Genomic DNA, 114,380 nt, shown 5'->3' with positions numbered 1-114,380 from the left:
GTCCGGCTGTCCGAGGCGCCCGACCGCCGGTTGCGGATGGCCGACCTGGCCGACCGGCTGCACCAGAGCCGGTCCCGGCTGACCCACACGGTGGGCCGGCTGGAGTCGGCCGACCTGGTCCGCCGGACCTCCTGCACCAGCGACAAGCGCGGGGTCTGGGCCGAGCTGACCGAGGCCGGCTTCGCCCTGCTGGAGCAGGCGGCGCCGTTCCATGTCGAAGGCGTCCGGGAGAACCTGCTCGACCTGGCCAGCTCCGAGGACTTCGCCGCCGTCGGACGCGTCTTCGACGCCGTCTCCGAACACATCGGGCAGCGCTGACCGCCGACAACCGGCCGGCCCCGGAGCTCGATCTCCCGGCCGGCCGGCTCGTGCTGTTCCAGGGCGACTCGATCACACACGGCGGCCGCGGCCCCACCGAGGACCCGAACCACGTCCTCGGCCACTCGTACCCGTTCCTGATCGCGGCCGACGCGGCCGCCCGGTACCCGGCGATGCGCTGGCGCTTCGTGAACCGCGGCGTCAGCGGTGACTCGGTCGCCGACCTGGCCGCGCGCTGGCCGGCCGACGCGGTGGACCTGCGTCCCGACGTGCTGAGCATCCTCGTCGGCATCAACGACGTGAACCAGATCATGAACGGCGCGTCCGACGACGTCGACGGTCACCGCTTCCGGACGACGTACGAGGCCCTGCTGGAGCGGACCCGGGCCGAGTTGCCCGACGTACTGCTGGTGCTGGGCGAGCCGTTCTACCTCCCGACCAGCCCGGTACTCGCGGACCGCGCGAAGTGGGCCGACCTCGTCACCGGTCACGCCGCAATCGCGCGGGAGCTGGCCTCGGAGTACGGGGCGGTCTTCGTTCCGTACCAGCGGGCGATGAACGTCGCGGTTTCCCGGGCCCCCGCGGAGTACTGGATCTGGGACGGCATCCACCCCACGTACGCCGGGCAGCGGGTACTCGCGGATGCCTGGCTGGAGGCGTTCGCCGGGCGGGCGTAATCGGGTGGAGCCGGACTCGCCGAGGCCGCAGAATGGCGTGCTGTGACGAACTCCCCCAAGGACGGCCGCGCCGGGATCGACGCGGACCTGGTCCGGCGACTGATCGCTCAGCAGTTCCCGCAGTGGGCCGGCTTGCCGGTGGCGCCTGTTCCCGTCGAAGGCTGGGACAACCGGACCTACCGCTTGGGTGACGAACTCACCGCGCGACTCCCGACGCACCCGGCCTACGTCGCCGCCGTCGACAAGGAGCACCGGTGGCTCCCGTTCCTGGCGCCGTCCTTGCCCGTGCCGATCCCGGAGGCGGTCGCGACGGGCGAGCCGGGTGAGGGGTACCCGCATCCCTGGGCGATCCGCCGGTGGATCGACGGGGACACCGCGTCTCACGAACGCGTGACCGACCTGCCCGAGTTCGCCCGGTCGGTAGCCGAGTTCATCCTTGCGTTGCAGAGCTGCGACGCGACCGGCGGACCGATCGCCGGCGCACACAGCTTCCACCGAGGCGCCCCGCCGAGCTTCTACCACGACGAGACGGTCGCTGCCCTTGCCGCGTTGAAGGGCCGGCTCGACACGGACGGGGCGCGCGAGGTCTGGGAGGCGGCGCTGGCGAGTTCGTGGGACGGACCGCCGACGTGGTTCCACGGCGACATCGCGAGCGGCAACCTGCTGGTCCAGGACGGCCGACTGTCGGCGGTCATCGACTTCGGCACGTCCGGTGTCGGCGATCCCGCGTGCGACCTGGTCATCGCGTACACGTTCTTCGATGGCGAGTCCCGCGCGGTCTTCCGGGACACGGTCGGCCAGGACGCCGGGACCTGGGCGCGTGCTCGCGGGTGGGCGCTCTGGAAAGCGCTCATCGTCCTTGCCGCCGGCAACGACACCGAGGTCAACGAGCAGGTGATCGCGGAGGTCCTCGCGGACCACCGAACCCACGGCTGACCGATCGGCCGTCCGACCGTCTGCTCGGGGCCGGCGGCTCGGCGGACATCACAGCTAGCGGTCGGCGTTCGTGGGGGTGATCTCGAAGGCGTCGTGGTCGCGGTCGGCCCCGCGGTACGTGAGCATCGAGTCGCGCATCCGGCGCTTGAGCGGCGGCATGTGGTTGACGGTCCGCATCGCCGTGCGGAAGCCGGCGAGGGCCGCCCGACCGATGACGGGCTTGTGCATCGGGTCGTCGGCGCTCATCTGCGCGCGGCTCTTCAGCACCGCGTCGAAGCCGTACTCGATCATCGCGGCCTCGTACTCGCGCACCGCGGCCAGCAGCTCGGCCCGGCCGTCGCGGACGTCGACGAGCGTGCGGCAGAGCTGCAGCGCGTCCCGGAGTGCGGTGTTGGCGCCCACTCCCCGGCCGGGCGTCATCGTGTGGATCGCGTCGCCGAGCAGCGTGACGTTCGTCGTCGGCCAGGGCTCGAGCGGGACCGACGTCCAGATGTTCACCGGGAAGCACGTACCGGGATCGGTGAGCTCGAACAGCCTGCGCAGGTTCGGATGCCAGCCCGGGGTGAGGTCGAGCGCGAGGTCGACGAGCTCACGGCCGCGAAGCTCCATGACGTCGGCGGGCAGCTTGTCCTTCGCCGCGGACAGACCCCAGTTGATGTAGTCGCGGGTGTTGTCGAACTGCAGACCGGGCCAGTTCCGGATCAGCTCCTCGGTACTGCCGCCGATACCGTCGCGCACGATGCCGTCGCGGTCCCACTGGAACTCCATCACGTGCAGGATGCAGGCCAGTCCGCGCGGCGCGTTCACCATCGAGATCCCCTCGAACACCTTGGGCGGGACCAGCGCGGCACTCTCCTCGGTGAGCGGCAACTTGCCGGCGATCGCGACGATCCCCGTCTCCTCGGTCCGCGCCTGCGGCAGGTACTGACGGCGTACGCGCGAGCCCGAACCGTCCGCGGCGACGAGCAGATCCCCGGACGTGCTGGACCCGTCCGCGAAGTACGCGGTGACGTGGTCGCCGTCCTGCTCGTACCGGACGAACTCCTTGCCGAACTCGACCACGTCGTCCAGACCGGTCAGCAGCACCTGGCGCAACGTCATCCGGCTGATCGACTTCTCGCTCTCCACCGGGTCGGGCATCGGCGGGAGGTCGAGCGAGAGCACCTCCTTGAGGTCCTCGGTCAGCATGGTGAAGTACTTGGGGTCGCGCGCCCGGGTCGCGACGAAGGTGTCGTACAGGTCCGGCGGGAGCAACGCGTGCAGGGCCCGGCTGCCGTCCGGGTCGATGCCGACGCGGTACCCGTGCAGGCCATCGGTGCGCAGCTTGTCCCGCTCGAACACGGCGACCTCGATCCCGGCCCGGCGCAGACCGTGCGCCAACGCGAGCCCACCGGTCCCACCGCCGATCACCAGCACCTTCATCGCCGTCTCCTCCTCTACCATCAGACATCTCTTGGTCGAACAAGTATCTCGCCAATCCGAGTATCTTGGAGATCCGAGAGAAATGCAAGACCGGTCGTGCCGAGGAGAGGTCTGTCATGAGCACCCGCGAAGAGATCACCGCCGAGCTGCAGGACCAGCTGGTCCGCTTCATCGCGTCCGTGGTCCTGTTCAACCACGCCGTCTCGGCCAAGCTCGGCCTGGGCGCGAGCGACTCCCAGTTCATGACGCTGCTGCAGACCCACGGCCCCCTCACCCCACGCCAGCTCGCCGAACACACCGGCCTGACCTCGGGCACGGTCACCGGCGTCATCGACCGGCTGGAGTCGTTGGGCCTGGTCACCCGCCGCCCCGACCCGACCGACCGCCGCAAGGTCCTCGTCACCCCGTCGACCGAGGCGATCCAGCAGAAGCTGACCCCCCTCTACGCAGAACAGGGCCGCCGCATCCAGGAAGTCCTCGCCACCAGATCCGAACCAGAACTCCGAACCATCAAGACCTTCCTGCAGGACGCCCTCACCAACTCCCAACCCCTCAACACCCTCTAGAACCAGGCCACAGGCACCCGCAGCAGTAAGCAGCCCCAGGCGCGGACCTGACACAAGCCCAAAGCCCGGCCCAACCCGACGTCGCAACACCTGCCCAAGCGCGCGCTGAAGGCGCAGTCCAACGGCGGCACCTCAAAGGCGGCGGCTTGAGGCGGTGACTTAGAGGCGGCCGGTGGCTTGAACGCAGGGGCTTAGAGGCGGGGGCTTCAAGGCGGGGCTAAACGGGGAACCCAGGAGCGCGGACTGGGGTGCGGACTGCGGTGCGCGGACCCAGGAGCGCGGACTGGGGGCGCGGACTCAGGTGCGCGGACTGGGGGCGCGGACTGGGGGCGCGGACTCAGGTGCGCGGACTGGGGGCGCGGACTGGGGGCGCGGACTGGGGGCGCTCAGCCGCAAACTTCGGGCACGGACCCACCTGCCTAACCACTCCCGCGAACTTGTTCGCGTACCCAGCCCCCGCCGACCTCACCCCAACCGCCAACCCCCGGCACCGCCCGCACAAACACCAGCCGCCCCACCCACTCCCGCGAACTTGTTCGCGTACCCAGCCCGCGCCGGCCTCGCTCGAACCGCCGGCCCGCAGTACCGCTCCTGGAAAGTGAAAGACCCACCCGGCGGGATCGCCGGGTGGGTCTCAGTGAGCGACAGGACTTCAGTCGCGGGTGAGCTTGCGGTGGGTGACGCGGTGCGGCCGCGCCGCCTCCGGGCCGAGGCGTTCGATCTTGTTCGCCTCGTACGCCGCGAAGTTGCCCTCGAACCAGAACCACTGGGCCGGGTCCTCTTCGGTCCCCTCCCAGGCGAGGATGTGCGTCGCCACGCGGTCCAGGAACCACCGGTCGTGGGAGATCACCACGGCACAGCCCGGGAACTCCAGCAGCGCGTCCTCGAGCGACTGCAGCGTCTCGACGTCCAGGTCGTTGGTCGGCTCGTCGAGGAGCAGCAGGTTGCCGCCCATCTTCAGCGTCAGGGCCAGGTTCAGCCGGTTCCGCTCACCACCGGACAGGACGCCGGTCGGCTTCTGCTGGTCCGGCCCCTTGAACCCGAACGACGCCACGTACGCGCGGCTCGGCATCTCGAAGTTCGCGACCTTGATGTAGTCGAGCTCGTCGGAGACCTGCTGCCAGACCGTCTTCTTCGGGTCCAGCCCGCCGCGCGACTGGTCGACGTAGGAGATCTTGACCGTCTCGCCGATCTTCAGGCTGCCCGCGTCCGGCTGCTCCTCGCCGACGATCATCCGGAACAGCGTCGACTTGCCGACGCCGTTCGGGCCGACGATACCGACGATGCCGGCCCGCGGCAGGCTGAAGCTCAGACCGTCGATCAGCTTGCGGTCGCCGAAGCCCTTCTCCAGCTTCGCGACCTCCAGCACCGTGCTGCCCAGCCGCGGTCCGGCCGGGATGTTGATCTCGTCGATGTCGAGCTTCTTCGCCCGCTCGGCCTCCGCCGCGAGCTCCTCGTACCGGGCCAGCCGGGCCTTGCTCTTGGTCTGCCGGGCCTTCGCGTTCGACCGGACCCACTCGAGCTCGCGCTCCAGGATCTTCTGCCGCTTGGCGTCCTTCTGTCCCTCGACCACGAGCCGCTGCTGCTTGGTCTCCAGGTACTTCGAGTAGTTGCCCTCGTACCCGTAGGTGCGGCCGCGGTCGAGCTCGAGGATCCACTCGGCGACGTTGTCGAGGAAGTACCGGTCGTGGGTGATCGCCAGGACGGCGCCCGCGTACTTCTGCAGGTGCTGCTCGAGCCACAGCACGGACTCGGCATCCAGGTGGTTGGTGGGCTCGTCGAGCAGCAGCAGGTCGGGCTGCTGCAGCAGCAGCTTGCACAGCGCGACCCGGCGGCGCTCACCACCGGACAGGTTGTCCACCAGCGCGTCAGGCGGCGGGCAGCGCAGCGCGTCCATCGCCTGCTCCAGCTGGGCGTCGACGTCCCACGCGTTGCGGTGGTCCAGCTCGGTCTGCAGGTCACCCATCTCGGCCAGCAGGGTGTCGTAGTCCGCGTCCGGGTCGGCCAGCTCGGCGGAGATCTCGTTGAAGCGGTCGAGCTTCTGCTTGGTGTCGCCGACCCCTTCCTGGACGTTCTCCAGCACGGTCTTGCCCTCGGTCAGCGGCGGCTCCTGCAGCAGGATCCCGACCGTCGCGTCGTCGGCCAGCCGGCCCTCGCCGTTGTTCGGCTGTTCGAGCCCGGCCATGATCTTGAACAGCGAGGACTTGCCGGTGCCGTTGGGCCCGACGACGCCGATCTTCGCTCCGGTCAGGAAGTTCAGCGTGACGTTGTCGAGAACGACCTTTTCGCCGAACGCCTTGCGGACGTTGCGAAGGGTGTAGATGAATTCCGCCATGTTCCAGAGCCTATGCGGTCGCCCCCGCCGACTCCCAACCGGCAGCGGTCACGGCCGCTCAGGTGTTCTGGCCGTCCCGCCAGTCCAGGTACGCGACCAGGGCCGCGTCGGCGCGTAACCGGGCCCAGCTCCGCTCGTGCAACTGGGCGTTGCGGCGGCTGAGTTCGGCCCCGACCCGGTCCGGGCGGCCGTCGGGTGAGGAGTGCATCTCGTCCAGCGCGGCACGGATGATCGTGGTCGGGAAATTGCCTTCGCGCAGGAGCCGGACCAGATGAGCATCCCTCGCGGCGCCGATGTCGAACACCCGGTACCCGGTGGCGCGCTCGCGGCCCGGGCGGATCAGGCCGGCCTGCTCCCAGAAGCGCAAGGTGGACGTTCGTACGCCCAGCAGGGCTGCGAGCTGGCCGATCCGTAGGTGGGTTCCCTGCCGCGCCATCTGATCGAGGGCCGCCGACATCCGTGGATCGGTGTCCAGCGGATGGGTCACCACCACCTCGAAGGCCTGCAGGGCACGTTGGATTCGCTCGCGTTCGCGGTCCAGCTGAGCGTGCGCGCGGTCGACCTGCGCCACGGCAGTCTGCCGGTCATCACGGTGCACGGCCGCCAAGATCGTGACGGCGCCGTCCCAGCCGTACGCCCTGACCAATGCGCGGGCAGCGATCAACGCCCGCCGGTGCGACTCGTCGAACTCCCGGTACCCGGCGGCTGTGCGAGTGGCCCGCGGCAGGAGCCCGGCCTGCTCGTAGTTGCGGACCTGCTGGACCGAGATGCCGGCCTCGTGAGCGAGCACACTGCCCCGGATCGCCCTTGAGGCGCCACTTGAGGGTTTGCGCACTCGAATTTCCTCCCTCTCGCGGCAAACAGTCTAGCGGTACTTCAATGAGAAACTTTAAGCATGACTTCGCCCGGCCCGACTGTCGCCGTCGACGAGCTGTGCATGACGTACCGCGTACCGGTCCGCAACCCTGGACTCGTCGCCGCGGCCCGTTCCCTGGTCCGGCGGCAGTACCGCGACGTCCACGCCGTCCAGGACATCTCGTTCAAGGTGGCGGCCGGGGAGGTCGTCGGGTTCCTCGGCCGCAACGGCGCCGGCAAGACGACCACGTTGAAGATCCTGGCCGGCATCCTGCACCCGACGAGCGGCCGCGTTCGGGTCCTCGGCGACGTCCCGTGGCGACGGCACACCCAGTACCTCCGCGCCATCGCCCTGATCCGCGGAAGCCAGCCGATCGGGGACGCCCCGGAGCTGACCGTGATGGACTCCTTTCGCTATCAGCAGGTGCTCTACGACGTCGCCGAGGCGGACTTCCGGCAGAACCTGGCCGAGCTGAGCGCACTGCTCGACCTCGACGTCCTGCTCCGCCGCCAGGTCCGCGCCCTCAGCCTCGGCGAACGAATGCGCGCCGGTCTCGCGCTCGCGCTGATCTACCGCCCGAAGATCCTGTTCCTCGACGAACCCACGATCGGACTGGACCTCTCGGCGGCGAAGGCGGTGCGGACGTTCGTCGCCGAGTACTCCGCGCAGACCGGGGCGACGGTGTTGCTGACGAGCCACTCGATGGCCGACGTGGAATCGCTGTGTCCACGGCTGATCCTCGTCGACAACGGCGCCATCGCCTTCGACGGCGGGCGCGACGAACTCAGCTCGGTCTTCGCCCCGACGAAGCTGATCCGGGTCGCCGTCACCGAGGACGACGCGGACCTGGCGTCGTACGGCGATGTGCTGCAGCGCGACGGGAACCAGTGGCTGTTGCGCGTGGACCGGGAGGTGGTCCCGACGACGACGGCCCGGATCCTGTCGCGGTTCACCGTGGCCGACCTGGCCGTCGAGGAACCGTCCTTGGAGAACGTGATGGACCAGGCGTACCAACGACTCCGCCAGTCGCCCGCTGCCTCTCGAAGCATCACCCGATGAGCCGGGTCTTCCGCCTGGTACGGCTCGAGATCTGGCGTCAGCTCGTCGGCTGGTCAGGGGCCTGGTGGTTCGTCGTGACGCTGGTCGTCGGCCAGGCTGTGGCACCGTTGCTCGGGCTGTTCGTCTGGCTCCAGGTCCCCGGTGCCGGCGCGCAGGTCAGCAGCTACTACCTCGCCGTGATCTGCGTGGCGCTGATGACCGCGTCGTTCGAGAACCACACGTTCGCCCAGTCGATCTACAGCGGCGACCTCGCAGCCGCGCTGGTCCGTCCGCAGGCACCCGTCCTCGGCCCGCTCGGCGAGAACCTCGCCATTCGCTGCTGGATGATCGTTCTCGGCCTCCCGATGCTCATCGTCGTCGGTCTGGCCGTCGACGTCTCCTACTCGCCCCTTGCCATCCTGCTTGCCCTGCCTGCTCTCGTCCTCGCGGCCGTCCTCCGATTCTTGTTCGTCTGGACCTTGGCGATGGCCGCGTTCTGGACCGAACGAGTCCATGCCGTGGTCGGCTTCGGTGGTGTCCTGATCGTCCTGCTCGGTGGGTCCGCCGCACCGAACGCCATGCTCCCCGATCCCCTACGCGGCATCGCCCAGCTCTTGCCGTTCCGGTCGATGCTCGGCTTCCCCGCCGAACTGGCCGCCGGCACACTGACCTCGGCCGACGCGGCCGCCGGGTACGTGATCGCGGTGCTGTGGACGGCCGCACTGGGTTACGCGGCAGTCGGCGCCTGGCGTCTCGGCATTCGCCGCTACACCACGGTGGGCGCATGATGCGGGTCGTCCGGCTACTCGGCACAGCCTTCTCGCTCTCGTTGCGGCGGGCGCTCGCACACCGCGCCAACCTCCTCTTCGACGCACTCCTCGCGCTCGTGGAACTGGCGGCATCGGTGGCCACGATCGGCATCGTCTTCCACCGCACCGGACTGCTGGCCGGCTGGTCTGCCGGACAGATGCTCGTCCTCACCGGTACCTACGCACTCGTCACCGGGCTCCGGGCGGCCTTCCTCGATCCCAGCCTCGCCGACCTTTCCCAGCAGATCAGGGACGGCCGCCTCGACACGTACCTGCTCCGCCCGGCGAACACCGTTTTCCTCGCCACCAGCACCCGGCATGCACCACTGGCCCTGGTGCAGAGCGTCCTCGGGATCGGCGTGATCGTCCTCGGCCTCCGCCAACTCGCCGTCGTCCCGTCTGCTCCGGCCATCGCCGGCTGGGCCCTCCTCGCGTTGATCGGACTGCTGATCGCCTGGGCGACCTCGGTCGGACTCGCCTCCCTCGCGTTCTGGGCACCGCGGCTCAGCCTCGGCGTCCTGCACGGCGCCGCCTGGGAACTCGGCCGGTACCCGGTCGACATCTACGGCACCTGGCTCCGACGGCTGCTCACCTTCGCCTTCCCCGTCGCCGCGATCACCACCTGGCCGGCCGCAACCCTCACCCGAGGCGCGGAACTCAGCACTCTCCTACTCGCCGTCGCCCTCGGGGCCGCCTTCACAGCGGCCACGACACTCCTCTGGCAACTAGGCGTACGCCGCTACACCGGCGCCACCTCCTAGCCCCTGATGTCCTGGTCGCCGGCGTCGAGGCGTACCGCGCGGAGCTTGGCGTCGGCGAGCTTGAGGATCGCGGCCAGCACCAGCCCGATCACCAACACGGCCAGGGCGTTCCGGACGGCGACCGCGAAGCCGAGCTCGGTGACGTCCAGGAACGGGTACGGGTACCAGTCGGTGAAGGCGCCCTGGGTGAAGATGTAGATCAGCCAGCACAGCGGCCAGACGAACGCGGCCGCCACCACCGACCAGGTCAGCCGCGGCCGTGGACCGAAGATCAGCCAGGCGGCCAAGGTCGCCCACGGCGAGACGTAGTGGAACCCGATGGTCGCCACCAGCGCCGCGCCGGTCAGGTGGACCTGCGGAGCCAGCACGATCGCGAACACCAGACCGGTGATCACGATGCCCAGCAGCGAATCGAGCCGGACCACCCGCCAGGTCCGGCCGTCGGACAACGGCCGGGCCGCGAGCACGAGCGCGACGGCCAGGACGATCAGGTTGCTCTGGATGGTGAAGTAGCTGAACAGCCGCCACAGCCGCGTCGCCACCCCGAGCTCGCCACCGACGTCGCCGGAGTTCGCGTCGGCGCCGCCGGAGAACAGCAGCACGAGCTGAATGCACAGCGAAGCGAGGATCACCGCCGCGATCGCCCCGTGCCACACCCGCGAGACGGAGTACGCCGTCGTCTGCCCGCTCCGGACTGCTGACTCGGTCATACACTCCATGCTGACCGTCCGTCACGCACAGCCAACCTCGCCACGCCGGACTGCCCCGACCGGATCCGCCATCCATCAGGCTGCCTGCCGGCTCGGGGCGTACTCCTCTTCCTCTGGCTTGTCGGTCGGCGATTCCGCCCGGGTGGTCAGGTCTCGCATCTGCTCGTCGAGGTTCCCCGTGCCGCCGATGGCCTGGGGTGGGTTCTTCGTAAAGGCCGTGGTGCCGCGGGAGAGGTCGTGGCCGACCGAGAAGGCCTCCAGGACGGTCCGGCTCCTGGTCTCGCCCTCCTCGGTCCACTCGGTGGTCTTCAGGCGGCCGGTGACGATGACCGGATGCCCTCGCTCGACGGATACGGCGACATTCTTGGCCAGGGTGCGCCAGCACTCGACCGTGAACCAGGTGGTCGGGCGGTCGATCCAGCTGCCCTTGCCACGGTCGAACTGCCGGGGCGTGGAGGCCAGCCGGAAGGAGGCCAGGGCGATGGTGTCGTTCACGTCCTTGAACTGGACCTCGCCACCCACGTTGCCCTGGACGGTCAGATAGCTCTCGCCGACGCTCATTGCGGTGTCCCTTCGGTCGTTGATGGTGCCGTCACAGAGAAGATGCCGCGAACTCCCCCGGGACCGGCCGGTGACTTCACAGCCTGGGGACAACCTAATCTCAGCCTTGACTTATATAAGCGAGAACCGGCATTCTGGCGGCAACGGTCGTCGAACTCAGGAGACAGGGACAGTGAAGGACATCCTCGAACACCTCAGCACGATCCAGCGCGAGGCCAGGTGGAACGCGGACACGGTCACGGCCAGCGTGCTGCTACGCCGGACCTACCAGGCGGAGATCGAGGACGTCTGGGACGCGCTCACCGATCCGGACCGGATCAAGCGCTGGTTCTCGCCGGTGACCGGCGAGCTCAAGGCCGGCGGCACGTTCCAGATCCAGGACAACGCCGGCGGCGACATCGTCGAGTGCGAGGCGCCGAAGCGGTTCAAGGTCACGTTCGGCGGCCCGACCAGCCTGGTCGAGGTGCGGCTGACGCCCGGCCCGGGCGAGACCACCGAGTTCGAGCTCGAGCACGCGATGACGGAACCGCCTGCGCCGGGTACGGGCGGTGCGCTGTACGTCGGGCCCGGCTGGGACGGCGCCGTGGTCTCACTGGGGCTCTACCTGGCCGGCGAGATCGGGGAGGACAGCGACCCGGTCGAGATGGCGAACTCGCCCGAGGTGATCAAGCTCAACGAGAAGTCCGTCTACACCTGGATCGAGGTCGTCCGCGCGTCCGGCGACGTCACCGAGGAAGAGCTCCGGGCCACCGCGGAGATCTCGCTGGCGCAGTTCGCCCCCGACAGCAAGCTCGACCTCAGCTGACTCCACCGATCAAGCAGACGCCGGAACCCCCCAGACAGGGTGGTTCCGGCGTTCGTGCGTTGTCAGGTCGTTCAGCGGCGGGCGATGGCCACCTGGTCGCGGCAGCGGGTGTACGCGTCCAGTTCCTCGCGGGCCGGCGCGACAACGTGGCTGTCGGCAACCTTCTCCAGCTCGGTCCGGAGCGCCTTCGCGACCAGCCGGGCTCGCCGGCTCGCCCCGCTCGACGCGAGCAGCCGGCAACCGAACGACACGGCCACTCCTAGGAGAACGCCACCGATCAGCATGATCGTCGCGTACGGGATCCCGTTCCACCGCGGCAACGGCGGATCCTCCAGCTGCAGATAGCCGAACACCGCCATCGCACCGAGCCACAGCGCGCCGCCGAGCGCGACAAGGAACAGCAGCCACTGCAAGGCCCGGGCCGCGGTCCACCAGCCCGGGTTGTTCGACGCGCCCAGGTCCGTCCGCGCGACCGCTTGGTCGAGCTCGTCGCCCAGGGTCTCCTCGCGCCGACGGATCGCCGAGCGGACCGAGTCGGCCCACGGCCGGGACAGCCCCTCGGCGGCCTTGTTCGTGATCGTCCGGACCGCCGTGTCCATCCGGGCCCGTTGCACGGGAGTTGCCGCGGGCAACGAAGAACGGGCGATCGACACCTCGTTCGACGCGGACTTGCGCAACGCCTTGCTCTGCTGGCGAGAACCCTGGTCCAGGTGCAGCCGGCGCAGCGGATCCGGCTTGAACCGGCCGAGCCACTTGGTCACCGGCCAGCCCGTCGCGGCCCGGGCACGCTGCAGGTACGAGCGGCGGACAGCGTCGACCACGACCGGTACACCGCTCGCGTCGGAGAGGGCGTCCACCAGCTCGGTGACATCGGCCTTCGCGATCTCCGGGGTCTTCGCCGTGCCGCACTGGCTGGCCAGCCGGTCCGCGACCCGGTCGACGTCGGCGGCCAGTCGCTCGCGGGCGGCGCGCTTGTTGCTGACCCGCTTGATCAGCAGGTCGCGCAGGTCGTCCAGCCCGTCGCCGCTGACCGCGGAGGTCGCGACCACGGTCGGGGTCTTCAGCCCGTCGGCCTTCAGCAGCCGGTCCAGGTCGTTCAGGCAGCTCTTGCGCTGCTCCTCGGTGAGCTTGTCCACGTGGTTCAGCGCGAACACCATCACCGACGAGTGCGAAGCGAACGGCTTGATGTACCGGTTGTGCAGCGCGGCGTCCGCGTACTTCTGCGGGTCGACCACCCAGACCAGCAGGTCCACCAGCTCGACCAGCCGGTCCACGATCAGCCGGTGCTCCACCTCGGTGGAGTCGTGGTCGGGCAGGTCCAGCAGGACCAGGCCGTCCAGGTCCTCCGAGTGCGCGTCCTCCAGCGAGCTGCGGTGCTGCACCTGGTGCCGCCGCGGAATGCCCAGCCAGTTCAGTACCTCGCCGGCCGGCTCCTCGCCCCACACGCAGGCCAGCGGCATCGAGCTGGTCGGCCGCCGGGTCCCGATCGCGGCCAGGTCGAGCCCGGTCAGCGCGTTGAACAGCGACGACTTGCCGGAGCCGGTCGCGCCGGCCAGCGCGACCACGGTCAGGTCGCCGGACATCCGCAGCCGTTGCCCGGCGCGGTCGACGATCTGGCCGGCCTCGGTGAGCACCACCTGGTCCAGCCGGCCCTGCCCGGCGTCCGCCGCCTCGGCCAGTGCGTCGATCTTGGTCAGGACATCGGAAGAGCCCCTCACCAGGCCCTTGACCGTATCCACGATTCCCGTCACGTACAGTCCTCCACCGCGCGGGCGGCCTCAGTCAGTTGCCTGGGTGCTTCCGGGTCGACCGGATGCTGGTCGAGCACGGCCAGGTAGCGGGCGAATTCGGCATCCATCAGGGCATGAACCCTATCGTCAAGGTTCTCCCGGGCTTTCGCGACCAGGGTCCGGACGGCCTGATCGCCGAACACGGCCTCCAGCAGCTTCTGCCCGACCACGGCCGTTCCGGCGCCCACCCCGACCTCGGCGCCGCTCAGCCCCGCCGTACTGGCGAAGATGACGATCATCAGCGACAGGCCGAGCCCGTTCACGCCGTACGCGAGGATCCGTGCCGTGGAACGCTTGTCGGCGCCTTCCTGGCGGACCAGGTCGAGGACATAGCCCTGCCACTCGCGCACCGCACGTCCGGCGGCGGGCGGGAACTCCTTGGACATCCGGCCGAGATCGCGGTCCCCGGCGGCCAGCAACTGGCGACCGGGTGCGGTGGACTGCCACGACTCCTCGGCGCGCTCGGCAGCGGCCTCCGCGTGCTCGCGCAGCAACGACTCCAGCCCGGATTCCACCGCGTCGTTGAGGTCGCGCGTCGGCGGCGGCTTGCCGACCACGGCCGACCGGACCTTGTCCCGTAGGCGGCCGACGTTCGTCTGCAAGCCCTTCAGCAGTTCGCCGGTGCCGACGAACTCCTGCCACCGCGCGAGCACCTCGCCGCGCAGCAGGGTGCCGTCCTGGGTCGCCTTGTTCACGTCCTTGACGGCCCGCTCGTACGCCGTTTCCGCGGACGCCCGCAGGTCGGCGACGGTGTCCGCCTGGTCGCGTACGGCCTTGGCGAACCCGGGCGCCTTCTTGGTCATCGCGGTCACGGCGCCGTGCAGCGTCCGGCGGACGACGGCCGTCCGCGCGTCCACGTCGGCGGCCAGGTCGATCAGCCAGTCCTTGATCGAGGCAACCGTCTCGGCCGGCAACATGCCGCTGCCGTCGACCACGGTCTCCTTGATGCTGAACAACGGCGAGTCACCCAGCCCGCGTTCGAGCAGCATCTGCGCGAGGTGCCCGGTGATGTCGTCGATCGTGTCGGACGGCGCCCGGTCCAGCACGACCGCGACCGCCGTACTGCGGTCCGACGCGCTCTGCAGGAAGTCCCACGGGACGGCATCCGCGTACCGCGCGGCGGTGGTCACGAACAACCAGAGATCGGCGGCCGCGAGCAGCTGGGTGGCGAGATCGCGGTTCGCCTCGACGACGGAGTCGATGTCGGGCGCGTCCAGGATCGCCAGTCCGCGCGGAACGGTGTCCGCGGCAACCAATCGCAGCTGACCGGGATCCTCCATGCCGCCGGGGTTGTCACCGCTCGACCGGGCCATCTGCGGCAGTACCCGGTCGCCGACGAACCACTCGGCGTCGGCCGGGTTGTGGATCAGCACCGGCGACCGCGTGGTCGGCCGGAGGACACCGGGCTCACTGACGACGTGCCCGATCAGGGTGTTCACCAGCGTCGACTTGCCCGCCCCGGTCGACCCACCGACGACGGCGAGCACCGGCGCCTCGAGCTGGACCAGGCGCGGCAGGATGTAGTCGTCGAGCTGATCCAGCATCGCCTTCTGCTGCTGCCGAGCCTCGTCGGCCCCCACCACATCCAAAGGCATCCGGCTGGCAGCCAAAGCACCGCGCAGCTTCATCAGCGCCGTGATCAAAGCCATCGCCGCCTGCTGCTCAACAGCCCGCTCAGCAGCACCAGCCGCAGCTGCCGCGCCCTCTACCTCGGCATCCGAGGCAGCGTCGGAGTCGGCGTCGCCGGACTCGACCGCAGCAGCACCGGGCTCTGCGCCCTCGGCATCGGCGTCGGACGTGGCACTGCCGGAGCCTGCGTCGACGGAGTCGGCCGCAGCGGCGTCGGAGTCTGCGTCCTCGGCGCCTGCGTCCTCGGCGGCGGAGTCTGCGTCCTCGGCGCCTGCGTCCTCGGCGGCGGAGTCTGCGTCCTCGGCGCCTGCGTCCTCGGCGGCGGAGTCTGCGTCTTCGGCGTCGGCGGCTTCGTTGGCGGCCGCGGCGGCGTCTGCGCCCTCGGTGTCCTCGGCGGCGTCTTGTTCGGTGTCGGCCTTGCCGTCGGCGTCCACCGCAGCTGCGTCGGAGTCGCCTTCGTGGGAGTCAGCCTCGCCCGCGCCTTCGTCGGAGCTGGTCTCTGCCGCGGCTTGGTCGGATTCGCTGGCAGCGTCAGGTGAGGCGCTGTCGGATGCGATCTCCGAGCCATCGCCAGCAGACGCGCCTTTCGAGACGTCGCCTGCCTTCACGTCCTCAGCAGACGTGTCCGCTTCACCGTCAGCCTGAGCTTCCTCCGCCGCCTCAGCCGAGGCAGGTACCTCCGCAGCCTCGTCAGCCCGGTCAGCTTCGTCTGCTGACGAGGCTGACGCGGTTGCCTCGACAGCGTCAGCCTCTGCGTCGCCCGCCTCGCCAGGCGAGGCGGGTGCAGTTTCGGCACCGTCGTCCTTTGCAGGCGACGCGTCCGCTTCCCCTGACGTGTCGTCTACCTGCACACCAGTCGCGTCGACGGTGCCTTCGTCTGTACCGGCCTCATCAGCATCCGCCTGCGTACTGGGCGCGTCGGCGGTGCCCTCCTCTGTACCGGCCTCATCAGCGTCCGCGTGCGTACTGGGCGCGTCGGCGGCTACCTCTGCGGGTACTTCCTCGGCGGTTGCGGCGGAGGTATCAGCGGCGTCGTCCGGGCGGGCGGCTGCCTCTTCCGGCTGCTCGTCGGGAGTTGCCTCTGCGGCGGACTCCGAGGTGGGTGAGACCATCTCGGCCGAGTACTCGTCGCTCGAATCCGCGCTGGGCGACATCTGCTGGGAGCCGGGCTGCTTGGGGAGGCCGATGATGATTTCGCCGTACTCCAGCGGGAAGCCGTCGGCCGAGTCGTCGGGCTCGTAGACCACGCCCACGGTCGGACGGGCTTTCTTGGCCTCGGCGGGCTTGTCCTCGGGTTTGTTGCCCTCGGCTGCCTTTTCGTCCGCGGCCGGTTCGGCATCCGCCTTCTCGTCGGCTGCAGCCTTCTCGTCAGCAACGGCGGTGGAGGCGTCGGAAGGCTCGACCGCGGCGTCGGCCTTCGGCTCGTCCGTCGCCTTCGCCGCCGAACTCTCCACCGCACCGGCCTCGCCAGCACTCGCCTCAGCTGTACTCGCCTCAGCAGCACTCGGCTCGGCAGTCGTCTCGCCCGCAGGCGCGTCACCCGGCCCACCGTCGGTCACCTCAGCGGCACCCGCGTCAGCCACAGCCGCCTCCGCCGAGGCCTCCTCAGCCGGACTCGATCCAGCCGAAGTCGATCCAGCCGGGGTCGATCCACCCGCGGCCGATCCAGCGGAAGTCGCCTCAGCCGCCGTCTCGGGAGCGGCCGCCTCAGCAGGCTTCGCCTCAGCGTCCGCCTCGGGTGCCTTGGGCTCGGCCGGGGTCGGCGGTGGGGCCGGCTCGGCGGGTGCGGGTTCGGGGGTCTTGGACTTGCGGCGGCGGCGCCAGAAACCTTTGCCCTTGGCCCCTGAATCGGTGATCACCGACGCCTGCTCCTGGGCAGGCCGACTCCGGTCCGGAACCTGCGGCTCATCCGAGCGCTCCGAACCCTCACCGGCTGCTGACCTGGTGTCAGCCACGGCTTCCGCCCACGAGCACAGAGTGCCCGGTCGGACAGCGCAGAAGCAAAGTCATCTTCATCCCGTGTGGCGGCGTGGACGGGGGTCGGTTACTGCGACGGAGGATACGGACCGTATCCTCCCGGCGGTCCTTGCGGTCCGCCGGGTCCTGGTGGGTAACCGGCCGGGCCGCCCGGAGCGCCGGGTTGCCCCGACGGATACCCCGGCTGGGGCCCCGGATAACCACCCTGCGGATACCCGCCCTGCGGTCCACCCGGCGCGACCGGCTGCGGACCAGGCTGCCCCGCCGGAGGTCCACCCGGACCACCGGGACCGACCGGAACGCCTGGACCACTCGGACCACCTGGTCCGACCGGACCCGGGTACTGCGGTCCGCCCGGCCCACCGTACGGGGGTGGCCCAGGAATCTGGCCCGGCGCGCCGGGACCGGCCGCGAACTGCGGGGCCGCCTGGGCGAACGCCGGCAGCGGCGGGAACGGGACGCTGGGGCGCCGGGCGCGGAGTTCGTCCAGCAGCTTCTTCTCGGTGTCCAGCGCCTCGGCGCCGATCACCTGGCGGACGATCTTGTCGCGCAGGTAGGCCAGTTCGGTCGCGGTGGCCTGGAACGCCTTCGCCGCGGTCTCCGCCTGGACGCCGTACCGCTTCGCGTTCTGCCGCAGCGCCTTGCGCCCGCGCAGCGTCGCGATCAGCGGTACGTCCTGGGGAACCAGCCAGCCGAACCGGACGTAGTCGTACAGCCGGGAGGCGATCATCTGTCCCTCGCGGGAGCGCATCACGACCGCGAAGACCACCATCGCGATGAAGATCGGCACCATCAGGAACAGGTACACGGTGATGAAGCCGCCGCCACCGGCCCAGCTCGCACCGCCGTTCCAGAGTCCGTGCGCGAGCACCGCGACGAGGTACCCGACCAGCGGCGCGAGGAAGCGGACCGCGGTACTGCGGTGCCGGACCGCGATGCCGATCCCGATCGCCGTGAACGAGGTGAAGAGCGGATGCGCGAACGGCGAGATCACACAGCGGATCACGAACAGCAGGAAGGCGCCGCGCAGACCCGCTTCGCTGCCGCCCTCCTCGGACATCTCGTTGAAGATGCGGCCGATGTAGAGGATGTTCTCGGTGAAGGCGAAGCCGACACCGACCATGCCGGCGTAGACCAGACCGTCGATGATGCCGTCGAACTCCTTGCGCCGGATCAGCGCGAGCAGCAGGATCACCGCACCCTTGGCGAACTCCTCGACCGGCGGCGCCACGAACACCGCCGCCCGGCTGCCGCCGCCCTGCGACTCCCGCAGCAGGTTCGCCGCCTCGGTGTTGATGAAGATCGCCACCAGCGTCGCGATGAACGCGCCCCAACCGAGGGCGAACAGGATGTATCTGGCCGGCTCCGGTTCGTACCGGTCCAGCCACAGGTAGAGGGCGATCACCGGGACGACCGGTACGATCGCGAACCCGAGTCCCCACGCGAAGCCGCTCGACCCGGTCGAGCGGGCCACGATCCCGAAGATCAGCAGACCGGCGATCGCGAACACCACCGCGATCGCGACCCCGATCAGCACCCCCTGGTTCCGCCGCTGCCCGGGGACCGGGTGCTTGCCGAGCTCGTTCGGCTGCGGGTAGGGGGCGCCGGGCGGGCCGGCCGAGCCGCTCGCCACCGGTTGCGGCGTCCCGGCTGGGCCTGGTGAGGGGTAACTCATGCCCGCAGCCTAGTTGCCGAGCCCCAGCCACGGCAGGACCGCCCACTCAGCGTTACCGGGATGGAACGACAGGGCTGTACTTATCCGCAACTTATTCGCACCCTCCGGCCGCCGTACTGCGGGCGCCCGGCCGCACCCCGGTGCCCCCACTGCCGCGCCCATCCGCTGTCACTCCGCGATCGAGCGGAAACGGCCCACCGCAGCGTCGGGATCCGCCTCGGCAGCGAGCGATGCGGCGAGCAGGAGACGGGCCTGCGCGGTACCGAGCCGACCCGCAAAGGTCGCACCGGCCCGGGCCAGGTCCGCACCGCCTCCGGCGCCGTAGATCGGTACCACCGGGCCGCTGCCGCACCGGGAGGTCACCACCACGGGAATGCCGTCGGCCTCCAGCTTCGTGACCGCGTCCAGCACCTGCGGTGTCGGGTTGCCCGCGCCCAGCGCCTCGAGAACGATGCCCCGGGCCCCTGCCGCACTGGACGCCTTCAACTGCGTGGCGTCCGCGCCCAGGTAGAGCGTCGCGATGTCAACGCGGGCCAGTCCGGCACTCAGCTCGGCGAGGTGGAAGCCGCCGGGCCGGATCGGGCGACTCCAGACTCGTACTCCCCTGTCGTCCACGGCGCCGACCGGGCCGCAGTCCGCGGAGATGAACCCGGTCGGCGCCAGCGTGTGGGCCTTGCGGACCTGTCGAGCAGCGTGGATCTGCCCCGCCATCACCACGACGGCCCCCAGCCCCTCACCGCTCGCGGCCACCCGCACGGCGTCGGCCAGGTTGCGTGGGCCGTCGCCGTCCGGCTCACCGGCATGTCGTTGTGCACCGGTCAGCACCACGGTCGCGTCCGCGGGCAGGAGCAGGTCGAGCAGGTACGCCGTCTCCTCCATCGTGTCGGTGCCGTGCGTGACCACGACGCCTCTCACAGCGGATGAGCTCAGCTCGGCGAGGACGGAAGCTGCGAGCGTCAGCAGGTCGGACAGGGTCAGGGCGAAGCTGTGCTTGCAGAGGACGTCCTTCACCCGGACGTCCGCGGCCAGCCCTGCCTGCTCGACCAGGTGTCGCCCGGCGAGGCCGACGCGGACCGCCGCACCCGGGGCGGTCCGGCGGGACGCGATGGTCCCACCGGTCGCGAGCACGCTGATCACTGCGGCTCCAGGCTCGTCGCCGGTACCACCGTCTCGCGCGCCACGATCCGCGCCCGGCTGAGCGCGCAGTACAGGCCGCCTGCGACGACAGCACCGGACAGCCAGGAGAAGTCGGTGTTGTTCAGCGCCTTCGCCAGCGGGCCCTGCATCGCGGGCACGAGTCCGTACTGCCACGCCCACGCGGCGACCAGTCCCGCACCGAGGCTGACCAGGGCGGGAGCGTTGACGGCCCGGCCCCGCGCCTCGTCGTACAGCGAGGTCAGGTCGATCCGGCCGCGGTGGACGATGAAGTAGTCGACCAGGACGACGCCGGCCCACGGGCTGATCCAGACCAGGATCGACACCATCCACTGGTCGAAGGCGTGCGCGAAGTTGTCGGCCTGGACGAAGACCGCCAGCACCACCGAGGCGATCACGCCCGCGACCAGGGTGACCTTCCAGCGGCCGGCCCGGACGCCGATGGAGAGCGCCGCGAGCGAGCAGGAGTACAGGTTGAGGATGTTGGTGGCGATCGGCCCGTGCATGACCAGGACCAGTACCGGCAGCGCCATGATGCCGAAGGCACCGATCACCAACGTGGACGGATCGCTGCCACCACCGGCGCTGGCCAGGCAGGCGCCGAGTCCGGCCAGCCACACCGTCGGGACGAACATGCCCAGCGCGGTCGACCAGAAGACGTGGCGGTCCGGCACGCCCGCCTTGACGAACCGGCTGTAGTCCGCGGAGTACGGCACCCAGGAGATGCCCCAGCCGATGCCGATCGCGGTCAGCAACTGGGTGATCGCGGTGACCTTCTCGGCCGGGCTGGTCGCGGTCGACGCCGTCCAGTGCAGCTCGGTCCGGCTCAGCGCGATCACTGTCATCACCGCCATCACGACCACGGTCAGCGGCACGGTGTACTTCTCGAAGGTGCGGATCGCGTAGAACCCGTACAGCGCGAGTACCAGCTGGACGACCATGATCAACGCCGCGACGACCGCCTTCAGCCCGAGGCCGCCGTGGACGCCGAGCCGGCCGAGGACCGCGAGCGCCAGGTCGAGCACGACCCAGGTGTTCACGCCGACCCAGGCCATCGTCAGCAGGCCCTGGACGACGCCGGGCAGGACTGCGCCGCGGCGGCCGAACGCGGACCGGCCGAGCACCATCTGGTTGACGCCGGTGCGGTGGCCGACGACGTTGAAGATCCCGAACACCGCGCAGCCGACGACGTTGCCCGCGACAACCACCACGAGCGTCTCCAGCAGGCTGAGCCCGAGCGTGACACCGAGCGCGCCGAGAACCCAGTTGATCGGGGCCAGGTTGGCGCCGGTCCAGATCCAGAACTGCTCCCACGGCGTCGAGTCCCGGCCGGCGGGTGGGATCGGCCGAATGCCGTGGGCATCGAACCGGACGGCCTCGGTCGGGTCGGTACTGGTGGTCATGACTGCCTCCGCAGGGGTGAGTTGCCTCCCAGTAAGCAGCCGGCGCCGGGGGCGGCGCAGTAGGCGATCCTCTAGCGATCGGCCCGATCGACTGGATATGTTCACACCATGCTCACCCTGCAGACCCTCCTGCAGGACCCGGCCCTCGAACTACGTCCGCTGGTGCCGGGACCACCAGGATCGCTCGACCAGCCGGCCTTGTGGCTGCACAACACCGAGCTGCCCGATCCCTCCCGCTACGTCCGGGCAGGCGAGATCGTGCTCACCAACGGGCTCTGGCTGCACGAGACGACCGCGGAGTCGTTCGTCGGCCACCTGTTGACGGCCGGGGCGGCCGGGCTGATCTTCGGGCTGCGCAAGGAGACCCCGCGGACCCCGGACGACCTGATCAGCGCTTGTGAGCGGGCCGGGTTGCCGCTGGTCGAGATCTCGATCAAGGTTCCGTTCAGCGCGGTGACCGAGGCCGCGGCGGACATCTACACCGAGCAGCGCCAGGATGCGCTCGTCGGTCTGGTCCGCCGGGGCAACGCGCTGGCCTCCGCGATCTCGCACGGCGCGGGAGCCACCGGTGTACTGTCCGTGCTCCGGCGCGAGCACCGGCTACCGCTCGTGGTGGTGGACCGGATGGGGCGGTCGCTCGCCGCGGCGGACGCGGAGCTGACTCCCGAGCAGCTCCGGACCGTCGCCGGGGCGCTGGCCCGTCGGCCTCCTCCGCTCGAGCTGGACCTGGGTGACGGCACCACGGCCACGATCTTCCTGGTCAGCGCGGTGAGCGACATCGACGCGGCGCTGCTCTGCCTGCGCCCGGTCGCCGGGCTGTCGCGGGCCGAGCAGGACGCGCTCGAACAGACCGCGCGCTTCCTCAGCCTGGAGGTGGCCAAGCAGCAGGCCGTGCATGCGATCGAGCAGCGGTACGCGAGCGAACTCCTGGACATGATCCTGTCCGGTGCGCAGCGGGCGGCCGAGGTCCCCGACCGGCTGCGCTCGTTCGGGGTGGATCCGTCGGCGCCGCTCGCGGTCTGCGCGCTCGCGTTCGCCGCCGGGGAGCCGCTGCCCGGCATCGCGGACACGGTGACCGACTTCTTCCTCGGCCACGGGATCGCCGCCGTGGTCGCTGCGGGCAGCCAGGACGTCGTCGCGGTACTCCCCTGGCGCCGGGCGGCCGCAGAACTCGCCGTACTCGCCGCGGAGCTGTGTGACGCAGTACGGCGCCGCTTCCCCGATCAGCGCCCCGTGGCCGGTCTCGGCGAGCTCGCGTCCTCTGCTGCCGAGCTGCGACGCCCCCTGGTCCAGGCGCGAGAAGCGTGTCGGCTACTTCGCCGGCGCAGCGACCAGTCCGTGGCCGCGTTCGCCGAGCTCGGTACGCACCGGCTGCTGCTCGGGCTGCAGGACCAGGAGACGCTCGGTGGGTTCGCGGACACCGTGCTGACCCCGCTACGCGAGTACGACCGGAAGCACGCCGGGGAGCTCGAGCGGACCCTGCGGGTGTTCCTGGCGAACGACGGGCAGTTCGGTACCACCGCGACGCAGCTGTACGTCCACGTGAACACGTTGCGGAACAGGCTCACCAAGATCGCCGAGCTGTCCGGCCGTGACGTCACCCGGACCGAGGACCGGGTCGAGCTCTTCCTCGCCCTCGAAGCGGACGCGATGCGCTGACCGTCAGTCCGGATAGACGGCCCGGTCCACGGTGACGTCCGGCAGCCCCCGGGTCGGTACGTCCGGATCGGCGAGCGCGGCTTCGGCCACGTCACGGCACCGCCGGAACCGTACGTCCCCGAGACCGAGGCCGTACTCGATCAGCTCCCGGACCGCCGCCAGCCGACTCGGCCGCCCGGACAGGAACGGGTGCAGGCAGAGGTTGAACAGACAGCGGTAGTTGCGCATGGCATCGAGTTCGGCGCGCCACAGCTCCAGCACCTTGCGCGGCGACTCGATCACCGACCCGATCTGCGGCTCCGGCAGGAACGCGTACTGCTCCCAGTCGTCCAGCGACCAGTGCACCGGCAACTCCGCGATCCGGACCCCGTCGCCGAGGTCCAGCGCGTACGGCCGGTCGTCACCCATCAACGAGGAGTCGTACCGCAGACCGTGGTCGCGCAGCAGCCCGAACGTCGACCGCGCCGCCTCCCACTGCGCCGCCCGGTACCCGACGATCTCGATGCCCTGGTCCGCGAACACAGCGAGCCCACGTTCGAAGTCGGCGCGCTCCTCGTCCGGGTGCAGCGACGTGGGAGCGCGATGGCTGTACGTGTGGTGCGCGATCTCGTGGCCGTGCTCGGCGATCGCGGCCACCATCGCGGGCCGGCGTTCGGCGACCCAGCCCGGGACGAAGAACGTGGCCGGGACGCCGAGGTCGTCGAGCAGTTCGAGGATGCGCGGAACGCCGACGTCCGGGCCGTACGCCTGGTGCGACATCGTCATCAGGTGATCGGCGTACCGGGCGCCGGCCGCGAGGATCGGCGTCTCGGCGTCCACGTCGAAGGTCAGGGTGACGACCGCGGATCCGTCGTCGTGCCACGCACCGGTCATGCCGACCGATCCTGCCGCCATTGCCGCACGTTCGCCAGTGTCGCCTTCGGGTGCAGCATCGCGTGGTCGAACCGGTCCGTCTCCACCTGCTTGGCCCACCGGCGCGGCAGGTCGGAGTTCGTGAGTGCGCCGCGAGCGATCGAGAGCAGGTCCGCGTGACCGTCGGCGAGCACCTGCTCGGCCTGATCGAGGACGTGCATCCCGCCGTTCGCGATCACCGGGAGCCCGGTGACGCGGCGAGCCAGGCCGGTGATCGTCTCGGTGCCGTCGAGCCTTGCCGTGTCGATCCAGTTCCGCCCCTCGCTGGCGATGTGCAGGTAGTCGATCCCGGTCTCCGCGAGCCGCTCGAAGATGACCTCACCGTCCTCGGCGCCGCCGGGCCAGCGGTACTCGAAGTCGTTCACCTTCGTCTGCGACAGCCGGACCCCGAGGACGAAGTCGCCGAGGTCCGCCGCCTTCACGGCCGCCGCGATCTCGGCGGTGAAGCGGATCCGGTTCGCCACGGTCCCGCCGTACCGATCGACGCGCTGGTTCGTGTACACGGTGAGGAACTGGTCGAGCAGGTACCCGTTCGCGCCGTGCAGCTCGACCCCGTCGAAGCCGGCCGCTTTGGCGTGGTGAGCCGCCTGGACGAAGTTCGCGATGACCTGATCGATCTCGGCCGTGGTGAGTTCGCGGGGAGAGGTCCACGGTCCGCGGCCGCCGTACTCGGGCATCATCTCGCCGATCGGCTGGACGGCCGACGGCGCGACCCGCTCCTCGCCGTACGCGCTGCCCTGCGACAACGCGCCCGCGTGCATCAGCTGGGCGATGATCGGGCTGCCGGCGGCGTGGACCCGCGACGTCACCCGCCGCCACCCGTCCACGTGCGCCTCGGTGGCGAGGCCGGGCTGGTTGCGGTACCCCTGGCTGAACGCGGTGTCCGGGTACGTCCCCTCGGTGATCACGAGGCCGAACCCACCGGCCGCGAACTCGGTGTAGTAGTCGGCCATCTCCTCGGTCGGCACGCCGTACTCCGCGGCCGAGACCCGCGTCATCGGGGCCACGGCCAGGCGGTTCGCGAGTTCCAGGTGGCCGAGGCGGGTCGGGCGGAGGCTGGGGCGGTCGGTCATAGGTACTCCCTTGTACTAGTGGCTGCGGAGGAGGTCGAGCGCGAGGTCGGTCGGGCCGTCGCCGTTGATCCCGGTCAGGTCCTGCGGGCACGCGGACACCACGACGACACAGTCGATCGCGGCCTCGAACGTGATCGAGTCACCCGGATCCGTTGGCGCGGGCAACCAGCTCAGTCCGCCGTCCGGATCCACCGGAACGTTCATGAACACGTTCACCGGCTGCGGGACGACGGCCGCGCTCAACCCGAGGTCGGCGAGCGCGTCGGCCAGGTTCTGCGCGCAGGACGGATGCCCCGGTACCCCGAGCCCGGCGTACCGCGTGGCGTCACAGGCCGCGATCAGCATGTCGTGCCGACCAGGCGAACCGTCCGCGACCAGGGTCAGGATCGGCCGGCGCTGATCGGTCACCAGGTCGTCCCCGACCGCGGGAAACACCCGCTCGGTCTGCGCTCGCGTATGCGCGGCACTGAGGTACTCGGTCAGCTCTGTTTGGCCTGACGTCGGGTCCGCGAAGGCGAACAGGTCGCCGACCTGCCCACCGGCCAGGTCCACCACCCGGATCCGGTCCCCCGCCGGCAACCGAACGGCCCGCCCACTCCGAGCGGGAACCATCACCCTGTCCTCTGCAACGATCGACATGCCTCGACTCAACCAGCCGAGGCCGCCCCCGGACGATGGACAGATCACCACCGTCCCGCCGATTCCCTGGACGATCCTCCACCCGTTGTCCCGATCTCTGCGCACACGACCGGTAACCCGCGCGCGTAGTCCCCCCACGATCTGAGACACTCTTCCCCGGGCCGTCGAGGCCCAGGCGCCAGTAGCTCAGCTGGATAGAGCGTCGGACTTCTAATCCGTTGGTCGCAGGTTCGAATCCTGCCTGGCGCGCCTTGTGATGTCTCAAGACATAGGCGACAGCCGAACCTACGATTCGTGGGTTCGGCTGTTGGTCTGTTTGGGGTGTTTTGGGGTCGGTCCGGGTGGCTTGCCGGTGGGTTGGTAGTCGCGGGTGGGGTCGAGGGTGAGTTCGCGCAGCAGTTCGCCGGTGGCGGCGTCGACGACGCGGATGTCGAGGTCTTGGACGAGCAGGAGGACGTGGGTTCGGGCGTGGGTTCGCCCGATGCCTATGTGGTGGAGCCGGCCGTTCAGGCGCAGGGTGACCACGCCGGTGTGGTCGACCCGGTCGGTGCGGACCCGGTAGTGGACCTCGCCGGTCCGGTCGATGCTCGGGGTTGCTTTCGGCCGGGCGTGATAGGCGGTCGCCGGGGTGGCTCGATGCGGCAGGGACCGGTGCGGCCTGCGCTGGTTGTAGGCCTGGACGAAGGCGTCGAGCAGCACTTGAAGTTCGGCGACGGTGGTGGGCTGGTCGGGTTGGGCGCGCAGCCACTTCTTCAGGGTCTGCTGGAACCGCTCCACTTTCCCGCAGGTGGTCGGGTGGTTCGGGCGGGAGTTCTTCTGGGTGATGTTCAGGCGGCGGAGTTCGGTCTCGAGGCCGTTGCGGCCGCCTTTCCCGCCGGACAGGCGGGTGGTGTAGACCATGCCGTTGTCGGTCAGTGTCGAGGCCGGGATCCCGTACTGCGCAACGGTTTCGCGGAAGCTGCTCAGCACGATCTGGCCGGTGATCCGCGGATGCGCGGTGACTGACAGGGCGTAGCGGGAGTGGTCGTCGAGCCAGCTGATGACCTCCACGTCGGGCCCGGGGGAATCGTCGGGGCGGGTGAGGCGGTAGTGGGTGAAGTCGGACTGCCAGCACTCGTTGGGCTGGTCGGCGGCGAACCGCAGGTACGACGACCTCGGCCGCTTGCCCGGGTCCGGTACGACGGCGCCCGCGCGGGTCAGGATGCGGTGGATCGTGGCCCGCGACAGCGCGGTGGCGTGGTGGTGCTCAAGATGCCAGCCGATCGTGTCCGCGCCCGCATCCAGCCCCTGCTCGGCCAGCTGTTTGCGCAGCGCGAGTACCAGCTCCACCGTCGCCGCCGGCGTGGCCCGCGGCGACGTCTTCGGACGCCGTGACCGCGGCACGAACGCCGCCTCGCCCTCGGCCAGATACCTGGCCTTCAGCTTGTAGACCCAGGCCCGATGCACCCCGTACCTCGCGGCGACATCGGCCGCGGTCTGACCCTCCACGAACAAGGCGGTGATGACCAACCGAGCCTTCGACATGCCCGAGCATCCAGCCCACCACACCTGTCGCCGATCACCCGAGACACGTGTCGCCTATGTCTTGAGACATCTGTCGCCTATGTCCTGAACCACAACACTGCCTGGCGCGCCTTGTATGTCTCAAGACATAGGCAACACCCGAACCCACGATTTGTGGGTTCGGGTGTTGCCATTTGGGGTGTTTGCGGGTGGTCCCAACCCATCAGCGAAGCACCCGGCGCACGCCCCGACCTCACTAGGCACAAGCGTCCAGGTCGGTGCCCTCCGATGCACCGGACGGTGAGAGCGGCTGGTACGTTGCGGCCGCGGTGGGTACCCGACACCTGTGAACGCCATCCGTGTTGGGCTTGTGGCAGATCCGGCCGCTCCGACCGAGGTCGCTCGGAGAATGACCGACCTGCGACCGCTCGACGGCAAGGACAACTGGGACATCGCCGTGGTGAGTGAGCCGTTCACCACCGGCTCCGAGGATGTCGAGACCGCGGTGGGCCGGCTGCAGGACCAAGCCCGCGAACAGCACTGGGACCTCGTGGTCGGCCTGACCGAACTCCCACTCCACGACCGCGAGGGCCGGCATCTGCTCGTGGAAACCGATCCACAACAACGAACCGCGGTGCTGTCGCTGCCGGCACTGGGCGGGCTCCGGATGCATGCCCGCGCCCGCAGGGCAGTCCGCTCACTGGTCAACGGGATGACCGACCCGGGAACCGATGGGGAGCGCCGCGTCGCCCTGCCGCGTCTGCGGGGCCGCTGGCGGCTGCTCCTGGGGATGGTGCTCGCCAACCGTCCGTGGCTCCTGGTCCCCGGTCTGAGTCCGCGCTCGTGGCGGCGCTGGCCACCGGGGCCGTGGCCACCGTCAACTCCACGGTCTGGCTACTCGCGGGTTCGATGCCGTGGTGGCGTCTGGTCGTCGCGAGCGTCGCCTCGATAGCACTCGTCGTCGGATGGCTGGTGATCGACGGCGAACTGTGGGACCGTCCCGACGACGACTCCGCGCAGGCCAAGGAGAGATCGCGCCTCTACAACGCCTCGACCCTGCTGACCCTGACGGTCGGCGTAGTCATCTGTTATGCCGCCCTGTACGTCGTGAACCTGGCATGGGCGTACTTCGTCCTCGACCCCGGTGTGATGGGCGGCTACGTCGACGTCCCGATCGGCCACGGCGACCTGTTCGTCCTGGCCTGGTTCGTCGCGTCGGCCGCAACCGTCGGCGGTGGCCTCGGATCGGGCCTGGAGTCGGACGAGGCGATCCGCGCCGCCGCCTACTCCAAGCGAGAACAGGACCGGCGCGAGCGCCTCGCGCGTGACGACGACGGTTCCTGACCCGATCCCAGGCCTGGGTCCCGCCGGTCCTCCGGTAGCGACGGTTGATCATCCGCGCGGCATCCGTCGAAGGCCGTCCAGCGATCAACTGGTGACTGATACCACTGCCGGGCGGCGGTGGCCGGACTGGACCGTGAGGGTCCGCTATCGGTCCATGTCCTGAACGACGATCTCTGGGCCCACGATCGGTGGCGCCCGAAACGCCGTGACCACGGCGGTTCATGCCCGGAAACCGGTCGGCCAGGCGATGGGCCTACTGATGGAGCGCTACGACTTCGACGCGGACCAGGCCTTCGCCGCGGCATGGTGGCGGCCTGCGGTGACCTCGCGCGGGACCAGCCCGTACAGCTTCATCGTCGGTCGTGGGTGTTCAGGTTCGCTCCAATGGACGCTCCCGCAACTGCTGACTGATCTTGTCGACTTTGGCTTCGAGGCGTTCCATGTCCTCGGCTTCGACGCGGAAGAGGAAGTGCTTGGCGCCGAGCAGCAGGATGGCCTGGAAGACCAGTTGCAGCCACTCGCTCTGCCAGTTCTCGAACGTGCTGGCGAAGAAGTTCGGCCAGAAGTCGCCCAGCGAGAACGGCTGCCCGTGCTCCTGCTGGTCGCTCTTGAACTCACTCAGCTGGGTGAAGAACTGCCCGAGCCACGAACCGAGGAACAGGATGAGCAACAGATAGACGGCACCCCACCGTCTGACATGGGTGTTCGGAGGGTGATCCCGGCGAGGATCCGGTTCGATGTTCTCGTAACTCATGGGTCCCGGTACCCAGCTCGAACCGACGAAGGTGAGGGCCGGACGCCGCGGGGCCACCCATCTTCCTTCCACGTTGTCGGCGGCTGTGTGCGAATGCTGACAGCGGGTACCCGCAACGTGTCCCGGCGAGGTAGAACCCATTGCCGCGTTTCGCCGGGCTCGAAGGCAGGACGCCCCCCGATGCCGACCACCTCCCCCCTCCCGACCGACGACTCCGACTTCCGCTCCTACGCGGTGCCGACCATCCGGGGCGGGATCCGCCATCACTTCCGCGACCACGCCTGGGCGGTCAAGGTGCCCCGACGGATGCAGAACCTCCAGTCCGAGATCAACGCTGTCACCCCCGAACTCGCCGGAGAACTCCACCGCTGGCCGACCCAGCAAGAGGTCGCCACCGCCCTCGCGGTAGACGTTGCCGACGTCAACGAAGCCGAGCAGGCCCGCGGCTGCTTCCAGCCCGCGTCACTGGACGTCCCGCCGTACCGCGACAGCGATCGACAGAGCCTGAGCGAGAAGGTCGCCGACCCGGCCGACACCTACGAACTGGTCAACCAGGTCCACTCACTACTCCCCGCGATCGACGACCTCCCGGACCGCGACAAGCTGATCCTGCACCGCCGGTTCGTCGACCATCGCACCCAGACCGAGATCGGCGTCGAGATCGGCGTCAGCCAGATGCAGGTCTCCCGCCTTCTCCGCACCATCCTGACCCGGCTCCAGCACGCCCTGTCCGTCTGACCGGTATGCGCTGACAGCGCATACCGGGTGGGTACCAAGGAGGTGGGTTGGCCCCTGAGGCATTCTCACCCCCCAATGTCCTCAGGGGCCGCCCCACAGGTGGGCAGCTTGCGGGTGCCGATCAGGTCTTGGGCGACGTCTCGCGCCGCTTCCGGCCGGCCGGCGACGAGGAGCCTGACGGGCGCGCGAACTGGAGCGTCGGTGCGTTGAGACTCAGGCTGGGTGGAGGCCGAATTCGTTCCTGTCCGGGTCGGCCATCTCGATGCGGTCAGCCCGGTCGGCGAGACGGGTCGCACCGAGTGAGAGCAGTCGTTCCGCCTCGCTGGCGGGGTCCGCGGTGACCAGGTCGAAGCGCTGCCGGTTCCTTGCTGTTTTGGGCTGGACCGGCGGTTCGTCCCACGAGTCCCAGGAGATCTTGGTACCGCCGAGCGGCGACTGAACCGCGGTCTGCCCGTTCTCGTCCAACACCAGCGGCCAGTCCAGCGCGTCGCGCCAGAACCGGCCGACGTCCGGTGATCCGTCACAAGTGACCTCGCCGAGGGAGCCGGTGCCGGCCAGATACTTGTTGCCCGGCTCGATCACACACAGCTCGTTACCGCCAGGGTCGGCCAGTACAACAAACTTGTCGTCGGGTGCTTGGCCCACGTCGAGGTGGCGGCCGCCCAGGCGCAGCGCCTTCTCGACGGTTCGCTGCTGGTGTTCAAGGCTGGTGCTGGTCAGGTGCAGATGCAGCTGTCGCGGGCCGAGCTGCGAGGTGTCGGAGGTGACGAAGCGGAGCCCGACCTGCGCCTCGTCACCTGGTACCAACGCACCGCCGGGCTCCGTGAGCACTTCTCGATCGAGCAGCCCAGCCCAAAAGGCCGCCACCGCGGTCGCGTCGGCCACGTCGAAGACCACTGCTTCAAGTCGTAGAGCCACCTCTACAACCTAGGGCGGGCTCCAGCCCTTGGCGACTGGTTTGCGTGGAGATCGAATCCCACGCGCCCGGCCAACCAGGTCATCTCACCTTGATGATGGTCCTGCCGCGGGTGCGCTCTGCGAAGGTGGCGGGGAAGTCGGACAGCTCGCGGACGGCCGTGACGAGGGGTGTGAGCCGTCCATCGCGGAGGCGACCCGCCAGCAGCGCCGCTTGTTCGCGGTTGGGCTCGACAACGAAGAAGATCGCCCGGCCGTCGCGGGGTTGGACTGTCGGCGGGTCGGCGACAGTGACGAGGGTGCCGCCGGGGCGTACCAGCGCGGTGGAGCGGTCGCGGATCGCGCCGCCGATCACGTCGAGCACTACGTCGACCTCACCGGCGTCCTCGAGGCGGTCGCCGTCCAGGTCGAGGAACTCGTGGACGCCCAGGGTGTCAGCGAGGTCCCGGTCGGAGGCCCGGCCGGTGCCGATGATGTGGGCTCCGGTCTCGCGCGCCAGTTGTACCGCGACGGAGCCGACGGAGCCGCCGACGCCGTGGACGAGGACGGATTGGCCTGCTTGAAGGCGAGCGTGGTCGAACAGCGCTTGCCAGGCTGTCAGACCGGGCATTGGCAGGGCCGCCGCGGTGAGGTGGTCGACGTCAGCGGGCAGCGGAGCCAGGTTGCGGGCCTCCACGGCGGTGTACTCGGCGAGCGAACCGTTGCGGGCCCAGTCGGTCAGCCCGAACACTCGCTGGCCGACCGAAAGACCGGTGGTGCCGTAGCCGAGCTCGACAACCACACCGGACAGCTCGTGACCGAGGACGCTTGGCGTACGGTCGCGGCCGGCGCGGTCCGTCCAGGTCCCGGGCCAGGCCGGCTCGTCTCGGACGAAGCCGGCGGCATGGACCTGCACGATGACGTCGTTCTCGGCGGCGTGGGGGTAGGGCAGCTCGGTCAAGGACAGCCCGTAGTCGTCGGCCTCGCGGTCCCGGACAGTGACGGCACGCATGAAAGTCTCTTCCAGTAGTCGTTGCTGGTTCACCTCGACCGTAGGCAGCCGAGGCCCGCCATCACTGGGCCACTCCGAGGCGGTTTCGATGGGCCACCCGCTCGGCTCACACCGTGGTCAGGAAATCGGACAGTTCACGCATGGTGTGGACGGCTGTCGGCGCGAAGTCGGTCTCAGGGTGCGCGTCGGTGTCTTCACTGTGAAACAGAACGGGCTCGAAGCCGGCGGCTTGTGCGGCGACCAGGTTGGTGGGGCGGTCGTCGACGAACACCGACTGTGCAGGGTCGAGGCCGGAGTGGCTCAGCACGGCCTTGTACGCGGCCGGGTCCGGCTTGCGAGCGCCGATCTCCGAGCTCACGAACCACCGTTCGACCTCGGCGTCGAGGTCGAACCGGTGACGCAGTAGCTCAGACCACGGCGCGGCGTCGTTGGTCAGCACCAGGGCGGTGATCCCGGCGGATCGGAGGCTGCTCAGAAGCTGCGGAACGCCTGGCGTCAGCTCGTGCCGCTGGCAGTAGTCGGCGTCGTTTGCGGTTCCTGGTACGCCCAGCAGCGACCAGAGTTCGCCGGTCGAGATCTCGCCGAGCGTGCAGCGGCGGTACGCAGCACGGATTTCCGCCTCGGTGCTCGGGCAGCGGTGGTCTCGCAGGTAGGGGATCAGGACGTTGCGCACGACATTGCTGTGCCGGTAGAGCACACCCATCGCATCCAGCACGACGAAGCGGTTGGGCATAGCGAAGACCTCCAGCGATCGACGAAGCAGAATTGTCTCGCGATGTCCGGGGCGCGGTGTCGGATCGGGGTGGTTGGGTTCGTAGCTGGGGTGAGGCCGCCGATGAGGGGCGGCGCCGAGGCGAGGAACCGCGATCATGAAGCTGACGACCATGACTCAGACGTGCGAGTCGTTCGCCCGTTCTTGGGGCCCGGCGCCGGACCACGCGCTCGACGTGGTCGAGTCCCGGGGCGACTCGAAGGGCGTGGCGATCCAGGTCTGTCGGCCGGCCGGGCGCCCGCAGTACGCGACGGCCTGAGCGACGCTGTCCCGACACCAGAGGAGATGATGGGCGGATGAAGTTCCTGGTTTCCGTGATCGACGACAAGGTCAACCCCGGCAGCACAGACCGGATGCCGGCTATCAGCACCTTCAACGAGCGGCTGATCGCCGACGGCTACTGGGTCTTCGCCGGCGGCCTCGCCGACACGACAGAAGCGACGGTGATCGACAACCGAGGCGAGCACGCGATCTTCAGCGACGGCCCGTTCGTCGAGTCGAAGGAGTACCTGGCCGGCGTCTGGGTCTGGGAGGTCCCCACCCTGGAACTCGCCCGCGACCTCGCCACCGAAGCCTCCAAGGTCTGCGACCGGAAGATCGAACTCCGCCCGTTCCAGTGACCAAGAAGCTTGCCTCACGCAAGCAGATTGGTGGGCGGCGCGGTTCGGATGGTGGCTGGTAGGCCGCAGACATTGGTGGTGAACACCGCTACGGTCGAGCGATGGGTGCTCATGAGGTGGCTCACGGTGGGCGGGTCTCGGGCGAGGTTGTCGTCGAGGAGTTCTCGTACGACGGCGGGCGGCAGGTCGCGGTGTACATGCCGCCGGATCCTCCCGAGGCGGTCGTGTTCGCCGGGGACGGTCAGCTGATTTCGCAGTGGGGTGGGCTGCTCGAGGCTGCCGACGTGCCGCCGACGATGATCGTGGGGGCTTACCGCACGGACGACCCGGACGAGATGGCGCGGATTCGGGAGTACTCACCGTCGTTCGACGAGGAGAAGTTCGCGGCGCACGAGAAGTTCTTCGTCGAGGAGGTGCGCGACCGGGTACGGTCGCGGTTCGGCGTGGCGTTGCCGGCGGAGCGTACGGCGGTCTGCGGCGTGTCGGCGAGTGGGGAGCTCTCGCTCGCTCTGGGACTGAGGCACCCGGAGATCTACGGCTCGGTGTTCTGCGCCTCGCCGGGCGGTGGGTACCAGCCGCCGGCCGAGTTGCCGCGCCCACTTCCGCGGACGTACCTCGTCGCCGGGACGCAGGAGCCGTGGTTCCTGGCGAACGCGACCAGGTGGGCGGACGCGCTTCGCGATGCCGAGGCGGACGTCGTGATCACCGAGCGGGACGGGAACCACGGGGACCCGTTCTGGCAGGAGGAGTTCCCGTTGATGGTCGCGTGGGCTTTCGGTCGTTAGGCTCGGTGGATGAGCCGAATCTTCACCGTCAGTTTCGCGTCGGTGTACCCGCACTACGTGACCAAGGTCGAGAAGAAGGGCCGGACGAAGGCCGAGCTCGACGAGGTGATCGAGTGGCTGACCGGGTTCGATCAGGCGGCGCTGGATGCGCACCTGGCCGCGGAGACGACGTTCGAGGACTTCTTCGCCGAGGCCGAGCTCAATCCCCAGGCGTCGCTGATCACCGGCACCATCTGCGGCGTCCGCGTCGAGACCATCGACGATCCGTTGATGCAGCAGATCCGCTACCTGGACAAGCTGGTCGACGAACTCGCCAAGGGCAGGGCGATGGCCAAGATCCTGCGCTAGGTGTTTGAAGCTTTTCCCAAGGACCAGCCGCAGGGTGATCGAGAACCTTCAACGACGAGGTTCAACGATACGCTTGATGCACATGACCGAAGAGATCGACCTCGGCCTGGCCGAGCTGCGGGAAGTCACCGCCTTCGCGATCGCCTGTGCGCGACCCGCCCTGGTGATCTTCGAGAACGAACGCCCCGACGACCGGCGCCCCCGAGAAGCCATCGACGCCGCCCAGGCCTTCGCCGAGGGCGGCCGGCGGACCAAGCTGATCCGGGACTGCGCCTGGGCCGCGATGCGAGCCGGCCAGGAAGCCAAGGACGCCGGCCTCCTCGCGGCCAGTGAGGCTGCCCGTGCCGCCTTGGCCGCCGCCAGCGCCGCGTACCTTCACCCGCTAGCGAAAGCCACCCAGGTCAAGCACATCCTCGGCCCGGCCGCCCACGCCGCCCGAGCACTCGAACTAGCCGCAGGCAACGACCCCACGATCGCCGCCCACCACCTCACCGAATGCGAAGCCCTCGCGAACGAGGTCGTGAAAGACGTCCTGAGCCGCTACCCGGCCGCACCCTCAGGTGGCGGCCGAGCCGGCGAACTTATCCGCCGACTGGACGCCGCCCTCCGCTGAGACGGTGCACGGGCCGCAGCGTCCCCGAATTCCGCTGCGACCCTGCTCACCTCGTGTGGCGGATCAGCTCCACCAGTAGAAGTAGTAACCGTCGGCGCAGCTGGCGCCACCGGGACAGGTCTGGCCCTCGCGGTAGTAGATCGGGCTGACCTGGAATCCGTAGTGCAGGTAGGTGTACCGCTCAGAGTCGCACTTGTTGTAGTTGTTCCCACACCAGTACTCACCGCTCGACTGCGTGCCCGCGGCCACGGTCGCCGGCGCCTCCTGCACGCGCGCCTCCTGCGCGTGCGCCGCCATCGTGCTCCCGGCCACCGCGGTCACGGCCATCCCTGCGACGGCCACCATCTGCGCGATCGCTCTCATCAGCTTGCTCCCTTTCGTCCGACTGCCGTTGCCTTGCACAACGGCAGGGACCGTAGGTGTCACCAGGGGCAAGCGATCGAGCACTTCGAGAATCCTCGAAACGACGCCGCCCCAGCCGGTGAGGCGGCTGGGGATCGGTCTTCGGTGTCAGCCGACCTTGATCGCGGTGATCTCGGCCGCGACGGTCACCTGGCCGGCGCCCTCGCCGCTGCGGTTCTCGTTGTAGCCGAACCCGTAGACGGCGATCGTGGTCGCGCCGTCGACCTTGACGGTCTTGGTGGCCGACGCGGTGAGCTCGACGAACCCGGCCTTCGAGATCGCGGTGCCCATGACGGTGCCGGCGTCCTGCCCGTTCTCCTCGCCGTACCGCAGGGCGAGCTGCGGGTACAGATCGGTGGTCGGCGCGACGTAGCCCTCCGACCCGGCGTCCTTACGGTCGAACACCGCGGCCGTGTTGATCAGGTACGTGCCCGCCTTCGGCAGCTCGAGCTCGCCGACCTTGGTCGCGTTCGCCTTCCAGGAACCGCCGATCTTCTCGATCGGCTGCGCCTTGATCGACGTGCTCGCGGTCTGCTGACCGTTCTCCAGCGCGCCGGCGACCTCCGGCTTCAGCGCCGGCATCCCGACGGTCTGGTTGAACACCTTGTACAGCGCGTCCCGGTACGCCGGGTAGAGATCGCGCTCGCCGATCGAACCGTCCCGGATCGCCGAGCTGTTGACGCTGTTGGCCGGGGCCAGCGTGGCGCTGTCCCGGCTCGGCTCCGCCGCGTTCGCGGAGTTGAGGACCAGGCCGACGGTCGCTGCGGCCCCCACCGCGAGCGCGACTCCCCCACCCACCATGGCCTTCTTGGTGAAACGCATCGAGTACTTCCCCCATCCGGATGAAACTCCCCCAGCCCTTCGCCGAGGGCAGCCGGAGCAGTACAGCACGGAACGCGATCGGGCGGGGAGATTCGTCACTGCATATTCATGCAAATCTCACCAAGCCACCGGGCCCAGACGGTCGACGAAGACGCCGGTCGGGCCGTCGGGGCCGAGGGTGGCGAGGCGGAGGATCGAGTCGGTGCCCTCGGTGACGGTGAGCTTGCCGGTGTTGTTGTTCATGTCGGTGGCCGCGAACGTCTTGTTCGCGACCTCGCCGGGAGTCGCCAGGTTGAACTTGATGCCGGGCAGCGCCTGGGCGTACCGGACCGTGATCATGTTCAGCGCCGTCTTCGAGGAGCTGTAGCCGAGTTCGTGCAGCTTCGAGAACGGCTGCTCCGGGTCCGTCACGACCGTGAAGGAACTACCGCCGCTGGACACCATCACCACCCGCGGGTTGTCCGCCGCCTGCAACAACGGCAGGACCGCTCGCGTCACCCTGATCGGGCCGTACACGTTGGTGTCGTAGACCGCGTGGATCTCGTCGGCGGTCGCGTCGGCCGGGTTGGTCCCCCGCCCGGGCGTACCGGCGTTGTTGATCAGGACGTCCAGCTTGTCGGTGTGCTCGCGGACCAGCCGGACAGCGTCGGCGACCGAATCGTCCGAGGTCACGTCCAGCGGGACCATCACCACGTCCGCGCCGCCGGCGATCAGCTTGGCCGCGGCCACCTGGCCCCGATCGACGTCGCGCGAGCCGAGGAAGATCCGCCAGCCCAGCTCGCCGAGCCGCCGGGCCGCCTCGAACCCGAGTCCCTTGTTGCCTCCGGTGATCAGTACCGAGGTCTGCTCCGTCGTCGTCATACCTACCCGACGAGGCGGCCGGATCGGAGGTAACAGATGATCACAAACCGGCGGGGAGACCTTAGTTTGGGAAGCATGCATGACCATGGGCGTCTGCATCCGCATCATCAGGAGCCCGGGGGGACGTTGGTCGGTGCCCGCCGGCGGTCGCTCGCGCTCGGGATCCTTTGCCTGTGTGCGCTGACCTCCGGGGTCGATCTCACCATCACCAACGTCGCGCTGCCCGAGATCGGGCGGGCTCTCGACGCCGGGACCGACGAGCTGCAGTGGACGATCGACGCGTACAACCTCGTCCTGGCCGGGATGCTCGTACTCGGCGGTGCGCTCGCGGATCGGGAGGGGCGGCGCCGGGTGTTCCTTGTCAGCTACGCCGTGTTCGCGCTCGCCTCGCTGGCCGCGGCGTTCAGCCCGTCGACGGGGGCGTTGATCGCGGCGCGGGCGGTGATGGGGCTCGGCGCGGCCGGGGTGACGGCGCCCGCGCTGGCGATCATCGCGTCGATGTACCCGCCGGACAAGCGGGGCCGCGCGATCGGTACGTTCGTGGTGTTCGGCGCGACCGGGCTCGCTGTCGGACCGATCGCGGGTGGGCTGCTGCTGGACCATTTCTGGTGGGGCTCGGTGTTCCTGGTCAACGTACCGATCATTGCCGTCGGCATCGTTCTCGGCGCGCGGACCATCCCCGAGTCGCGCGCCCCGGGACCGGCCGGCCGGCTCGACCTGGTCGGTGCGGTGCTCTCGGTCGTCGGACTCGGTGGCCTGCTCTTCGGCATCATCGAGGGACCCGGCCGAGGCTGGACCGCGCCCGTCGTCCTGCTCGCTCTCGGGATCGGTGTCGTCGGGCTCGCCGCATTCGTCGGGTGGGAACTGCGGACGAGCTCGCCCCTCTTCGACGTACGGATCCTGCGGCGCGCGCCGGTCGCGACCGGGGCGATCACCTTGCTGGTGGCGTACCTGCTGCTCACCTCGTACCTCTTCCTGAATCCCCAGTACCTGCAGGACGTCCGCGGTGAGTCGATCGTGTCGGTCGGGCTGATGTTCGTCCCGTTCGCGGTGGTGTTCGGGTTGTGCTCGTTGCAGGCCCAGCGGATCCTTCAACGGCTGGGCGCCCGGACCACGATCGCGCTCGGCCTGATCGTGACCGCCGGCGCGATCGTGGTCTTCGCGTTCGCGGGGACGCGGCCGCTCTGGGTCATGCTCGCCGGCACCGTCGTCCTCGGGATCGGGCTGTCCGTCCTGATCGCCCCGCCCTCGACCGTGGTGATGAACAACCTCCCCGCTGCCAAGGCCGGCGACGGCTCCTCGCTCAACTTCGTCAGCCGCTTCGTGGGCGCGTCGTTCGGTGTCGCGGTCGTCGGCTCCCTGCTCGCGAGCGCCTACGTCCGCGACCTCGATCCCGTCCTCCCCGCGCTCGACCCGGCCCAGGCCGACAAGGCCCGCGGCTCGTTGCAGGGCGCTCTCGAAGTCGCCGATACCCTGCCCCCAGCCACCGGTGACGCGCTGGCTTCGGCGGCCCGCGACGCCTTCGACCGGGGCGCCACCATCGCGTACCTCGCGCTCGCCGCCCTCGCCCTGATCGCCGCGGCCGTCGCGTGGTACACCCTCGACCGTCCGGACGGACCCGAGCAGACCACTCGTTGACCCGCCGCCGCGATCGCAGTTGGATCGGCTGGCATGAAGACGATCCTTTGCGCGTATCGGGTGAGTGATCTCGTCCGGTCGCTGCGGTTCTACCGGGCGCTCGGCTACTCCGAACTGGGGACGGTGCCGTTCGAGGACGGGTCCAGTCTGGTCTGGCTGAAGCTGCCCGGCGAGGCCACGGTCTCGCTCGAACTGGTCCACCGGCCGGCCGGCGGACCGGTGGAGATCAAGGGGTTCGAGCACCTGGCCATCGACGTCGGCGAGCTCGGCAGCACCCTGGAGCGGCTCACCGCGGCCGGGCTGGAACCAGGGCCGGCGGAACAACCCGGCGGACCGGACGGACCGACGACGGCCTGGCTGATCGACCCGGACGGGTACCGGATCGAACTCGTCGAGTGGCCGCCCGATTACCTGGAGAATCTCTCCACGGACGACGCGTCCTAGCCTCTACCCTCCGCGGCGGCCTCGTTCTTACCCTGGCCGGGTGAGCGTGATGATGCAGGGCTGGATGTTCGACGGCCTGCCGCTGCTGCGGTACGAGCCGACCGAGATGCGCATCCGGGTCCGCGCGGGCGGGACCGAGATCGCGGACACCACCCGGGCGATGCTGGTCTGGGAACCACGCCGCATCGTGCCGTCGTACGCCGTCCCGCTGGCCGATCTGCGCTGCGAGCCGGCCGAGTCCACGGTCGAGCCGGTACCGGCGCGCGGCCGCCTGCTCGATCCGGGGATCCCGTTCGTCGCGCACACGAGCCCGGGGACGACCGTGGACGTGGTGGCCGGTGACACCCGGTTCGCCGGGGCCGGGTTCCGGCTGGAGGACGAGGCGCTGGCCGAGTACGTCGTGCTGGACTTCTGGGCGTTCGACGAGTGGCTGGGCGAGGACGAGGTGCTGGTGGCGCATCCGCGGGACCCGTACCACCGGGTCGACGTCCGGCAGAGTTCGCGGACGGTCCGGCTCGAGGTGGACGGCGTCCTGCTGGCCGAGAGCAGCCGCCCGGTCCTCGTGTTCGAGACGAACCTGCCGATGCGGTACTACCTGCCACGCGCGGACGTCGTCGCCGAGCTGGTCCCGTCCGACCGCAGCTCCGCCTGCGCCTACAAGGGCCACGCCACGTACTTCTCGGCCGCCGGCTACACCGACCTGGCCTGGAGCTACGCCGAACCGCTCGACGGGGCGACCCAGCTCGCCGGGTTGATCGCCTTCCTCGACGACAAGCTGACGGTGTCCGTCGACGGCCGCCACCGCGAGCAACGGCCCTCCCCCGGCGCCGTGATCTTCCGCGACCGCCTCGGCCTCAAGCAAACCCAGCAGCAGTCCTAGTCCGCGTCCCGCCGCAGCTCGTACGCCTCCCGGAAAGCGGCCAGCGGATCCGCCACCGGACCGACGTGCCGGAGCTTGTCGGGATTGCTGACCGTCCGGATCGTCTGGACCTGGCCGTCGACGATGTCCAGGGCCCACGTACTCAGCACCTTGCCGTCCCGATCCCGGAAGATCGCTCCCGGTTGCCCGTTCACCTCGTGCGGCTCGACCCGCGCACCGAGCCCGCCGAACAGCGACACCAGCTCGGCGAGGACCCAGCTCACCCGGTCGACTCCGAGGAAGCGGTCCGCCCACTGCGGAGCCTTGCCGCCGCCATCGCCGACCAGCTGCACATCGGCAGCCAGCAACGCGGTCAGCCCGTCGACATCCCCGTCCCGGAACGCGTCGAGGAACCGCCCGGCCAGCTCCGTACGCTCCACCCGGTCGGCCTCGAACCGCGGCCGCCCCGCGTCCATGTGCCGACGCGCCCGGACCGCCAACTGACGGCACGCAGCCTCCGACCGACCCACGGCGGCCGCCACTTCCGGGAAGGTGAACGCGAACACCTCCCGCAGTACGAAGACCGCGCGTTCCAACGGGGTGAGGCGTTCGAGCAGCAACAGCGCCGCCATCGACAGCGAATCGGACAACTCCGCCGAGCGCTGCGGATCCTGGTACGGATCGGCCAGCAGCGGCTCAGGGAACCACGGCCCCACGTACTCCTCCCGCCGGACCCGAGCGGACCGCAGCACGTCGATCGCGATCCGGCTCACCGTGGCCGACAGGAACGCCTTGGCCGACCTCGGTTCCGTCGGCGTGCCCTCGTATCGCAGCCACGCCTCCTGGACGGCGTCCTCGGCCTCGCTGACACTCCCCAGGATCCGATAGGCGATCGAGAACAACAGCGGCCGCAACTCCTCGAACTCCTCGGCCCGAGTCACCACGGCACCGGACCCTCCTCGCCGAAGAAGCCGCCGGTCGGCCCGTCCACCCCGAGCGTAGCCAGCCGGACGACGACCGCGGCGCCCCGCGCGACGGTGAGGAACCCGGTGTGGTTGTTGCTGTCGGTGTCGACATACCCGGGCGCGGCGGCGTTGACGAGGAAGCCGTCCTTCCGCAGCTCGTTCGCGTACTGCACGGTCAGCGCGAGCAGCGCGGTCTTCGACGGGAAGTACGCCGCGGACGGCAGCAGCCCCGCGAACGGTCCATCGGGATCACTCGTCAGCGCCAACGACGCACCGTGGCTGCTGACGTTGACGATGCGCGGTGCCGACGACCGCCGGAGCAACGGCAACATCGCCTGTGTCACCGCGATCACCCCGAACACGTTCGTCTCGAACACCGACCGAACCATCCCCAGCTCGACCGAACTGGGAACCTGGTCGTACGCCTCCGCAGGCGAAACCTGACCCGACCCGGTGATCCCGGCGTTGTTCACCAGCACATCGAGCCGCCCGTACCGCGCCTCGATCTCCACCGCGGCCGCAGCAATACCCGCCGAGTCGGTCACGTCCAGAGCCACCGCGCGGACGTCACCCCCACCCGCCCGCAGTACGGCCGCAGTGTCCTCACCACGCCGCGCATCCCGAGCCCCGACCAGCACCGCCATCCCCAACCCGGCCAACTGCTCGGCAACCCCACGCCCGATCCCCTTGTTCGCCCCGGTCACCAACGCGACCTTCGTATCCTCGCTCATCTCCGCTCCCGTCCCGGAAAGGTTCGCTTCACCACCCGAGACGAAACAGCCGCACGGATCTGTGACATCACCCAGGGAATCGGGTCAGCAGGTCCTCGACGCGGTACGCCCGGCCGGCCTGGCGGTGGGTCTGCCAGGTTTCGGGGGTCATCGCGCCGTCCAGTGCGGCGAGAGCTTCGGTCAGTTCCTCTTCGAGGTACGGGTTCGGCATTTCGAGGCGGTCGCGCATCGCTTCCTCGGCGCCGAAGAGGTGGGCCGCGCCGACCAGGTCACCGTTGCGGAGCAGGAGGTTCATCGTGGTGTTCGCGAACGCCATCGTGAGGCTCGGGCTGCCGAGGGCGACCACGGTGTCGACCAGGGCGCGGGCCTCGGCCTCGGCTTCGGGGAGGCGGCCGGCGACGATCAGCAGGTACGCGAGGTTCTGGCCCTGGACGGCGGCTTCGTGGACGTCGCCGAGTTCTTCCAGCAGAGCAAGGGATTCGCGCATCAGGGACTCGGCACGGTCGAGATGGCCGAGCTCTTCCTCGACACCGCCGAGGTTGCCGAGGACGCGGGCCAGCCGGCCTGGTTCGTCGAGGCGACGGTGCTGGGTGAGAGCTTCCTCCAGGAGATCGCGGGCGGCGTCGAGCTGACCGAGTTGGAGCTGGGCCGTACCGAGCAGGCTCATCGAGAACGCGATCCCGGCCGCGTCGTCGAGGGTCCGCGCCATCGCGAGACTGCTGGTCGCCACCTCCTGGGCGCGCTCGATCTCGCCCTGCATCAGGAGCAGGTTGCCCAGCCCCCGCAGACAGGCCGCGAGGTTCTTCGACGGTTCCGCGCCGGCCCGGGCGACGACGTGTTCGTGCCAGCGCCGGCCCTCGGCGACGTACCCGCCGAGCAGCCAGACCCACCCGAGCGCGGCACAAAGCCGGAGCCCGGTGCCGATGTCCCCAGCCGCCTCAGCCGAGTCCGGGACCGCCCAACCAAGAGCGGCCCGGAAGTTGCCGAGCTCGGTCTCCGCCAGTTCGAGCGCGGTGCCGTGGGTGGACTCCCGCATCGCCAACAGCTTCTCGGCCACCTCCGCGTAGTACTCCGCGTGCGCTCGGCGGGCGGCCTCCTCCTCGTCCCCGGCGCGCAGTTCGTCATCGGCGTACTGGCTGATCGTCTGCAGCAGCGAGATCCTGGGACCCGCGTCGGAGTCGGTCGAGATCGTGACCAGGCTGGCGTCGTTCAGCTCCGCAACCACGTCCAGGGGATCCTCCTGGCCCAGCCCCGGGCACGCGATGGCGGCGACCGCGTCCAGGTCGGCGCCCCCGGCGAACACGGCCAGCCGGCGGAACACGCGCCGATGGTCGGGAGCGAGCAACTGGTACGACCACGCGATCGTGTCCCGCAGAGTCCGTTGCCGGGACGGGGTCACGCTGCTCGTCGAGGCGATGTCGAGCGCCTGGTCGATCCGGGCCAGCAACGCCTTCGGACCCAGCAGGCGGACCCGGGTCGCGGACAACTCGATCGCCAGCGGCAACCCGTCCAGGTGCCGGCAGATCGCGACCACGTCGGCCACGTTGCCGGCCGTGAGCGCGAACCCCGGCTGGACCGCCTGGGCCCGTTGCACGAACAGCTGGACGGCCCCGGATCGCTCCGCCGCCGCCAGACCCACCTCGTCGGGCAACGCCAGCGGTACGACCGGGTGCTGGTGTTCGCCGACGAGTCCGAGCGGCCGCCGGGACGTCGCGAGGACAGCCACGTTCGGCGCGGCCTCGAGGATCGCGGCGACCACCTTGTCGGCGTCCTCGACCTGCTCCAGGTTGTCGAGGACCAGGACGAGCGACCGCTGGGCGAGGTGACTCATCAGCGGACCGGGCGCCCGGTCCCGTGCGGGGAAGTCGAGCACCTCCGCGATCGACGTCCACAGCACCTGCTCGGTCTGCGCGGCCGCCAGCGGCACGAAGTACACGCCGTCGGAGAACCCTGCCGTCAAGGCGGCCCCGGCCGCGATCGCCAGCCGCGTCTTCCCCGCGCCACCTGGTCCGACCAGCGTCACCAGCCGCACGTCGGGCGAGCGCAGCAACTCCGTGAGCCGCGCGAGCTCCGCATCCCGGCCGAGCAACGGCGTCGCCGGGACCGGCAGGCTGGACGACGTGCCGAGGGTCCGCAGCGGCGGGAACTCGTCCTGCAGCCCGGCCACGGTCAGCTGGTACAGCGACTCGGGCTCGGGAATGTCCTTCAGGTGATGGGATCCGAGGTCGCGTAACGAGACCCCACCGCTCAACCCGGTCCGGGCCAGGTGGACGGTCGCGGCGGACACCACGATCTGTCCGCCGTGTGCGGCCGCCGCGATCCGGGCGGCCCGGTGCACGTCCATCCCCCAGTAGTCGCCGTCGTGGACACCGGGCGAGCCGGTGTGGACGCCCATCCGGACCCGGACCCGTTCGCCGTCCGGCCAGCTGTGGTCCGCGAGCCTCCGCTGTGCCTCGGCGGCGGCGCCGACCGCGCCGGACGCCGTCGGGAACACGACGAAGAAGCTGTCCCCCTCGGTCCCCATCTCCGTCCCACCGCACTCGGCCCAGACCCCGCGCAGGATGCGGCGGTGCAGTGCCAGCGCATCGACATAGCTGCTGCCGAGCCGGGTCAGGAGCAGGGTGGATCCCTCGATGTCCGAGAACAACATCGAGACCACCCCTGACGGCAGGGTCCTCGTCGAGGCACCCGGCTGCCCCACCATGCCGAGAGTCTCGCAGACCCGACCGCGTCCAGTCCCGAGTAGACGCTGTCTACCTCGATAGTAGACACTGTCTACGTGCTCGCTCTGGGACTGCTCACACTGGCCGCCGCCTGCCATGCCGGCTGGAACCTGCTGGTGAAATCGTCGGGACACCAGGGCCCGGAGTTCGTCTGGCTCTACGGCGCGATCCCGGCCCCGGCCTCGCTGGTCCTGCTCGGCTGGGCCGCCGGGCACGACGGCGTCGGCAACGCCTGGTGGGCCGGTCTGGTCAGCATGGCCCTGCACACCACGTACGCCGTGGTCCTGCAGTGGGCGTACAAGGCAGGCGACTTCTCGGTCGTGTACTCCGTGAGCCGCGGGATGGCGCCGGTGCTCGTCGTCCTCGTCACGATCCCCTGGCTGGGTTCACCCTCGACGGCAGCGTGGTGCGGTGTCGCGGCGGTCCTCGTCGGCGTGCTGCTCATGGACCGGGTCTCAGCTCGGCACAACCGCGGATCGTGGCCCGGCCTCCTGGTCGCGGCGTGCAGCTGCGCGTACACCTTGTGGGACGGGTACGCCGTCGCGACGCTAGGCGCACGCGTCCTGCCCTACCTCGCCGTCGCGAACCTCGGCCAGCTCGCCCTGCTCACACTGGTCCTGATCCCCCGGCGTGGCCGGCTCGGGACTGTCCTGGCCTCTTGGCGCCAGGCCGTCCCGATCGCGCTGCTGGCCCCGGCGAGCTACGGCCTCGTCCTGGTCGCGTTGTCGCTCGCCCCCGTCGGTACCGTGGCCGTCGGGCGCACCCTGAACGTTGTCGTCGGCAACCTCTTCGGCGTCGCGATCCTGCGCGAGCGGATCACCCTCACCTCGGCCGCCGGCCTCGCGGCCGTGGTCACCGGCGTCCTGCTCGTCTCCACCTGACGAGCGCGCTGATCAGCGGGCGCCCGCGGCGCGGAGGATCTTGGCGATCTCGTCGTACCCGCTGTCGGTGGCGTGCTGGAGCGGGGTGACGCCGCCGCGGTCCGGGAGCGACGGGTTCGCCCCGGCGGCCAGCAGGATGCGGACGATCTCCTGCCACTGCTCGGTCCCCTTGCCGAGGATCACCGCTTCGAGCAACGCGGTCCAGCCGAGGTCGTTGACGTGGTTGACGTCGATCCCGGTCTTCACCACCCGCCGGACGTAGTCGACGTGACCGCGTTCGCTCGCCGGGATCACGGAGAGGCCGCCGAACCGGTTCCGCAGCTTCAGGTCCGGGCCGGCCGGCAGCAGCGTCTCCAGCATCGCGACGCTGCCGGTGACCCCGGTGACCAGCCAGGCCGAGTCGCTCCGGTCGTCCTGCGCATCCGGATCCGCGCCGAGCCCGACCAGCAAACGGGCCGTTTCGACGCGATCCTTCAGCGCGGCACGCAGGAGCGCGGTACGACGGTTCGCGTCCTTGCTTTCCAGGGGCGCTCCAGCTGCGAGTGCGGCAGCGACCTTGTTCGTGTCACCGGAATCCGCGGCCGCGAGCAGGGCCTTCGGCGCCTCCCCACGGGACGGCGGCGCCGTGGTCAGGACCGCGGACACCGCCTTCTGATCACGGGCGCCCTGGACCGGCGTCACGCCGTCCCGCTCAGCCGGGAGATCACGGTTCGCCCCGGCCGCGATCAGGAGGCGCACGGTCTCGACGTACCGCGGGCTGCCGTCACCGAGCAGGACCGCTTCGTGCAGTGCGGTCCAGCCGAGGCGGTTGACGTGGTCCACGGTGATGCCGGCGCGGAGGAGGCGGGCGACGACGGGAGCGTGACCGCGTTCGGCGGCGCGGATCAGGGCGGTACCGCGGTAGCTGTCCAGGCTGCGCAGGTCGGCGCCGTGGGCCAGGGTCAGGTCGAGGAGTTCGAGGTACCCCTCGCTCGCGGCGATCAGGTACGCGCTCTGCACGGTGTCGTCGACCGCGTTCACGTCGGCGCCGGCCGCGACCAGCCGCCGCGCCTCCGCGACGTCGTTCTTCCAGGCGGCGGCGATCAGCTGGCGGTCGAGCGCGTCGGCGGTCGGCACTGGGGTGGTCCTCGGTTTCTCGCTCGGTTCCTGGCTGGGGCTGGGGCTGGTGGTCAGGGCGGACGGGCTCGGACCCGACCTGCCTGACGGCTCGGTGGACGGCTTGGCGGACGGGGACGCCGCGGCTGTAGTCGGTCCGGCCTGCGGCGCAGTCTGCTCGGTGGAGCAGGCCGCGACCGTCACCAGCATGACGGCAGCCACGGCGGCCGCGGTGATCGGCCTGCTCATCGGCGCGGCGGGGTGAGGGCAACGACCTCGTACGGCGGCAGCCCGACCGGCTCGTCGAACTTGCTGTCGACCAGCAGCAGCCGGCCCTGTGCGAGCTTCGCGGTGGTGAACACGCGGTCCGGGTCGGTCGCGGTCGCGCGGACCAGGGTGGCCGCAGTCCCGTCCGGGGCCAGTCGCAGCGTGGTCAGGACGCGGGAGAAGTTCCGGACGACCCAGAGCTGCCGGCCCTGCTGGACCAGGCCGTCCGCGTTCACCAGGTCGGTGTCACCGGTGTCGACCAGGGTGGCCCGGCCGGTCCGCAGGTCGAACCGCCACAGCTTGCCGACGTTGCCCTGGGCCACTACCAGCGCACGGCGGTCCGGCGAGAGCACGATGCCGCCCAGGTTGAACCCGGTCGCGGTCGGGATCGTCGCGGTCGCGTCCGCCCAGGTCCGGATCGTCCAGCGGCCGTGCTGCTCGGCTACCCGGAAGATCTGCGGCGCGTTCGAGTTGGTCACGTACGCGGCGCCGTCCGGGCCGATCGCCAGGTCGTTCAGGAAGGTGTTCGGTACGCCGGTCCGCAGTGCGGCAAGCAACCGGCCGGACCGGTCGTACACCCACAGGTCGGGCGCGCCAGGGTGGTCGATGCCGTTCGGCCCACCCGCGACGTACACGCGGCCCTTCGCGTCCACGGTCACTCCGCGAGCGGTCCAGCGGCCGTCCGTCCCGTCACCGGCCAGCCACTCGGTCGCGGCCGAGGACCGCAGCGAGCCGCGGTGGATCTCGCCGCCCGTCGTCTCGGACACGTAGAAGCGCTGGGTGCGAACGTCGTACCCGATGCCCTCGTACTTCGAGCCACCCGCGCCGTTCACCACCGGGTCGCCCGGCAGCTGATACGTGGCGGAGTGGGCGGACGCGAACGGCGCGCCGACGCCGAACAGGACGGCGGACAGCGCCAGGGTCGCGGTGAGGGAACGGACGGCCATGAGTACCTCGCAACGGTCGGTGGAAGGTCGATGTGTCCAGCCTGGCCCGGGACGGACGCGGGGACGACGGGCGATCGGCGACGATGAAGTAGCCGATCGGATGATTCGGTCCCGGCCCGATCAGGCCTACCATCGGCTCCACATGACCACTTCACCCCCGCGACCGAGCACACCAGCCTGGGCCGCCGGCATCCTCGGCCGCGCCAACGGACTGGTGACGGTCCTGCATGCCGCGTTCGTCGTCCTCGTCGTGGCGTCCGCGGTGCGGTACCTGTCCGGGCACGGCTTCGGGGACCAGGCCCCGTGGGTGCTGACCGGAGCCGCGGTGCTGCTGGCGACGTACGCCGCGCACCGGTTCCTGCCGAGTCAGGTGTGGCTCGCGGTGCTCGTACTGGTGTGGTTCGGGCTGGCGTTGCTGGCTCCGTCCTTCGCCTGGTGCGCCGTACCGTTGTCGTTCGTGGCCCTGCGTGTACTGCCGTTCTGGCCGGCCTGTGCGGTCGTGGCCGGGATGGTGGCGACCACGGTGGTCACGTGGACCCGGATGACCGATCGGCTGGATCCCACCATCGTGCTCGGCCCGGTGTGCGTTGCTGTCCTCGCCGTCGGTGCGTACCGGGCGCTGGAGCGGGACGCGCTCGCGCGGCAGGCGCTGCTCGACGACCTGAGCGCGGCACAGGGCGATCTGGCCGACGCGCAGCACCAGGCCGGCGTACTGGCCGAGCGGGCGCGGTTGTCGCGGGAGATCCACGACAGCGTCGCCCAGGGACTGTCCAGCATCAACCTGCTCCTGCAGGCCGCCGATCGCGAGTGGGAGGACCGCCCGGCCGCGGCCCGCCAACACGCTTCCCAGGCAGCAACGACCGCCCGCGACAGCCTCGACGAGGTACGGCGCGTCGTCCGCGACCTGGCCCCCGCACAGCTCGCCACCGCACCCGGGGAGCCAGCACTGCCCGCTGCACTCCAACAGACCTGCGAGCGCCTCGCGGAGCATGGCGGCGTGGAAGTGCGGATCCAGGTGCACGGCACGCCCGTACCGCTGGGCCCGGAGATCGAGACCGCCTTGCTCCGCACAGCCCGTGGTGCGCTGGCCAACGTCCTCGAACACGCGGACGCCAGGACCGCCGTGGTCACGCTGACCTACCAACCGGACGCGGTCACTCTCGACGTCCGCGACGACGGCCGCGGCCTGCCCGTCGATCCGCCGGTGAGCGAGCCGGATCGCGGCCGCGGCCTGGCCGGGATCCGTGATCGCCTGCAGGGACTCGGCGGCACCCTGATCCTGGAGAGCGAACCGGGCGAGGGGACTGCGCTGGCCGCGTCCGTTCCGTTGGAGCACGCGTGACTGGAACACAGGTGATTCGGGTCGCGCTGGTCGACGACCACCCGGTGGTCCGGGCCGGGATGCGCGCGCTCGTCGACGGCCAGGAGGACCTGTCCGTCGTCGGTGAGGCCTCGGACGCGCACAGTGCCGAGCAGTTGGTCGCCGCGGTCCGTCCGGACGTCGTCCTGATGGACCTGAACCTCGGCGACGGACCTGGTGGAGCCGAGGTCACCGCGCGACTCCGTGCCTTCCCCGAACCACCTCGGGTACTCGTCCTCACCACGTACGACACCGAGGCGGACATCCTCGGCGCGATCGACGCGGGCGCCTCCGGGTACCTGCTGAAGGACGCACCACCGGAGGACCTGTTCCGCGCGATCCGCGGGACCGCGCGCGGCGAGGTGATCCTCGCTCCGGTGGTGGCCGCCCGGTTGGTGAAGCGGGCCGGCTCCACGGCCACCACGCTCACCGAACGCGAGGTGGAGATCCTCGGGCTGCTCGCGACCGGGCAGTCGAACCGGGAGCTGGCCAAACAGTTGTTCGTCAGCGAGGCGACGGTGAAGTCCCACCTCTCGCACATCTACACCAAGCTCGGGGTGGACACCCGCGCGGCCGCGGTCGCCCGCGCGATCGAACAGCGGATCATCCGCCCACCCGGCTGAGAGAGCGCTTACCTCGAGTTCTCATCAACTTCTCAGCGTTCCACGGCCCGAATCCGGAACACCGGACCGGCCTTCCTCCGTTGGTTTTTCAACAGCAGCACTCCGCCGACGAGAGGACGTCCCCGTGGCACTCCTGGGCATCGCCGCGCCGCCGGACACCCGCCGCGCACAAGCCACTACGGAACTCCGCTACCCCGACGACGCCGTCGTGGTCCTCGCCGGCATCCCCGGAGCGGGCAAGAGCACCCTGCTCCGCCGGCTGTTCCCCGACCCGGACAACGGCAACCTCCAGGTCCTCGACTCGGAGCGTCTGCGGGCCCGGTGGATCCCCGTCCTCGGTGCGATCCCGTACGTCTGGTGGCGCCCGTTCCTGCACCTGACGTACTACGGGATGGTGCTGCGCGCGATGCGCCGCGGTGGCCCGCTGCTGGTGCACGAATGCGCGACCCGCCCGTTGTCCAGGTACCTGATCGGCTGGGGCGCACGGTGGTCGGGGCTGACCGTGCACCTCGTCCTCCTCGACGTCCCGGAGGACGTGGCCCGGACCGGCCAGCAGGCTCGCGGCCGCATCATCCGCCCGCACGCCATGGCGACCCACACCCGCCGCTGGCCACGCCTGCTCGCCCAGGCAGCCCGTTACCCCGGCCGGATCGTCCCCGGCGCCGCCTCCGCCGTCATCATCGACCGGCAGCAGGCCGACCAGCTGCAGACAGTTGCCTTCGGCACCAAACCCTGAAGCCGCGGGACGGTGCGGGGAGAGATACTGGGGCGATGAACCTCGTCGTCCGGACCGCCCAAGCCGCTGATCTGCCCGCCCTCACCGCGCTCCGCTGGCGCTGGGCCCGAGCGGACGAGGTGGCATCGCCCGAGGTGCTTCGCGAGTTCGGCGCCGACCTGGAGCGCTGGATGACGGCCCAGGGTGACGCGTCGGTCTGTCAGCTCGCGGTGCTCGACGGTGCGCTGGTCGGGATGGCCTGGCTCGCGGTGTTCGACCGCGTCCCGAACCCGGGCGACCTGACCAGACGCTCCGGTGACGTGCAGAGCGTCTTCGTCCTTCCTGGGCACCGCGGACTCGGCATCGGCCGTCGCCTGATGGAGGCGATCTGCGCCACTGCCGACGCCCGCGGTGTCCGGAAGCTCACCGTCGACTCCCGCGAGGAGACCGTGCGGTTCTACGAAGCGCTGGGCTTCACCAGCACGGGCACGCTGCTCCAGCGCACTGGTCAGTGAGCCCGCTCGTCGCCGGTCCAGTCCGTGTTGAACCCGCCGAGGTGCGGGTGGTACATGTCGTCGCCCGCGTGCTGGGTGAACTCGACCTTGATCCACAGTGCGTCCAGGTCGAACTGCTTCACGCATGCGTCGATCAACGCCTGGGCGAGCCGTGCCCGGGTCTCGTACTGGCGGCCCTTGCGGATGTCGCACATGATCAGCGCCGACGGCGTGGGCGGGCCGTCCTCGTGACAGCGCCAGACCGCGCCTTCGCCGAGGTCGTGCACCGAGACGGTGAGCAGGTCCATCCCCACCTGCATGATCTCGGCGTAGATCGTGCCGATCGTCCGCGCCAGGTCACGCTTGGCCACCGGCTCGAGGGTCAGAGGTAGGTCGAGCTGGATCGAGGGCATCAGGTGTCCTTCCTGTCGAGCGGGGATTCGAGGGACCGCGCGGCCGCGAACAACAGGTGCTCGTTGCCGACGGCACTGACCAGCTGGACCGCGACCGGGAGCCCGTCCACCGCACCCACCGGCACACTCACCGCGGGAACGCCGGCCAGGTTCCACGGACTGGTCAACGAGAGCAACGCGGCCCGGACCTCCAGCTCGGTCCCGTCCACAGTCACGGACCGAGCGCCGATCGGCGGCGCCACCACCGGTACCGTCGGCAACGCCAGCACGTCGTACCCCGCGAGCAGCTCGTCCACGATCGCGCGGAACTCCCGCCGTACCTGGTCGGCCCGGGCGTACTCGGCCGAGGTGATCCCGCGTCCGCGATCGAGGCGGGCCAGGACCTCGGGATCCACGCGATCGCGATCGTCTCCGAGGTGACCCGCGTGCACGTTGTACGCCTCTTTCCCTTGTAGGGTTGAGAAAACGTCGAAGAGCGCAAGGTCGAACGACCACGGTACCGACGCCACCTCGAACCCGGCCCGGTGGACCAGCTCCGACCCCACGGCCTCGACCCGCGGATCCGTCACCGCGATCTCCCCCGGCGGGATCCACCCCACCTTCAACCGTTCACCCGCACCCGGCAACCGCCGTCCCACGATCGCCTCGTACGCGACCCGCGTGTCCTCCGAAGAGCCGGCGAACAACCCGACATGGTCGAGCGACGGCGCCAACGGGTACACGCCGGTACTGGAGATCGCGTCGTACGCCGGCTTGAACCCGGCCACCCCGCAGAGCGCGGCCGGGACCCGGACCGAGCCGGCCGTGTCCGTGCCGAGGGCGAGCGGGACCATGCCGGACGCCACCGCGACCGCGCTGCCCCCGCTGCTGCCGCCCGACATCCGGCCGGGATCGTGGGGATTGCGGGAGGGACCGTGGACCGAGCGGTCACCGGTCGCTCCGTACGCGAACTCGTGCAGCGTGGTCTTCCCGACGAGGACGGCACCGCAGTCCCGTAACCGCTTCACCACGTCGGCGTCGACCGAGGCCGGGCCGCCGAACGAGGTTGCCGAGCCGCAGGTGGTCGGCAGGCCGGCGACGTCGACCAGGTCCTTGACCGCGAACGGGATCCCGTGCAGCGGGCCACGATCGATGCCTGCGGCAAGTTCCTCGTCGGCGACCCGTGCGGCCTTCCGGGCGTCGTCGCCGGTGACCAGGACGAACGCGTTGAGGATCGGGTTCTGGTGATGGATCTGGCTGAGCGCCTGGTCGACCAGCTCGGCCGAGGTGGTGTCGCCCCGGCGAAGCGCTCGCGCGAGGGTGACGATCGAATCAGTACCTGGTGAGTTCATGCGGCGAATCCCGGAAGCAGACCGAGAACCGGCACGGCGACCGCGGTACACAAGGTCATCGACGCCACGTTCCCGATGAACGGATGGAAGGTGTTCGGCAGCCGGGCCGCGATCGCCGCGGCGACCGGCGGACCGACGATCGCGCCGAGCAACGCCCCGGCCACGACGGACTGGGCCGTCCCACCGAAGGCCAGCACGGTCGCGGGCGCGACGGACACGACCGGCACGAAGGTCGGGTAGAACCCGTGCGCGGCCCACTTCCGCCGCCAGAGCAGCACCCCGGCGACGGCGGTGAGGACCTGGCTCGCGAGCACCTCGGGGAACAGACCCGAGCCGTACACGAGCAAGGACGGGTTGAGCAGATGGACCAGCAGAGCCCCGAGGATCAGCGCCGCACTCGCCCACTCGTTGCCGAAGAACTGCGCCTCGCTGAAGTCGGCCAGCGCCCTCCGCACAACCCAGAACCGCGACGCCTCAGGACTCGCTGCACCCGGCCCTCGCCACCTACCAGGTGACGGCATCCACGGCAGCCGACCGCAGAGCCAGAACGCGATCACGGCACCGACGGTCATCCCACCGGTGGCACCGACGACGAGGGGAAGGTCCCACGGCTCGCAGATGTACTTGATCGCGAGCAGGGCGATCGGCGGCGTGAGGAGTGCTCCGAGCACGGTCCCCGTCACGGCGACGGACCACCGCGGGCCGAAGTGGATGACGATCGCGGGCGCCACCGAGACGAGCGGGACGAACAACGGTTGCCACTGCCCCGCTCCCAGCGTCCATCCCCACAGGAGGTTGCCGAGCACGAGACTGCTCACCCCGCTCCCGACTGCCCACGGCCAGATCCCGGAACCGCAGGCCTGGACGAACCCTTGCCACGTCCACGACCGCCGGTACGCCAGCTGCGCGAACGCCCCACCGAGGAGCAGACCCGCCGACGCGGACGCGACCGCGTAGTACTGCGGCTCGCTGACGGACGCGACCAACCAGATCGCGAGCCGCCCGATCTCGGCGTACTCCCCGTCCCACGGTTGCCACGCGGTGGTCCGGAACTCCCCGGCGAGGACGGTGACCAGAACCGCGCAACCGATCACACAACCGGCGATGCCGACGGTGTAGGCGACCGGGCGACTCCACAGGCGCCGCGAGGTACTGCGGATCGTCGTCACGACGTCACCGCGGCAGCGGAGCCGAGCCGGTGTAGCCGAGCAGCTGGTCGTACAGATCGGTCCGACGGTCGCGGTGCAGATCGTTCAGCTGGTTCCAGATCGGCGCGGTCCGGGCCGCGACCAGGTCGACGTCGGCGTACACGATGGTGTCCTCGTCCGGGCCGGCGATCCGGTCGATCGGCCAGCCGTTGGTCCCCGCGATCAGCGAGTTGCCCATGAACCCGGCGCCGCGTTCCTGGCCGATCCGGTCCGCGGTCGCGATGAAGACGTTGTTGGCGTGCGCGGCCGTGATGGTCAGGTACGCCGCCATGCAGACCCCGCTCGCGTCGTACAAGGGCGGCGGCGTCCACACCCAGCCGGTCGGGATACAGATGATGTCAGCGCCTAGCTGCGCCACGATCCGCGCGGTCTCGGGGAACCAGATGTCCCAGCAGACCAGCAGGCCGATCCGCCCGATCTTGGTGTCGAACACGGAGAACCCCTCGTTGCCCGGGGTGAACCACAGCTTCTCGGTGTTCCACAGGTGCGTCTTGCGATAGCGGCCGATGTACCCCTCCGGGCCGACCAGGACCGCCGTGTCGTACAGCTGCTCGCCGTCCCGCTCGACCACGCACCCGACGACGTACACGTCCCGCTCGGCCGCGAACCGCGCGAACGACTCCACGGTCCGGCCGTCGGGCACCGCCTCGGCGTGGGCGAACGCCTCCTCGCGGGTCTCGAACACGTACCCCGTGGTCGCCAGCTCGGGCAGCACGATCAACCGCGCCCCCTCGTCGGCGGCCGCGACCAGCCGCTGTTCCACGGCCAGGGCATTGGCCTTCAGGTTCTCGACGCCGACGCGGGGCTCGAACTGCACGACCGCGACCCGGACCGGGCTGACCCGGGTGTCCTCGCTCGCCTGTGTCGTCATGGCGTACTCCTTCGCTCGAACCGGTTTCACTTTGAAACCGATTTGAGGAGCGTAGGGGACCCGGTTTAAACTTGCAACCACTTGGTCGCCGACCGAGCGGAACCAGTTCGACCCCGGGGGTAGCGATGCCGGAACGCGTGAGTCACGAGCGGGCGGAGTGCCCGGTGGCCAGGACCGTCGACGTGATCGGGGACCGCTGGTCGCTGCTGATCGTCCGGGACGCCTTCGACGGCATCAGCCGGTTCGGCGAGTTCCAGCGCAACCTCGGCCTGGCGAAGAACATCCTCTCCGCGCGGCTCCGCGACCTGGTCGCCCGCGGCATCCTGGAGACCGCCCCGGCCGCCGACGGCACGTCGTACCACGAGTACCGCCTCACCGACCGGGGCCGCGACCTCTTCGTCATCCTGGTCAGCCTGCGTCAGTGGGGCGAGGCGCACCTGTTCGCCGACGACGAACCGCACTCGGTCCTGCTCGACACCGCCACCGAGAGCCCGCTGCGCAAACTCGAGCCCACCGACGCCACCGGCCGTGTCCTCGAACCCGAGGAAGCCTTCGTCCGCAAGGTCCCGGCGTCCTGATCAGGAGCCGTCCCGGACGCGCGGGTCAGGGGTTCGGCCAGGGTCGGGTCCGGGGCGGGCGGGGGCGGTTTCCGGCTTGGATTGCGCCGGGGAACTGGAAGAGTGGAGGCAACCTCTCAAGCACAGGAGACACGACATGATCGGCTTCATCGTCGCCGGGCTCATCATCGGGGCGCTGGCTCGGCTGTTCACCCCGGGCAAGCAGAGGCTGAGCCTGCTGTGGACGTTGCTGCTCGGCCTGGCCGGCTCGCTCATCGGTGGCACGGTGGCCACCTTCCTCGGGACCGGCGGGTTCTTCGAGCTCAACGTGCTCGGGTTCGTCGTCGCGGTGATCGCCTCGGTGCTGCTCGTCGGCACTGCCGAAGGCCTCGCCGCCAAGAACAAGCGCTGAGACCACGAACCACCGGCCCCGCTCCCCCGAGCGGCCGCCGGTGGTTCACTGCTGTTCGGGCACCGGATCCCCGAGGAGGACGACGTCGCCGTCGTTCTGGACGACGAGCCGCGCGTTCACCCGGCGTTCGCCGTGCGGCTTGGACCACAGCACCCGCATCCCGGGGCCGTAGATGGTCAGGTTCCCGTCGCTGTCGATCGTGCACAGCCCGGCCGGCTGACCCGACGTCCCCGACGACCAGGCCGACGCGCCCGACGGCCCGTACAGGACCAGGTTCCCGTCGGCCTGATACGCCAGCCGGTACCGCCCGTTCGGCGAGGTGAGCGCGTCCCCGGCGTACAACGCCTGCTCGGACCGCAACTCGCTCCCGCTGGCTGTCGTCAGCTGCGCCAGCCCGGTCTCGGTACTCCAGTAAGAACTCATCGCGACCACCCCTGTCCGGAGCGTCCCGCCCGATCGGCACTCCGGTCAAGGGTGGCCGCGACGCCTCAGCCGCGGGTGCCGTACAGGTGCTCGATGGCCAGCTGGTCCAGCTGCTCGAACGCCATCCCGCGGCGGCCGGCCTCCTCCGGGTCGAACGCCTCGGCCCGCAGCGTCGCGATGCTCTCGCCCTCGGCCAGGGTCGGCTGGGCGAGCTGGTCCAGCCGCGCGGCCCGCAGCGCCTCCTGGACCTCCGGGTCGGCGCGGAACGCCCGGACCTTCGCCCGCAGGATCAGGTAGTTCCGCATACAGCCCGCGGCCGACGCCCAGACGCCGTCCAGGTCCTCGGTCCGCGGCGGCTTGAAGTCGAAGTGCCGCGGCCCTTCGTACCCACCGTGCTCGAGCACGTCGACGGTCCAGAAGGCGCCCCGCGCGTTGCCGGCGCCGAACCGCAGGTCCTGGTCGTACCGCGGCCCGTTCTGCCCGTTCAGGTCGGCGTGGAAGAGCTTGCCGTGCCACAGCGCCTGGGCCAGCCCGTGCGCGTAGTTCAGCCCGGCCATCTCCTCGTGCCCGACTTCCGGGTTCAGCCCGACCCGCTCGGAGTGCTCCAGCGACTCGATGAACGCCAACGCGTGCCCGATCGTCGGCAGCAGGATGTCACCGCGCGGCTCGTTCGGCTTCGGCTCGATCGCGAACCGGATGTCGTAGCCCTGCTCGATCGCGTACGCGCCGAGCAGGTCGAAGGCCTCCTTGTACCGGTCGAGCGCGGCCCGCACGTCCTTGGCCGCACCCGACTCGGCCCCCTCGCGACCGCCCCAGGCCACGAAGGTCTCGGCCCCCAGTTCGGCGGCCAGGTCGAGCTGATCGGCGGCCTTGCGGATCGCGAACCGGCGCACGTCGCGGTCGTTGTTGGTGAACCCGCCGTCGCGGAACACCGGATGCGAGAACAGGTTCGTGGTCACCATCGGCACCGCGATCCCGGTCTCCTCCAGCGCCGCCCGGAACGGCTTCAGTGCGGCGTCCCGCTCACTCGGCGACGCGTCGAAGGCGAACACGTCGTTGTCGTGGAAGGTGATGCCGTACGCGCCGAGCTCGGCCAGCTTGCGCACCGCCTCGGCCGGGTCCAGCACCGGCCGGACCGCGCCACCGAACACGTCGACACCCTGCCAACCGACGGTCCACAACCCGAAGGAGAACTTGTCGTCCCGGGTGGGCGTGAAGTCGGCATCGGTCATGTGATGGTCTCCGTCTCTTGGGGGTCTTCACGGCGGAGGCGGCGCTGCCTCCGAGGGGTCAGGTCACTTGCTGAACCCGGCGGTCAGACCGCTCAGCAGCTGCCGTCGCCCGATCGCGTAGAGGACGACGATCGGCAACGTGGTCAGCACCACCGACGCTAGTACGGCCGGCACGTTCACGGAGTACTGGCCCTGGAACGTCCACAGTGCGAGCGGCAGGGTCCGTTTGTCCGGGCTCTGGGTCAGGATCAGCGGCAGCAGGAAACCGTTCCAGACGGCCAGGCCGTTGTAGATCCCGACCGTGACGAGGGCCGGCTGGGTGAGCGGCAGGGCGAGCTTGCGCAGCATGTCCCACTCGCTGGCACCGTCGACCCGCATCGACTCGAACAGCTCCTTCGGCACGTCCCGGATGAAGTTGGTCAGCACCAGCACCGACAACGGGATGGCGAACGCGATCGACGGCAGGATCAGCGCGAGCAGGCTGTCGTACAGGTGCATCCGGATGATCAGCAGATAGACCGGGATGATCGTCGCCTGCAGCGGGATCGCCAGGCCCATCAGGAACAGCCCGTTGGTCAGCCCGAGGAACCGGCTGCCGGCGCCGCGGACGATCGCGTACGCCGCCATGAACGCGATCGCGCCGGCCGGGATCACGGTCCCGGCGGCCACGATCACGCTGTTCAGGAAGTACCGCGGGAAGTCCGACTCGATCACCAGCCGGTAGTTGTCCAGGGTCGGATCGGCCGGCGGCGCGAACGGGTTCTGGCTGAAGTACGCGCTCTGCGCCTTGAAGCTGGTGACCACGATCCAGTACAGCGGGACCAGCACGATCACCAGCCAGAGCCAGCCCGCGGTCCCGCCGAGCCAGTTCATCCGGAGCAGCTTGCGCCCGATCGGTACCCCACCGCCGCCGGCCGGTCGCGCCGTCGCCCGGGGTTCGCTGGTCACCGCCGCCATCTCACATTCCTTCCATCTGGCTGGCCGTCGTACTGCCGCCGAGCCGCCGGAGCAGCAACGCGAGCAGCAGGCCGAGGACGACGATGACGACCGCGATCACGCTGGCCAGGCCCATCTGGTTGGCCTGGAACCCCTGCTGGTACATCAGCAGGGCGAGCACCCGGGTCGAGTCACCAGGACCGCCCGCGGTCAGCACGAAGATCAGGTCGAAGAAGGTCAGCGACCCGACCACCATCAACGTCGACGAGGTGATGATCGTGTACTTCAGCTGCGGCACCGTGATGCTGAAGAACTGCCGCACCCGGCCGGCCCCGTCGATCGCGGCCGCCTCGTACATCGAGACCGGGATCTGCCGTACCCCGCCCTGATAGATCAGCGAGTGGAACGGGATGAACTGCCAGGACACGATGAAGATGATCACCGCGATGGCCAGGTTGGACTTGCCCAGCCAGTCCTGGGTGAGCAGGCTCAGGTGCAGCCCGGGACCGAGACCGAAGTTCGGGTCGAGCAGGGCCTTGTAGGTGATCGCGATCGCCGCCGAGCTGAGCAGCAACGGGATGAAGAACAGCACGGCCAGGAAGGCGCGGTACCGCTGCCGGCCGGCCAGGAACACCCCGAGCAACAGGCTCATCGGGGTCTGCACCAGCCAGGACAGGATCATGATCTCGAACGTCACCCAGAGCGCGTGGTACAGCCCCGGGTCCTGCAGCGCGACCCGCCAGTTCGACACCCCGGCCGGGGTAATCGCGCCGAGGCCGTCCCACTGGGTGAAGCTCAGCACCAGCACCCCGACCAGCGGGACGACGCCGAACACCACGAACATCACCAGCGCGGGCAGCACCATCCAGGCCACCGGGCCGCTCCGTCCGGCGCCGGTGGCCGGTGAGCGCACCACGGCCCGGGCGCCGGGCGGAACGACCGCCGTCACTTGCCGATCACCGCGTTCATGTTGCTCGCGAACTGCTGCGGGGTGACCGACAGCTGGAACAGCTTGGCGATGTTGTCGAGCAGCGTCTCGGCCGCGGCCGGGCTGAGCGCCTGGTCCCACGACTGCGAGAACGTCTTGGCGTTCGCCGAGGTGTCGTAGACGAACTCCAGCCAGGCCTTGTCGTTGGCGTCGCTGACCGAGGACAGCTTGTCCTTGGCGCTCTTCACCACCGGGATGTTGCCCGACTTCACCCACTCCTCGACCGACGCCTCGTCCAGGGTGTTGTTGGCCAGGAACTTCTTCGCCGTCTCCTTCTCCGCGTCACTCGCCTTCGACGAGATCGACAGGTACTGGCCGGGGTTGCCGACGGTGTTGGACGGGTCGCCCTTGCCGCCGTCGACCGGCGGGAAGTTCATGTACCCGAGGTGGCCGCCGGTGACGAAGTCGCCGCCGTCGGCCTTCATCCCGCCGTACGTCCAGGCGCCGTGCAGCATCATCGCGGCCTTGCCGGTGTACAGCAGCGCCTGGTCGGCGTTGGAGTCGGCGGTGATCGAGGAGAAGCCCTTGATGAAGCCATTCGCCTTGACCAGGTTCTGTACCTCGGTCAGCGCCTTGATCGAGGACGGGTCGTTCCAGGCGTCGGGCTGGCCGTCGTAGATGGCCTGGAAGACCTCCGGACCGCCGATCCGGTCGTAGAGGAACTCGAGCCACATCATGTTGGTCCAGCGGGACTGGCCGCCGAGCGAGAACGGCGCGATGTTCTGCTCGTTGAACTTCGGCACCAGGTCCATGATGTCGCCCCAGGACTTGGGCGGTTCGGCCCCGACCTTCTCGAACACCTTCTTGTTCCAGTACAGGACGATCGGCGTCGTCGTCTCGACCGGCATCGCGTAGATCTTGCCGCCGACCGAGGCGGCCCCGAACGCGGACGGGAAGATCCCGTTCTTCAGCTCGGCGTTCTCGCCGAACCAGCTGGTCAGGTCCTCGACCTGGTTCGCGTCGACGTAGCTCTTCAGGCCGCCACCACCCCAGCCCCAGATCAGCGTCGGTGCCTGGCCGGCCCCGATCGCGGTCTTGATCTTCTGCTTGAACGCGTCGTTCTGGAACTCGGTGGTCTTCAGCTGGCTGCCCGAGTTGGCGTCGTTGAACCGCTTGACCTGCGCCTCCCGGATGGCCTGCTGCGGCTGCCCGGTGAGGAACCAGTAGGTGGCGCCACCGCCGCCTCCGCCACCGTTCGTACCGCCGGTGGAACCGCCGGAGCTCTGCGGACCGGAGGTACCGCACGCGGCCAGGCCGGCGGCGATGGCGGCACCGCCGGTCAGGCGAAGGAAATTACGCCGAGATGTCGTCATGGGATCCACGGTGATCTCCGTACTCCGTGCCGCGGACCACTCCACGGCAGGTGGGTTGTCAGGTGTTCCGGCCCGCCGGTCCGGCGCTGGGGCGCGCCCGGCCGGAGGCTCCACGAGGTTGCGGAAGCACTTACTGATTAAGCCTGTGTTTCGTAACGTAGATTTCGGGGGACTCGCTGTCAATATCTTGAAACCATGGCATTTCAGGGTCAGAGTAGGGGCGCAGATGCGCCTGTCAGCAGGCGATTCCGGGCCCAGCCGAGAAATCCTCGGGCGATCGCCGTGGTGCAGACCGAGCGTCGAAACTTTTCGAAACTTCTGCACCGCTCGGGTCGAATAGTAGGGAGAATTTCGTGACGAACGCTGTCTCAACGCCCGCGGACCGCCCGTGGCTCGACCCCGCCCTGCCGGCGGCCGAGCGGGCCGAGCTGCTGCTGCGCGCGATGACGCTGGAGGAGAAGATCGCCCAGCTCGGCAGCCGGTGGGCCGGCAACGACATGGCCGACACCGAGGTCCCCGCCGACGAGCAGCTCAACGTGGCCCCGATGCAGGACGTGTTCGGCGCCGGCGGCTCCGTCTCGCTGGAGGAGGCGAGCCGGAACGGTCTCGGCCACCTCACCCGGATCTGGGGCAGCGTCCCGGTCACCGTCGACGAGGGCATCGCCGAGCTGGTCCGCCAGCACGAGGTCGTCCTGGCCGGCACCCGGCTCCAGGTCCCCGCCCTCGTCCACGAGGAATGCCTGACCGGCTTCACCACGTACGGCGCGACGGTGTACCCGACCGCGCTCGCGTGGGGAGCCACGTTCGACCCCGGACTGGTCGAGCGGATGGCGGCCGCGATCGGCCGGGACCTGGCCGCGGCCGGAGTCCACCAGGGCCTCTCCCCTGTCCTCGACGTGGTCCGCGACTACCGCTGGGGGCGCGTCGAGGAAACGATGGGCGAGGACCCGTATCTGGTCGGCCAGCTCGGCTCGGCGTACGTCCGCGGGTTGCAGAGCACGGGCGTGATCGCGACACTCAAACACTTCGCCGGGTACTCCGCGTCGCGCGCCGGCCGCAACCACGGTCCCGTCTCGATCGGCCGGCGTGAACTGCTGGACGTGGTCCTGCCGACCTTCGAGGCCGCGATCGCGACAGCCGGCGCCGGCTCGGTGATGACCTCGTACTCCGACCTGGACGGGCTCCCGGCGGGTGCGGACCCCTGGTTGTTCACCCAGCTCCTGCGGGACGAATGGGGCTTCACCGGCACGGTCGTGTCGGACTACTGGGCGGTGCCGTTCCTCGCCACGATGCACCACGTCGCCGCCGACCCGGAGGCGGCCGGCGCCCTGGCCCTTGCCGCGGGCACCGATGTCGAACTGCCGGACACGGTCGGCTTCGGCCGCGGCCTGCTCGACCGGGTGAAGTCGGGCGAGTTGCCCGAGGCACTCGTCGACCGGGCGGCCCGGCGGTTGCTGCTGCAGAAGGTCCAGCTCGGTCTGCTCGACCCGGACTGGACCCCGGCCGGCTCGGTCCGCCGCGACGGCCTCGACCTCGACTCGGCCGCCAATCGCGCCCTGGCCCGCGAACTCGCCGAGCGCTCGATCGTCCTGCTCGACCCCGGCACGGCGTTGCCGTTGCTGGGTGCCGACCGGCCGCCGGTCCGGCGGGTCGCCGTCGTCGGTCCGTGTGCGGGCGATCCCCGGACCTTCATGGGCTGCTACGCCTTCCCCAACCACGTGCTGCCCCGGTACCCGGACCGCGCCCTCGGGATCGACGTCCCGAGCGGAGTGGATGCCCTGCGCAACGAACTGCCGGGTGTCGAGATCGTCCACGAAGCCGGTTGCGCGGTGCTCGGCGACGACCGGACCGGATTCGCGGCCGCGGTGGCGGCGGCGAAGGACGCGGACCTGTGCGTCGCGTACGTCGGCGACCTGTCCGGGCTATTCGGGCACGGCTCGTCCGGCGAGGGGTGTGACGCCGAGGATCTCCGGCTGCCGGGGGTCCAGGGTGACCTGGTCGCCGAGCTGCTGGCGACCGGTACGCCGGTGGTCGTGGTCGTCGTCTCCGGCCGGCCGTACGCGCTGGGCGAGATCGCGGACCGCGCGGCCGGGTTGGTGCAGGCGTTCATCCCCGGCCAGGAAGGCGGTGCCGCCATCGCCGGAGTCCTCAGCGGGCGCGTCGTTCCCGGCGGCAAACTCCCGGTCCAGATCCCGCGGCACGTCGGCGGCCAGCCCGGGACGTACCTGCAACCCGCGCTCGGCAGCGTCGAGAGTTCCGGGATCAGCGGGCTGGACGCCGTCCCGCTGTTCGCCTTCGGGTACGGGGCTTCGTACACCACGTTCGAGGTGGACGACCTCCGGCTCAGCGCGACCGAGATCGGTACCGACGGCGAGTTCACCGCGACCGTCCGCGTCCGCAACACCGGGTCGCGGACCGGGGACGAGGTGGTCCAGCTCTATCTGCACGACCTCGTCGCCCAGGTCGCCCGGCCGTTGAAGCTGCTCACCGGATTCGCCCGGGTGACCCTCGAGCCGGGAGGCGCGCTGGACGTCACGTTCACCGTGCACGCCGATCGCACTGCGTACACCGGGCCGGACCTGCGCCGCATCGTCGAACCAGGCGATGTCGAGATCCTGGTCGGGACGTCGTCCGCGGACCTGTCGTGCCGTGCCACCGTGCGCCTGACCGGAGAAGTGCGGCCGGTCGGGCACGATCGTACGATGGTGACCCCCGTCGGCCTGACGCCGTGCGGGGCCGACGTCGGAGGATCCGGAGGAGGAGCGTGAGGAGGTGCCGCGGTTGACCGGACGCGTCACCTTGGCCACCGTCGCGACCTCCGCCGGGGTCTCGATCGCCACCGTCTCCAAGGTGCTGAACGGACGCAGCGACGTCTCCGAGTCGACCCGCGCCCGCGTCCAGGCGGTGCTCGAGGAACACGAGTACGTCGGACGCCGGCCGGAGCAGGTCGACCGGACCACGGTCGAGCTGTTCTACCAGGGATTCCTCAACAACTACTCGGTCGAGGTGATCCAGGGCGTCGTCGAGGCCGCGCAGACCGCGGACGTCGACGTCGTCGTGAGTACGCATCCACCCCGCCCGCCGGGCCGGACCGCGAGCCGGGCGGCGCAGTGGATCCGCGACCTCACCTCGACCGGCCGGCGGGCCGCGATCGGGATCACCAGCGACCTCACCGACGCCGACCTGGCCGCGCTGGCCCGGGCACGGTTGCCGCTGGTCGTGGTCGACCCGGTGAACGTGGCCCAGCCGGACGTCACCAGTGTCGGCTCGACGAACTTCGCCGGCGGGATCGCGGCCACCCAGCACCTGCTCTCGCTGGGGCACCGCCGGATCGCGTACCTCGGCGGGCCACCGACCTCAGGCTGCAACCAGGCAAGGATGAACGGCTTCCGCGGTGCGATGGAAGCGGCCGGCGCTCCGGTCCCCAAGGAGTACGTGTGGACCCGGGAGTTCCTCTACGACGACGGCCTGGCCGGTGGCGCCGCGTTGCTCGACCTGCCCGAACCACCGACCGCCATCTTCGCCGGCAGTGACGAGGTCGCCCTCGGCGTGATGGAAGCGGCCCGCGCTCGCGGTCTCCGGGTCCCCGAGGACCTCAGCGTGGTGGGCTTCGACGACACCCAGGTGGCGCGTCTCGCCTCGCCGCAGCTGACCACGATCAAGCAACCCCTGCGGGAGATGGGCTCCGTGGCCCTGCGGACCGCGCTCCGGCTGGCCGCCGGCGAGAAGGTCGACTCCCACCACGTGGAGCTCGCCACCCGCCTCGTCACCCGCGACTCGACCGCCCAGCCCGCCCCCGTCGGTACCACCGCCGCCTCTTGAGCGCCCGTACCCCGGTCACCGCCAGGTTGCGCACCCTGGCGATCCTCGAACTGGTCAACGTCGCGCTGATCGGCTGGCTCGTGTTCACCGTCCTCCGGGCGCCGATCACCGCCGCCAACGCGGCCGGCTACCTCGCGGCAGCGTTCCTGCTGGTGGTCGGATCGGCGTACTGGTTCGCGAAACTCCACCAACTCCGTGGCAACTCCGCCCGGCCACCGGGTCTTGCCGTCTTCCGGGTGCTCCGCAGCGCCTGCCCGGTCCTGCTGGTCGTGGCCGCGGGCATCGTCGGACTCGGCTTCGACGACAGCCCGAGGCACGTCGTCCCCGGCCTCGTCCTGCTGGCGCTGGCGATCGCGGAGTACGTGAACTACTTCCACTGGCAGCTCATGTACGACAACCCGACCGACCTCCGCCGGCTCCGGCGCACCCGCCGCCTGAGCCGCTCCCATCTCGCCCTCGACCTGCGCTGAACCGATGACGGCGAACGAGGATCTCGAGGTTCTGTCGGCCTACCTCGCGCGGCGGGACGACGGTGCGCTGACGGAGCCGGCGGACGTGATCGTGTTGATGGGGAGCGCGGTGGTGGAGTCGGTCGAGGTGGTCGCCGACGCCTACCGTCGTGGGATCGCGCCGAGGATCCTGGTCAGCGGTGGGATCGGGCACTCCACCCGGCATCTTGTCGAGGCGCTCGCTGTGCGCGGGGTCGAGGTCGCCGCGGCGGGCCGGGCCGAGGCGGAGATCTTCGCGGACCTGCTGCGCAGGGACCACGCGGTACCGGACGCCGCGCTCGTCGTCGAGCCGCACTCGACGAACTGCGGGGAGAACGCGACGTACACCCGCCGGCTCATCGATCGGCCCCAGCGCCTCGTGCTGATCCAGGATCCGACGATGCAACGACGGACCCACGCGTCCTTCGAGCGCGCCTTCGCCGATCTGCGCGGCACCGAGTTGCGCAGCCACGCGGCGGTTGTCCCCTCGATCGGCCCGGACCAGGTCGGTGCCGCTGGCAACGGTCCACCGATCTGGTCCAGGGAGCGCTTCACGTCGTTGCTGCTCGGCGAGGTGTACCGCCTGCGGGAGACCGGCTACGGCCCGCTGGGCCGCAACTTCATCGATCGCGTCGAGCTCCCGGCCACCGTCCTCGCCGCCTTCCACCGGCTGAGCGCATCCCGTCCCCCGCGGCCCGCAGGCGGCGACTGACGGTCTCCTGACCGAGCGGGCCCGGTGCGGGCCGCGCAGCCGGAGCCGGGTGCCTACAGCGGGTAGCGAAAGCGGGCCGAAAGTCCCAAACCTGCCCGGAGGGGTTGCACGCAGCGTGGTGGAATGCCACAGTCGCCCCAGAGGATCCGGGGGGCGGGTCTCTTGGGGTGGGTTCTCGGTCACTGGGGGGTGACGAGCATTGTCGGTGGTCGGCCACGTCGTTGACACGACACCTTGCGACGCCGACAGGCCATGGTCGAGATCATGGTCCTGTCGTGCTGGCGCGCGCGCTGAAGCGCCGTGCCCAGGGTGCCGTCCGAACGTCCGACGCGGCCATTTCCACCGACCGACGGGCGCATGCCCGGCCGATGAACACCACACCACCACGTCTCACCACCACGGATGCCGCAGCGGGCCGGCGAGGTCTCCCGGCTCTGTCCTGTTCTCCGAGAACTGGTTGGTGAGTGATCGTGTCCCAGCTCTTCAATCCATCCGTCCACGGCCGAAGGCGGCTCCTGCATGTGCTGGTCGTCGTCCTGGTCGCGTTGGTGCCCTCCCTGGGCCTCACCGCGGTCCTGGCGACGTCAGCGTCCGCTGCGCCCGGTGAACTCTCGTTCGTAGCCGCAACCAGTAACAGCGGCGCCAGGACCGCGCATACGGTCCGGGTCCCCGCGACCGCCCAGGCCGGGGACGCCCTGGTCCTCTACACCGTGGTGAATGCCACCACCGGCACCATCACCGATGCCCTGCCCGGCTGGACGTTGCTCCAGTCCCGCAACGGCAACGGCGTGCGCGGCCGGGTCTGGACCAAGACCGCCACCGCCGCCGACGTGAACGCCAACGTCACCGTGACGACGAGCGACACGCTCAAGTCGACGATCGGCGTCGCCGCGTACCGCAGTACCGGCAACGCGACCATCACCGCTTCCGCGGTCGGTGGCAGTGACACGTCGGGCAGCAGCCACACCACTCCGTCGGTGGCCATCGCCGACACCGGTTCGTGGCTGGTGAACATCTGGGAGGAGAAGTCGTCGACCGATCTGACCTGGACCCTGCCGGCCGGCTCGACCTCGCGGACCACCTCGGCCGCCACCGGCTCCGGCAAGACCAGCGCGGTCCTCGCCGACTCGGCCGGCGCCGTCGCGGTCGGTACCGCCGCCGGGCGCACCGCCACCACCAGCGTGGCCGTGTCCCGGTCCGTGATGTTCTCGCTCGCGCTCAGCCCGGGTGAGACCACCGATCCGGTGAACCAGCCGCCGGTCGCCGCCTTCGTTGCCAGCTGCAACGGCCTCGTCTGCGGCTTCGACGCGTCCAGCTCCACCGACCCCGACGGCAACACGCTCACCTACGCGTGGAACTTCGGCGACGGCCAGACCGGGACCGGCGTCAACCCGAACCACACCTACGCGAGTGACGGCCAGCGCACCGTGACCCTGACGGTCAGCGACGGCTCCTTGACCAACACCGTGACGCACCCGGTCAACCCGACCGCCACGGTGAGCCAGGGCCAGGTCTCGTACGTGGGCGGCGCGAGTACGCAGGGGAACCGGTCCTCGCACACGGTCCGGATCCCGTCGAACGTGCAGACCCAGGACCGGCTCCTGCTGTTCCTCACCACGAACTCGACCACCGGCACCCTGACCGACACGCTGCCCGGCTGGACCCTGATCCAGACCCGCGACGGCAACGGCATCCGCGGCCGCGCCTGGACCAAGGCGGCGACCGCGCAGGACGCGAACACCGACGTGACCGTCACCGGCAGCGAGCTGTCCAAGTCGGTCATGAGCGTCGCCGCGTACCGCAGTACCGGTGTCGCGGTCGTCTCCGCGTCGGCCGTCCGCGGTGTCGACGCGAGTGCGAGCAGCCACGCGACGCCGACGGCTCCGGTTGCCAAGGGCAACTCCTGGCTGGTGAACGTCTGGGGCGAGAAGTCCTCGGTCGTCCAGACCTGGACGCTGCCGGCCAACGTGACGTCGCGAACCACCGCGGCGAGCACCGGGACCGGCAAGGTCAGCGCGGTCGTCGCGGACTCGAACGCCGGCGTGCCGATCGGTACCGCCGCCGCCCGGACCGCGACCACCAGCTCGGCCGCCTCCCGGTCGGTGATGTTCTCGGTGGTCCTCGACCCCGGGACCGACGCGACCGGCACCAACGAGGCGCCGATCCCGGACTTCACCACCGGCTGCGCCACGATGACGTGCGAGTTCGACGCGAACCACTCGTTCGACCCCGACGGTGACGCCCTGACCTACAGCTGGAACTTCGGCGACGGGCAGACCGGTACCGGCGACAGCCCGGTGCACACCTACGCCAGCGCGGGCAGCCGCACGGTGACCCTGACGGTCAGCGACGGCACCCACACGGCGACCAAGACCGGCGTGGCGGTCGCGACCGCGCAACCAGCGGGCCCGGGCCACGGCACCCGGATCGTGCCGGACACGCCGCGGACCAACTTCCCGCTGATCAGCGCGGGGGAGATCTGGGACATCGAGGTCGTCGGCAACCGCGTGTACGTCGCGGGCGGCTTCACCTCGCTGCGCAACAACGCGACCGGGAACACCACCACGGTGAACCAGGCCCAGATCGCGGCGTTCAACCTGACCACCGGCCTGATCGACACCACCTTCCGGCCGGTCATCGGCAACGGTGGCGTCGAGGCGGTCGAGGCCTCGCCGGACGGCACCAAGCTGTACATCGCCGGCAACTTCGGCACCGTCAACGGCCTGACCCGCAAGGGCATCGCGCGGATCGATCCCGCCACCGGCGCCCCGGTCACCGGCTTCGTCGCGGACGGGAACGCCAAGTCGCAGGAGCTCGCGGTGACCAACACCACCGTGTACGTCGGCGGCCGCTTCACCGCGGTCAACGGCGCACCGCGCAGCGCGCTCGCGGCCCTCGACGGCAACACCGGCGCCGTCCGGACCGACTTCATCAACGACGTCACCGGCGGCATCGGGGCCAACGGCGACTTCACCGTCCAGCGGCTGAAACTGAGCCCGGATCAGGGCCGTCTGCTCGTCGTCCACACCGGCCGGCAGATCAACGGCCAGGACCGGTACGGCATCGGCATGATCAACACCCGGACCGGCAAGCTGCTGCCGTGGCGGACCCGGCTGTGGGACGACAACCTGCAGTTCGTCGGCGGCATCCAGCGGATCTACGGCGGCGACATCTCCCCAGACGGCACGTACTTCGCGGTGACCAGCGGATCCGGTGGCGACCGGCCGCCGATCAACGACACCGTGGTGGCGTACCCGATGGACGGCGGCGACAACGTCCAGCCGCTGTGGATCTCGCGGCACTTCGACAGCGTGTACTCGATCGCGATCGCCGAGAACGCGATCTACGTCGGCGGCCACTTCGCCTGGCAGGAGTCCCCGACCTCGCCGCAACCCTGGCCGGGACTGACCGACCAGGGCTACGGCACCGGCCAGGGCCTGTCCGGGTACGGCCTCGGCGACGCGGTGGTCCGGCGGGAGCACCTCGGTGCCCTGAACCCCGCCGACGGCACCGCCATCGACGGGTTCAACCCGGGGTCGAACTCGTTCGAGGGCGACAAACACATCGAGATCACGCCGCGCGGCCTGTTCGTCGGCGGTGACGGACAGACCAAGGGCGGCTACAACGTCGGCCGGGTCGCGTTCTTCGACTTCAACTCGGTGGCCGCGCCGAACGGCACCGAGACGACGATCACCGATCCGATCGAGGGCCGGATCAAGCCGGTCGACGAGCCGTACACGATCAGCGGGACCGCGTCGGCGGCGAGCGGGGTGCAACGGGTCCAGGTGGAGATCATGGACCGGCAGAGCCGCCGGTACCTGAACGACGACCTGACCACCTGGGGTACCACCACCAGCAACACCATCAACGCCACGCTGGCGTCACCGAACGCGACCTCGACCACCTGGTCGCTGCCGCTGACGATGACGCAGAACCGGGAACTGCAGGTGATGGCCAGAACGGTGGCCGTGAACAACTCGCAGGATCCGACCAAGGCGACGAAGAAGTACGAAACCTTCGGCCTGGCCGACGAGACGCCGAACACCAGCGTCTCCGGACCGTCCGGCAACGTCGTCAACTCCTTCACCTACACGATCACCGGGTCCGCGACCGACGACCTCGGCGTGAACTCGATCGGCCTGACCCTGCGGGACCTGAGCAACAACCGGTACCTGCAGGACGACGGCACGGTGTCGCCGACCATCCACACGTTCCGGATCACCCCGGACGTGGTCGGCGCGACCAGTACGACCTGGTCCCTGGAGGTCACGGTCCCGTACGAGGGCGAATGGCAGGCCCAGGCCAGAGCCACCGACACGTCCGGCCAGTCCGACCTGGACACCGCCGACCGGAGCTGGATCGTCACCGAGAACGGGGTACCGCCGACGGTCTCCATCAGTTCGCCGGTGTCGATGATCCCGCCGACAACGGTCGGGACCGTGGTGGTCACCCCGGGGCAGCCGCTCACCTTCGCCGGCTCGGCGAACGACGAGCAGTCCCTATACAGCGTGGAGATCCAGCTGCGCAACAGCACGACCCGGGAGAACCTCGCGGCCGACGGCAGCTGGGGCGTGGACGCGATCGCGGGCTGGTACCGGGTCTCGCCGCTGAACCTCAACCAGGCCAGCTACAACTGGTCCTACACGACACCGTTCAACCTCAAGCCGGGCTCGTACAGCTTCTCGGTCCGGGCGACCGACCAGCTGGGCCTGACCACGTCGAACGCGAACCAGGGCCGGCTCAGCCTGAGCGCCCAGATCCCGGGTGACACCCCACCGGACGGCCGGCTGGACGTCACCGGGACCGTCACCGGCGGGCAGAGCCTGCAGCTCAACCTGACCGGGACGGCGACCGACGCCCAGGGAGTGGCCGAGGTCCGGGTGTCCCTGGAGGACCAGGACACCAACCGGTACCTGCAGCCGAACGGCTCGATGGCGGCGTCCTTCGCGACGCTGCCGGCGACCCTGGCGACACCGAACGGCACGAGTACCACGTTCTCGTTGCCGGTCACCCTGCCGACCCAGGGCGACTGGGCCGTGACGGCGTACGCGTACGACACCGCCGGGCAGCAGGACACCTCGACGTCGGGAGCCACCGCCCGGTACCGGATCTACCCGGGTGACACACCGCCGACGCTCAACGAGGCGCTGTTGACGCCGGTGGAGGGCACCGAGTTCACCGACGGGAAGATCTTCGTCACCGGCCGGGCCGAGGACGACCAGGCGATGCAGCGGGTCGAGGTCGGCATCGTGAACTCGCTCGGGCAGTACATGAGCTCGTCCGGGACGTTCACGAGCACGACGGCCAGCTGGCGGACCGCCTTCCTGACCAGCCCGGGCACGCCGGGGTCGAACTTCTCGTACACCACTCCGGTGGTCCCGCCGGGCGCGTACACGGTCCGGGTCCGGGCGGTCGACCAGCACGACCTGGTCACCGCGGTGCCGTCCGAGCGGCACGTGACAGTGGTCCATCCGGCCGGCAACCAGCCGCCGGTGGCGAACTTCACCGTCTCGTGCCAGCAGAACGTCTGTACCTACGACGCGCGCAGCTCGACCGACGAGAACCCGACGACGCTGACGTACAGCTGGAACTTCGGCAACGGCTCCGGCAGCGGACCGCTCCCGACCAGGACGTACACCAGCGCCAACACCTACACGGTCACATTGACCGCGCGGGACGAGTGGGGCGCGACCGCGACCGCTACTCAGACGGTCACCATCACGGAGCCGACGAACAACGTGGCCCCGGTCCCGGTGATCAACCCGCCGGCCTGCTCGGTGCTGACCTGCAACATCTCCGGGGTCGGCTCCGCGGACCCGAACACCGGTGACACCTTCACCTACCTGTGGAACTTCGGGGACGGCACTCCGACGAGCACCTCGTCGGCACCGTCGCACACGTTCCCGGCAGCGGGCACCTACACGGTCACGCTGACGACCACCGACGGCTGGGGCAAGGCAGCCACCATCACGAGGCAGGTGACAGTCACCGGCTGATCCACACCACGAACGAAGGGGCGCCGCAGGACTGAACTGCGGCGCCCCTTCGCCTTTGTCTCAGAGGTAGAACTCGGTCAACGCCGGCGCGAGTACTTCGGGCGGTACCTGGTGGAACTCGCCTTCCAGCTCCCGCACCTCGGCCTTCGGCAGCGCGCCGGCCGCCAACCGCACCGCGCGCTGCAGCCACTCCGGGCTCCCGGTGCTGTGCAGAGCCAGCGTCTCCACGGTGATCCCGGACAGCAGCTCGACCGGGACCGCGCTGTCTCCCAACTGCTCCGCGTCGTACACCAGCGTGTGCCCGATCGCCTCGATCCCGGGCCACATCGGCGACTGCTTGAACCCGTCGACCAGCTCCTGCGGCTGCCCGACCGCCTCGACCATGAACAGCTCGGCCGCTCCCCCGGGGTTGCCGGCCGCAACGAATTCGCGGAGCCGCTCGAGGTAGCGGTCCGGCGCCGGCGGTGCCCCCTCGACCCGGAACGGCGGCTCCATGATCGTCAGCTTCCCGAACGGCACCCCGGCCGCGACCGCCCGGAGCAGCACCATCACGCCCGACGAGTCGGCGTACCCGTACTCGGCGCCGGTGGCCCGCCGCACCGCCGCCAGATCCTCGACCTCACGCTCGACCTCGTACCGCGGATTGTCGCCCGAGTCGCCACGGCCGCGCCGGTCGTACGTGACCACGGTGAAGGCCGACGACAGCGCGGTGGCGAGCGGCACGTAGTACCCGCGGGTCGTCAGCGCGCCGGCGACCAGGACGAGCCCCGGTCCCGACCCGAACGTTTCGTAGGCGATCGGCGTGCCGTCGGCGGAGATGACCTTGTCCATGTCCAGTGCCTTCCTGTTTGCGCTCCTGCCAACGCGTCGAGCAGAGCCCCGCGTTTTCGACCGACTCCTATGTGATCTGAGTCACACCTGAACCCTGTCCGCCGGCGGCGCTTCCCAGTACGATTGGATGATGTATACAGGCGAACGGTATGCCGCCGCCCTCTCGCCGGCCGGCCGGTCGCGGAAACGAGGCTGACATGTTGCTCCGCCAGCTCGAGTACCTGGTCGCGCTCGCCCGGGAACGGCATTTCGCCCGTGCCGCCGACGCCTGCTACGTCTCCCAGCCGTCACTGTCCGCGGCGATCCGCAAGCTGGAACAGGAGCTGGACGTCCCCATCGTCCGGCGCGGCCGCCGGTTCGAGGGACTGACGCCCGAGGGTGAGCGCGTGCTGCTCTGGGCCCAGCGCATCCTGGCGGAGCGGGACGCGCTGCGGCACGAGCTGTCGGTGATGCGCGGCGGCCTGACCGGGACGCTGCGGCTGGGCGCGATCCCGACCGCGATGCCGGTGGTCTCGCTGCTGACCACGCCGTTCTGCGAGAAGCACACCCAGGCCCGGGTGACGCTGGAGTCGCTGTCGTCGCGCGACATCACCCAGAAGCTGGCCGGCTTCGAGCTCGACGTCGCGATGACGTACCTCGACGACGACACCCTCGGCAGCGTCCGGAAGACCCCGCTGTACGAGGAGCGGTACCTGCTGCTCACCCCGAAGGACGGCGAGCTGGCCGAGCTCCCGGTCGCGACCTGGGCCCAGGTGGCCGAGTTGCCGCTGTGCCTGCTGTCCCCGGAGATGCGGAACCGGCGGATCATGAACAGCTACTTCTCCGACGACGGTGCCACCGCGACCCCCGCGATCGAGAGCGACACCGTCTCCGGGCTGTACAGCCACCTGCACGGCGGACACTGGTCGACCGTGATCTCGCACGCCTGGCTGCACATGTTCGGCGTACCGGACGGGATGCGCGTGGTCCCGCTGAAGAGCCCGGCGCACGGGCCGCGGGTCGGCCTGGTCGTCGCCGCGCGGAGCCCCGAGGCGGTCCTCGCCCGGGCCCTGCTCGACGTGGCTCGTCAGGCCGGCGTCCACCTCGCGCTCGACGAGCTGCTGGACGTCCACCTGATGGGTTCCGGCTATTCGGCGCAACTCGCCTGATAGACCGCGGCTATCACGGGATAGCAACTGGGTCTTTGACCGGCGAGGTCCCGCGCGGCCACGATGGAAGAGACGAAAACCCCTTCCCCACAAGGGCCCGGAGTACTACGGGACCGCGCACGGGGTACCGGAGGGGTGACCGGGCAACGGGGCGCGTGACCGACGTCACCGACACCCGAGCCGGTCCGTCCCGCCTGCGAAGCGGCCTTGTAACCGGGATCACGTGAGACGAGGGCATAGCGGCTTCGCTCGGCTGGTTGAATGTATGCAGTAGGCAGTATTTGGGCCTCACTCTCCGGGACGCCTGGTTCCGGGGGGACCGACCAGACAGACTCCGGGCGGATCCCGGAGCGGAAAGGCAGAAATGATCTTCACCCGTAGGTTCGGTGCTCTGGCGGCCCGGCCGCAGTTCCCGGATGCCCCGGAGCTGCAGCAGGAGCTGGACCTCGACGTCGAGCTGGGCCGGCAGGTCCGCGACGGCGACGAGCAGCAGACCGCTCGCGAGACGACGGCTGCCTGACCCACCCCGAATCGGTGCTCCGGACACGTGGCCGGCAGTGGACGGCCGGGACCTTGACCGCGGCGGCGGACTCCCCGCGGACCACGATCCCAGGATCCGGAGCACCGGGAGCAGGGGGTACTCCCCGGCCGGCTCAAGGACGAGCATCGGCACCAGACCTGGCACTTGGTAGACTGTCTACCAAGTGCCATTACGTGTGTCGGGAAGGACGTCCATGACGACTATCAGCGCGGGCCCGGATCCCAGTTCCGACACCCCGGGCGTACGGCACGTCAAGCGGCCGACGCCTCTGCGGGAGTCGGTCTACGAGGCCCTCACCGAGATGATCATCGACGGCACCCTCGAGCGCGGCCGGCACCTCGTCGAGGTCGAGCTGGCCGGTCTCCTCGGCGTCTCCCGTCAGCCGGTGCGCGAAGCACTCCAGCGGCTCAACAACGAAGGCTGGGTGGACCTGCGCCCCGGCTTCGGCGCGATGGTGCACGTCCCGGCCGAGGACGAGGTGGACCAGCTCCTGGCGGCCCGCGCGGCGCTGGAGTCCGAGTCCGCCCGGCTCGCCGCCCGGCACGCGTCCAAGGAGGACGTCGCGGCGCTCAAGGAGCTCTGCAAGGTCGGCACGGCGTTCCAGGAAGCCGGGGACATCGACGGCGCGGTGCGCACCAACGGCGAACTGCACGCCAAGATCACCGCGATGTCCGGCAACCGCTTCCTGGTCGACTTCGCCGGCCAGGTCGACCGCCGGGTCCGCTGGTACTACACCCCGGTCGCCCCGGTCCGCGGCGCCGCCTCCTGGCGCGAGCACGCCCGCCTGGTCAAGGCGATCGGCGAAGGCGACGAGGACAAAGCCGCCCAGATCATGCGAGAGCACACCGAACACACCAGAACCGCCTACCACGACCTCCAAACCCAAACCCCCACCCAGGCCCCAGAAAAGAAACCCACCCCCCGCCGTCGCCGCCCCACAACCTGACCCATCCCCACCCCCACCCGGGTCCGAGGCCCCCGCCCCGCCAACTCACGCCCCGCACCCGCGCTCACCTGGGAGCTGACCCACCTCGGTTCCACGCCACGCCCCACGCCGCGCCAGGTCCTAACCCGCAAACCCCGCGCCGGCCGCCGGGCCCCTGCCACACCCAACCGGCGTACGCGCAAGCAGGCGCGCCCCTCCGACGCGGTCGGGCGTGCCCCCGTCCGACGCGAGCGGCCGTCCCCCGTCCGACGCGATCGGGCGTCCCCCCGTCCGACGCGAGCGGGCGTCCCCCGACCGACGCGATCGGCCGTCCCCCCGACCAACGCGAGCGGCCGTCCCCCCGTCCGACGCGAGCGGGCGTCCCCCCGTTTGATGGGTTAACCCCTGAAACGGTGGGTTGGCCAACCGAAATTCAGCGAGCCAACCCTCCACTTCGTGGGTTAACCCCTCAAACGCCGACAGGGCGACACCCCGCGGGGCGACGGGGCGACGGGGCGCCGGCCCGCAGGGCGACGGCGCGGCGCCAGCAGGCGGCCGCGGCCCCAGGGGCTCGCGGCCAGCAGCCGGGGCGGCTCGGGCCAGCATCCGGTGGTGAAGACCCCGGGCGCCTGGGGCGAACCACCGCCTCCTGCCCCGGCCCCACCACAGGCCGGCCCCGCCCCCAGCACCCACCGACCTCGCTCCGCTCCGGACCGGGCTCCAGCCACAGCCAACCGGCGTACGCGCGAGCGGGCTGGCCCCCCATTTGATGGGTTAACCCCTGAAACGGTGGGTTGGCCAACCGAAATTCGGCGGGCCAACCCACCATTTCGTGGGTTAGCCCATCAAACGCCGCCGGCGCCGGCGCGGGGGGCGGGGGCGGAAGGCGGTTGGCGGGGGCGTCGGGGGCGTCGGACTGCGGGGCGGGTGGCCGGGGTGGGTGGCCGGACGTGGGACTCCGGGGGCGTGGGACTGCGGGGCGGGTGGCCGGGGCGGGGGGCGGGTGCGTGGGTTGGGTGGTTGTTGGCGGGTTAGTCGTTTGCGCTGACTTCCTCGGGTTGGGGCTGGTCCTGGTTGGTTGTGCGGCTGTCTCGGGAGGATTTGAGGAGGCTGAGGACGGCGGTGAGGACCAGGGTGCCGAGGATGATGCTCAGGGAGACCACGATGGGGATCTCGGGGGCCCAGGAGACGCCGCTGTGGTGGAGGGCTTCGAGGATCAGTTTGACGCCGATGAAGCCGAGCACCACCGAGAGGCCGTACGAGAGGTAGACGAGGCGGTCGAGCAGGCCGCCGATCAGGAAGAAGAGCTGGCGCAACCCCATCAGCGCGAACGCGTTGGCGGTGAAGACCAGGTACGGCTCCTGGGTGAGGCCGAAGATCGCCGGGATCGAGTCGAGGGCGAAGAGCAGGTCGGTGGTGCCGATCGCGATCATCACGACCAGCATCGGGGTCGCGAAGCGCTTGCCGTCGATCCGCGTGGTCAGCCGCGCCTGGTGGTACGTCTCCGTGGTCGGCAGCACCTTGCGGACCTTGACCAGGACGGCGTTCTCCTTGAACTCCTCCTCTTCCTTCGACGTCGCCAGCTTCCACGCCGTGTACAGCAGGAACGCGCCGAACAGGTAGAACACCCAGTTGAAGTGCGAGATCGCCTCGGCGCCGACCGCGATGAAGATGCCGCGCATCACCAGCGCCAGCGCGACCCCGACCAGCAGCACCTTCTGCTGGTACTGCCGCGGCACCGCGAACTTGCCCATGATGATGATGAAGACGAACAGGTTGTCGACCGACAGCGAGTACTCGGTCAGCCAGCCGGCAAAGAACTCCCCACCCGGCTCACCGCCCGCGACCAGGGTCAGGCCGACGCCGAACAGCAGCGCGATGCCGACGTAGAAGGACACCCACAGGGTCGCCTCGCGCAGGGACGGTTCGTGCGGCTTCCGGGCCACGATCAGGAAGTCCAGCACCAGCAGGGCCAGCAGGGCGGCGATGGTGACGATCCACGCCGACAACGAAACGGTCATGTGCTCCTCCAGGGCTCCGGCGGGCAGGCCGGATACGCGGCCGCCCGCGGCTGACGGTGCAGTCGCGGGCGGCTTCGGTGCGGCGAGAGTGCGCCGCGGTGCGGAAAGAGTGCTCCGCCGGGATCAGGCGGTGCGGGCCCGGCGTTTCTTCCGGGCGCGGGCGGCGGCCTCCTTGCGAGCCTGCATCGACTCGGCCAGGTGGACGTACTGCGCGACGGTGCTCCGGGCGTACGGGTTGTGCTCCATGATCCGCGGCCACCAGTGCCGGCCGATCTGTTCGTGCATCCAGAGGAACCCGATCGCGAACCCCATACTGAGCAGGGCCCGAAACGCGAGGAACTGCAGCGGTTGTTCGGGCAGTCCGGGCGTCCCCGCGACCACCCATTCGGTCACCACCGCGTGCACCAGCAGGGCGAGCGGGAACCCGATCACCCAGTAGACCGCTGCCGGCGCGAACACCCCGGCAGGGACCTTGCGGAACGCGATCAGCACGGCGTACCCGACGCCCAGGGCGACGAGCGGTACCGCGAGACCGAGTCCGGTCAGCACGGCCCAGCCGACGGGCTGGCCGATGAACGCGCCCAGCCCCCCGGCGATCAGGCCGGCTGCGACTCCCACGGCCGCGGCGGGCACGGAGTACTCCGCCAGCTGCCGGACCTTCTCGGTGTCCATCTCAGCCCACGACCACGCCGAAGCGCACCAGGCTGTAGAACAGCATGCCGAGGTAGAAGACGGCACCGAACCCGATGATCGCGTTGCGGACCGGGCCGGGCCGGATCGGTTTGGGCAGCATCTTGTTGTTCACCAGGAGCAACACGATGCAGTACGCGCCCATCGCGAACGTGGACAGGAACGCCAGGATGTCCAGGATGCCCGCCGGACCGTCGGCCGGACCGAACAACAGGATCAGGATCCCGAACGTGATGACGCCCCACAGGAACCCGGCGTACAGTCGCGACATCGAGAACCGCTTGGCCCCGGGGATGAAGTAGTACGTCATGTCCGCCTGGCCGCGGCTGAACGAGTCGAACAGCCCGAGCGTCGCGTTCAGGCCGATCAGCGCGATGAAGCCGAAGAACAACGTCCCCAGGATCGGGCTGCCGGCCGAGGCGAAGGCGTCCGACATCGCGCTCAGCGCGGCGTCCCGGTCACCGCCCTCGATCAGCGACGCGACGTTCGGATTCTCCCGGGCCGCCGACATCGCCAGCACGGTGAACGAGACCGTGACCAGCATCGTGATGCCCCAGAACAGCAGCAGCGCGTCGAACGTGACCCACTTCCGCCAGCCCTTCCACTTGCGCATCTCGTCGGCGTCGTCGGTGTCGAACATGTACCCGCGGGACGGCATCGACTCCGCCTCGCCGGCCGACCGCAGGCCGCGGATCTTCGGGATGTGCGACCCCATCGCGGCGCCGCTGTCGCGCAGCTGCAGGGTGTACCACATCTGCTGCATCCCGGACGGTCCGGCGAACGCGATCGAGCCGACCACGATCGGGAACCACGCCTCCGACAACGCCTTCTCCGGGAAGTACCCGAAGGCGAACATGCCGGACAGCGTGTTGCCCAGGTCGCCCCAGCTGCCGACGATCGCCGCGATCACCGACGTGCCGACCACCAGCAGGCCGATCAGCAGGCCGAGCAGCTTCTCCAGGAAGTTGTAGATCACCGAGAGCATGCTGAACAGCACGCCGACGAAGATCAGGGCGACGCAGGCCGTGACCTGCCAGGGGACCCCCGATATCTCCTCGAACGCGGCCGCGCCGGCGGAGAGATGGCCGGGCCAGATGTAGATCAGGATCGCGGCCACGTAGAAGAACCACATCAGCGGTTTGAAGACACGCGCGGCGCCGAAGAAGATGCTCTCTCCGGTCGCCATCGCGTACCGCGCCATCTCCAGCAGGACGAACGCCTGCAGGGTGACTCCGACCAGGAACAACCAGCGGATGTCCGGACCGAAGACCAGGACGAGCCGGGGCCACATGTAGGACTCACCCATGCCGACGCCCAGCGCGACCAGGAAGACGGTCGGACCGAGGATGTGCAGGGAAGGCGGTGCCTCCGGCAGCGGCCGGATCGGCATCGGTTCGAGCCTCCCGGCCCGCCAGACCCGTTCGGTCCCAGCGGTCGAGGCAGGCTCTTCCGGTACTTCTGAGGTCTTGCTTGTGACGTCCAAGGCGGACTCCTTAGATCGACGCCAGCGTGACAAGTACTGCTCCCCCGTGGATTCCCCCCTTCTCCAAACGCATCACCGGCTTCCTCACTGTTGGCGGTGGTCAGGACCCCAGCGGTCCCGCGTTCCGGGCCCACCGGTACTTCGCGCCGAGCACCTGGACGGGCAGCTCGGTGGTGTACGGGTAGGCGACCACCCCGTGGTCGAACAGGTACTGGCTGGCCTCCTCGACCTCGACGTCACCGGACAGCGAGGCGACCACGGGCTTGTCGATGCCCTTGGCCCGGTACTCCTCGACCACCTCGGCGACGAGCTGCGCGAACACCATCGGCGGGGTCACGATGGTGTGCCAGTAACCCAGGATCAGCGCGTGGATCCGGTCGTCGGACAGACCGAGCGCGATCGTGTTCCGGTACGTCGACGGCGGTTCGCCACCGGTGATGTCGACCGGGTTGCCGGAGGCTCCGAACGGCGGGATGTACTCCTTGAACGCGGTGTCCAGGTCGGCCGGCATCGACATCAGGGTCAGCCCGTTGTCCACACACGCGTCGGACAGCAGCACGCCGGAGCCGCCCGCACCCGTGATGATGACCACGTTCTCACCCTTCGGCGTCGGCAGCAGCGGGATGCCGCGGGCGTACTGGAGCATCTCGTTCAGCCCCGGAGCCCGGACCACCCCGCCCTGCCGCAGGATGTCGTCGTACACCTTGTCGTTGCCGGCCAGCGCGCCGGTGTGCGAGCTCGCGGCCCGCGCGCCCATGTCGGTGCGGCCGGCCTTGAGCACAACCACCGGCTTGTTCTTCGAGACCCGCGCCGCGGTCTCGGCGAAGGCCCGGCCGTCCTTGAGATCCTCCAGGTGCATGGCGATCAGGTTGGTGTTGTCGTCGTTCTCGAAGAACGTCAGGAGGTCATCCTCGTCGATGTCGGCCTTGTTGCCTACCCCAACGATCGCGGAGACGCCCATCCGGCTGGACCGGCTGAAGCCGAGGATCGCCATCCCGATGCCTCCGCTCTGTGACGACAACGCCACGCTGCCGCGCACGTCGTACGGCGTACAGAAGGTGGCGCACAGGCTTTCCGGCAGGTAGTAGTAGCCGTAGATGTTCGGGCCGAGGATCCGGACGCCTGACTTCTTCGCGATCGCGACGACCTCGTCCTGGAGCTCCTGCTCACCGGTCTCGGCGAACCCGGACGGGATCAGGATCGCGCCGGCCACACCCTTCTCACCGCACTGCTCGAGCGCCCCGCCGACGAACTTGGCCGGCACCGCGAACACCGCGACGTCCACATCACCGGGCACGTCGGTGATGCTCGGGAACGCCTTCAGCCCGAGTACCTCGCCGCCCTTGGGGTTGATCGGGTAGATCTCCCCGGCGTACCCACCGTTGACGAGGTTCTTCATCACCGAGTTGCCGATCTTGCCGGCCTCGTTGGACGCCCCGATCACGGCGACCGCGCGCGGCTTCATGATCCGGTTCATCGCGGACAGGATCTCGTCCTGGCTGTACCGGTCGACCGGCTTGCCCGCCTCGGCGTCCACGATCACCCGGAAGTCGACCGCGGTGGCCCCGTCCGGCCCGGCCAGCACCGGGTTCAGGTCCACCTCGGCGAACTGCGGGAAGTCGGTGACCAGGTCGGACAGCCGCTGGACGATCCCGGCCAGCGCGTCCTTGTCCACCGGCCGCGCGCCGCGGACGCCGTCGAGCATCTCGTGCGCGCCGATCCCGTCGATCATCGAGCGGGCCTCGTCGGCCGAGGTGGGCGCGAGCCGGAAGGTGACGTCCTTCAGTACCTCGACCAGGACGCCGCCAAGGCCGAACGCGACCACCTTGCCGAACGTCGGGTCGGTCACCGCCCCGACGATGACCTCCTGCACATCACCGCCCGTGACGAGCATCTTCTGGACCTGGACCCCGGTGATCTCCGCGTCGGCCTTGTACGCCGCCGCGTTGGCCAGGATCTTCTCGTACGCCTCGACCGCGGCCTGGGCGGAGTCGACGCCGACCACCACACCGCCGGCGTCGGTCTTGTGCAGGATGTCCGGCGAGACGATCTTCAGCACGACCGGGAACCCGATCTCGGCGGCCAGGCCGGCCGCCTCCTCGGCGCTGGTGGCCAGCCCCTCGCCCGGGGTCGGGATGCCATACGCGTCGGCGACCCGCTTGGCGTCGGGCGCGCTGAGCGAACCGCTGCCGTCGGCGAGCGCCTGGTCGAGGATGGACTGGACCACTGCCTTGTCATAAGTCATGCCTGAAGCTCCTCAGAAGCGGTGTGGGTGGCGCTCAGATGACGCCGGCGGCCTTGAGCTCTTCCAGTTCGGCCGTGTCGATGCCGAGGCCGCCGTAGATCACGGAGTTGTGTTCGCCCAGGCCAGGTGAGGTCTCCACCTGGACCGGCGAGTCGGACAGCTTGATCGGGCAGCCGACGGTCTTGAAGCTGCCCCGGCCGGGGTGCTTCACCTCGACCACCGCGCCGAGCTCGGCGAGCGTCTCGTCCTCGATCAGCTCCCGGGTCGACATGATCGGCCCGCACGGCACGTTCAGCGCGTTGAGCTTGTCCATCACCTCGAACTTGGTGTGCTGCTCGGTCCACTGCTCGATCAGCGCGAACATCTTGTCCAGCTTGTCGAGCCGGGCGGCCGGGGTGGCCCAGTCCGGGTCGTCGGCCAGTTCGGGCTTGCCGATCAGGGTCGCGATCGGGGCCCAGCCGGGCGGCTGGACGATCACGTAGATGTAGTCGTTCGGTCCGCCCGGCGCACACCGCACCGCCCAGCCCGGCTGGCCGCCACCGGACGCGTTGCCGGAGCGCGGCACCTCGTCGCCGAAGTTGTCGTTCGGGTACTCCCGCAGCGGTCCGTGGGCGAGCCGCTGCTGGTCGCGCAGCTTGACCCGGGTCAGGTTCAGCACGGCCTCCTGCATCGCCACGCTGACCCGCTGGCCCTTGCCGCTGTGGGTCCGCTGGTACAGCGCCGCCAGGATGCCGGCGACGAGGTGGATACCGGTCCCGGAGTCGCCGATCTGGGCGCCGGTCGCGGTCGGCGGGCCGTCCTCGAACCCGGTCGTGCTCATCGCGCCGCCCATCGCCTGAGCGACCACCTCGTAGGCCTTGAAGTCCTCGTACCGACCGGGGCCGAAGCCCTTGATCGAGGCGAAGATCAGACCGGGGTTGATCAGCTGCAGCCGGTCCCAGGTGAAGCCCATCCGGTCGATCGCGCCGGGGGCGAAGTTCTCCACCAGGATGTCGACGTCCTTCACCAGGTCGGTGAAGATCTCCTTGCCCCGGTCGCTCTTCATGTTCAGGGTGATGCTGCGCTTGTTGCAGTTGAGCATCGTGAAGTACAGGCTGTCGACGTCCGGGATGTCGCGCAGCTGCTGGCGGGTGATGTCGCCGGTGGGCGCCTCGAGCTTGATCACGTCGGCGCCGAGCCAGGCGAGGATCTGGGTGCAGGACGGTCCGGACTGCACGTGGGTCATGTCGAGTACGCGGACACCTTCAAGGGCCTTGGCCATGTCGGTCCTCCAGGACTGGGGCGGGGGCGCCGGCCGCGATTCCACCGGCGCACCACCGCCGGGATCGCTACTTGTACATGGTCTGGTTCATCGTGCCGGGCGCGTACGCGTCGGGGTCGACCCACACGTTGATCAGCGACGGCAGGCCGGACTCGCGGGCTCGCTGCATCGCCGGTCCGATGTCCTTGGGGTCGCGGACCTCCTCGCCGTAGCCGCCGAGCATCCGGGCGAACTCGTCGTACTTCACGTCGCCCAGGGTGTTGCCGATCCGGCCGCGGTCCTTGCCGTACTTGGCCTCCTGGCCGTACCGGATCTGGTTCATCGAGGAGTTGTTGCCGACCACGCCGACGAACGGCAGGTTGAACCGGACCAGCGTCTCGAAGTCCCACCCGGTGAGCGAGAAGGCGCCGTCGCCGAACAGCGCGACCACCTCCTGGTCCGGCCGGGCGTACTTGGCCGCGAGCACGAACGGGATGCCGACGCCGATGGTGCCGAGCGGGCCCGGGTCCATCCAGTGGCCGGGCGCCTTCGGCTGCACGACGCCGCCGGAGAAGGTGACGATGTCGCCGCCGTCGCCGATGTAGATCGAGTCCTCGGTGAGGAACTCGTTGATCTCGTGCGCGAGCCGGAGCGGGTGGATCGGGTTCGCGTCCGACAACTGCCGCGGCAGCCGCTTCTGGTACGCCGCGTCCTCCTCGGCCCGCAGTTCGGCGAACCAGGCCTTCCGGTCGGTCTTGCGGACCCGGCCCGACGAGGCCTGGGTGACCGCGGCCAGGATCGCGCCCGGGTCGCCGACCAGGCCGAGGTCGATGTCGCGGTTCTTGCCGACGGTGCGGTAGTCCATGTCGATCTGGACCACGGTCGCGCCCTTCGGCAGCCGGCGGCCGTAGCCCATCCGGAAGTCGAACGGGGTGCCGACGATCAGGATCAGGTCGGCGTTGTTGAACCCGTACCGCCGGGACAGGTGGAAGTGGTGCGGGTCGCCGGGCGGCAGCGTGCCCCGGGCAGAGCCGTTCATGTACGCCGGAACGTCGAGCTGCCGGACGAACTCGATCGCGGCGTCACTGCCGCGAGACGTCCATACCTGGGTCCCGAGCAGGACGACCGGCTTCTCGGCGTGGGCGAGCAGGTCGGCGAGCGCCTCGACGTTCGCCGGGTCGCCGATGCTCTTGGTGGACCCGCGGTACCGGCCCTGCTCCGGGACGGTCGCGGACTCGACCGGGACGGAGTTGTCCAGGATGTCGCGCGGGATCTCCAGGAACGACGGGCCGGGGGCGCCGTTGTAGCACTCGCGGAACGCCATCGAGACCATGTCGGCGACCCGCGCGGTGTGCGGGACGGTCGCGGCGAACTTGGTGATCGGCGTCATCATGTCGACGTGCGGCAGGTCCTGCAGGGACCCCATCTTGTGCTGGTTCAGCGCGCCCTGGCCGCCGATCAGCAGCATCGGGCTCTCGGCCCGGAACGCGTTCGCGACGCCGGTGACCGCGTCGGTGGTGCCGGGGCCGGCGGTGACGACGGCGCAACCGGGCTTGCCGGTCATCCGCGCGTACCCGTCGGCCGCGTGCGCGGCGACCTGCTCGTGCCGGACGTCCACCACCGCGATGCCCTCGTCGACGCAACCGTCGTAGATGTCGATGATGTGTCCGCCGCAGAGGGTGAAGATCACGTCGATCCCCTCGGCCTTGAGGGCCTTGGCGACCAGGTGACCGCCGGAGATCGTCTCGGGCTTCGGCTCCGGCTCGGTCACCGCGGCGACCGCGTTTGATTCCGACACTGTTTGGGCCATCTGTGCAGTCATCTCCTCGTGGAAGGTCCGGTCTGCCCGGGTGGGCCACACTGCAGCTGGGTCAGTCGACCTGTTCAGTAGATTGCATACCGTATGGTGTAGTCGTAGTCATATCGCACCCCCGAACCCGTTGTCCAGAGGTCGGCACCCGGCAGAATTCGCTATGGCGACTGTATGCAGTATCCCATATTCTTGTCCATGGAGTCCCGGCCGGAAGTACCGCGAACAGGGGAGCTGCGATGACCATCCACGACGAACTCGACCGCACCCGGCGCGCCCTGCAGGCGCTCGAGAACGCCCTGACCGGACTGCGGAACCAGCTCGGCCCACACCTCGACGTACTCCGCCTGGCCGACGACGTCGCGCGCTGCTCGGCGGACCTGCGCCGGCTGGAGGACCAGGTCCGCGCACCGCGTCCGCACGAGCTGGTGGTGATCCCCGACGACGAACCGGCGCACGCCTTCTGGGGCGCCGGCGACATCGACCACGAGGGCCTCGGCGCACCGGGCCGCCGGGCGCCCTGACCGGATCAGGCGAGCGCGAGGCACTGCTTCAGCAACCGCCGTAGCCGTACGTCGCGGTCGTCGTCCGTGGTCCGGGCGGCGACCGCGACGGCTTCGGCAGCGTGTTCGGTCGCCACGAACGTCCGGTAGAACGACTCGCCGAGCCGCACCCGTCCAAGGACCGGCAACCACCAGCGAGCCACTCCCCCGGCTCGCTGGTCCGGTCTTTCCGCGAGGAGGTAGAGCGCGGTCTGATACCCGCGGGTGAGCCGTCCGCGTTCGTCCTTCGTCAGGTCGGCCGTGCCGGACAGCGCGGTGGACCCACAGAGCGCGACCAACCGCGCGGACAGCTCGAAGCCGGTCCGCGCGGTGTCGAGGAACGCGGGCGCCATCGGGAGGAGCTCACGACGCCCCGCGGTACTGCTGTGGTCGTGCACGGCTCGCGCGATCGAGCCGAGAACCGGGTGGACGCAGGTCGGCCGGTCGGTCCACGGCTCCCGGGCCAGTTTGGAGACCAGCTCGAGGACGCAGGGTTCGGGGCGCGCCACCCACGCGTACGAGCTGAAGCCCTGGTCCGTGTACGACGGCTCCACCGGCTCGGGAGCCACCCGGAGGAGGCTTGGGCGGTTGCCGGGCCCGGCGAGGGGCCCGGTCTCCGCGCGGCTCACTCGCCCGGCCGTACTGCGCCGGTCACCGGTGTGCCGAGTTGGGATCGCAGACGCAGGGCAGGGCGGCCGGGTTGTTTGAGGAAGCGGACGCCGCTCGCGGTGAGCAGGCCGAGCAACCCGGCGCCGAGGAAGAGCGGCCGGTACCCGACGGTGGCCACCAGGGCCGCGGCGACACCGATCCCGAGCAGGCCACCGACGGCCTTCGCGCTGTAGAGGATCGCCTGGTTCTGCAGGAGGCTGTTCTCGCCGAAGTACTCCAGCACCAGGTTCGCCATGATCGCGTAGAACGCGCCACCGCCGAGCCCGGCGAACATCGCGCACAGCACGAACGCCCAGCCGATCCCCGCCTCCCCCGCCAGCACCAGACCGACATGGGTACAGCCCTCGATCATCAGGACCGCGGCCAGTACCCGGCGACGGCCGAACCGGTCGGACAGGCTGCCGGCGAAGGACCGGCCGAGACCGTTGACCGCGGCAAGCAGTCCGGCGGCGAACCCGGCGACCGCGACTCCCAGCTGGACCTCGACCGCGTAGCTGAAGACGAACGCGATCCCGAACAACGACAACGCGGCGCTGACCGCGAGGGTCAGCCACATCAACGGCAACGCACCGGTCCGCATCGCCTCGGCCGGCTTGTAGTACCGGACCGCGGGAACGTTGTGCGGGATGTTCCGGTTCAGCTTCCGGTCGACGGCCCACGCCTGCGCGTCGATCTCGGCCGGCCACCAGTGCCGCGGCGGATCCTTGAGCACACTGCCCGCGGTCAGCACCACCAGCAGCGCGATCACGGCGGTCACGTCGAACACGATCCGCTGCCCGCCGGCCGAGTCGAAGATCGTCAGCAACGCGATACTCGGCACCGCGCCGACCGCGAAGCCACCGGTGACGAACCCGATCGTCGCGGTCCGCCGATCCGGGAACCACCGAGCGGCCGTGGTGATACAGGCTGTGTAGACAAGCCCGGCACCCGCGCCACCGACCACGGCGTACCCGATCAGGACGACCGGATAGCTGCCCGCGTGCGCGAGCGTGGCCAGGCCGATCGCGGCGAGGACGCCACCCAGGACCACGAGTTGGGTGGGCGTGGCTCGGCGGACCCGGTGGACCCAGGCCGCGGGTACGGCCACCAGGGCCTGGCAAGCCACGAAGAGCGCGAGCAGCCACATCGTCGCGACCGCACTCCACGAGCGGCTCGACTCCAGACCGAGTGCGGCGGCGCCGAAGGAGTATTGCAGCGGACTGATTGCGACCATGCAGGCCCACGCGGCCCACAGTTGCCAGCGGCGTGGATGTCCACTCAGGTCCTGGGCGTCCTCGCCGATCCGGTACTGGCGTCCGTAGACGTCACGCACGTCCCGGGGGGTGGGGGTCACGTTCATGAGCGCCTCCTGACTACTGCATACCGTATGGAACTTTGGTACTCCTCCCAGCAGCCGTTGTCCAGAGCGCGGACCCTTGTGAAGCGATGTGCATACAGCATACAGTCGGCATTTCTAGCGACTTCTGTCGTGCGACGGCCCGCCCGATCCGAGGAGAGGACTGCCTGTGGACCTGATGGAGTACCAAGCCAAAGAACTCTTCGCCCGGCACGGCGTACCGGTCACGCTCGGCCGGGTGATCGAGGATGCGGCGGACGCGGCCGAGGCGGCCGAAGCGCTCGGTGGCCGGGTGGTGGTCAAGGCCCAGGTGAAGACCGGCGGCCGGGGCAAGGCGGGCGGGGTCAAGCTCGCCGCCGATCCGGCCGAGGCGACCGCGCGGGCCAAGGACATCCTCGGGATGGACATCAAGGGCCACACCGTCCGCCGGGTCCTGCTCGCACCCGCGGCCGAGATCGCCGAGGAGTACTACTTCTCCTTCCTGGTGGACCGGGCGCAGCGCAACTACCTGTGCATCGCGAGCACCGAGGGCGGCGTCGAGATCGAGGAGGTCGCGCACACGAACCCGGACGCGATCGCCAAGGTACCGATCGATCCCGCCGTCGGCGTCGACGAGGCGAAGGCGGCCGAGATCGTCGCGGCGGCCGGGTTCCCGGCCGAGGCGGCCGAGGTGGTTCGCAAGCTGTGGGACGTGTTCGTCGCCGAGGACGCCTCGCTGGTCGAGGTGAATCCGCTGGTCAAGCTGGCCGACGGCCGGCTGGAGGCGCTCGACGGCAAGGTCACGCTGGACGAGAACGCGGCGTACCGGCACCCGGACCACGCGGCGTTCGAGGACAAGGCGGCGGCCGATCCGCTCGAGGCCGCGGCCCAGGAGAAGGGGCTGAACTACGTCAAGCTGGACGGCGAGGTCGGCATCATCGGCAACGGCGCCGGCCTGGTCATGTCCACGCTCGACGTGGTCGCGTACGCGGGTGAGGCGCACGGCGGGGTGAAGCCGGCCAACTTCCTCGACATCGGCGGCGGCGCCTCGGCGGCGGTGATGGCGAACGGACTCGGGATCATCCTCGGCGACGCGCAGGTGAAGAGCGTGTTCGTGAACGTCTTCGGCGGCATCACCGCCTGCGACGCGGTGTCGAACGGGATCGTCCAGGCGCTGGAGCTGCTCGGCAAGAGCGCGGACAAGGCGCTGGTGGTCCGGCTCGACGGCAACAACGTGGACGAGGGCCGCCGGATCCTGGCCCGGGCGAACCACCCGCTGGTGACCGTGGTCGACACGATGGACGGCGCCGCGGACCGCGCCGCCGAACTGGCCGCGCAGGCCTGAGAGGAATCGAGCTATGGCGATCTTCCTGACCGAGCAGAGCAGGGTCATCGTGCAGGGCATGACCGGATCCGAGGGACAGAAGCACACCAGCCGGATGCTTGCCGCGGGCACCAATATCGTCGGCGGCGTGACGCCGGGCAAGGGCGGCCGGTCGGTCGACTTCGCCAAGCGGTCGATCCCGGTGTACGGATCGTGTGCCGACGCGGTGAGGTCGGCCCGGGCGGACGTCTCGGTGGTGTTCGTGCCGCCGAAGTTCACCAAGGGCGCCGTGATCGAGGCCGTCGACGCGGGGATCCCGCTGGTGGTCGTGATCACCGAGGGCGTACCGGTGCACGACACGGCCGCCTTTTTCGCGCACGCGCAGGCGGCCGGCACCCGGATCATCGGGCCCAACTGCCCCGGCATCATCAGCCCCGGCCGGGCGAACGCGGGCATCATCCCGACCGACATCGCCGGTCCCGGCCGGATCGGGCTGGTGTCGAAGTCGGGCACGCTGACGTACCAGATGATGTACGAGCTGCGGGAGTACGGGTTCTCCACTGCGATCGGGATCGGCGGTGACCCGATCATCGGGACCACCCACATCGATGCCCTGCAGGCGTTCCAGGAGGACCCGGACACCGACGCGATCATGATGATCGGCGAGATCGGCGGCGACGCCGAGGAACGTGCGGCCGCCTTCATCGCGGCGAACGTGACCAAGCCGGTGGTCGGGTACGTGGCCGGCTTCACCGCGCCCGAGGGCAAGACGATGGGGCACGCGGGCGCGATCGTGTCCGGGTCGTCCGGTACCGCGGCCGCGAAGCAGGAAGCGCTCGAGGCGGTCGGTGTGAAGGTCGGCAAGACCCCGTCCGAGGCGGCGCGGCTGATGCGCGCGGCGCTCGAGCAGATCCTCGACCCGGTCTGATTCGGAGAGGTAGTCACATGGCAAAGATCGGATTCGTCGGGCTCGGGATCATGGGCTCGCACATGGCGGCCAACCTGGTCCGGGCCGGCCACGAGGTCACCGGGTACGACGTGGTGCCCGCGTCGGTGGAGAAGCTCCTGCAAGCCGGCGGCAAACCGGCACCCGACATCGCCGGGGCCGTCGCGGGCGCCGAAGTGGTGATCACCATGCTGCCCGACTCCCCGCAGGTGGCCGAGGTGGTACTCGGTCCCGGCGGCGTGCTCGAGTCGGCGGCCTCCGGGTTGCTGCTGATCGACATGTCGTCGATCGCCCCGGAGACCTCGCGTGAGGTGGCCGCCGCCGGCGCCGCGCGTGGAGTACGGGTGCTGGACGCGCCGGTGAGTGGTGGTGAGCAAGGCGCGATCAAGGCGTCGTTGTCGATCATGGTCGGCGGCGAGGATGACGTGTTCGAGGCGGCCCGGCCGATCCTGGAAGACCTCGGCCGGACCATCGTGCACGTGGGCGGCCACGGCGCCGGCCAGACCGTCAAGGCGGCCAACCAACTGCTCGTCGCCGGCACCATCGCCCTGGTCAGCGAGGCGATCGTGCTGCTGGAAGCCTCCGGCGTCGACGGCGAACGCGGCCTCGAGGTCCTCGCCGGCGGCCTGGCCGGCAACCGCATCCTCGACCTCAAAGCCGCCACCATGCTGGCCCGCCAGTTCGATCCGGGCTTCCGCATCGACCTCCACCACAAGGACATGGGCATAGCCACCACAGCAGCCCGCTCAGCAGGCGTAGCCCTCCCGGTCACCGGCCAAGTAGCCCAACTGGTAGCCGCGGCCAAAGCCAAAGGCCACGGCTCCCTCGACCACTCAGCCCTCCTCAAGGTCATCGAAGACCTCTCCGGCCGCTGACCACTCTCCCACCCGAACGCGGGCCGGCCCCCAAGCCGGCCCGCTTTCCTTTGTCTTCAGGACTGACAGTGTCTTCAGGGCTGACAGCACTCTGCGTCTGAAGGTCCTCGCGGTGACCTTCAGACGCAGAGTGGGTTCTGGAGGAGGTGGATCTGCCTCCTGGGTCAGGGGGTGGCGGGGGCTCGGGCTGCTGTGGGGGCGTGGGCGAGGTTGGCGCCGCCGGTGCCGATCTTGGTGGCGAGGAGGTCGGCTACTGCGTGGACCGCGCGGAGGGTGGGGGCTTTCGTGCCGGTGAGGTCGGCCAGTTCGACGACGGCGGCGAGGATGACGTCGAGCTCGAGGGGTTTGTCCTTCTCCAGGTCCTGGAGCATGGAGGTCTTGTGGTCGCCGACGCGTTCGGCGCCGTCGATGCGTTTGTCCACCGAGATCTCCGGGGCGCAGCCGACCGCTTCGGCGATCTCCAGGGTCTCCTCCATCATCAGGCGGATCATCGCGCGGGTGCCTTGATGCTGGGCGATCTCCACCATCGTCGCCCGGGCCAGGGCGCTGATCGGGTTGAAGGCGGCGTTGCCGAGCAGCTTGATCCAGATGTCCTTGCGGACGTCCGCCTCGACCGGGCATTTCAGGCCGCCCTCGACCATCGCGGTACTGAACGCCTGGCACCGCTCGCTGGTCCCGCCGGCCGGTTCGCCGATCGAGAACCGGGTGCCCTCCAGGTGCCGGACCACGCCCGGTCCGTCCAGTTCGGTCGAGCAGTACACGACGCAGCCGATCGCGCGGTTCAGCGCGAGCACCCGGGTCACCTCACCGTCCGGGTCCACGGACTCGATCCGGCGCCCCTCGTACGGTCCGGGCAGGCCGTGGAAGTACCACCAGGGGATGCCGTTCTGGGCCGCGATGACGGCTGTCCTGTCGTGCAGCAACGGCTCCAGCAACGGTCCGGCCGAGGCGTACGAGTTGGCTTTCAGGCCGAGGAACACGTAGTCCACCGGACCGATCTCGGCCGGGTCGTCGGTGGCCGGGGTCCGCGCGACCCAGTCGCCGCGCGGGCTGAAGACCTGGACGCCGTCCTTGCGGATCGCGTCGAGATGGGCACCGCGGGCGACGAGGTGGACCTCGGTCCCGCCGCGGTGCAGGGCCGCGCCGACATAGGCGCCGATCGCCCCGGCGCCGAGAACTGCGACTCGCATGAGAGGTCCCCTAGTCTCTGAGCCCGGAGGCGGTCGGGATCGGGTTCGCCACGTCGGTGAGCTCGTCGAACTCGACGACGTTGTCGATCTCGGTGCCCATGGCAACGTTCGTGACGCGTTCCAGGATCACCTCGACGACGACCGGCACCTCGTACTCGACGAGGAGCTTCTTCGCCTCCTCCAGCGCGGGCAGGATGCCGTCCGGCTCGGTCACCCGCAGCGCCTTGCAGCCCAGTCCCTCGGCCACCTTGACGTGGTCGACGCCGTACCCGCCGAGCTCGGGGGTGTTGATGTTGTCGAACGAGAGCTGGACGCAGTAGTCCATGTCCAGCCCGCGTTGCGCCTGCCGGATCAGCCCGAGGTATGCGTTGTTCACCACCACGTGGATGTACGGGACGTTGAACTGGGCGCCGACCGCAAGCTCCTCGATCAGGAACTGGAAGTCGTAGTCCCCCGACAACGCGACGACGGTCGCCTCCGGATCCGCGACGGCGACCCCGAGCGCGGCCGGTCCGGTCCAGCCGAGTGGGCCTGCCTGGCCCGCGTTGATCCAGTGCCGCGGCCGGTACACGTGCAGCATCTGCGCGGCCTGGATCTGCGACAGCCCGATCGTGGAGACGTACCGGACGTCCGGGCCGAACGCGGTGTTCATCTCCTGGTAGACCCGTTGCGGTTTCACCGGGATGTCGTCGAAGTCGGTCCGGCGCTGCAGCGTGCGCTTGCGTTCGCGGCAGGCGGCGGTCCACTCCGACCGGTCCGGCAAGGGTCCCTCGGCCACGCGTTGCCGGGTGACGTGGATCAGCGTCTCCAGGGCCGCCTTCGCGTCGGAGACGATGCCGAGGTCGGGCGCGAAGACCCGGCCGATCTGGGTCGGCTCGACGTCGATGTGGACGAACTTGCGCCCGGCCCGGTACACGTCCAGCCCGCCGGTGTGCCGGTTCGCCCACCGGTTGCCGATCCCGACGACCAGGTCGGAGGCGAGCAACGTCTCGTTCCCGTACCGGTGGGAGGTCTGCAGGCCGACCATGCCGGCCATCAACCGGTGGTCGTCCGGGATCGTGCCCCAGCCCATCAGCGTCGGCACGACCGGGACACCGTGCAGTTCGGCGAACTCCACCAGCAGGTCCGCCGCGTCGGCGTTGACGATGCCGCCGCCGGCCACGATCAGCGGGCGCTCGGCCGCCGCCAGCATTTCGAGCACCTTCTCCGCCTGCGCGACCGAGGCGCGTGGCGTTGCCACCGGCAACGGTGTGTACAGGTCCGGGTCGAAGTCGATCTCGGTCAGCTGTACGTCCAGCGGCAGGTCGAGCAGGACCGGGCCGGGCCGGCCGGAGCGCATCAGCTGGAACGCCTTCTGGAAGGTCCCGGGCACCTGCGCGGCCTCCAGTACGGTGACCGCGAGCTTGGTCACCGGACCGGCGATCGCGGGGACGTCGATCGCCTGGAAGTCCTCCTTGTGCAGCTTGGCGACCGGAGCCTGCCCGGTGATGCAGAGGATCGGGATCGAGTCGGCCGACGCGGAGTACAGGCCGGTGATCATGTCGGTCCCAGCCGGGCCGGAGGTCCCGACGCAGACGCCGATGTTGTCCGGCGCGGCGCGGGTGTAGCCCTCGGCCATGTGCGACGCGCCCTCGACGTGCCGGGCGAGGACGTGCCGTAGCTCGCCCTGCGCGCGGACCGCGGCGTAGAACGGGTTGATGGCCGCGCCGGGCAGCCCGAACAGGTGGGTCACGCCCTCACGACGGAGGATCTCCACCGCCGCGCGGGCGGCAGTCATACGAGGCATGCCAGCTCCTTATCGATCCGTGCGGGGGATCCAGCCGAAGCTCTCGGCGGTACTGCCGCTGGGCTTGTACTCCAGCCCGATCCAGCCGGTGTACCCGGCCGCGCGCAGGGCGCCGAGGTGCTCGTCGAGCGGGATCGTGCCGGTTCCGGGCTCGTGCCGGCCGGGCGCGTCCGCGATCTGTACGTGCGCGATGCGATCGGCGCAGGTCGCGATCACCTTCGGCACGTCGTCCCCGTTGACGGTCAGGTGGTAGAGGTCGGCCAGCAGCCCGATCCCGGTGACGCCGGCGTCGCGCTCGACCCGGTCGATCACCGCGACCGCGTCGGCGGCCGTCAGCAGCGGATAGCGGTCCGCCCCGCTGACGGGCTCGACCAGGACGGTCCCGCCGAACGACCCGGCCGCGGTGGCGGCCAGGGCGAGGTTCTCCACGGCCAGTTCGTCCTGGGCCGCCGGGTCGGTCCCGTCCACCCGATTGCCGTACAGCGCGTTGAAGGCCCGGCAGCCGAGCCGTTCACCGATCCCGAGCGCCACCGCGATGTTGTCGCGGAACTCCAGGGACCGCTGCGGCCAGGAGACCAGGCCGCGGTCGCCGCCGGGCAGGTCGCCGGCCGCGAAGTTGAGGCCGATCAGCCGGACGCCGGCGTCGCGGATCGCGCGTTCGAACGCGTCGACCTCGGCGTCACCGGGCAGGGCCGAGTCGAACGGCCACCAGAACTCCACCGCTTCGAATCCGGCGGAACGGGCAGCCGCGGGTCTTTCCAGTAGGGGCAGCTCGGTGAACAGGATCGAGCAGTTCACGGCCGGTGCGAACAAGGATTCCATCGGTCCCGCCTTTCGGAGGGCTTGGTATACGGGATACAGTAGGCTGGCGTCCGGAACCGGTCAAGGCATGACAAAGGTCACACTTCGCCCCCTCCGGCGGCTGGGAGAAATAGTTCGTGCCGGACCGATGAATCCGGCGACCACCGGCAGTACGTACGGGTGTCAGCTGTTCACCGGTCCGTACGGACCCGCCGGAAGGAGCCCATCGTGGGACGTGTCATCGTGATCGAGTTCATCAGCCTGGACGGTGTCGTCACGGACCCGGACGGATCGGCCGGGACGCCGACCGGCGGCTGGGCCTTCCGGCACGGCCCTGAGTCGGTGGCCGGTGACAAGTTCCGGCTCGGCCGCTCGCTGGACGACGGGGTGATGCTGTTGGGCCGGGCCACCTGGCAGCTGTTCGCGCGGATCTGGCCCCGCCGGACCGACGACTTCTCCACCCGGATGAACAAGGCGGAGGAGCTGGTCGCGTCGACGTCACTCGGCGACGTGTCAGCCTGGCCCAACTCGACCGTCCTCGACGGGGACCTGGTCAACGGGGTCCGGGCCCGGCGGGAACGCCAGGACGTCATCGTCGCCGGCAGCGTCAGCGTGGTGCGGGCCCTGCAGGCAGCGGACCTGGTCGACGAGTACCGGCTGCTGACCTTCCCGTCGGCCGTCGGCGCGGGGGAACGGCTCTTCACCGCTCCCCTTCACCTGACCTGCACGGCGGCCGAGCAGGTCGGTGCCGCCGTCCTCGCCCGGTACGAGCGCGAGGCTACGAACGGCTGGCTGGAAGGCGTCGAAGACCTGGTCGTACTGGAACACCCGGTTGTGGGTGATCCCGGCCGGGGTGACGGTGAAGACGTGCAGCGTGTGCAGGGCGTACCCGCCGTCGCCGTCGCCCCGGTAGACCGCGATCCCGGGCTGCCCGTTCGCCGCCAGGGGGAACACCCGCCAGTCGGTCCCGCGCAGCTCGAAGATCCTGGCGACGAAGCGCAGGTGGTCGTCGCGGCCGCGGAACCAGGTGAGGAACGGCGGCATCTCCAGTACCCGTTGCTTGGCCGGCAGGTACTGCAACGCGGCGATCAGCGCCAGCCGCAACGAGTCACGGCGGACGGCCACCGCCTCCGGGTCGGCGGGATCCGGGGCCACCATCGCGTCCGGCATCGGCTGGAGCCAGGCGACCTCGGTACTGCGGACGAGTGGCGTGCCCGGGTCGTCGGAGCGGGCCACCAGGCCGGACGGGAGCGGGCGGCGGGCGCGGGACTTCAGCGCGGTGAGGCAGGTGTTCGTGGCGATCCGGTAGAGCCAGGTCCGCAACGACGCCCGGTCCTCGTCGTACCGGTCGAAGGCGCGCCAGGCACGGATCAGGGTCTCCTGCAGGAGGTCCTCGGCATCGTGGGCCGCGGCGGACATGCGGTAGCAGTACGCCAGCAACTCCCGGCGGTAGGGCGCGGTCCGCACCGCGAAGTCGTCGCTCACGCCGAACAGTTAACCCGCCGAAGTGTCACGACGCGCTCGCATCCGCCGATGATCGGGATCAGCGGAGCCCCGGGAACCGGGACATCGACGCTCGGTACGCAGGCGAACGGGGTGCCGGGCGACGTGGCCCGGCACCCCGTTTCAGTACGACGAACGGTTACGCGGTTTGTCAGATGCAGGCAGGCAGGCTGCTGCGGGAGAAGTCGCGCACGCTCCTGGTGGTGTGGGCCGGGCGGTAGGTGCCGACGAAGACGTCGAGCTTGACGCTCTTGTACGTGCCGCCGTAGTACCCGCCCTGCTTGGCGATCCGGTTGGGGCGCATGGCGTCACCGTCGAAGTAGGTACCCGGGTCGGTGTAGAAGTAGAAGAGGGAGTTCTTGCCCGTGTTGTTCCACGCGGAGTAGCGGAAGTCCCCCGAGCGCTCCTTGCACATGTACACGGTGAAGCCGGACTTCCAGCCCAGCGCCATGCCCAGGGTCCGCAGCTTCCGCCAGGTCTGGGGGCCGACCTTTCCGTCGACCGAGAGGCCGGCGTCGGCCTGGAACGCCCGGACCCGGTTCCGCGTTCCCGCGCCGTACACACCGTCGACGGAGAGCGCACCGATCTTCTTCTGCAACTGCTTCACACAGGTACCCCGGCTGCCGTACGCCAGGTAGGTGCTGTAGCAGTTCGCCGCGGTCGCGGCAGCCTCGGTCACTGCTTCGGTCGCAGCCGTCGTGGCCGCGGGAGCCGCTGCCGCCGGCGCGGACACCGGGGTGTTGCTCGAACTCTTCTGATCCGCGTGGACCGCCGTGGTCACGCCCGCCACCAGGCCACCGGCCACTACGGTGGCGATGACGACCGCACGGGTCCGACGGCCACGCAGGATGTTCCTCGTCACTTTCGATTCCTCCTAGGACGTACCCCGAGGCCGCCCATAGATTTTCCAGCTGAAGCCGGAGCGTAACCAAAAAGGCCTACCGGTCACTGCCCGTACTCACCCGTACCGACGCACCCTCGGGGACAGCGAGGGACCTCGCGGGGTCAGCTGTGGGTCGCGCGGAGGGCCTGGGCGAGTTCGTCCAGGGCCGGAAGGGCATCGATGATGGTCTGCGCGGACTGCTCCGGGATCTTGCCCAGGCACTCGGCGATCGCCTCAGTACGGAGCAGCTTGATGCGTTCGTGCAGTTGGCGGCCCGCGTCGGTCGCCGCGACCCGGATCGCGCGGAGGTCGTCCGGATTCGGGTCGCGCTGGATCAGCTCCAACTCGGTGAGCTTGCCGATCACCCGGGACAGCATGGTCGGGTTCAGACCCTCCAGCTGGGCCAGTTCGGTCAGTCCGAGCGGGCCGCGGAACGCGATCAGGCCCAGCACCGACGCCTGGGTCGGCGTCAGCCCCTCGTGCGTCGCCGTGGCGTTGAGCTCCCGCGCGAGCCGCGAGATCACCCCGCGGAGCTGGTTCAGCGTCTCGGTGTCGGACATGGTTACCCCTTTATTGCCTGCTGGCAAGCAATGTACTCTGACGGTTGATGACCGCGACGCCGAGGACCTCGACCGCCCCGCCGGACGCGGACGAACCGCTCCCGCATCGGCGGATCGTGTTCGGCATCGTGTCCATCGCCCTGCTGATGGCCTCGATCGACCAGACCATAGTCGCCACCGCGCTGACCGCCATCCAGCACGACCTGGACGCGCCGCTGAACTGGAGCGGCTGGACCATCACCATCTACGCGCTCGGCCAGATCCTGGTGATGCCCGTGGCCGGCCGGCTCGGCGACCAGTTCGGCCGGAAGCGGATCTTCCTCGGCGCCGCGGTGCTGTTCACGCTCGCCTCGCTGGCCTGCAGCCTGGTCGACAACATCTACCTGCTGGTGGTGTTCCGCGCGCTCCAGGCGATCGGCGGCGGCGCGTTCATGCCGACCGCGACCGGCATCGTGGCCGAGCAGTTCGGCCGGGACCGGGACCGCGCGGTCGGGATGTTCACCAGCATCTTCCCGATCGGCGGCGTCCTCGGCCCGATCATCGGCGGCGTCATCGTCACCTACTGGTCCTGGCGGGAGATCTTCCTCGTCAACGTGCCGGCCGGGCTGCTGCTGATCCTGCTCGCCGCCCGCTTCATCCCGCGCAGTACGCCCGCCAAGGCGGCCCGGATCGACCTGGTCGGCGCGGCCTTGCTGGCGCTCACCATCCTCACCGGGATGTACGGGATCACCTCGCTCGGCAGCCGCGACGCCGGGCCGCTCGATCCGGTGTTCCTCACCGCCGAGGTGCTCGCGCTGGTCTTCGGGTTCCTGTTCGTCCGGCACGCCAACCGGGCCGCCTCGCCGTTCATCCCGGTCCGGCTGCTGCGCGGCCGCGGGTTCGGCGTGATGAACGCGATCAACCTGCTCTATGGGGCGGCCGTACTCGGGTTCGGCGCACTCTTCCCGCTGTACGCCGAGGCGCGGTACGGGATCCAGCCGCTCCAGGCCGGAACGTTGCTCACGGCAAGAGCCGTCGGGATGATCTGCGTCGCGGGGCTGGCCGTGTTCGCGCTCCGCCGGACCGGGTACCGGGCGCCGATGATCGGCGGCTTCCTGCTGGTCGCGGCCGGGATGACGGTGATGGCGATCGCGCCGCACGGGCTCACGCCGTACGCCTGGCTGGCGATCGCGGCCGGGATCACCGGGATCGGGATGGGGCTGTCGATCCCGGCCTCGAACAACGCCAGCCTGCAGCTCGCGCCGGACCAGATCTCGGCGATCGCCGGGTTGCGCGGGATGTTCCGGCAGTCGGGCGGGATCATCGCGGTGTCGGTGACGACGACCCTGCTCTCGCACAGCGCGAACCCGGGGATCGCGCAGGCGCACAGCTTCGTGGTGTTCGCCGCGGTGCTGCTGCTGATCGTCCCGTTCACCCTGCTGGTACCGGACCACCGCGGCTCCTGGTAACCGCCTGACTCAGCCTGCCGCGAGCCGAAAGGTCGCCCGGTACGCGCCGGGACTGGTGCCGCTGCTCAGCAGGAAATGCCGGCGCAGCGACTCCGTGGAGCCGAAGCCGGCCGCGTACGCGATCTGGGTGACGGTCAGGTCCGACTCCTCCAGCAGCTCGCGGGCCCGCTCGACCCGGCGCATCACCACCCAGTCCAGCAGGCTCTGCCCGGTCTCGGCCCGGAACCGGCGCGCCAGGGTCCGTGTACTCATGTGCGCGTGCGCCGCCACCGACCGCAGGGTCAGCGGCTCGTCCAGGTGCGCGAGCATCCACTCCAGGACTGGGGCGAGGCTGCCGGTGAGTGGTCTGTCGATCACCTTCGAGTACTGCGACTGGCCGCCGGTCCGATGCGGTGGACTGACCAGCAGCCGGGACATGTCGTTCGCGTACGCCTGGCCGTGATCGGTGCGCAGGACGTGCAGGCAGAGATCCGCGGCCGCCAGCATGCCGCCCGAGGCGAGCACCTGGCCGTCGTCGACGTACAGCTCGTGCTCGGCCAGCTCGACCCGCGGGAACTCGGCCCGGAAGTCGTCCGCGAGCGCCCAGTGCGTGGTGACCCGGTGCCCGTGCAGCACCCCGGCGTACCCGAGGACGAACGCGCCCGCGCACAGGGACAGCAGCCGGGCCCCGCGCTCGGCCGCGACCGCGATGGCCTCCAGAACCTCGGGATCGCGGGCGGCGAGCGGATCGTCGACGCCGGGGACGACCACGGTGTCGGCGGCGGCCAGCTCGGACATCGGCCGCAGCTCGCCGAAAGTCGGTACCCCGGCCCGCCCGCACAGCGTGATCTCGTACGGCGACTCGGGCTCCGGCCGGATCCGGTGGAACACGGCCGGCCGCCGTCCGAACGCCTGCACCGCGACCGCAAGATCCAGCGCGGTCGTGCCGCCGAGAACCGCGATCCCCACCCGATGCCTGTCCGCCATCGCCCCTCCCCGGGGTGTCCTGATCTGGGGCAAGTATGGCCCGGATCGAGGCGTGCGCGGGGGTGCTCTGGCCGAACACTGAAGGCATCGACCGCACCACTTCGGCACCGGAGGCAGACAGATGAAACCCGACACGATCGTCCTGGTCCACGGCTTCTGGGTGACGCCGCGCAGCTGGGAGCACTGGATCGAGCACTACGAGCGACAGGGCTACCGGGTGATCGCGCCGGCCTACCCGGGATTCGAGGTCGAGGTCGAGGCGCTGACCGCGGACCCGGAGCCGATCGCCCGGGTCACGGTGCCGGAGATCATCGCGCACCACGAGAAGGTGATCGGGGACCTGGACAGCCCGCCGATCCTGATCGGGCACCCGGCCGGCGGCGCGTTCGTGCAGATCCTGCTCGACCACGGGTACGGCGCGGCCGGGGTGGCGATGAACTCGGCGCCGACCGAGGGGGTCCGGGTGATCCCGCCGCAGCAGCTGCGGGCCACGTTCCCGGTACTGAACAACCCGGCGAACCGGAAGAAAGCGATCGGCTACACCTACGACCAGTGGCGCTACGCGTTCACCAACACCTTCGGCGAGGCCGAGTCACGGCGGCTGTACGAGCGGTACCACGTCCCGGCCTCGGGCGGGATCCTCTGGGACAGCGTGCTGGCGAACTTCCGGCCCGGCCGGCAGGCGACCTGGGTCGACTACGGCAACGACGACCGGGCGCCGTTGCTGTTCATGTCCGGCGGTGAGGACCACCTGATGCCGCCGGCGATCCAGAAGTCGAACCTGAAGCATTACCGGTCGGCCAAGACGGTCACCGAGTTGCGGTTCTACCCGGGCCGCTCGCACCTGATGCCGGCCGAAGCGGGCTGGGAGCAGCTCGCCGACGACGCGCTCGGCTGGGCCGTCGAGCACGCGCGCTGATCCCGGCGCCGCGGTGGGTCCGGTCCGGAGAACCGGGAACGACGGTTCTCCGGACCGTGACGGTCTCGACATCCGGGCCCTGAGGGTCTCGACAACGGACCGAATGGTGCTAGGGTTTTCCCGGTTGCAGTTGCAGTTCCACGTTCGTTTCGAAACGCCCGCGGAGTGCTCCGCCGGGCGTTTTTCTCATCTCCGGGCCTTGGTCCGGGTGCGAGGGCTCGTACGGCAACCCGGGGACCGGCGCCCGTCGGTACCTGTCAATTGCCCCCACACCAAAGGAGCAGATCATGGCCAGCGGAACCGTGAAGTGGTTCAACAGCGAAAAGGGCTTCGGCTTCATCTCCCAGGACGACGGCGGCGCCGACGTGTTCGTGCACTACTCGGCGATCGCGACGAGCGGCTACCGCTCCCTGGACGAGAACCAGAAGGTCGAGTTCGACCTGACCCAGGGCCCGAAGGGCCCGCAGGCGGACAACGTTCGCCCGCTCTGAACCACACCTTCAGCACAGCAGGCCCGGTCCGTCAGGACCGGGCCTGTTCTGCTTCCAGCACCCAGAGCTCCTCGCCGTCGTCCACCTGAGTCGTCCGCGACAACCCAGCGGCCGCGGCGACGGCGGCCGACTTCGCGTGCTCCGGGTGGACATGCGCGACGACCCGTTCGACCTGGTGCTCCCGGAGCCAGCCGACCAGGCCGACGGCGGCCTCGCGGGCGTACCCACGGCCCTGCGTGCGGGTGCCGAGGACCCACGCGATCTCGGCGCCGTCCCCGGTCACGGTCGCCTGGACGTACCCGGCGAGCGTGCCGTCCGCGCGGGACCTGATCACCCAGTTGAGCCAGCTCTCCCCCGGCCGGCCCGGGCCGGCCACCTGCCGCTCGTACCGGGCGGTGAGGGCCTCGAGCGTCGGCGGCTCGCCCCCGGTGAAGGTGTAGAGCCCGGGGTCGCCGAGGACGGCGACCATCTCCGCGGCGTACTCGACCCGCAACGGCAGCAGCAGGAGCCGCTCGGTCTCGAACCGGGTCGCGATCATCGGGCCACCGTAAGCCACCGCGCCCGGTCCCGTCGCCGGAGCGGTTCCGTCGCCGGAGCGGTCACGTTGCCGAAGCGGCAAGAAAGCTCGGTGGTCCGGCCGGATCGATGGACACTGGCGGCATGATCGAGATCGACTGGGCCGGTCAGGCCGACAAACTCCGCCACTCCGCGACGACCGAAGCCGACTGGAACCTCCAGGTCGCCGGCGGCCTGATCCGCCCGACCGACCGCCTCGCCGTCGACGTCGGGTGCGGCGGAGGTGGCATGGCCAAGGCCCTGGCCACCGCGCTCGGCCTGTCCGCCGGGCAGGAGACGCCGGCCGAAGTGGTCGCCGTCGACGCGGACGCCGACGTCCTCGCCCAGGCCCGCGAGCACACCGGCGGCCTGGTCCGCTGCGAGCTCGCGTCGATGGACGACGGCGCGGAACCGTTGCGCAAGGCAATCGGTGCCCCGGCCGACTTGATCTGGGCCTCCGCCTCGGTGCACCACGCGGCCGACCAGCAGGCCGCGGTCACCGCCTTGGCCTCGTTGCTCGCACCCGGTGGCCGGCTCGCCCTGGCCGAAGGCGGTCTCCCGGCCCGGTGCCTGCCCTGGGACCTCGGCCTCGGCGAACCCGGGCTCGAACTGCGGCTCGACGCGGCCCAGGACCGCTGGTATGCCCTGATGCGCGACTCGCTGCCCGGCTCCGTCCCGATGCCCTACGCCTGGACCGAGGCGCTCCGCCGGGCCGGCCTCACCGAGGTCACCACCCGCACGATCCTGACCGAGAAGCCGGTACCGCTGCCGGCCGCGGACGTCGCCACCCTGGTCACCGAGTTCCAGCACCGCATCGACCGGCTGGACCCGGCCGTCCCCAACGCCGACCTGCACGGGCACGGTCATGGGCACGGCGCTGGGCAGGCGGCCGGGCACGGGCATGGGCACACCCCGGTGACCGAGGACTGGTTGTCCGCCGAGGACCTCGCCACCTGGCGCCGCCTGCTCGACCCGGCGGACGAGCACTACCTCGGCCACCGCACGGACCTCGCCGTCATCTCGGCCCGCAGCATCCACCTCGGTCACGCTCCGGCCTGACCTCGCTCCGGCCCGGCCCGGCCCGGCCCGGTTCGGCGGTCGGTCGGGTGGCGTTCACCGGACAAGGTGGTGGGCGCCACTCGGAGGTTGAGGACTGTCGCGTGCGGCGGTGAGGCCCCGGCGCCGTAAGGTGGGTGCCCATGAACGACCGGCTGGTGTGGATCGACTGTGAGATGACCGGGCTCGACCTGGCGGCGGACGCCTTGATCGAGGTCGCGGTCCTGGTGACCGACTACGAACTCAACGTGCTCGGCGACGGGATCGACCTGGTGATCGCGCCGCCGCCCGCCGCCCTCGAACAGATGGGCGACTTCGTCCGCGACATGCACACCGCCTCCGGCCTGCTCGAGGAACTCGCTACCGGGATCCCGCTCGCCGACGCCGAGGACCAGGTCCTCGACTTCATCTCCGGCTACGTGAAGGAACCCCGCAAGGCCGCGCTCGCCGGGAACTCGGTCGGCACCGACCGCACCTTCCTGGTCCGGGACATGCCCAAGGTCGAGGCCCACCTGCACTACCGCAACGTCGACGTCAGCTCCATCAAGGAACTCGTCCGCCGCTGGTACCCACGCGTCTACTACGCCACCCCGGCGAAGAACGGCAACCACCGCGCGCTGGCCGACATCACCGAGAGCATCGCCGAGTTGCGGTACTACCGGGAGACCGTCTTCGTGCCCCAGCCCGGACCCGATTCCGACACCGCGCGGGCCGCCGCGAGCCTGGTGATGGGGCCGATTTCAGGTAACTGACCATCGCCGCTATGATTACCCAGCCGTCGCAATCAGGGCGGCAATGGTGGGTGTAGCTCAGCTGGTAGAGCACCTGGTTGTGGTCCAGGTGGCCGCGGGTTCGAGTCCCGTCACTCACCCTCAGGCGAAGGCGACCTATGTCCGCGGAGAGCGCGGACGGGTCGCCTTCGGTCTTTTTGCGCCTGCGCTTCGCTTGGCGCGGGCGGGGGCTTCGCCACCCGCACCCCCCTCCGGCGGATGGTGCCCGGGATGGGTACGTGAACGTCGCTGTGGTGGCCGTTGGTGGGTGGGCCGCCTTCGCTTCGCTCGGCTCCGGTAGGGCGGGCGCCATCGGTTCGCTTGGCTCTGTGCGGGGGGTTAGGTGCTTTCGCGTTGTTCGAGGGTGTGGGGGATTACTACTTGTTGGGGGTCCTGCTCCTTTGTGGTGATTCTGGTGAGGAGGAGGTCCAGGGCTGTTTGGGCGATGGTGGGTTTGTTGGGGGAGATGGTGGTGAGGGTGGGGAGGCTGTAGCGGCCTTCGTCGATGTCGTCGATGCCGATGACCGCTACTTCGTCGGGGACCTTGAGGCCTCTTTGGTGGAGGGTGTGGAGGGCTCCTAGGGCCAGGAGGTCGGTGTAGCAGAAGACGGCGTCGGGGAGGGCGCCGCTGTCGAGGAGGTCGGCCATGGCCTGGGCTCCGTCGAGGCGGTGGTAGTTGCGGGTGGGGACGACGAGGGTCGGGTCGTACGGAAGGCCGGCTGAGCGGAGGGCCTTGCGGTAGCCCTTGGTGCGTTGGGGAGCTGTGCCGCCCCCTCTCGGGGTTTGGTGGCCGATGGCGGCGATGCGTCGGCGGCCACGGTCCGCGAGGTGTCGGGTGGCGTCCTCGGCGGCGGCCACGTTGTCGATGCCGACGTGGTCGATGCCCTTGCCGACGATGCGTTCGCCCAGCAGGACCAGTGGGGTGTCGTCACGGCGCTGGTCGTACTCCGCGCGGGTCATGCCCAGCGGGCTCAGCAGGATGCCGTCGACCATCCCCCGGTTCATGCCGTCCACCACGAACTGCTCGGCCTCGATCCGGCCCTCGGTCTGGTCGACCAGCACCGTGTACCCGTGCTCGCGCGCGCCCTGGACCACGTGCCGGATCAGCTCGGCGAAATAGGGCACGTCGATCTCCGGGACGGCGACCGCGATCAGCCCGGTGCGGTTCAGGCGCAGGTTGCGCGCCGACAGGTTCGGCCGGTACCCGAGCTGGTCGATCGCCCAGCGCACCCGGTCCTGCGTCTCCTCCGACACCCGGCGGTTGCCCGACAGCACGTTCGACACCGTGGTCGGCGACACCCGGGCCAGCGCCGCGACGTCCCGGACGCTCACTGCGGCGGGGGTCGCGGGCCTTTGGTCCTTCGGCATTGCAGCATCCTCTCACGTCCCTCCGAGGCTCCTGAGAGGTCGATGCGGAACGTTGTACACGCTCTGAACACCGGTTGGCGAAACCACTTGTACCGAAGCGATCTGGGCAAGTCAACAGCGAGTACAACGTCAAAATTGACCCCTTGTCGCCAGCGGACCGGCCGCCCTATCCTGCCGGGCATGCGAACGCCCATCGCCCCCAGCCGCCGCACGCCCATCGGCGTGGCGGTCGCCCTGATCGCCGTCGTGGCCCTGCTCCTCGGCACCGCCCAGGCCACCGCGGTACCGCCCCGGCCGCCGGTGTCCGACCCGGCCGGCGGGACCCCGAGTACCGTGCGCGGGAAGGTCGTCGACGCCCGGACGGGTGCACCGATCGAGGGCGCGAGCGTGCACGCTTCGCGGACCGACCTCTTCACCACGAGCGGGGCGGACGGGTCCTTCGTCCTCCCCGCGGTGCCGGAGAGTTCCGCGCTCGTCGTGGCCGGCAAGGAGGGGTACGACTTCGCCTCCACCACCAAGGGCGACGAGGTGCGGCTGACGCTCGGCCGCGAGAAGACGCCCGCACGGGCGGAGTACCCGCGGCCAGACGCCGACCGGCGGCCGTTCACCGGCAACGCATGGCTGACGCTGAACGGCACCTGGTCGTTCGACTTCGACCCCGGAGACGTCGGCGAACGCGAGCAGTGGTTCGCCCCGGATCACCAGCTGGGCAAGGCGATCCGGGTCCCGTTCGGGTACCAGTCGCTGGCCGCTTGGGGCGAGGAGCAGCTCGCGACCAACGAGATCTTCCGCAGCGCGTTCTCGCAGTACCGCGGCACCGTCTGGTACCAGCGCTCGTTCACCGTCCCGGCCGGCTTCGACGGCAAGGACGTCCGGCTCCGCATCGGCGCCGCCGACTGGGGCGCCTCGGTCTGGCTGGACGGCGAGCAGGTCCTGCCGTACTCCGGGGACGGGTACACCGAGATCCAGGCCGGGCTCGGCAAGCTCGAACCAGGGTCGACCCACCGGCTGACGATCCGCGTGGTCGCTCCCCCGACCGACGCCGAGTCGCCGTACCCGCAGGGCAAGCAGACCGGCGAGCCCGACGGGGAGTACACCGGCTGGTTCACCGACATCGGCGGCATCTGGCAGTCGGTCTGGATCGAGCCGTACTCCGCGGCGCGGCTGACGAAGACCCAGGTGACGCCCGAGCTGACCTTCACCGGTACCGCCCGCACGCCGTCGCAGTCCGCGGTCAAGCTCGACGTCGCGGCCACGGGCGCCGACAAGGCCACGGTGCGGCTGCGTGATCCGCAGGGCAAGCTCGTCAAGGTCGTCGACGTCCCCCTGACCGACGGGAACGGCACCGCGCGGGTCCTGATCGACAAACCGCGGCTCTGGGAACCGAACAGCCCGGCCCTGTACTCCGCGGACTTCCAGCTCGGCGACCATGGCGATCTCCGGGACGGTCTGCGTACGTCGTTCGGGATGCGCAAGGTCGACCGTCAGTGGGCGCCCGGGCACGACGGCGAGTACCAGTACATCAACCTGAACAACCGGCCGATCTACGTGCGCGGCGTGCTCGACCAGGCGTACAACCCATGGGGCGTCTACACCTACACGGGCGTCACGGCCGGGCCCGACCTGCGCACCGGAACGGACCAGGCTCCGGGCCGTGGTTCCATGCTGCGAGACCTGAAGGACGCGAAGGCGCTGGGCTTCAACGTGGTCCGGACCCACGTCAAGGTGAACGAACCGGCCTACTACCACCTGGCGGACCAGCTGGGTCTGATGGTCTGGTACGACATGCCGAACGCCGGCTGGCACTCCCAGGGTGACCCGAAGGCCGAGCAACTCTTCGAGGATCTCCTGCGCACCACCCTGCAGCGCGACCACAACCACCCGTCGATCGTGTTCTGGACCGTCTTCAACGAGGCCTGGGGCATCAGCGACAACCCGTGGGGCCAGCCGATCCCCGACGCCGCCTTCGGCTACGTGCGGAACATGGTGAAGGTTGTCCGTGACAACGATCCGTCCCGGTTGGTGGTGGACAACTCGGCCTGTTGCAGCAACGGTCACCTCGACACCGACCTGAACGACTTCCACTACTACCTGTCCACCTACGACGAGTGGAAGCGGCTGCTGGACGGGTTCGACGCCAAGGTGGAACCGGGCTCCGACTGGAACTTCAACAGCGGCACCCAGAGCGGCCAGCCGTGGCTCAACTCCGAGTTCAGCCTGGGCTCCGGCCGGTTCGCGAGTACCTCCGGGATCTTCCGCAGCTACCCCAAGCTGAACGGGTACGTCGCGGTGCAGCTCGCCGAGACCGAGCAGGAGGACGGCAGCGCGATCACGTTCGACCGGCAGCACAACCCACCGATCTTCGTCGACCACCAGGGCAAACCGCGCACGGTCGAGATGTTCCAGCGCGACGACGCGGTCGCCCTGGTCGGTACTTCCACCCGCACGGTCGAACCCGGTGACACGCTCGAGGCACCGGTGAAGCTGAGCCACTTCGGCGACACCGATCTGTCCAAGGCCACGTTGCGCTGGAAGGTCGGCGGCTACGACGACCAGGGCCGGTGGATCGCGGACGCCGCCAGTGGATCGCGCCCGGTCAGCCCCGGGCAGTACACGGTCTCCGATGCGGGCGTCGTGTCCGTCAAGGTGCCGGCGGGGCTGCGGACCGGGTATCTGTGGGTCTGGCTGGACGACGGTCACGGGACGGTCGCCGAGAACTACCTCACGTTCGACGTGCCCTGGTCCGCCGGGGACGCGGCCTTCTCCCCCGGTGCGCCGTCCGGGCACGCGTGGACGGGTGGTACGGCGATCCACGCTTCGAAGGGCGCCGATCGGGTCACGGGGTTCGGCCGTGGCTACTTCGAGTACCAGGTGGCCGTGCCGGAGGGGATCCGGTCCGGCCGGGACCAGCGGGCGACCTTGATCGCCGAGGTCTCCTCGACCCAGACCGAGGGCTGGTACGACGCGAACAACGTGACCGCGGCCCGCCGGTACCCGACCGAGCTGACCGTCTCGGTCAACGGGGTCGAGCACCAGGCGATCACGTTGCCCGACGACCCGAACGACCCGACCGCGCTCGCCGGTCGCCCCCGCGGCCCGCTCGCCGGGGACTGGGGCAGCCGGCACGGCTATCGGATCGCGGTCCCGGTGACCGCCAAGGACCTGGGCACCTCCGCGAAGGCGACGCTACGGTTCGCCTCGGACGGTGGCGGGCTGTCGATCTTCGGCGTCGGCTCCGGCCGGTACGGGGTACCGCCTCGGCTGGTCGCGGGACAGGTCTCGGTACCGGACGAGCGGCCCGCGTTCCGGCCGGTCGACACCCGGTTGTCGGTGTACCAGGCGCAGGCCCGGATCAACCCGGCCACGGGGACCGGCACGGTGATCGTGTCGGTGGTCAACGACACCGCGCAGACCGTGCGCGACATCGACGTCGCGCTGGCACCGCCGAGTGGCTGGACGGCCGAGGCGACCGAACCGGCCCGCGTCGCCGGTCTGAAGCCGGGTCAGGCACGGCATCTCGCGTTCGCGATCCGCTCGGGCTCCGCGGTGTCGACCGGGCAACGCGTCGACTTCACCGCGACAGCCTCGTGGTCCGGTCAGGCGGTCCAGGCGATCGCGTCCTCGACGGTCGGGTTCGACCCCGCCGCGTACCCGAAGGTCGACGTCGACGACAGCTTCGACACCGACACCCGGGCGAACTACACGGTGCACAAGACGTCCACGACCGAGGAACTGCCGGAGCTGACCTTCGGTTCGGGCAGCCTGCGCGCCACCAGCACCGCGAAGTACTTCGGGGTGCTCGGTCACCAGGCCGGGCCGGCGGTGCCGCGCGCGGTGGTGATCGTCGACCACCAGCAGTGGATCGGCACCGGGGTCGGTCAGGACGCGCTGTTCAACGGCCTGATCAAGGACCAGAACAACTACCTCCTGGCCTGGACCGAGTCCAAGGGCCGGTTCGGGATCGACTACCGGATCGACGGCCGGCTGACCAGCTTCTGCTGTGTCCAGGGCGCGCCGCTGAAGCCGGGCGACCGCTGGGCCTTCGTGCTCGACGGCAACTCCATCAGCCTCTGGGCCGAGCAGGGGCTGGGCTGGACCCAGCTCCGGCCGGGCACACCCCAGGACCGCATCGACTTCACCGCCCCCGGTGCGCTGACCGGCTGGCACTACGCCGCGGGCCTCCGCGGCAACGCCGGGACGCAGGCGATCGGCCGGCTGGAAGGACGGAGCCGCCCCTGATCGGCGGGTCCACCGCCGCCGCCCGAGCGATCGCCGCCGCCCCAGGAGATCGCTGTCCATCCGATCGCTGCTCGTCAGGCCGACCAAGGGAGTGCCTGTGACCGATCTCGACGTCGCGCGCCCACCGCGCGCCACCGCCGGCAACGACGCCGGCGCACCGACCAAAGCGAAGCCCACCAGGCGTTCGCTCTTCACCCGGCTGCGCCGGGACTATCCGGTTCTCCTGCTGGCGATCCCGGGGCTGCTGATCATCCTCGCCTTCCAGTACTACCCGCTGCTCGGCAACGTGATCGCGTTCCAGGACTACCAGCCGTACCTGGGCATCGATCAGAGCCTGTGGGTGGGGATCGAGAACTTCCGGGTGCTCTTCGACGGTGACCCGGAGTTCCTCAACGCGGTCAAGAACACGCTGATCCTGACCGCGATCCAGACGATCATCGTCTTCCCGGCGCCGATCGTCGTGGCGATCGTGCTGCACAGCCTGCTGTCGAACCGGCTCCGGCAGTTCGTCCAGTCGGTGATCTACCTGCCGCACTTCATGTCCTGGGTGATCGTGGTCGCCGTCTTCCAGCAGGTGCTGGGCGGCACCGGGATGATCAACAACTGGCTGCGGACGCACGGGTACGACCCTATCAACGTGATCGGCAACGTCGAGGCCTTCCGCGCGCTGCTGACCGCGCAGGTGCTGTGGAAGGACACCGGGTGGGCGACCATCCTGTTCCTGGCCGTGCTGTCGCAGATCGACCGCGCCCTGTACGAGGCGTCGGCCGTCGACGGGGCGACCCGGTGGCGGCAGACCTGGCACGTCACGCTGCCGGGGCTGCGGCCGATCATCATCCTGCTGCTGATCCTGAAGCTCGGCGACTCGCTGACGGTCGGGTTCGAGCAGATCATCCTGCAGCAACAGGCGGTCGGTGCCGACGTCAGCGAAGTGCTCGACACCTACGTCTACAACAACGGGATCATCGGCGGGAACTGGGGCGTGGCCGCCGCGGTCGGGCTGGCCAAGAGCGCCGTCGCGCTGGCCCTGGTGCTGGCCGCGAACAAGGTCGCCCACCGCTTCGGCGAGGAAGGGGTCTACCGCGGATGACGCACACAAAAGTTGCTCCAGGCAAACGTCCGCCGGCCGCGCTGGCCGGTGGGATGCCGATGCCGGGCTGGCCGGAACGGATCGGCAAGGCCGTCTTCCTGACGATCATCTGCGCCTTCGTCGTGGTCCCGTTCATCGGCGTGATCTCGACCAGTCTGGCCACTCCCGAGGAGGTGACCCGGGCCGGCGGCTTCGTGATGCTGCCGACGCACGGGATCGACCTGGGCGCGTACAAGTCGATCTTCGCCGGTGGCACCGTCACCCAGGCGCTGCTGGTGAGCTGCTTCATCACCGGCGTCGGGACGCTGCTCGCGCTGCTGCTCACCTGCACCCTCGGCTGGGCTCTGAGCCGGCGGGGGACGGTCGGCAACCGGAAGTTGCTGCTGCTCGTCCTGATCAGCCTGCTGTTCAACCCCGGGCTGATCCCGTCGTACCTGGTGGTGCAGCAGTTCGGGCTGCTCGACAGTCTGTGGGCGGTCATCGTCCCGGTCTGCGTGAGCGCGTTCAACGTGATCGTCGTGCGGGCCTACTTCGTCGGCCTGCCGGACGAGATCATCGACTCCGCGCGGATCGACGGCGCGTCGGAGTGGAAGCTGTTCTGGTACATCGGCCTGCCGCTGGCCAAGGCGGTGGTGGCCGTGATCGGCCTGTTCTACGGCGTCGGCTACTGGAACAGCTTCTTCAACGCGATGTTGTACCTCAACGACAGCAGCCAGTGGCCGCTGCAACTGGTGCTGCGCACCTACGTCGTCAACGGGGTCGAGATCGGCGGTCAGGACCTCGGGGTGGGGTCCGAGGCGTTGCCGCCGCAGACGTCGATCCAGATGGCGATCCTGATGATTTCGATCGTTCCGATCCTCGCCGTGTATCCGTTCATCCAGCGCCATTTCGCCAAGGGCGTGCTGACCGGAGCCGTGAAGGGCTGACAGGAGAAGAGGTAACACCATGGGTGCTTTCGAGATGCGACCGGTGACCCGCCGGACACTGATGGCAGGCAGCCTCGCGCTGGGGGTGAGCGGTACGGTCGGCGCCTGCTCGAACGAGGGCCGCGGCGGCGGAGGCGGGGGCAACGACGAGGCGTCGCGGTCGACGGTACGGCCGGCGTACGTTCGCTACACCGGGGTCGAGCCGGACCTGCCCGGGGCCGAGTTCAACATCCCGGACGCGTTCCGGCGCTACCCGGCCGACCCGGTCAAGGCGATCGAGGAGCCGCCGGGCGACGGCAAGCCGATCCAGGCGATGACGTACACGAACACGCCGATCCCGCCGAAGCTGGAGCAGAACGCGTTCTGGCAGGAGTTCAACAAGATGGCCGGGTCGCCGGTGTCGGTGAACCTGACCCCGTCGGTCGACTACACGCAGAAGTTCGCCACCGCGGTCGCCGGCGACCGGCTCGGCGACATCTTCATGGTCGGCGGGGTCCCGCAGGTGCCGCAGCTGCTGGCCTCCAAGGCGGTCGACCTGACCCCGCACCTGTCCGGCGACAACATCAAGAAGTACCCGTTCCTGGCGAACCTGCCGGAGGTCTGCTGGAACGGCTGCATCTTCGACGGCAAGATCTACGCGGTCCCGATCCCGCGCGGCGCGATCAGCTCGCAGGTCCTCTACAGCCGCGAGGACATCCTGGAGAAGCAGGGGCTGAAGGCGGAGGTCAAGAGCGCGGACGACTTCCTCGAGCTGTGCAAGGGCCTGACCGACCGGCGGCTGAACAGGTTCGCGCTGGCCGCCTCCCCGACGCAGTACGTGCGGAACATGTTCGACATCCCGAATGCGTGGAGCGAGGACGGGGAGAAACTGGTCAGCAGCCTGGAGCACCCCGCCCAGGAGGAGGCGCTGGGCGTCATCCAGAAGCTGTGGAAGGCGGGCTACATCCACCCGGACGCGTTCTCCGGGCAGAACCAGGACCTGAAGACCCGGTTCTCGAACGGCTCCAGCCCGCTGGTACAGGACACCTTCAGCGCCTGGCCGACGTACCTGCAGACGATGGTCGACAAGCAGGGCCGGATCGCGATCGTGCCGCCGCCCAAGCACGACGGCTCGGGACCGGGCCGGACCTGGCTCGGCGCGCCGGCGATCGGCGTCACCGCGATCAGCAAGAAGGCCGAGGCCCGGGTCGAGACACTGCTGAAGTACCTGAACTTCCTGGCCGCGCCGTTCGGCACCCAGGAGTACCTGTTCCGCAAGTTCGGCCGGCAGGGCGTCCACCACAACGTCGTCGACGGCAACCCCGTCCTCAACGAGAAGGGCTTCAGCGAGACCCAGCTGGGCCTGTCGTACCAGGCGGACGCGCCGTGGACGATCTTCCTGCCCGAGCGCGAGGGCAGCAGCGAGGCGGAGTACAACGCGATGAAGGCGACCTGCCCGACCGCGATCGCCAGCCCGGCCGCGGGACTGTACTCCGAGACCAACGTCCGCAAGGGCCCGCAGCTCACCGAGGACATCGACGGCATCGTCGAGGACATCATCCAGGGCCGCAAGCCGGTGTCGGCCTGGGCCGGAGCGGTGAAGAAGTGGAAGAGCGGCGGCGGGGACAAGATCGCCGAGGAACTCGCCCAGGCCCTCAAGGCCTCGCGCTGAGTCGCGAGCGCCGGCACGCCCGAGGAGGAACACCGTGAACCGGAAAGCGAAGGTAAGGCGTGCCGGACTGCTCGCGACGACAGCGGCCGTGCTGGCCTCAGGAGGGCTCGTGACGAGCCCCGCCTGGGGCCGGCCGGCGTCCCCCACCGGCCTCGACGAGGTCGTGCCCCAGGACGCCCGGATCGTCGAGTCACCGGACCGCGACCTGCGGGTCGCGGTCAGCGCGGTCGACGGCAGGCTGACCTACAGTGTGCGCCACCACGACCGGGTCCTGGTCGGCGCGTCCGGGCTCGGCGTGGACCTCGCCGGCCGGCCGAGCCTGACCGAGGACATGCTGATCGAGTCGGTCGAGCGGCGCACGATCGACGAGACCTGGAAGCCGGTCTGGGGGACGGCGAGCTCGGTCCGCAACCACGCGAACGAGCTCACCGTGCACGCGGTCCAGGCCGGGACCGGGTTCCAGCTCGACCTGGTGTTCCGGGTGTTCGACGACGGCGTCGGCTTCCGGTACCACTTCCCGGCGCAGCCCGGGCTGGACGCGTACACCGTGACGGCCGAGCAGACCGAGTTCGCCCTCGACCCCGCGGCGAAGAGCTGGTCGATCGCCGCGGGGAAGACGTGGGCCGCCGACGAGCAGCACTACCGCGAACTGCCGCTCTCCGCGGTACCGACTGCCCAGACACCCATCACCGCCTCGCCCGCCGACGACGCGTACCTGGTGGTGCACGAGGCCGATCTGACCGACTACCCGAGCATGACGCTCAAGGCCGTCGCCGATCGCCCAGGCACCTTCACCAGTGACCTGATCGCGCTGCCCGACGGGAGCAAGGCCAAGCTGGCGGGCGAGTTCTCCACGCCCTGGCGGACCGTGACCGTGGGCGAGCGGCCCGGCGACCTGGCCGAGTCCCACCTGATCGAGAACCTGAACGACCCGTGCGCGCTCTGCGGCGACACCTCGTGGATCCGGCCGGCGACCTATGTGGGCGTCTGGTGGGAGCTGCAGCGCCGGGACACCACCTGGACCGCGGGGCCGAAGCACGGTGCGACCACGGCCCGGGTCAAGCAGTACATCGATCTGGCCAAGGCCGCAGGCGCCAAGTTCGTGCTGGCCGAGGGCTGGAACACGAACGCGGGCGGGAGCTGGTCCGGCCAGGACTTCCTCACCCCGCAGGCCGACTTCGACCTGCCCGAGGTGCTCCGGTACGCCGCGGCGAACGGGATCGGGTACATCGCGCACAACGAGACCCGCGGCGACGTCGACCACTACGACCAGAACCTGGAGAAGATCTTCGCCCGGTACGCCGAGCTCGGCATCCACGCGGTGAAGACCGGGTACGCCACCAAGTTCCTGCTCGGCGGGGTGAATCGCAGCCACTTCGACCAGGAGGCGGTCCGGCACTATCAGCGGGTGATCGACGCTGCCGCCCGGTACCGGATCACGATCGACGCGCACGAGGCGATCAAGCCGACCGGGCTGGCCCGCACGTACCCGAACCTGATGACGGGTGAGGGCGTCGCCGGGATGGAGCAGCAGAACTACATGGGGGCCAAGGGCAACCCACCCGCGCAGGCCACGATCCTCCCGTTCACCCGGTTCCTCGGCGGCCCGGCCGACTACACCCCGGGCGTCCTCAACGTGACCTGGGACCCGGCCCGGCTCGGTACCCGGGTGCAGACCACGTCGGCCGCGCAGCTCGCGCTGTACACGACGTTCTTCAGCCCGTTGCAGATGCTCGCCGACACGCCGGAGAACTACGCGGCACATCCAGGATTCGCTTATCTGCAAGGCATTCCGTCGACCTGGGACGAGTCGCACGTCCTGGACAGCGTGATCGGTGACTACACGACGACGGCCCGGCGCAGCGGCGACACCTGGTACCTCGGCGCGATCACCGACGAGTTCGACCGGACCCTCGACGTACCGCTGTCGTTCCTCCAGGACGGCCCGTACGTCG

General features: G+C 69.9%; 102 protein-coding genes, 2 tRNA genes and 3 pseudogenes (2 of these 107 cut by a window edge). 54 read left to right on the top strand and 53 right to left on the bottom strand.

Translation table 11 applies throughout. The features are described from left to right. The 3 genes in view from FB561_RS19000 to FB561_RS18990 are tightly spaced (at most 50 nt apart) and all read left to right on the top strand, a layout consistent with a single transcriptional unit that may run on beyond the window. Positions 1-318, top strand: the 3' portion of a protein-coding gene (locus FB561_RS19000) for a MarR family winged helix-turn-helix transcriptional regulator (RefSeq protein WP_145813169.1). 141 nt of this gene lie to the left of the window's left edge; only the last 318 of its 459 coding nucleotides appear in the window; the start codon falls outside the window, past its left edge; the stop codon is at positions 316-318. Between the two features lie 50 nt (positions 319-368). After that, positions 369-995, top strand: coding sequence for an SGNH/GDSL hydrolase family protein (locus FB561_RS18995; RefSeq protein ID WP_145808472.1), 627 nt, complete (start codon positions 369-371; stop codon positions 993-995). A gap of 42 nt (positions 996-1,037) precedes the next feature. Continuing rightward, positions 1,038-1,931: an aminoglycoside phosphotransferase family protein gene (locus FB561_RS18990; RefSeq protein WP_145808470.1), complete on the top strand. Its 894-nt coding sequence runs from the start codon at positions 1,038-1,040 to the stop codon at positions 1,929-1,931. 54 nt (positions 1,932-1,985) lie between these two features. On the opposite strand, the gene FB561_RS18985 is transcribed toward FB561_RS18990, so the two are convergent. Continuing rightward, a complete protein-coding gene (locus FB561_RS18985; RefSeq protein WP_202880668.1) occupies positions 1,986-3,374 on the bottom strand; it encodes an FAD-dependent oxidoreductase in 1,389 nt (462 codons plus the stop codon). Positions 3,375-3,469: 95 nt separating this feature from the next. On the opposite strand from FB561_RS18985, the gene FB561_RS39010 reads away from it, so the two are divergent. Then, complete coding sequence (locus FB561_RS39010; RefSeq protein WP_145808467.1) at positions 3,470-3,919, top strand: MarR family winged helix-turn-helix transcriptional regulator; 450 nt, start codon at positions 3,470-3,472, stop codon at positions 3,917-3,919. 652 nt (positions 3,920-4,571) lie between these two features. Here FB561_RS39010 and ettA read toward each other — a convergent pair. Both ettA and FB561_RS18970 read right to left on the bottom strand, forming a co-directional pair. Next, positions 4,572-6,254 carry an energy-dependent translational throttle protein EttA gene (gene ettA, locus FB561_RS18975; RefSeq protein ID WP_145808465.1) on the bottom strand — a complete coding sequence of 561 codons (1,683 nt, stop codon included), beginning with the start codon at positions 6,252-6,254 and terminating at the stop codon, positions 4,572-4,574. Between the two features lie 58 nt (positions 6,255-6,312). Continuing rightward, the gene (locus FB561_RS18970) at positions 6,313-7,044 is read right to left on the bottom strand and encodes a MerR family DNA-binding transcriptional regulator (protein WP_170284710.1); all 732 of its coding nucleotides are present in this window, start codon (positions 7,042-7,044) and stop codon (positions 6,313-6,315) included. Positions 7,045-7,149: 105 nt separating this feature from the next. Between FB561_RS18970 and FB561_RS18965 the strand changes: the two genes are divergently transcribed. Genes FB561_RS18965 through FB561_RS18955 form a run of 3 tightly spaced genes read left to right on the top strand, consistent with a single transcriptional unit; the run spans position 7,150 to position 9,718 of the window. After that, positions 7,150-8,169 (top strand): ABC transporter ATP-binding protein, encoded by a 1,020-nt coding sequence (locus tag FB561_RS18965; protein WP_145808460.1) that lies wholly within the window; start codon positions 7,150-7,152, stop codon positions 8,167-8,169. Further along, complete coding sequence (locus FB561_RS18960) at positions 8,166-8,936, top strand: ABC-2 family transporter protein (protein WP_145808458.1); 771 nt, start codon at positions 8,166-8,168, stop codon at positions 8,934-8,936. The genes FB561_RS18965 and FB561_RS18960 overlap by 4 nt, the downstream gene beginning before the upstream one ends. Further along, positions 8,933-9,718, top strand: a complete 786-nt coding sequence (locus tag FB561_RS18955; RefSeq protein ID WP_145808456.1) for an ABC transporter permease — start codon at positions 8,933-8,935, stop codon at positions 9,716-9,718. Before FB561_RS18960 ends, FB561_RS18955 begins: the two co-directional genes overlap by 4 nt. Here FB561_RS18955 and FB561_RS18950 read toward each other — a convergent pair. Both FB561_RS18950 and ssb read right to left on the bottom strand, forming a co-directional pair. Further along, positions 9,715-10,428 carry a Pr6Pr family membrane protein gene (locus tag FB561_RS18950; RefSeq protein WP_145808455.1) on the bottom strand — a complete coding sequence of 238 codons (714 nt, stop codon included), beginning with the start codon at positions 10,426-10,428 and terminating at the stop codon, positions 9,715-9,717. The two genes, FB561_RS18955 and FB561_RS18950, sit on opposite strands and share 4 nt — an antisense overlap. Positions 10,429-10,503: 75 nt before the next feature. Next, entirely contained in the window at positions 10,504-10,989 is a 486-nt protein-coding gene (gene ssb / locus FB561_RS18945; RefSeq protein WP_145808453.1) for a single-stranded DNA-binding protein, read from the bottom strand. A gap of 172 nt (positions 10,990-11,161) precedes the next feature. On the opposite strand from ssb, the gene FB561_RS18940 reads away from it, so the two are divergent. Next, positions 11,162-11,794: an SRPBCC family protein gene (locus FB561_RS18940; RefSeq protein WP_238334903.1), complete on the top strand. Its 633-nt coding sequence runs from the start codon at positions 11,162-11,164 to the stop codon at positions 11,792-11,794. Between the two features lie 71 nt (positions 11,795-11,865). On the opposite strand, the gene FB561_RS18935 is transcribed toward FB561_RS18940, so the two are convergent. The 5 genes from FB561_RS18935 to FB561_RS18915 all read right to left on the bottom strand — a co-directional run bounded on the left by FB561_RS18935 (position 11,866) and on the right by FB561_RS18915 (position 21,423). After that, on the bottom strand, positions 11,866-13,512 hold the full coding sequence (locus FB561_RS18935) for a GTPase (protein ID WP_238334902.1): 1,647 nt from the start codon (positions 13,510-13,512) through the stop codon (positions 11,866-11,868). 29 nt (positions 13,513-13,541) lie between these two features. Next, a complete protein-coding gene (locus FB561_RS18930; RefSeq protein ID WP_238334901.1) occupies positions 13,542-16,796 on the bottom strand; it encodes an AAA family ATPase in 3,255 nt (1,084 codons plus the stop codon). Between the two features lie 461 nt (positions 16,797-17,257). After that, positions 17,258-18,865 (bottom strand): PrsW family intramembrane metalloprotease, encoded by a 1,608-nt coding sequence (locus FB561_RS18925; protein ID WP_145808448.1) that lies wholly within the window; start codon positions 18,863-18,865, stop codon positions 17,258-17,260. Between the two features lie 168 nt (positions 18,866-19,033). Next, complete coding sequence (locus FB561_RS18920; RefSeq protein ID WP_170284709.1) at positions 19,034-20,002, bottom strand: asparaginase; 969 nt, start codon at positions 20,000-20,002, stop codon at positions 19,034-19,036. Beyond that, a complete protein-coding gene (locus FB561_RS18915) occupies positions 19,999-21,423 on the bottom strand; it encodes a cytosine permease (protein ID WP_145808444.1) in 1,425 nt (474 codons plus the stop codon). The genes FB561_RS18920 and FB561_RS18915 overlap by 4 nt, the downstream gene beginning before the upstream one ends. 108 nt (positions 21,424-21,531) lie before the next feature. Between FB561_RS18915 and FB561_RS18910 the strand changes: the two genes are divergently transcribed. Continuing rightward, the gene (locus tag FB561_RS18910) at positions 21,532-23,082 is read left to right on the top strand and encodes a PucR family transcriptional regulator (RefSeq protein WP_145808442.1); all 1,551 of its coding nucleotides are present in this window, start codon (positions 21,532-21,534) and stop codon (positions 23,080-23,082) included. A 3-nt stretch (positions 23,083-23,085) separates the two neighbouring features. Here FB561_RS18910 and FB561_RS18905 read toward each other — a convergent pair whose 3' ends face one another. From FB561_RS18905 to FB561_RS18895, 3 genes are read right to left on the bottom strand one after another with little or no spacing between them, the layout of a single operon-like run. Next, complete coding sequence (locus tag FB561_RS18905; protein WP_145808440.1) at positions 23,086-23,955, bottom strand: polysaccharide deacetylase family protein; 870 nt, start codon at positions 23,953-23,955, stop codon at positions 23,086-23,088. Continuing rightward, a complete protein-coding gene (locus tag FB561_RS18900; RefSeq protein WP_145808439.1) occupies positions 23,952-25,067 on the bottom strand; it encodes an oxidoreductase in 1,116 nt (371 codons plus the stop codon). The genes FB561_RS18905 and FB561_RS18900 overlap by 4 nt, the downstream gene beginning before the upstream one ends. 15 nt (positions 25,068-25,082) lie before the next feature. Continuing rightward, positions 25,083-25,706 carry a DUF1989 domain-containing protein gene (locus tag FB561_RS18895; protein WP_145808437.1) on the bottom strand — a complete coding sequence of 208 codons (624 nt, stop codon included), beginning with the start codon at positions 25,704-25,706 and terminating at the stop codon, positions 25,083-25,085. 175 nt (positions 25,707-25,881) lie between these two features. On the opposite strand from FB561_RS18895, the gene FB561_RS18890 reads away from it, so the two are divergent. Beyond that, positions 25,882-25,955: transfer RNA gene (locus FB561_RS18890), tRNA-Arg, on the top strand. 36 nt (positions 25,956-25,991) lie between these two features. Here the strand turns inward: FB561_RS18890 and FB561_RS18885 are convergent. Beyond that, the gene (locus FB561_RS18885; protein ID WP_145808436.1) at positions 25,992-27,230 is read right to left on the bottom strand and encodes an IS481 family transposase; all 1,239 of its coding nucleotides are present in this window, start codon (positions 27,228-27,230) and stop codon (positions 25,992-25,994) included. Positions 27,231-27,618: 388 nt separating this feature from the next. Between FB561_RS18885 and FB561_RS38255 the strand changes: the two genes are divergently transcribed. The 3 genes and pseudogenes from FB561_RS38255 to FB561_RS18875 all read left to right on the top strand — a co-directional run. After that, positions 27,619-28,161, top strand: coding sequence for a hypothetical protein (locus FB561_RS38255; RefSeq protein WP_202880666.1), 543 nt, complete (start codon positions 27,619-27,621; stop codon positions 28,159-28,161). Continuing rightward, complete coding sequence (locus FB561_RS38250) at positions 28,119-28,553, top strand: hypothetical protein (protein WP_202880665.1); 435 nt, start codon at positions 28,119-28,121, stop codon at positions 28,551-28,553. The genes FB561_RS38255 and FB561_RS38250 overlap by 43 nt, the downstream gene beginning before the upstream one ends. Before the next feature lie 205 nt (positions 28,554-28,758). Beyond that, positions 28,759-28,839 (top strand): annotated as a pseudogene (locus FB561_RS18875) (ANTAR domain-containing protein); the annotation flags it as partial. Between the two features lie 84 nt (positions 28,840-28,923). Here the strand turns inward: FB561_RS18875 and FB561_RS18870 are convergent. Continuing rightward, entirely contained in the window at positions 28,924-29,307 is a 384-nt protein-coding gene (locus FB561_RS18870; protein ID WP_145808434.1) for a DUF6766 family protein, read from the bottom strand. 180 nt (positions 29,308-29,487) lie between these two features. On the opposite strand from FB561_RS18870, the gene FB561_RS18865 reads away from it, so the two are divergent. Beyond that, positions 29,488-30,045 carry a sigma-70 family RNA polymerase sigma factor gene (locus tag FB561_RS18865; protein ID WP_170284708.1) on the top strand — a complete coding sequence of 186 codons (558 nt, stop codon included), beginning with the start codon at positions 29,488-29,490 and terminating at the stop codon, positions 30,043-30,045. Positions 30,046-30,258: 213 nt separating this feature from the next. On the opposite strand, the gene FB561_RS18860 is transcribed toward FB561_RS18865, so the two are convergent. From FB561_RS18860 to FB561_RS18850, 3 genes are all read right to left on the bottom strand, one after another. Next, positions 30,259-30,963 (bottom strand): VOC family protein, encoded by a 705-nt coding sequence (locus FB561_RS18860; RefSeq protein WP_145808430.1) that lies wholly within the window; start codon positions 30,961-30,963, stop codon positions 30,259-30,261. A 79-nt stretch (positions 30,964-31,042) separates the two neighbouring features. Continuing rightward, positions 31,043-31,951 carry an NADP-dependent oxidoreductase gene (locus FB561_RS18855; protein ID WP_145808428.1) on the bottom strand — a complete coding sequence of 303 codons (909 nt, stop codon included), beginning with the start codon at positions 31,949-31,951 and terminating at the stop codon, positions 31,043-31,045. 106 nt (positions 31,952-32,057) lie between these two features. Continuing rightward, the gene (locus FB561_RS18850; RefSeq protein WP_145808426.1) at positions 32,058-32,837 is read right to left on the bottom strand and encodes an HAD family hydrolase; all 780 of its coding nucleotides are present in this window, start codon (positions 32,835-32,837) and stop codon (positions 32,058-32,060) included. Here FB561_RS18850 and FB561_RS18845 point away from each other — a divergent pair. The 5 genes from FB561_RS18845 (at position 32,836) to FB561_RS18825 (ending at position 35,089) form a co-directional block, all read left to right on the top strand. Continuing rightward, positions 32,836-32,982, top strand: a complete 147-nt coding sequence (locus FB561_RS18845) for a hypothetical protein (protein ID WP_202880663.1) — start codon at positions 32,836-32,838, stop codon at positions 32,980-32,982. The genes FB561_RS18850 and FB561_RS18845 overlap by 2 nt on opposite strands. A 37-nt stretch (positions 32,983-33,019) precedes the next feature. Continuing rightward, the gene (locus FB561_RS18840; protein WP_145808424.1) at positions 33,020-33,343 is read left to right on the top strand and encodes a YciI family protein; all 324 of its coding nucleotides are present in this window, start codon (positions 33,020-33,022) and stop codon (positions 33,341-33,343) included. Between the two features lie 101 nt (positions 33,344-33,444). Further along, positions 33,445-34,128, top strand: a complete 684-nt coding sequence (locus tag FB561_RS18835) for an alpha/beta hydrolase (RefSeq protein ID WP_145808422.1) — start codon at positions 33,445-33,447, stop codon at positions 34,126-34,128. A 9-nt stretch (positions 34,129-34,137) separates the two neighbouring features. Next, complete coding sequence (locus FB561_RS18830) at positions 34,138-34,476, top strand: DUF2200 domain-containing protein (RefSeq protein ID WP_145808420.1); 339 nt, start codon at positions 34,138-34,140, stop codon at positions 34,474-34,476. 82 nt (positions 34,477-34,558) lie between these two features. After that, positions 34,559-35,089, top strand: a complete 531-nt coding sequence (locus FB561_RS18825) for a putative immunity protein (protein WP_145808418.1) — start codon at positions 34,559-34,561, stop codon at positions 35,087-35,089. A gap of 63 nt (positions 35,090-35,152) precedes the next feature. Here the strand turns inward: FB561_RS18825 and FB561_RS18820 are convergent, their stop codons facing one another. The 3 genes from FB561_RS18820 to FB561_RS18810 all read right to left on the bottom strand — a co-directional run bounded on the left by FB561_RS18820 (position 35,153) and on the right by FB561_RS18810 (position 37,174). Beyond that, positions 35,153-35,452, bottom strand: a complete 300-nt coding sequence (locus FB561_RS18820) for a hypothetical protein (RefSeq protein WP_145808416.1) — start codon at positions 35,450-35,452, stop codon at positions 35,153-35,155. Positions 35,453-35,599: 147 nt separating this feature from the next. Next, positions 35,600-36,313 (bottom strand): hypothetical protein, encoded by a 714-nt coding sequence (locus tag FB561_RS18815; RefSeq protein ID WP_145808414.1) that lies wholly within the window; start codon positions 36,311-36,313, stop codon positions 35,600-35,602. Between the two features lie 117 nt (positions 36,314-36,430). Further along, positions 36,431-37,174: an SDR family NAD(P)-dependent oxidoreductase gene (locus FB561_RS18810; protein WP_145808412.1), complete on the bottom strand. Its 744-nt coding sequence runs from the start codon at positions 37,172-37,174 to the stop codon at positions 36,431-36,433. Positions 37,175-37,249: 75 nt separating this feature from the next. Between FB561_RS18810 and FB561_RS18805 the strand changes: the two genes are divergently transcribed. From FB561_RS18805 to FB561_RS18795, 3 genes are read left to right on the top strand one after another with little or no spacing between them, the layout of a single operon-like run. Beyond that, entirely contained in the window at positions 37,250-38,812 is a 1,563-nt protein-coding gene (locus tag FB561_RS18805) for a DHA2 family efflux MFS transporter permease subunit (protein ID WP_170284707.1), read from the top strand. A 33-nt stretch (positions 38,813-38,845) separates the two neighbouring features. After that, positions 38,846-39,256 carry a VOC family protein gene (locus FB561_RS18800; protein ID WP_145808408.1) on the top strand — a complete coding sequence of 137 codons (411 nt, stop codon included), beginning with the start codon at positions 38,846-38,848 and terminating at the stop codon, positions 39,254-39,256. A gap of 49 nt (positions 39,257-39,305) precedes the next feature. Beyond that, complete coding sequence (locus FB561_RS18795) at positions 39,306-40,136, top strand: DUF427 domain-containing protein (RefSeq protein ID WP_145813166.1); 831 nt, start codon at positions 39,306-39,308, stop codon at positions 40,134-40,136. Here the strand turns inward: FB561_RS18795 and FB561_RS18790 are convergent. From FB561_RS18790 to FB561_RS18780, 3 genes are all read right to left on the bottom strand, one after another. Further along, positions 40,133-41,059: an RNA polymerase sigma-70 factor gene (locus FB561_RS18790; protein WP_238334900.1), complete on the bottom strand. Its 927-nt coding sequence runs from the start codon at positions 41,057-41,059 to the stop codon at positions 40,133-40,135. The genes FB561_RS18795 and FB561_RS18790 overlap by 4 nt on opposite strands. Next, the gene (locus FB561_RS18785) at positions 41,053-41,811 is read right to left on the bottom strand and encodes an SDR family NAD(P)-dependent oxidoreductase (RefSeq protein WP_145808406.1); all 759 of its coding nucleotides are present in this window, start codon (positions 41,809-41,811) and stop codon (positions 41,053-41,055) included. Before FB561_RS18785 ends, FB561_RS18790 begins: the two co-directional genes overlap by 7 nt. A 67-nt stretch (positions 41,812-41,878) precedes the next feature. Then, positions 41,879-44,461, bottom strand: a complete 2,583-nt coding sequence (locus FB561_RS18780) for an ATP-binding protein (RefSeq protein WP_170284706.1) — start codon at positions 44,459-44,461, stop codon at positions 41,879-41,881. A 129-nt stretch (positions 44,462-44,590) separates the two neighbouring features. Between FB561_RS18780 and FB561_RS18775 the strand changes: the two genes are divergently transcribed. After that, positions 44,591-45,415, top strand: a complete 825-nt coding sequence (locus tag FB561_RS18775) for an EamA family transporter (protein WP_202880661.1) — start codon at positions 44,591-44,593, stop codon at positions 45,413-45,415. 12 nt (positions 45,416-45,427) lie between these two features. Here the strand turns inward: FB561_RS18775 and FB561_RS18770 are convergent, their stop codons facing one another. Continuing rightward, positions 45,428-46,531, bottom strand: a complete 1,104-nt coding sequence (locus tag FB561_RS18770) for an ankyrin repeat domain-containing protein (RefSeq protein WP_145808400.1) — start codon at positions 46,529-46,531, stop codon at positions 45,428-45,430. Between the two features lie 4 nt (positions 46,532-46,535). Between FB561_RS18770 and FB561_RS18765 the strand changes: the two genes are divergently transcribed. Continuing rightward, on the top strand, positions 46,536-46,775 hold the full coding sequence (locus tag FB561_RS18765; RefSeq protein ID WP_170284705.1) for a hypothetical protein: 240 nt from the start codon (positions 46,536-46,538) through the stop codon (positions 46,773-46,775). Here the strand turns inward: FB561_RS18765 and FB561_RS18760 are convergent. Continuing rightward, the gene (locus FB561_RS18760; RefSeq protein ID WP_145808396.1) at positions 46,756-47,724 is read right to left on the bottom strand and encodes an SMP-30/gluconolactonase/LRE family protein; all 969 of its coding nucleotides are present in this window, start codon (positions 47,722-47,724) and stop codon (positions 46,756-46,758) included. The two genes, FB561_RS18765 and FB561_RS18760, sit on opposite strands and share 20 nt — an antisense overlap. A 142-nt stretch (positions 47,725-47,866) precedes the next feature. On the opposite strand from FB561_RS18760, the gene FB561_RS18755 reads away from it, so the two are divergent. The 4 genes from FB561_RS18755 (at position 47,867) to FB561_RS18740 (ending at position 50,937) form a co-directional block, all read left to right on the top strand. After that, positions 47,867-49,066 (top strand): sensor histidine kinase, encoded by a 1,200-nt coding sequence (locus tag FB561_RS18755; RefSeq protein WP_238334899.1) that lies wholly within the window; start codon positions 47,867-47,869, stop codon positions 49,064-49,066. 11 nt (positions 49,067-49,077) lie between these two features. Beyond that, on the top strand, positions 49,078-49,707 hold the full coding sequence (locus FB561_RS18750) for a response regulator (protein ID WP_145813163.1): 630 nt from the start codon (positions 49,078-49,080) through the stop codon (positions 49,705-49,707). A gap of 124 nt (positions 49,708-49,831) precedes the next feature. Further along, positions 49,832-50,443 (top strand): AAA family ATPase, encoded by a 612-nt coding sequence (locus FB561_RS18745; RefSeq protein ID WP_238334898.1) that lies wholly within the window; start codon positions 49,832-49,834, stop codon positions 50,441-50,443. Positions 50,444-50,478: 35 nt separating this feature from the next. After that, positions 50,479-50,937 (top strand): GNAT family N-acetyltransferase, encoded by a 459-nt coding sequence (locus tag FB561_RS18740; protein ID WP_145808392.1) that lies wholly within the window; start codon positions 50,479-50,481, stop codon positions 50,935-50,937. Here FB561_RS18740 and FB561_RS18735 read toward each other — a convergent pair. From FB561_RS18735 to FB561_RS18720, 4 genes are read right to left on the bottom strand one after another with little or no spacing between them, the layout of a single operon-like run. Continuing rightward, positions 50,931-51,329 (bottom strand): tautomerase, encoded by a 399-nt coding sequence (locus FB561_RS18735; RefSeq protein ID WP_145808390.1) that lies wholly within the window; start codon positions 51,327-51,329, stop codon positions 50,931-50,933. The two genes, FB561_RS18740 and FB561_RS18735, sit on opposite strands and share 7 nt — an antisense overlap. Beyond that, a complete protein-coding gene (locus tag FB561_RS18730) occupies positions 51,329-52,660 on the bottom strand; it encodes an amidase (RefSeq protein WP_145808388.1) in 1,332 nt (443 codons plus the stop codon). The genes FB561_RS18735 and FB561_RS18730 overlap by 1 nt, the downstream gene beginning before the upstream one ends. Further along, positions 52,657-53,829, bottom strand: a complete 1,173-nt coding sequence (locus FB561_RS18725; RefSeq protein WP_145808387.1) for a hypothetical protein — start codon at positions 53,827-53,829, stop codon at positions 52,657-52,659. Before FB561_RS18725 ends, FB561_RS18730 begins: the two co-directional genes overlap by 4 nt. A gap of 4 nt (positions 53,830-53,833) precedes the next feature. Continuing rightward, on the bottom strand, positions 53,834-54,739 hold the full coding sequence (locus tag FB561_RS18720) for a nitrilase family protein (protein WP_145808385.1): 906 nt from the start codon (positions 54,737-54,739) through the stop codon (positions 53,834-53,836). Positions 54,740-54,903: 164 nt separating this feature from the next. Here FB561_RS18720 and FB561_RS18715 point away from each other — a divergent pair, with 164 nt between their 5' ends. Next, positions 54,904-55,317, top strand: coding sequence for a winged helix-turn-helix transcriptional regulator (locus FB561_RS18715; protein ID WP_238334897.1), 414 nt, complete (start codon positions 54,904-54,906; stop codon positions 55,315-55,317). Positions 55,318-55,453: 136 nt separating this feature from the next. Then, a complete protein-coding gene (locus FB561_RS18710; RefSeq protein ID WP_145808381.1) occupies positions 55,454-55,708 on the top strand; it encodes a GlsB/YeaQ/YmgE family stress response membrane protein in 255 nt (84 codons plus the stop codon). A gap of 45 nt (positions 55,709-55,753) precedes the next feature. On the opposite strand, the gene FB561_RS18705 is transcribed toward FB561_RS18710, so the two are convergent. The 5 genes from FB561_RS18705 to FB561_RS18685 form a co-directional block, all read right to left on the bottom strand. Beyond that, a complete protein-coding gene (locus FB561_RS18705; RefSeq protein ID WP_145808379.1) occupies positions 55,754-56,131 on the bottom strand; it encodes a lectin in 378 nt (125 codons plus the stop codon). Positions 56,132-56,196: 65 nt separating this feature from the next. Then, complete coding sequence (gene xylA, locus FB561_RS18700; protein WP_145808377.1) at positions 56,197-57,363, bottom strand: xylose isomerase; 1,167 nt, start codon at positions 57,361-57,363, stop codon at positions 56,197-56,199. 63 nt (positions 57,364-57,426) lie between these two features. Then, positions 57,427-58,320: a carbohydrate ABC transporter permease gene (locus tag FB561_RS18695; RefSeq protein WP_145808374.1), complete on the bottom strand. Its 894-nt coding sequence runs from the start codon at positions 58,318-58,320 to the stop codon at positions 57,427-57,429. Between the two features lies 1 nt (position 58,321). Further along, positions 58,322-59,248: a carbohydrate ABC transporter permease gene (locus FB561_RS18690; RefSeq protein ID WP_202880660.1), complete on the bottom strand. Its 927-nt coding sequence runs from the start codon at positions 59,246-59,248 to the stop codon at positions 58,322-58,324. Beyond that, positions 59,245-60,600 carry an extracellular solute-binding protein gene (locus FB561_RS18685; protein WP_145808372.1) on the bottom strand — a complete coding sequence of 452 codons (1,356 nt, stop codon included), beginning with the start codon at positions 60,598-60,600 and terminating at the stop codon, positions 59,245-59,247. Before FB561_RS18685 ends, FB561_RS18690 begins: the two co-directional genes overlap by 4 nt. 353 nt (positions 60,601-60,953) lie before the next feature. Between FB561_RS18685 and FB561_RS18680 the strand changes: the two genes are divergently transcribed. From FB561_RS18680 to FB561_RS38655, 5 genes are all read left to right on the top strand, one after another. Continuing rightward, the gene (locus tag FB561_RS18680; protein ID WP_202880659.1) at positions 60,954-63,368 is read left to right on the top strand and encodes a glycoside hydrolase family 3 N-terminal domain-containing protein; all 2,415 of its coding nucleotides are present in this window, start codon (positions 60,954-60,956) and stop codon (positions 63,366-63,368) included. A gap of 4 nt (positions 63,369-63,372) precedes the next feature. Further along, entirely contained in the window at positions 63,373-64,422 is a 1,050-nt protein-coding gene (locus FB561_RS18675) for a LacI family DNA-binding transcriptional regulator (RefSeq protein ID WP_145808370.1), read from the top strand. Next, a complete protein-coding gene (locus FB561_RS18670) occupies positions 64,419-64,892 on the top strand; it encodes a multidrug transporter (protein WP_145808368.1) in 474 nt (157 codons plus the stop codon). Before FB561_RS18675 ends, FB561_RS18670 begins: the two co-directional genes overlap by 4 nt. Positions 64,893-64,896: 4 nt before the next feature. Beyond that, positions 64,897-65,622 carry a YdcF family protein gene (locus tag FB561_RS18665; protein WP_145808366.1) on the top strand — a complete coding sequence of 242 codons (726 nt, stop codon included), beginning with the start codon at positions 64,897-64,899 and terminating at the stop codon, positions 65,620-65,622. Between the two features lie 470 nt (positions 65,623-66,092). Next, entirely contained in the window at positions 66,093-71,618 is a 5,526-nt protein-coding gene (locus FB561_RS38655; protein WP_272952547.1) for a PKD domain-containing protein, read from the top strand. Positions 71,619-71,678: 60 nt separating this feature from the next. Here the strand turns inward: FB561_RS38655 and FB561_RS18645 are convergent, their stop codons facing one another. Further along, the gene (locus FB561_RS18645; protein WP_145808364.1) at positions 71,679-72,449 is read right to left on the bottom strand and encodes an alpha/beta fold hydrolase; all 771 of its coding nucleotides are present in this window, start codon (positions 72,447-72,449) and stop codon (positions 71,679-71,681) included. Positions 72,450-72,646: 197 nt separating this feature from the next. On the opposite strand from FB561_RS18645, the gene FB561_RS18640 reads away from it, so the two are divergent. The 3 genes from FB561_RS18640 to FB561_RS18635 all read left to right on the top strand — a co-directional run bounded on the left by FB561_RS18640 (position 72,647) and on the right by FB561_RS18635 (position 75,084). Continuing rightward, positions 72,647-73,597: a LysR family transcriptional regulator gene (locus FB561_RS18640; protein WP_145808362.1), complete on the top strand. Its 951-nt coding sequence runs from the start codon at positions 72,647-72,649 to the stop codon at positions 73,595-73,597. Between the two features lie 364 nt (positions 73,598-73,961). Further along, positions 73,962-74,117, top strand: a complete 156-nt coding sequence (locus FB561_RS37925; RefSeq protein ID WP_170284704.1) for a hypothetical protein — start codon at positions 73,962-73,964, stop codon at positions 74,115-74,117. 214 nt (positions 74,118-74,331) lie between these two features. Beyond that, entirely contained in the window at positions 74,332-75,084 is a 753-nt protein-coding gene (locus FB561_RS18635; RefSeq protein WP_145808360.1) for a GntR family transcriptional regulator, read from the top strand. A gap of 1,010 nt (positions 75,085-76,094) precedes the next feature. On the opposite strand, the gene FB561_RS18630 is transcribed toward FB561_RS18635, so the two are convergent. From FB561_RS18630 to FB561_RS18605, 6 genes are all read right to left on the bottom strand, one after another. Beyond that, entirely contained in the window at positions 76,095-77,084 is a 990-nt protein-coding gene (locus tag FB561_RS18630; protein WP_145808358.1) for a TerC family protein, read from the bottom strand. Between the two features lie 123 nt (positions 77,085-77,207). Next, on the bottom strand, positions 77,208-77,756 hold the full coding sequence (locus FB561_RS18625) for a hypothetical protein (RefSeq protein ID WP_145808355.1): 549 nt from the start codon (positions 77,754-77,756) through the stop codon (positions 77,208-77,210). 1 nt (position 77,757) lies between these two features. After that, on the bottom strand, positions 77,758-79,164 hold the full coding sequence (locus FB561_RS18620) for an Nramp family divalent metal transporter (protein ID WP_238334896.1): 1,407 nt from the start codon (positions 79,162-79,164) through the stop codon (positions 77,758-77,760). Between the two features lie 193 nt (positions 79,165-79,357). Beyond that, positions 79,358-81,502: an acetate--CoA ligase family protein gene (locus tag FB561_RS18615; RefSeq protein ID WP_145808351.1), complete on the bottom strand. Its 2,145-nt coding sequence runs from the start codon at positions 81,500-81,502 to the stop codon at positions 79,358-79,360. 34 nt (positions 81,503-81,536) lie between these two features. Further along, positions 81,537-82,763 carry a formyl-CoA transferase gene (gene frc / locus FB561_RS18610; protein WP_145808349.1) on the bottom strand — a complete coding sequence of 409 codons (1,227 nt, stop codon included), beginning with the start codon at positions 82,761-82,763 and terminating at the stop codon, positions 81,537-81,539. Between the two features lie 67 nt (positions 82,764-82,830). Further along, a complete protein-coding gene (locus FB561_RS18605; protein WP_202880658.1) occupies positions 82,831-84,552 on the bottom strand; it encodes a thiamine pyrophosphate-binding protein in 1,722 nt (573 codons plus the stop codon). 239 nt (positions 84,553-84,791) lie between these two features. On the opposite strand from FB561_RS18605, the gene FB561_RS18600 reads away from it, so the two are divergent. Continuing rightward, a complete protein-coding gene (locus tag FB561_RS18600) occupies positions 84,792-85,076 on the top strand; it encodes a hypothetical protein (RefSeq protein ID WP_145808348.1) in 285 nt (94 codons plus the stop codon). 5 nt (positions 85,077-85,081) lie between these two features. Here FB561_RS18600 and FB561_RS18595 read toward each other — a convergent pair whose 3' ends face one another. Together FB561_RS18595 and FB561_RS18590 are read right to left on the bottom strand one after the other, a co-directional pair. Further along, positions 85,082-85,663, bottom strand: coding sequence for a hypothetical protein (locus FB561_RS18595; RefSeq protein ID WP_145808346.1), 582 nt, complete (start codon positions 85,661-85,663; stop codon positions 85,082-85,084). A gap of 56 nt (positions 85,664-85,719) precedes the next feature. Next, positions 85,720-87,102, bottom strand: a complete 1,383-nt coding sequence (locus FB561_RS18590; RefSeq protein WP_145808344.1) for an OFA family MFS transporter — start codon at positions 87,100-87,102, stop codon at positions 85,720-85,722. Between the two features lie 166 nt (positions 87,103-87,268). On the opposite strand from FB561_RS18590, the gene sucC reads away from it, so the two are divergent. From sucC to FB561_RS18575, 3 genes are read left to right on the top strand one after another with little or no spacing between them, the layout of a single operon-like run. Then, entirely contained in the window at positions 87,269-88,423 is a 1,155-nt protein-coding gene (sucC, locus tag FB561_RS18585) for an ADP-forming succinate--CoA ligase subunit beta (protein WP_145808342.1), read from the top strand. Positions 88,424-88,436: 13 nt separating this feature from the next. Then, complete coding sequence (gene sucD / locus FB561_RS18580; RefSeq protein WP_145808339.1) at positions 88,437-89,330, top strand: succinate--CoA ligase subunit alpha; 894 nt, start codon at positions 88,437-88,439, stop codon at positions 89,328-89,330. A gap of 17 nt (positions 89,331-89,347) precedes the next feature. Beyond that, on the top strand, positions 89,348-90,223 hold the full coding sequence (locus FB561_RS18575) for a 2-hydroxy-3-oxopropionate reductase (RefSeq protein WP_145808337.1): 876 nt from the start codon (positions 89,348-89,350) through the stop codon (positions 90,221-90,223). A 164-nt stretch (positions 90,224-90,387) separates the two neighbouring features. Here the strand turns inward: FB561_RS18575 and FB561_RS18570 are convergent, their stop codons facing one another. Genes FB561_RS18570 through FB561_RS18560 form a run of 3 tightly spaced genes read right to left on the bottom strand, consistent with a single transcriptional unit; the run spans position 90,388 to position 94,021 of the window. Beyond that, positions 90,388-91,413 carry a 2-dehydropantoate 2-reductase gene (locus tag FB561_RS18570; protein ID WP_145808335.1) on the bottom strand — a complete coding sequence of 342 codons (1,026 nt, stop codon included), beginning with the start codon at positions 91,411-91,413 and terminating at the stop codon, positions 90,388-90,390. Positions 91,414-91,423: 10 nt separating this feature from the next. Next, a complete protein-coding gene (gcl, locus tag FB561_RS18565; protein ID WP_145808333.1) occupies positions 91,424-93,199 on the bottom strand; it encodes a glyoxylate carboligase in 1,776 nt (591 codons plus the stop codon). A gap of 9 nt (positions 93,200-93,208) precedes the next feature. Next, positions 93,209-94,021, bottom strand: a complete 813-nt coding sequence (locus FB561_RS18560; protein WP_145808331.1) for a hydroxypyruvate isomerase family protein — start codon at positions 94,019-94,021, stop codon at positions 93,209-93,211. A gap of 159 nt (positions 94,022-94,180) precedes the next feature. On the opposite strand from FB561_RS18560, the pseudogene FB561_RS39230 reads away from it, so the two are divergent. Further along, a pseudogene (locus FB561_RS39230) lies at positions 94,181-94,696 on the top strand (dihydrofolate reductase family protein); the annotation flags it as partial. Between the two features lie 363 nt (positions 94,697-95,059). Here the strand turns inward: FB561_RS39230 and FB561_RS39225 are convergent. The 3 genes and pseudogenes from FB561_RS39225 to FB561_RS18540 form a co-directional block, all read right to left on the bottom strand. Further along, positions 95,060-95,467 (bottom strand): annotated as a pseudogene (locus FB561_RS39225) (sigma-70 family RNA polymerase sigma factor); the annotation flags it as partial. 187 nt (positions 95,468-95,654) lie between these two features. After that, positions 95,655-96,365 (bottom strand): peptidoglycan-binding domain-containing protein, encoded by a 711-nt coding sequence (locus FB561_RS18545; protein ID WP_202880657.1) that lies wholly within the window; start codon positions 96,363-96,365, stop codon positions 95,655-95,657. 143 nt (positions 96,366-96,508) lie between these two features. Then, positions 96,509-96,946, bottom strand: a complete 438-nt coding sequence (locus tag FB561_RS18540) for a MarR family winged helix-turn-helix transcriptional regulator (RefSeq protein ID WP_145808329.1) — start codon at positions 96,944-96,946, stop codon at positions 96,509-96,511. 47 nt (positions 96,947-96,993) lie between these two features. Between FB561_RS18540 and FB561_RS18535 the strand changes: the two genes are divergently transcribed. Continuing rightward, positions 96,994-98,394 carry an MFS transporter gene (locus FB561_RS18535; protein ID WP_145808327.1) on the top strand — a complete coding sequence of 467 codons (1,401 nt, stop codon included), beginning with the start codon at positions 96,994-96,996 and terminating at the stop codon, positions 98,392-98,394. Between the two features lie 9 nt (positions 98,395-98,403). Here the strand turns inward: FB561_RS18535 and FB561_RS18530 are convergent, their stop codons facing one another. Continuing rightward, positions 98,404-99,360: a GlxA family transcriptional regulator gene (locus tag FB561_RS18530; protein WP_145808325.1), complete on the bottom strand. Its 957-nt coding sequence runs from the start codon at positions 99,358-99,360 to the stop codon at positions 98,404-98,406. 121 nt (positions 99,361-99,481) lie between these two features. Between FB561_RS18530 and FB561_RS18525 the strand changes: the two genes are divergently transcribed. Together FB561_RS18525 and FB561_RS18520 are read left to right on the top strand one after the other, a co-directional pair. Beyond that, positions 99,482-100,279, top strand: coding sequence for an alpha/beta hydrolase (locus FB561_RS18525; protein ID WP_145808323.1), 798 nt, complete (start codon positions 99,482-99,484; stop codon positions 100,277-100,279). Between the two features lie 287 nt (positions 100,280-100,566). Further along, a complete protein-coding gene (locus tag FB561_RS18520) occupies positions 100,567-100,770 on the top strand; it encodes a cold-shock protein (RefSeq protein ID WP_145808321.1) in 204 nt (67 codons plus the stop codon). A 31-nt stretch (positions 100,771-100,801) separates the two neighbouring features. Here FB561_RS18520 and FB561_RS18515 read toward each other — a convergent pair whose 3' ends face one another. Beyond that, positions 100,802-101,308, bottom strand: coding sequence for a GNAT family N-acetyltransferase (locus FB561_RS18515; protein WP_145808320.1), 507 nt, complete (start codon positions 101,306-101,308; stop codon positions 100,802-100,804). Positions 101,309-101,430: 122 nt separating this feature from the next. On the opposite strand from FB561_RS18515, the gene FB561_RS18510 reads away from it, so the two are divergent. From FB561_RS18510 to FB561_RS18500, 3 genes are all read left to right on the top strand, one after another. Next, positions 101,431-102,384 (top strand): class I SAM-dependent methyltransferase, encoded by a 954-nt coding sequence (locus tag FB561_RS18510; RefSeq protein WP_145808318.1) that lies wholly within the window; start codon positions 101,431-101,433, stop codon positions 102,382-102,384. A gap of 140 nt (positions 102,385-102,524) precedes the next feature. Continuing rightward, positions 102,525-103,133: an oligoribonuclease gene (orn, locus tag FB561_RS18505; RefSeq protein WP_145808315.1), complete on the top strand. Its 609-nt coding sequence runs from the start codon at positions 102,525-102,527 to the stop codon at positions 103,131-103,133. Positions 103,134-103,179: 46 nt separating this feature from the next. Continuing rightward, positions 103,180-103,252 (top strand) — tRNA-His (locus FB561_RS18500). 238 nt (positions 103,253-103,490) lie between these two features. Here the strand turns inward: FB561_RS18500 and FB561_RS18495 are convergent. Further along, positions 103,491-104,519, bottom strand: coding sequence for a LacI family DNA-binding transcriptional regulator (locus tag FB561_RS18495; protein WP_145808313.1), 1,029 nt, complete (start codon positions 104,517-104,519; stop codon positions 103,491-103,493). Between the two features lie 180 nt (positions 104,520-104,699). On the opposite strand from FB561_RS18495, the gene FB561_RS18490 reads away from it, so the two are divergent. The 5 genes from FB561_RS18490 to FB561_RS18470 form a co-directional block, all read left to right on the top strand. Further along, entirely contained in the window at positions 104,700-108,758 is a 4,059-nt protein-coding gene (locus FB561_RS18490; protein ID WP_170284703.1) for a glycoside hydrolase family 2 TIM barrel-domain containing protein, read from the top strand. A 97-nt stretch (positions 108,759-108,855) separates the two neighbouring features. Then, entirely contained in the window at positions 108,856-109,848 is a 993-nt protein-coding gene (locus tag FB561_RS18485) for an ABC transporter permease (protein ID WP_238334893.1), read from the top strand. Beyond that, complete coding sequence (locus tag FB561_RS18480) at positions 109,845-110,774, top strand: carbohydrate ABC transporter permease (RefSeq protein WP_145808309.1); 930 nt, start codon at positions 109,845-109,847, stop codon at positions 110,772-110,774. The genes FB561_RS18485 and FB561_RS18480 overlap by 4 nt, the downstream gene beginning before the upstream one ends. Before the next feature lie 19 nt (positions 110,775-110,793). Beyond that, positions 110,794-112,425 (top strand): extracellular solute-binding protein, encoded by a 1,632-nt coding sequence (locus FB561_RS18475; protein ID WP_145808307.1) that lies wholly within the window; start codon positions 110,794-110,796, stop codon positions 112,423-112,425. A 109-nt stretch (positions 112,426-112,534) separates the two neighbouring features. Further along, on the top strand, positions 112,535-114,380 hold the 5' portion of the coding sequence (locus tag FB561_RS18470; protein ID WP_170284702.1) for a glycoside hydrolase family 97 N-terminal domain-containing protein. The gene runs 1,361 nt beyond the window's last position; 1,846 of the gene's 3,207 nt are visible here — the first part of the coding sequence; the start codon lies at positions 112,535-112,537; its stop codon lies off the right edge, out of view.

The sequence above is a fragment of the Kribbella amoyensis genome, from assembly GCF_007828865.1.
Classification (GTDB): Bacteria; Actinomycetota; Actinomycetes; order Propionibacteriales; family Kribbellaceae; genus Kribbella; species Kribbella amoyensis.
This window is presented reverse-complemented; position numbering and strand designations above follow the sequence as displayed.

Coding starts and splice junctions, on each gene's coding strand:
- FB561_RS18480 (WP_145808309.1), top strand. CDS start 109,845: ATGACGCACACAAAAGTTGCTCCAGGCAAACGTCCGCCGGCCGCGCTG.
- FB561_RS18495 (WP_145808313.1), bottom strand. CDS start 104,519: ATGCCGAAGGACCAAAGGCCCGCGACCCCCGCCGCAGTGAGCGTCCGG.
- FB561_RS18855 (WP_145808428.1), bottom strand. CDS start 31,951: ATGCGTGCCGTCACTGTCCGGGACCGCGAGGCCGACGACTACGGGCTG.
- FB561_RS18620 (WP_238334896.1), bottom strand. CDS start 79,164: ATGCCGATCCGGCCGCTGCCGGAGGCACCGCCTTCCCTGCACATCCTC.
- FB561_RS18965 (WP_145808460.1), top strand. CDS start 7,150: ATGACTTCGCCCGGCCCGACTGTCGCCGTCGACGAGCTGTGCATGACG.
- FB561_RS18950 (WP_145808455.1), bottom strand. CDS start 10,428: ATGACCGAGTCAGCAGTCCGGAGCGGGCAGACGACGGCGTACTCCGTC.
- ettA (WP_145808465.1), bottom strand. CDS start 6,254: ATGGCGGAATTCATCTACACCCTTCGCAACGTCCGCAAGGCGTTCGGC.
- FB561_RS18540 (WP_145808329.1), bottom strand. CDS start 96,946: ATGTCCGACACCGAGACGCTGAACCAGCTCCGCGGGGTGATCTCGCGG.
- FB561_RS38255 (WP_202880666.1), top strand. CDS start 27,619: ATGACCGACCTGCGACCGCTCGACGGCAAGGACAACTGGGACATCGCC.
- FB561_RS18805 (WP_170284707.1), top strand. CDS start 37,250: ATGCATGACCATGGGCGTCTGCATCCGCATCATCAGGAGCCCGGGGGG.
- FB561_RS18915 (WP_145808444.1), bottom strand. CDS start 21,423: ATGACCACCAGTACCGACCCGACCGAGGCCGTCCGGTTCGATGCCCAC.
- frc (WP_145808349.1), bottom strand. CDS start 82,763: ATGGCCAAGGCCCTTGAAGGTGTCCGCGTACTCGACATGACCCACGTG.
- FB561_RS18525 (WP_145808323.1), top strand. CDS start 99,482: ATGAAACCCGACACGATCGTCCTGGTCCACGGCTTCTGGGTGACGCCG.
- xylA (WP_145808377.1), bottom strand. CDS start 57,363: ATGACCGATGCCGACTTCACGCCCACCCGGGACGACAAGTTCTCCTTC.
- FB561_RS18900 (WP_145808439.1), bottom strand. CDS start 25,067: ATGACCGACCGCCCCAGCCTCCGCCCGACCCGCCTCGGCCACCTGGAA.
- FB561_RS18735 (WP_145808390.1), bottom strand. CDS start 51,329: ATGCCCTCGATCCAGCTCGACCTACCTCTGACCCTCGAGCCGGTGGCC.
- FB561_RS18755 (WP_238334899.1), top strand. CDS start 47,867: ATGACCACTTCACCCCCGCGACCGAGCACACCAGCCTGGGCCGCCGGC.
- FB561_RS18600 (WP_145808348.1), top strand. CDS start 84,792: ATGACCATCCACGACGAACTCGACCGCACCCGGCGCGCCCTGCAGGCG.
- FB561_RS18740 (WP_145808392.1), top strand. CDS start 50,479: ATGAACCTCGTCGTCCGGACCGCCCAAGCCGCTGATCTGCCCGCCCTC.
- FB561_RS18640 (WP_145808362.1), top strand. CDS start 72,647: ATGTTGCTCCGCCAGCTCGAGTACCTGGTCGCGCTCGCCCGGGAACGG.
- FB561_RS18810 (WP_145808412.1), bottom strand. CDS start 37,174: ATGACGACGACGGAGCAGACCTCGGTACTGATCACCGGAGGCAACAAG.
- FB561_RS18795 (WP_145813166.1), top strand. CDS start 39,306: ATGATGCAGGGCTGGATGTTCGACGGCCTGCCGCTGCTGCGGTACGAG.
- FB561_RS39010 (WP_145808467.1), top strand. CDS start 3,470: ATGAGCACCCGCGAAGAGATCACCGCCGAGCTGCAGGACCAGCTGGTC.
- FB561_RS18705 (WP_145808379.1), bottom strand. CDS start 56,131: ATGAGTTCTTACTGGAGTACCGAGACCGGGCTGGCGCAGCTGACGACA.
- FB561_RS18895 (WP_145808437.1), bottom strand. CDS start 25,706: ATGTCGATCGTTGCAGAGGACAGGGTGATGGTTCCCGCTCGGAGTGGG.
- FB561_RS18910 (WP_145808442.1), top strand. CDS start 21,532: ATGCTCACCCTGCAGACCCTCCTGCAGGACCCGGCCCTCGAACTACGT.
- FB561_RS18490 (WP_170284703.1), top strand. CDS start 104,700: ATGCGAACGCCCATCGCCCCCAGCCGCCGCACGCCCATCGGCGTGGCG.
- FB561_RS18530 (WP_145808325.1), bottom strand. CDS start 99,360: ATGGCGGACAGGCATCGGGTGGGGATCGCGGTTCTCGGCGGCACGACC.
- FB561_RS18885 (WP_145808436.1), bottom strand. CDS start 27,230: ATGTCGAAGGCTCGGTTGGTCATCACCGCCTTGTTCGTGGAGGGTCAG.
- FB561_RS18475 (WP_145808307.1), top strand. CDS start 110,794: ATGGGTGCTTTCGAGATGCGACCGGTGACCCGCCGGACACTGATGGCA.
- FB561_RS18905 (WP_145808440.1), bottom strand. CDS start 23,955: ATGACCGGTGCGTGGCACGACGACGGATCCGCGGTCGTCACCCTGACC.
- FB561_RS18510 (WP_145808318.1), top strand. CDS start 101,431: ATGATCGAGATCGACTGGGCCGGTCAGGCCGACAAACTCCGCCACTCC.
- FB561_RS18780 (WP_170284706.1), bottom strand. CDS start 44,461: ATGTTGTTCTCGGACATCGAGGGATCCACCCTGCTCCTGACCCGGCTC.
- FB561_RS18520 (WP_145808321.1), top strand. CDS start 100,567: ATGGCCAGCGGAACCGTGAAGTGGTTCAACAGCGAAAAGGGCTTCGGC.
- FB561_RS18815 (WP_145808414.1), bottom strand. CDS start 36,313: ATGCGTTTCACCAAGAAGGCCATGGTGGGTGGGGGAGTCGCGCTCGCG.
- FB561_RS18825 (WP_145808418.1), top strand. CDS start 34,559: ATGACCGAAGAGATCGACCTCGGCCTGGCCGAGCTGCGGGAAGTCACC.
- FB561_RS18730 (WP_145808388.1), bottom strand. CDS start 52,660: ATGAACTCACCAGGTACTGATTCGATCGTCACCCTCGCGCGAGCGCTT.
- FB561_RS18785 (WP_145808406.1), bottom strand. CDS start 41,811: ATGAGCGAGGATACGAAGGTCGCGTTGGTGACCGGGGCGAACAAGGGG.
- FB561_RS18955 (WP_145808456.1), top strand. CDS start 8,933: ATGATGCGGGTCGTCCGGCTACTCGGCACAGCCTTCTCGCTCTCGTTG.
- FB561_RS38250 (WP_202880665.1), top strand. CDS start 28,119: ATGCCGTGGTGGCGTCTGGTCGTCGCGAGCGTCGCCTCGATAGCACTC.
- FB561_RS18800 (WP_145808408.1), top strand. CDS start 38,846: ATGAAGACGATCCTTTGCGCGTATCGGGTGAGTGATCTCGTCCGGTCG.
- FB561_RS18710 (WP_145808381.1), top strand. CDS start 55,454: ATGATCGGCTTCATCGTCGCCGGGCTCATCATCGGGGCGCTGGCTCGG.
- FB561_RS37925 (WP_170284704.1), top strand. CDS start 73,962: ATGATCTTCACCCGTAGGTTCGGTGCTCTGGCGGCCCGGCCGCAGTTC.
- FB561_RS18925 (WP_145808448.1), bottom strand. CDS start 18,865: ATGAGTTACCCCTCACCAGGCCCAGCCGGGACGCCGCAACCGGTGGCG.
- FB561_RS18865 (WP_170284708.1), top strand. CDS start 29,488: ATGCCGACCACCTCCCCCCTCCCGACCGACGACTCCGACTTCCGCTCC.
- FB561_RS18870 (WP_145808434.1), bottom strand. CDS start 29,307: ATGAGTTACGAGAACATCGAACCGGATCCTCGCCGGGATCACCCTCCG.
- FB561_RS18605 (WP_202880658.1), bottom strand. CDS start 84,552: ATGGCCCAAACAGTGTCGGAATCAAACGCGGTCGCCGCGGTGACCGAG.
- FB561_RS18850 (WP_145808426.1), bottom strand. CDS start 32,837: ATGGTCGTCAGCTTCATGATCGCGGTTCCTCGCCTCGGCGCCGCCCCT.
- FB561_RS18625 (WP_145808355.1), bottom strand. CDS start 77,756: ATGGACACCGAGAAGGTCCGGCAGCTGGCGGAGTACTCCGTGCCCGCC.
- FB561_RS18760 (WP_145808396.1), bottom strand. CDS start 47,724: ATGGCCGTCCGTTCCCTCACCGCGACCCTGGCGCTGTCCGCCGTCCTG.
- FB561_RS18835 (WP_145808422.1), top strand. CDS start 33,445: ATGGGTGCTCATGAGGTGGCTCACGGTGGGCGGGTCTCGGGCGAGGTT.
- FB561_RS18575 (WP_145808337.1), top strand. CDS start 89,348: ATGGCAAAGATCGGATTCGTCGGGCTCGGGATCATGGGCTCGCACATG.
- orn (WP_145808315.1), top strand. CDS start 102,525: ATGAACGACCGGCTGGTGTGGATCGACTGTGAGATGACCGGGCTCGAC.
- FB561_RS18830 (WP_145808420.1), top strand. CDS start 34,138: ATGAGCCGAATCTTCACCGTCAGTTTCGCGTCGGTGTACCCGCACTAC.
- FB561_RS18590 (WP_145808344.1), bottom strand. CDS start 87,102: ATGAACGTGACCCCCACCCCCCGGGACGTGCGTGACGTCTACGGACGC.
- FB561_RS18645 (WP_145808364.1), bottom strand. CDS start 72,449: ATGGACAAGGTCATCTCCGCCGACGGCACGCCGATCGCCTACGAAACG.
- FB561_RS18720 (WP_145808385.1), bottom strand. CDS start 54,739: ATGACGACACAGGCGAGCGAGGACACCCGGGTCAGCCCGGTCCGGGTC.
- FB561_RS18570 (WP_145808335.1), bottom strand. CDS start 91,413: ATGCGAGTCGCAGTTCTCGGCGCCGGGGCGATCGGCGCCTATGTCGGC.
- FB561_RS18960 (WP_145808458.1), top strand. CDS start 8,166: ATGAGCCGGGTCTTCCGCCTGGTACGGCTCGAGATCTGGCGTCAGCTC.
- FB561_RS18820 (WP_145808416.1), bottom strand. CDS start 35,452: ATGAGAGCGATCGCGCAGATGGTGGCCGTCGCAGGGATGGCCGTGACC.
- sucD (WP_145808339.1), top strand. CDS start 88,437: ATGGCGATCTTCCTGACCGAGCAGAGCAGGGTCATCGTGCAGGGCATG.
- FB561_RS18635 (WP_145808360.1), top strand. CDS start 74,332: ATGACGACTATCAGCGCGGGCCCGGATCCCAGTTCCGACACCCCGGGC.
- ssb (WP_145808453.1), bottom strand. CDS start 10,989: ATGAGCGTCGGCGAGAGCTATCTGACCGTCCAGGGCAACGTGGGTGGC.
- gcl (WP_145808333.1), bottom strand. CDS start 93,199: ATGCCTCGTATGACTGCCGCCCGCGCGGCGGTGGAGATCCTCCGTCGT.
- FB561_RS18535 (WP_145808327.1), top strand. CDS start 96,994: ATGACCGCGACGCCGAGGACCTCGACCGCCCCGCCGGACGCGGACGAA.
- FB561_RS18560 (WP_145808331.1), bottom strand. CDS start 94,021: ATGGAATCCTTGTTCGCACCGGCCGTGAACTGCTCGATCCTGTTCACC.
- FB561_RS18665 (WP_145808366.1), top strand. CDS start 64,897: ATGACGGCGAACGAGGATCTCGAGGTTCTGTCGGCCTACCTCGCGCGG.
- FB561_RS18845 (WP_202880663.1), top strand. CDS start 32,836: ATGACTCAGACGTGCGAGTCGTTCGCCCGTTCTTGGGGCCCGGCGCCG.
- FB561_RS18615 (WP_145808351.1), bottom strand. CDS start 81,502: ATGACTTATGACAAGGCAGTGGTCCAGTCCATCCTCGACCAGGCGCTC.
- FB561_RS18630 (WP_145808358.1), bottom strand. CDS start 77,084: ATGACCGTTTCGTTGTCGGCGTGGATCGTCACCATCGCCGCCCTGCTG.
- FB561_RS18515 (WP_145808320.1), bottom strand. CDS start 101,308: ATGATCGCGACCCGGTTCGAGACCGAGCGGCTCCTGCTGCTGCCGTTG.
- FB561_RS18840 (WP_145808424.1), top strand. CDS start 33,020: ATGAAGTTCCTGGTTTCCGTGATCGACGACAAGGTCAACCCCGGCAGC.
- FB561_RS18695 (WP_145808374.1), bottom strand. CDS start 58,320: ATGGCGGCGGTGACCAGCGAACCCCGGGCGACGGCGCGACCGGCCGGC.
- FB561_RS18685 (WP_145808372.1), bottom strand. CDS start 60,600: ATGACGACATCTCGGCGTAATTTCCTTCGCCTGACCGGCGGTGCCGCC.
- FB561_RS18985 (WP_202880668.1), bottom strand. CDS start 3,374: ATGGTAGAGGAGGAGACGGCGATGAAGGTGCTGGTGATCGGCGGTGGG.